The 97,278-nt window shown below is 56.0% G+C and carries 86 protein-coding genes and 3 tRNA genes (1 of these 89 only partly in view); 65 read left to right on the top strand and 24 right to left on the bottom strand.

Going from position 1 to position 97,278, the window contains the following annotated elements:
- Positions 1 to 197: 197 nt before the first annotated feature.
- Entirely contained in the window at positions 198 to 479 is a 282-nt protein-coding gene (locus AC0B60_RS13655) for a hypothetical protein (protein ID WP_465086364.1), read from the bottom strand.
- A gap of 167 nt (positions 480 to 646) precedes the next feature.
- Here AC0B60_RS13655 and AC0B60_RS13650 point away from each other — a divergent pair, with 167 nt between their 5' ends.
- Positions 647 to 1,690, top strand: a complete 1,044-nt coding sequence (locus AC0B60_RS13650) for an IS110 family RNA-guided transposase (protein WP_465086363.1) — start codon at positions 647 to 649, stop codon at positions 1,688 to 1,690.
- Between the two features lie 470 nt (positions 1,691 to 2,160).
- Here the strand turns inward: AC0B60_RS13650 and AC0B60_RS13645 are convergent, their stop codons facing one another.
- The 5 genes from AC0B60_RS13645 to AC0B60_RS13625 all read right to left on the bottom strand — a co-directional run bounded on the left by AC0B60_RS13645 (position 2,161) and on the right by AC0B60_RS13625 (position 7,387).
- Positions 2,161 to 2,661 (bottom strand): hypothetical protein, encoded by a 501-nt coding sequence (locus AC0B60_RS13645; protein WP_465086362.1) that lies wholly within the window; start codon positions 2,659 to 2,661, stop codon positions 2,161 to 2,163.
- Positions 2,662 to 2,750: 89 nt separating this feature from the next.
- Positions 2,751 to 3,485, bottom strand: a complete 735-nt coding sequence (locus AC0B60_RS13640; protein WP_465086361.1) for a hypothetical protein — start codon at positions 3,483 to 3,485, stop codon at positions 2,751 to 2,753.
- Positions 3,486 to 3,585: 100 nt separating this feature from the next.
- Positions 3,586 to 4,233: a hypothetical protein gene (locus AC0B60_RS13635; protein ID WP_465086360.1), complete on the bottom strand. Its 648-nt coding sequence runs from the start codon at positions 4,231 to 4,233 to the stop codon at positions 3,586 to 3,588.
- Between the two features lie 297 nt (positions 4,234 to 4,530).
- A complete protein-coding gene (locus AC0B60_RS13630; protein WP_292050022.1) occupies positions 4,531 to 5,220 on the bottom strand; it encodes a TSCPD domain-containing protein in 690 nt (229 codons plus the stop codon).
- A gap of 28 nt (positions 5,221 to 5,248) precedes the next feature.
- Entirely contained in the window at positions 5,249 to 7,387 is a 2,139-nt protein-coding gene (locus AC0B60_RS13625; protein ID WP_465086359.1) for an adenosylcobalamin-dependent ribonucleoside-diphosphate reductase, read from the bottom strand.
- A 586-nt stretch (positions 7,388 to 7,973) separates the two neighbouring features.
- Here AC0B60_RS13625 and AC0B60_RS13620 point away from each other — a divergent pair.
- Entirely contained in the window at positions 7,974 to 8,786 is an 813-nt protein-coding gene (locus AC0B60_RS13620) for a DUF6160 family protein (protein WP_465086358.1), read from the top strand.
- Positions 8,787 to 8,836: 50 nt separating this feature from the next.
- On the opposite strand, the gene AC0B60_RS13615 is transcribed toward AC0B60_RS13620, so the two are convergent.
- From AC0B60_RS13615 to AC0B60_RS13605, 3 genes are all read right to left on the bottom strand, one after another.
- Positions 8,837 to 9,631 carry an ABC transporter ATP-binding protein gene (locus AC0B60_RS13615; protein WP_465086357.1) on the bottom strand — a complete coding sequence of 265 codons (795 nt, stop codon included), beginning with the start codon at positions 9,629 to 9,631 and terminating at the stop codon, positions 8,837 to 8,839.
- Between the two features lie 9 nt (positions 9,632 to 9,640).
- Positions 9,641 to 10,543 carry an ABC transporter permease gene (locus tag AC0B60_RS13610; protein WP_465086356.1) on the bottom strand — a complete coding sequence of 301 codons (903 nt, stop codon included), beginning with the start codon at positions 10,541 to 10,543 and terminating at the stop codon, positions 9,641 to 9,643.
- A 61-nt stretch (positions 10,544 to 10,604) separates the two neighbouring features.
- Positions 10,605 to 11,591, bottom strand: coding sequence for an ABC transporter substrate-binding protein (locus AC0B60_RS13605; protein WP_465086355.1), 987 nt, complete (start codon positions 11,589 to 11,591; stop codon positions 10,605 to 10,607).
- Between the two features lie 299 nt (positions 11,592 to 11,890).
- Here AC0B60_RS13605 and AC0B60_RS13600 point away from each other — a divergent pair, with 299 nt between their 5' ends.
- Positions 11,891 to 13,558 carry an AMP-binding protein gene (locus AC0B60_RS13600; RefSeq protein ID WP_465086354.1) on the top strand — a complete coding sequence of 556 codons (1,668 nt, stop codon included), beginning with the start codon at positions 11,891 to 11,893 and terminating at the stop codon, positions 13,556 to 13,558.
- 72 nt (positions 13,559 to 13,630) lie between these two features.
- Complete coding sequence (locus AC0B60_RS13595; protein ID WP_465086353.1) at positions 13,631 to 14,116, top strand: thioesterase domain-containing protein; 486 nt, start codon at positions 13,631 to 13,633, stop codon at positions 14,114 to 14,116.
- Positions 14,117 to 14,141: 25 nt separating this feature from the next.
- Here the strand turns inward: AC0B60_RS13595 and AC0B60_RS13590 are convergent, their stop codons facing one another.
- Both AC0B60_RS13590 and AC0B60_RS13585 read right to left on the bottom strand, forming a co-directional pair.
- Positions 14,142 to 15,824, bottom strand: a complete 1,683-nt coding sequence (locus AC0B60_RS13590) for an ABC transporter permease (RefSeq protein WP_465086352.1) — start codon at positions 15,822 to 15,824, stop codon at positions 14,142 to 14,144.
- An 89-nt stretch (positions 15,825 to 15,913) separates the two neighbouring features.
- Complete coding sequence (locus tag AC0B60_RS13585) at positions 15,914 to 16,927, bottom strand: Fe(3+) ABC transporter substrate-binding protein (RefSeq protein WP_465086351.1); 1,014 nt, start codon at positions 16,925 to 16,927, stop codon at positions 15,914 to 15,916.
- A gap of 196 nt (positions 16,928 to 17,123) precedes the next feature.
- Between AC0B60_RS13585 and AC0B60_RS13580 the strand changes: the two genes are divergently transcribed.
- The 3 genes from AC0B60_RS13580 (at position 17,124) to AC0B60_RS13570 (ending at position 19,498) form a co-directional block, all read left to right on the top strand.
- A complete protein-coding gene (locus AC0B60_RS13580) occupies positions 17,124 to 17,396 on the top strand; it encodes a PilZ domain-containing protein (protein WP_465086350.1) in 273 nt (90 codons plus the stop codon).
- Positions 17,397 to 17,410: 14 nt separating this feature from the next.
- On the top strand, positions 17,411 to 18,010 hold the full coding sequence (locus AC0B60_RS13575) for a hypothetical protein (RefSeq protein WP_465086349.1): 600 nt from the start codon (positions 17,411 to 17,413) through the stop codon (positions 18,008 to 18,010).
- Between the two features lie 180 nt (positions 18,011 to 18,190).
- Positions 18,191 to 19,498, top strand: coding sequence for an HD-GYP domain-containing protein (locus tag AC0B60_RS13570; protein WP_465086348.1), 1,308 nt, complete (start codon positions 18,191 to 18,193; stop codon positions 19,496 to 19,498).
- Between the two features lie 21 nt (positions 19,499 to 19,519).
- On the opposite strand, the gene AC0B60_RS13565 is transcribed toward AC0B60_RS13570, so the two are convergent.
- On the bottom strand, positions 19,520 to 20,656 hold the full coding sequence (locus AC0B60_RS13565) for an organic solvent ABC transporter permease (protein ID WP_465086347.1): 1,137 nt from the start codon (positions 20,654 to 20,656) through the stop codon (positions 19,520 to 19,522).
- A gap of 257 nt (positions 20,657 to 20,913) precedes the next feature.
- On the opposite strand from AC0B60_RS13565, the gene AC0B60_RS13560 reads away from it, so the two are divergent.
- Genes AC0B60_RS13560 through queF form a run of 3 tightly spaced genes read left to right on the top strand, consistent with a single transcriptional unit; the run spans position 20,914 to position 23,471 of the window.
- Entirely contained in the window at positions 20,914 to 21,861 is a 948-nt protein-coding gene (locus tag AC0B60_RS13560; RefSeq protein ID WP_465086346.1) for an ABC transporter ATP-binding protein, read from the top strand.
- Positions 21,858 to 22,631, top strand: a complete 774-nt coding sequence (locus tag AC0B60_RS13555) for an ABC transporter permease (protein WP_465086345.1) — start codon at positions 21,858 to 21,860, stop codon at positions 22,629 to 22,631. The genes AC0B60_RS13560 and AC0B60_RS13555 overlap by 4 nt, the downstream gene beginning before the upstream one ends.
- A gap of 21 nt (positions 22,632 to 22,652) precedes the next feature.
- Entirely contained in the window at positions 22,653 to 23,471 is an 819-nt protein-coding gene (gene queF, locus AC0B60_RS13550; RefSeq protein WP_465086344.1) for an NADPH-dependent 7-cyano-7-deazaguanine reductase QueF, read from the top strand.
- A gap of 18 nt (positions 23,472 to 23,489) precedes the next feature.
- Here queF and AC0B60_RS13545 read toward each other — a convergent pair whose 3' ends face one another.
- The gene (locus tag AC0B60_RS13545) at positions 23,490 to 24,926 is read right to left on the bottom strand and encodes an adenylate/guanylate cyclase domain-containing protein (protein ID WP_465086343.1); all 1,437 of its coding nucleotides are present in this window, start codon (positions 24,924 to 24,926) and stop codon (positions 23,490 to 23,492) included.
- Entirely contained in the window at positions 24,927 to 25,238 is a 312-nt protein-coding gene (locus AC0B60_RS13540) for an Mpo1-like protein (protein ID WP_465086342.1), read from the bottom strand.
- A gap of 159 nt (positions 25,239 to 25,397) precedes the next feature.
- Between AC0B60_RS13540 and AC0B60_RS13535 the strand changes: the two genes are divergently transcribed.
- The 18 genes from AC0B60_RS13535 to secF all read left to right on the top strand — a co-directional run bounded on the left by AC0B60_RS13535 (position 25,398) and on the right by secF (position 43,252).
- Positions 25,398 to 25,955, top strand: a complete 558-nt coding sequence (locus AC0B60_RS13535) for a nitroreductase family protein (protein ID WP_465086341.1) — start codon at positions 25,398 to 25,400, stop codon at positions 25,953 to 25,955.
- 205 nt (positions 25,956 to 26,160) lie between these two features.
- Complete coding sequence (flgB, locus tag AC0B60_RS13530) at positions 26,161 to 26,559, top strand: flagellar basal body rod protein FlgB (protein WP_465086340.1); 399 nt, start codon at positions 26,161 to 26,163, stop codon at positions 26,557 to 26,559.
- Between the two features lie 33 nt (positions 26,560 to 26,592).
- Entirely contained in the window at positions 26,593 to 27,042 is a 450-nt protein-coding gene (gene flgC, locus AC0B60_RS13525; RefSeq protein WP_465086339.1) for a flagellar basal body rod protein FlgC, read from the top strand.
- An 18-nt stretch (positions 27,043 to 27,060) separates the two neighbouring features.
- On the top strand, positions 27,061 to 27,738 hold the full coding sequence (locus AC0B60_RS13520; RefSeq protein ID WP_465086338.1) for a flagellar hook assembly protein FlgD: 678 nt from the start codon (positions 27,061 to 27,063) through the stop codon (positions 27,736 to 27,738).
- Between the two features lie 31 nt (positions 27,739 to 27,769).
- Positions 27,770 to 29,668, top strand: a complete 1,899-nt coding sequence (locus AC0B60_RS13515) for a flagellar hook protein FlgE (RefSeq protein WP_465086337.1) — start codon at positions 27,770 to 27,772, stop codon at positions 29,666 to 29,668.
- A gap of 82 nt (positions 29,669 to 29,750) precedes the next feature.
- Positions 29,751 to 30,503: a flagellar basal body rod protein FlgF gene (locus AC0B60_RS13510; protein ID WP_465086336.1), complete on the top strand. Its 753-nt coding sequence runs from the start codon at positions 29,751 to 29,753 to the stop codon at positions 30,501 to 30,503.
- Positions 30,504 to 30,588: 85 nt separating this feature from the next.
- Complete coding sequence (gene flgG / locus AC0B60_RS13505; protein ID WP_465086335.1) at positions 30,589 to 31,377, top strand: flagellar basal-body rod protein FlgG; 789 nt, start codon at positions 30,589 to 30,591, stop codon at positions 31,375 to 31,377.
- A 29-nt stretch (positions 31,378 to 31,406) separates the two neighbouring features.
- The gene (gene flgH / locus AC0B60_RS13500) at positions 31,407 to 32,114 is read left to right on the top strand and encodes a flagellar basal body L-ring protein FlgH (protein WP_465086334.1); all 708 of its coding nucleotides are present in this window, start codon (positions 31,407 to 31,409) and stop codon (positions 32,112 to 32,114) included.
- Entirely contained in the window at positions 32,111 to 33,208 is a 1,098-nt protein-coding gene (locus AC0B60_RS13495) for a flagellar basal body P-ring protein FlgI (RefSeq protein WP_465086333.1), read from the top strand. Before flgH ends, AC0B60_RS13495 begins: the two co-directional genes overlap by 4 nt.
- Positions 33,209 to 33,217: 9 nt before the next feature.
- Complete coding sequence (gene flgJ / locus AC0B60_RS13490; RefSeq protein WP_465086332.1) at positions 33,218 to 34,207, top strand: flagellar assembly peptidoglycan hydrolase FlgJ; 990 nt, start codon at positions 33,218 to 33,220, stop codon at positions 34,205 to 34,207.
- A 5-nt stretch (positions 34,208 to 34,212) separates the two neighbouring features.
- On the top strand, positions 34,213 to 36,261 hold the full coding sequence (gene flgK, locus AC0B60_RS13485) for a flagellar hook-associated protein FlgK (protein WP_465086331.1): 2,049 nt from the start codon (positions 34,213 to 34,215) through the stop codon (positions 36,259 to 36,261).
- 19 nt (positions 36,262 to 36,280) lie between these two features.
- Positions 36,281 to 37,492 (top strand): flagellar hook-associated protein FlgL, encoded by a 1,212-nt coding sequence (gene flgL / locus AC0B60_RS13480; RefSeq protein WP_465086330.1) that lies wholly within the window; start codon positions 36,281 to 36,283, stop codon positions 37,490 to 37,492.
- A gap of 81 nt (positions 37,493 to 37,573) precedes the next feature.
- Positions 37,574 to 37,660 (top strand) — tRNA-Leu (locus AC0B60_RS13475).
- 38 nt (positions 37,661 to 37,698) lie between these two features.
- Entirely contained in the window at positions 37,699 to 38,793 is a 1,095-nt protein-coding gene (gene queA / locus AC0B60_RS13470; RefSeq protein WP_465086329.1) for a tRNA preQ1(34) S-adenosylmethionine ribosyltransferase-isomerase QueA, read from the top strand.
- 10 nt (positions 38,794 to 38,803) lie between these two features.
- Positions 38,804 to 39,922: a tRNA guanosine(34) transglycosylase Tgt gene (gene tgt, locus AC0B60_RS13465; protein WP_465086372.1), complete on the top strand. Its 1,119-nt coding sequence runs from the start codon at positions 38,804 to 38,806 to the stop codon at positions 39,920 to 39,922.
- A gap of 60 nt (positions 39,923 to 39,982) precedes the next feature.
- The gene (yajC, locus tag AC0B60_RS13460; protein ID WP_465086328.1) at positions 39,983 to 40,345 is read left to right on the top strand and encodes a preprotein translocase subunit YajC; all 363 of its coding nucleotides are present in this window, start codon (positions 39,983 to 39,985) and stop codon (positions 40,343 to 40,345) included.
- A gap of 80 nt (positions 40,346 to 40,425) precedes the next feature.
- Positions 40,426 to 42,300: a protein translocase subunit SecD gene (gene secD, locus AC0B60_RS13455; RefSeq protein WP_465086327.1), complete on the top strand. Its 1,875-nt coding sequence runs from the start codon at positions 40,426 to 40,428 to the stop codon at positions 42,298 to 42,300.
- Positions 42,293 to 43,252, top strand: coding sequence for a protein translocase subunit SecF (gene secF, locus AC0B60_RS13450; RefSeq protein WP_465086326.1), 960 nt, complete (start codon positions 42,293 to 42,295; stop codon positions 43,250 to 43,252). Before secD ends, secF begins: the two co-directional genes overlap by 8 nt.
- A gap of 86 nt (positions 43,253 to 43,338) precedes the next feature.
- On the opposite strand, the gene AC0B60_RS13445 is transcribed toward secF, so the two are convergent.
- Positions 43,339 to 44,136, bottom strand: coding sequence for an inositol monophosphatase family protein (locus tag AC0B60_RS13445; RefSeq protein ID WP_465086325.1), 798 nt, complete (start codon positions 44,134 to 44,136; stop codon positions 43,339 to 43,341).
- Between the two features lie 184 nt (positions 44,137 to 44,320).
- On the opposite strand from AC0B60_RS13445, the gene trmJ reads away from it, so the two are divergent.
- From trmJ to der, 13 genes are all read left to right on the top strand, one after another.
- Positions 44,321 to 45,175 (top strand): tRNA (cytosine(32)/uridine(32)-2'-O)-methyltransferase TrmJ, encoded by an 855-nt coding sequence (trmJ, locus tag AC0B60_RS13440; RefSeq protein ID WP_465086324.1) that lies wholly within the window; start codon positions 44,321 to 44,323, stop codon positions 45,173 to 45,175.
- 4 nt (positions 45,176 to 45,179) lie between these two features.
- On the top strand, positions 45,180 to 45,953 hold the full coding sequence (gene cysE, locus AC0B60_RS13435) for a serine O-acetyltransferase (RefSeq protein WP_465086323.1): 774 nt from the start codon (positions 45,180 to 45,182) through the stop codon (positions 45,951 to 45,953).
- A gap of 77 nt (positions 45,954 to 46,030) precedes the next feature.
- On the top strand, positions 46,031 to 46,528 hold the full coding sequence (iscR, locus tag AC0B60_RS13430; protein WP_465086322.1) for a Fe-S cluster assembly transcriptional regulator IscR: 498 nt from the start codon (positions 46,031 to 46,033) through the stop codon (positions 46,526 to 46,528).
- Between the two features lie 20 nt (positions 46,529 to 46,548).
- Positions 46,549 to 47,697, top strand: coding sequence for an IscS subfamily cysteine desulfurase (locus AC0B60_RS13425; protein ID WP_465086321.1), 1,149 nt, complete (start codon positions 46,549 to 46,551; stop codon positions 47,695 to 47,697).
- Between the two features lie 67 nt (positions 47,698 to 47,764).
- On the top strand, positions 47,765 to 48,193 hold the full coding sequence (ndk, locus tag AC0B60_RS13420; protein WP_465086320.1) for a nucleoside-diphosphate kinase: 429 nt from the start codon (positions 47,765 to 47,767) through the stop codon (positions 48,191 to 48,193).
- Positions 48,194 to 48,255: 62 nt separating this feature from the next.
- Positions 48,256 to 49,368, top strand: coding sequence for a dual-specificity RNA methyltransferase RlmN (rlmN, locus tag AC0B60_RS13415; protein WP_465086319.1), 1,113 nt, complete (start codon positions 48,256 to 48,258; stop codon positions 49,366 to 49,368).
- 72 nt (positions 49,369 to 49,440) lie between these two features.
- Positions 49,441 to 50,223 carry a type IV pilus biogenesis/stability protein PilW gene (gene pilW / locus AC0B60_RS13410; protein ID WP_465086371.1) on the top strand — a complete coding sequence of 261 codons (783 nt, stop codon included), beginning with the start codon at positions 49,441 to 49,443 and terminating at the stop codon, positions 50,221 to 50,223.
- Complete coding sequence (locus tag AC0B60_RS13405) at positions 50,213 to 51,271, top strand: RodZ domain-containing protein (protein WP_465086318.1); 1,059 nt, start codon at positions 50,213 to 50,215, stop codon at positions 51,269 to 51,271. Before pilW ends, AC0B60_RS13405 begins: the two co-directional genes overlap by 11 nt.
- Positions 51,272 to 51,305: 34 nt before the next feature.
- Positions 51,306 to 52,424 (top strand): flavodoxin-dependent (E)-4-hydroxy-3-methylbut-2-enyl-diphosphate synthase, encoded by a 1,119-nt coding sequence (gene ispG, locus AC0B60_RS13400; RefSeq protein ID WP_465086317.1) that lies wholly within the window; start codon positions 51,306 to 51,308, stop codon positions 52,422 to 52,424.
- Positions 52,425 to 52,491: 67 nt separating this feature from the next.
- On the top strand, positions 52,492 to 53,745 hold the full coding sequence (gene hisS / locus AC0B60_RS13395; RefSeq protein WP_465086370.1) for a histidine--tRNA ligase: 1,254 nt from the start codon (positions 52,492 to 52,494) through the stop codon (positions 53,743 to 53,745).
- 50 nt (positions 53,746 to 53,795) lie between these two features.
- Complete coding sequence (locus tag AC0B60_RS13390; RefSeq protein ID WP_465086316.1) at positions 53,796 to 54,452, top strand: YfgM family protein; 657 nt, start codon at positions 53,796 to 53,798, stop codon at positions 54,450 to 54,452.
- A complete protein-coding gene (gene bamB / locus AC0B60_RS13385; RefSeq protein ID WP_465086315.1) occupies positions 54,452 to 55,624 on the top strand; it encodes an outer membrane protein assembly factor BamB in 1,173 nt (390 codons plus the stop codon). The genes AC0B60_RS13390 and bamB overlap by 1 nt, the downstream gene beginning before the upstream one ends.
- Before the next feature lie 62 nt (positions 55,625 to 55,686).
- Entirely contained in the window at positions 55,687 to 57,111 is a 1,425-nt protein-coding gene (gene der / locus AC0B60_RS13380) for a ribosome biogenesis GTPase Der (RefSeq protein WP_465086314.1), read from the top strand.
- A 35-nt stretch (positions 57,112 to 57,146) separates the two neighbouring features.
- On the opposite strand, the gene AC0B60_RS13375 is transcribed toward der, so the two are convergent.
- The 4 genes from AC0B60_RS13375 to AC0B60_RS13360 all read right to left on the bottom strand — a co-directional run bounded on the left by AC0B60_RS13375 (position 57,147) and on the right by AC0B60_RS13360 (position 61,288).
- A complete protein-coding gene (locus AC0B60_RS13375; protein ID WP_465086313.1) occupies positions 57,147 to 59,561 on the bottom strand; it encodes a bifunctional diguanylate cyclase/phosphodiesterase in 2,415 nt (804 codons plus the stop codon).
- A gap of 222 nt (positions 59,562 to 59,783) precedes the next feature.
- Positions 59,784 to 59,859, bottom strand: a tRNA-Glu gene (locus AC0B60_RS13370).
- A 92-nt stretch (positions 59,860 to 59,951) separates the two neighbouring features.
- Complete coding sequence (locus AC0B60_RS13365; protein ID WP_465086312.1) at positions 59,952 to 60,857, bottom strand: TIGR01777 family oxidoreductase; 906 nt, start codon at positions 60,855 to 60,857, stop codon at positions 59,952 to 59,954.
- Between the two features lie 44 nt (positions 60,858 to 60,901).
- Complete coding sequence (locus AC0B60_RS13360; protein WP_465086311.1) at positions 60,902 to 61,288, bottom strand: sirohydrochlorin chelatase; 387 nt, start codon at positions 61,286 to 61,288, stop codon at positions 60,902 to 60,904.
- Between the two features lie 96 nt (positions 61,289 to 61,384).
- Here AC0B60_RS13360 and AC0B60_RS13355 point away from each other — a divergent pair, with 96 nt between their 5' ends.
- The 6 genes from AC0B60_RS13355 to AC0B60_RS13330 all read left to right on the top strand — a co-directional run bounded on the left by AC0B60_RS13355 (position 61,385) and on the right by AC0B60_RS13330 (position 66,593).
- A complete protein-coding gene (locus tag AC0B60_RS13355; RefSeq protein WP_465086310.1) occupies positions 61,385 to 61,987 on the top strand; it encodes a DUF924 family protein in 603 nt (200 codons plus the stop codon).
- Between the two features lie 161 nt (positions 61,988 to 62,148).
- Complete coding sequence (locus AC0B60_RS13350) at positions 62,149 to 62,892, top strand: TetR/AcrR family transcriptional regulator (RefSeq protein ID WP_465086309.1); 744 nt, start codon at positions 62,149 to 62,151, stop codon at positions 62,890 to 62,892.
- Between the two features lie 77 nt (positions 62,893 to 62,969).
- Positions 62,970 to 63,045 (top strand) — tRNA-Gly (locus AC0B60_RS13345).
- 140 nt (positions 63,046 to 63,185) lie between these two features.
- Positions 63,186 to 63,995, top strand: a complete 810-nt coding sequence (locus AC0B60_RS13340; protein WP_465086308.1) for an MOSC domain-containing protein — start codon at positions 63,186 to 63,188, stop codon at positions 63,993 to 63,995.
- A 1-nt stretch (position 63,996) separates the two neighbouring features.
- Complete coding sequence (locus tag AC0B60_RS13335; RefSeq protein WP_465086307.1) at positions 63,997 to 65,925, top strand: ATP-binding cassette domain-containing protein; 1,929 nt, start codon at positions 63,997 to 63,999, stop codon at positions 65,923 to 65,925.
- Positions 65,922 to 66,593 (top strand): DUF6901 family protein, encoded by a 672-nt coding sequence (locus AC0B60_RS13330; RefSeq protein ID WP_465086306.1) that lies wholly within the window; start codon positions 65,922 to 65,924, stop codon positions 66,591 to 66,593. The genes AC0B60_RS13335 and AC0B60_RS13330 overlap by 4 nt, the downstream gene beginning before the upstream one ends.
- Positions 66,594 to 66,614: 21 nt before the next feature.
- On the opposite strand, the gene AC0B60_RS13325 is transcribed toward AC0B60_RS13330, so the two are convergent.
- Both AC0B60_RS13325 and AC0B60_RS13320 read right to left on the bottom strand, forming a co-directional pair.
- A complete protein-coding gene (locus AC0B60_RS13325) occupies positions 66,615 to 67,046 on the bottom strand; it encodes a universal stress protein (protein ID WP_465086305.1) in 432 nt (143 codons plus the stop codon).
- A gap of 157 nt (positions 67,047 to 67,203) precedes the next feature.
- A complete protein-coding gene (locus tag AC0B60_RS13320) occupies positions 67,204 to 68,019 on the bottom strand; it encodes a hypothetical protein (RefSeq protein ID WP_465086304.1) in 816 nt (271 codons plus the stop codon).
- A 447-nt stretch (positions 68,020 to 68,466) separates the two neighbouring features.
- Here AC0B60_RS13320 and fadB point away from each other — a divergent pair, with 447 nt between their 5' ends.
- From fadB to topA, 3 genes are all read left to right on the top strand, one after another.
- On the top strand, positions 68,467 to 70,614 hold the full coding sequence (fadB, locus tag AC0B60_RS13315; protein WP_465086303.1) for a fatty acid oxidation complex subunit alpha FadB: 2,148 nt from the start codon (positions 68,467 to 68,469) through the stop codon (positions 70,612 to 70,614).
- Positions 70,615 to 70,647: 33 nt separating this feature from the next.
- Entirely contained in the window at positions 70,648 to 71,823 is a 1,176-nt protein-coding gene (gene fadA, locus AC0B60_RS13310) for an acetyl-CoA C-acyltransferase FadA (protein ID WP_465086302.1), read from the top strand.
- A 247-nt stretch (positions 71,824 to 72,070) separates the two neighbouring features.
- Positions 72,071 to 74,707, top strand: coding sequence for a type I DNA topoisomerase (topA, locus tag AC0B60_RS13305; protein WP_465086301.1), 2,637 nt, complete (start codon positions 72,071 to 72,073; stop codon positions 74,705 to 74,707).
- 59 nt (positions 74,708 to 74,766) lie between these two features.
- Here topA and AC0B60_RS13300 read toward each other — a convergent pair whose 3' ends face one another.
- Both AC0B60_RS13300 and gltA read right to left on the bottom strand, forming a co-directional pair.
- Positions 74,767 to 75,693: an NAD(P)-dependent oxidoreductase gene (locus AC0B60_RS13300; protein WP_465086369.1), complete on the bottom strand. Its 927-nt coding sequence runs from the start codon at positions 75,691 to 75,693 to the stop codon at positions 74,767 to 74,769.
- A 66-nt stretch (positions 75,694 to 75,759) separates the two neighbouring features.
- On the bottom strand, positions 75,760 to 77,034 hold the full coding sequence (gltA, locus tag AC0B60_RS13295) for a citrate synthase (protein ID WP_465086300.1): 1,275 nt from the start codon (positions 77,032 to 77,034) through the stop codon (positions 75,760 to 75,762).
- 458 nt (positions 77,035 to 77,492) lie between these two features.
- Between gltA and sdhC the strand changes: the two genes are divergently transcribed.
- From sdhC to rluB, 13 genes are all read left to right on the top strand, one after another.
- Complete coding sequence (gene sdhC, locus AC0B60_RS13290; RefSeq protein WP_465086299.1) at positions 77,493 to 77,867, top strand: succinate dehydrogenase, cytochrome b556 subunit; 375 nt, start codon at positions 77,493 to 77,495, stop codon at positions 77,865 to 77,867.
- Positions 77,861 to 78,205, top strand: a complete 345-nt coding sequence (gene sdhD, locus AC0B60_RS13285; protein ID WP_465086298.1) for a succinate dehydrogenase, hydrophobic membrane anchor protein — start codon at positions 77,861 to 77,863, stop codon at positions 78,203 to 78,205. The genes sdhC and sdhD overlap by 7 nt, the downstream gene beginning before the upstream one ends.
- A gap of 3 nt (positions 78,206 to 78,208) precedes the next feature.
- Positions 78,209 to 79,981 carry a succinate dehydrogenase flavoprotein subunit gene (gene sdhA / locus AC0B60_RS13280; protein WP_465086297.1) on the top strand — a complete coding sequence of 591 codons (1,773 nt, stop codon included), beginning with the start codon at positions 78,209 to 78,211 and terminating at the stop codon, positions 79,979 to 79,981.
- 13 nt (positions 79,982 to 79,994) lie between these two features.
- The gene (locus AC0B60_RS13275; protein WP_465086296.1) at positions 79,995 to 80,699 is read left to right on the top strand and encodes a succinate dehydrogenase iron-sulfur subunit; all 705 of its coding nucleotides are present in this window, start codon (positions 79,995 to 79,997) and stop codon (positions 80,697 to 80,699) included.
- A 307-nt stretch (positions 80,700 to 81,006) separates the two neighbouring features.
- Complete coding sequence (locus AC0B60_RS13270; protein WP_465086295.1) at positions 81,007 to 83,844, top strand: 2-oxoglutarate dehydrogenase E1 component; 2,838 nt, start codon at positions 81,007 to 81,009, stop codon at positions 83,842 to 83,844.
- A gap of 25 nt (positions 83,845 to 83,869) precedes the next feature.
- On the top strand, positions 83,870 to 85,120 hold the full coding sequence (gene odhB / locus AC0B60_RS13265; RefSeq protein WP_465086294.1) for a 2-oxoglutarate dehydrogenase complex dihydrolipoyllysine-residue succinyltransferase: 1,251 nt from the start codon (positions 83,870 to 83,872) through the stop codon (positions 85,118 to 85,120).
- 35 nt (positions 85,121 to 85,155) lie between these two features.
- A complete protein-coding gene (gene lpdA, locus AC0B60_RS13260; RefSeq protein ID WP_465086293.1) occupies positions 85,156 to 86,595 on the top strand; it encodes a dihydrolipoyl dehydrogenase in 1,440 nt (479 codons plus the stop codon).
- 175 nt (positions 86,596 to 86,770) lie between these two features.
- Positions 86,771 to 87,937, top strand: coding sequence for an ADP-forming succinate--CoA ligase subunit beta (sucC, locus tag AC0B60_RS13255; RefSeq protein ID WP_465086292.1), 1,167 nt, complete (start codon positions 86,771 to 86,773; stop codon positions 87,935 to 87,937).
- Positions 87,937 to 88,809, top strand: coding sequence for a succinate--CoA ligase subunit alpha (gene sucD / locus AC0B60_RS13250; RefSeq protein ID WP_300498378.1), 873 nt, complete (start codon positions 87,937 to 87,939; stop codon positions 88,807 to 88,809). Before sucC ends, sucD begins: the two co-directional genes overlap by 1 nt.
- 179 nt (positions 88,810 to 88,988) lie before the next feature.
- Complete coding sequence (locus AC0B60_RS13245; protein WP_465086291.1) at positions 88,989 to 90,203, top strand: tryptophan--tRNA ligase; 1,215 nt, start codon at positions 88,989 to 88,991, stop codon at positions 90,201 to 90,203.
- Positions 90,204 to 90,232: 29 nt separating this feature from the next.
- The gene (locus AC0B60_RS13240; RefSeq protein WP_465086290.1) at positions 90,233 to 91,075 is read left to right on the top strand and encodes a segregation and condensation protein A; all 843 of its coding nucleotides are present in this window, start codon (positions 90,233 to 90,235) and stop codon (positions 91,073 to 91,075) included.
- The gene (gene scpB, locus AC0B60_RS13235; protein ID WP_465086289.1) at positions 91,072 to 91,734 is read left to right on the top strand and encodes an SMC-Scp complex subunit ScpB; all 663 of its coding nucleotides are present in this window, start codon (positions 91,072 to 91,074) and stop codon (positions 91,732 to 91,734) included. The genes AC0B60_RS13240 and scpB overlap by 4 nt, the downstream gene beginning before the upstream one ends.
- 36 nt (positions 91,735 to 91,770) lie before the next feature.
- Positions 91,771 to 92,745 (top strand): 23S rRNA pseudouridine(2605) synthase RluB, encoded by a 975-nt coding sequence (gene rluB / locus AC0B60_RS13230; RefSeq protein WP_465086288.1) that lies wholly within the window; start codon positions 91,771 to 91,773, stop codon positions 92,743 to 92,745.
- Here the strand turns inward: rluB and AC0B60_RS13225 are convergent, their stop codons facing one another.
- Positions 92,746 to 93,675, bottom strand: coding sequence for a GGDEF domain-containing protein (locus AC0B60_RS13225; protein WP_465086287.1), 930 nt, complete (start codon positions 93,673 to 93,675; stop codon positions 92,746 to 92,748).
- Positions 93,676 to 93,946: 271 nt separating this feature from the next.
- Here AC0B60_RS13225 and AC0B60_RS13220 point away from each other — a divergent pair, with 271 nt between their 5' ends.
- Together AC0B60_RS13220 and smc are read left to right on the top strand one after the other, a co-directional pair.
- Positions 93,947 to 94,630, top strand: a complete 684-nt coding sequence (locus AC0B60_RS13220; protein WP_465086286.1) for a GntR family transcriptional regulator — start codon at positions 93,947 to 93,949, stop codon at positions 94,628 to 94,630.
- Position 94,631: 1 nt separating this feature from the next.
- Positions 94,632 to 97,278, top strand: the 5' portion of a protein-coding gene (gene smc / locus AC0B60_RS13215) for a chromosome segregation protein SMC (protein WP_465086285.1). It continues 848 nt past the right edge of the window; the window shows 2,647 of its 3,495 coding nt (coding positions 1-2,647); its start codon is at positions 94,632 to 94,634; the stop codon falls past the right edge of the window.

The following is a 97,278-nucleotide window of genomic DNA, read 5'->3' as shown; positions in this document are numbered from 1 at the left end:
GCGTTCTGGTCGGGGTTGTAGGGCTTGAAGCGGGGCTTGGCTTTGGGCATCTGACGACTCCTTGTCCGTTTGCCTGATCCTAGCAAAACCGGGGCACGATTCGGAGTTTTTCTACAGCCTCAACGCTGAGCACAGCGGCGCCACGACAGTGGCGTCCGGTGGCCGTAGGCCACGTACTGCTGCGACTTGTTAAAAATTTATACCCAATTTGCGACGATCTGCAGGATAAAACCCAAACAAAGTACGAAAAGACCAATTTTCGCCACTTTTTCTCGCCTGGCTTCCCACTTTGCATATTCGTCAGTTGGTTGGACTTCACTTTGTTGGATAACACCCTTCTTCGGGTGAACCGCCAACCCCGCATCAGGTCGAAACTTGTCGCCGCCAAATTTCCTGAAAAATTCAAAACCAATCATTAGGGCACCAACTAGATCCAGAGCTAGGCCAATGGTACTTATTATTTCTGGGGTAATCTGCACAACTCTCCCATTACTTTTTAACGCCCGGCTCACGCGCCGATTTGGAGCCGCGAAGCGGCGGAAAATCGGTCGCTGTGCAGCCGATTGATACTGATTGAGCCTTCTCCCCAGCCCAGCGGTTGCCCGCTAAGCTGGAAGGCGACGAAGCACTACAAGGGAGAAGACTCATGAACTTTTACCATAGCACCCACCGCCATTATTGTGGAATCGACCTGCACGCCCGCAGCCTCTATGTCTGCATCCTCGACCAACAGGGCGAGGTGCTGCTGCACAAGGAGATCAAGGCCCAGCCTGAACCGCTGCTGGCGCTTCTCGATCCCTTCCGGGATGACCTGGTTATCGGCGTCGAATGCATGCACTGCTGGTACTGGATCGCTGACCTTTGTGAGGAACACGGCATTGCCTTCATTCTGGGCCACGCTCTGTATATGAAGGCTATCCACGGCGGTAAGACCAAGAACGACCGCATCGACTCCTTCAAGATTGCGATACTGATGCGGGGTGGTAACTTTCCGCTCGCGTACGTCTACCCTAAAGAAATGCGGGCTACCCGGGACCTACTCCGGCGGCGAACTCGAATCGTTCAACACGGAGCCATGTTAAAAGCCCACGTGATCAACACCACCAGTCAATACAATTTGCCTCCGAACCGGGTCAATCTGAAAAACCTTAATGCCCGCACTCAATTACACAACACATTCGAACACCCCGAAGTACAAAGGAATGTTGATCTGGATCTGGCCATTCTTCAGTTTTATCATCAGGAACTCAGCAAGCTGGAATGGCACTTGGAGCAACAAGCCAAACAACACGATCCCGCCTCGCTCAGCGTATTACGAACCATCCCCGGTGTGGGGCGCATCCTGGCACTGACCATCCTCTATGAAATCGGCGACATTCAGCGTTTCGAGTCGGTTCAAAAATTCGCATCCTATGCCCGATTGATCAAGTGTAAGGCGGAGTCTGCGGGTAAAACTTATGGCACCCAAGGCAATAGAATCGGTAATGCCCACCTCAAGTGGGCGTTTTCAGAGGCGGCGGTGTTGTATCTGCGGGGCAATGAAAAAGCGCAACGATACCTGCAAACACTTCAGAAACGTATGAACAAAGCCAAAGCCTTATCGGCTCTCGCCCACAAGCTGGGGCGCGCCACCTATTTCATGCTTAAGCATCGGAGGGTCTTCGATGAACAACGGTTCCTGACAGGTTAGTCACGCCACGGGATGAGTATGATGCCTAACTGGATCAGAAAGGATGATACTAAAAACCGGATGTCTGCTGACTGGCACGTGATGCCAAACCGGTTTTATATCACCGAGGCCGAAGCCAGTGCGACTTGATTAGCCATCCCGTGGGCGTGCCTTAATACCATGAGCCAGTGCGCTTACACCGGTCCTGAGCCTGAACCTAACTGGAGCCCAGCAGCCCGTCGCTTGAATAGTGCCAGTGGCCGGTTAACCGAATAATGTCTGGTGCCCCTGACCCACTGAAGGAACGACCGGTCAGGCCGTGGCCTAAAGCCACACTAAGAGAGCCCCTATATGTGTTTGCTGTGAGTGCCTGACAGCCCAACGAGACTAACGAAGCAGGCGTTCTCGCTCATGGGTTTAGATTGGCCGCTGGCGCGGCCAAAAAAACGACTATTGCCTATTGATTCCGAGAAGGCTCATATGTGTTAGCTTTATTGCCACTGGACGTTGTTTAGGGAATTAAGCACGGTCTCTATGCTTTCTTTGTACTGCATATTCCCCTCAACTGTCAGAAGCAAAGCCACCCGAGGTCCTACAGACCCGAATAGGCTGTAGAAGGCTGTGCCGTCGGTTGTCTCAGTTGAAATGCTCCAGACCGTGGAGCCATTGTCACTCTTCTCATTTTTCAACGGTTTGACGATTTTCAAATCCGGTTCGTTTGCGGCCTGCTGCATTGTGCCTGCTATATTTTCGTTGAACTCCTTTCTTATGCCTTCTAGGTCCTGGTCATTTCCTTCTCCAGAGATGCGATATGAAGAGACAACGAGATACTCGTCGTTTGGACCCACTAACTTGGCTTGGCTTGATAGCTCTTCAATTTCCCATCCAGATGGAAGTGAAAGCAAAAAGCTGTCTGTTTCGATTTGGACTGGATCAGCGGATGCGTTCATGCAAACCCCAAGAAATACTAATACCCATGCAATTTTCTCCATATTTCTCACCAAGCTAACGCCGCCAGCATGCGCGGCTTTGTAGTGGAGGCGAAGCCGCAACGAAAAAGCCGTCGCCGTGCCTGGCCTTGTTATTTGCTGGGATACTCTGAATGCCATCTTGGAGGATCACTCTGCATGTTCCTGATGAAATAGTCACAGACCTCTTTAGCTTGCCTGAAAGGTGCCTCTACTTTGAACAAAGCATGCCAAAGCGTGGGAATGTCGGGGCCTGAAGATCTGCGATCTTCTTTCTTCATATGAATTATTCGGTCACGTATTCGTTTTAACTTCACGAACCCTTCCCAGCACCGAGAACCCTTTGGCGAATCCACAGCGAGACAGTCAGGCAAAACATCTGACAGTTTTTCCCCAAGCGACAAATAGCGCTCAATGTCACGTTTTTTCATTCGCTCCAGTATTACGTCGCTTTTCCGATGCGCGTTGTAAATGAAGTCATCGGGGATTTTTTCATTAACGAAGGCTTCCAAAGCCGTGTGCGCCATTACAACCGATTCCATGACTCGCTCTAGATAATCGAAGGACTCGGCACGAGTCAAAAATGTCACTTCTGGTTTGATAGAGCGATCAATTTTTGAACTCTTGCGAATATCTTGCGCTTCTTCCCAAGATCGGCGTGAAGCATTAAGGAACAGTGCGGTCGCATTTGGTAAGGCGATGCAAACAACTTTTTTCTTGTTGAGCCTTGCCACTGATTGCCTGGTAACTTGGCTTCCCTTTCTCGCTATTTGGCCAGACGGTAGGCGAGTGTCTTCTGAAACAAAGAACACATCTTCCATCCGCCAATCATTGTCCGGCTCTTCCATAGTTCCTCGCTAGAAGGTCAAATAACGCTGAAATAAGCGGCGGCCCGACAGGGACGTCCGGTGGACGGCCGCCAGGCCGGGAACGAACTTAATTGACTGGTTAAACGATGCCCAACTCACGCCGCATTTCCCTGAAGATTTGCTCCTGAAGACCAATCAATTCTTGAGCTTCCGCAGAAGCTTCTTCTTGCATGAATTCTTGAACCTTTTGTTGCGCAGCCTCTGGCTGGGCTAAAAAAGTCGTCGCGTTCTCGTTCATCCAGCTCAGAAACGATACCGTTCTCTCCTGTACTTTTTCGAGAGCGGAGACGTAGGACTCAATCAACTCAAGCAGAGGCTCTCCGGCTTCTAGCCGTAGGCCATTCATTTCGTTTTTGAACATCAAAAACTGATCTGAAATATCATTCTGCAGGCTGAGCGTCTTTTTGATGTATTCGATCGTGTTCTCGGTCGATGGGTTCTCCAAAATCTTGAAGATTCCCTCCTGAAATCCGTCCATCAGCGCGTGCCGCTGCTCCAGCGAATAAGAATCCATAAGGGCAAAGTATTTCTTATACTGAGCCAGCTTTCCTTCATAGAGACGTTTCTTCTTATCCAGCTCGAAATCTAGATGGCTTTTCAGCTTGGCCAGATCTTGATCATATTCGTACTTAATAGACTGCCGAAGCCGCTCTTTGATCCAGAATGCCCCGATCACGTTTATCAGTATCGCCAACAATCCAGAGGCTGTGATCGTAGCTAGATCCATTTCTCTCCCTTACGTATAACAGCAGTTAGACCGACGTATCAGAGATTGCAAAAATTTGACCGCTTCGTTATTACGTTTCACGATCTAATCGATCCCCTAAAATACTCGCTAGAAATAGCCGTAAATCCAATAACTTGCAAAACAATACAGCCAAGTTGGTAGATTCTATACTGCGCAATCATGAAGCGGTCGCATTTCCGCAATCATAAATCGGTCAAATGATTCCACCGACCCAGAACAAAAAGGCCCGAAGCTTTCACACTCCAGGCCTTTCATCACTCACTGCAGTCAATCACCTCAACCACACTTACTATCCCCACAAGACAAACAAGTCGCACACCCATCCATCACAATCACCGCCTTGGTACTGCACTTTCCGCACATGGTGGCGTTGGGCGGGTAGTCGCCGGCTTTGTCGTCGTTCGTGGCCGTGGTGTGGCTGGCTTCGAATTCGGCGCGCTTTTCGGCGAGGATGCGTTTGGTGACTTCGCTCATTTCCTCGCTTTCGATCAGGCCGATGGCTTTCAGGTGCTTCTCGATCACGGCGCCGATTTCGGCAACGAGGGAGGGCATGAATACGCCGCCTTTCTTGAAGTAGCCGCCGTTGGGGTCGTATACGCTGCGCAGCTCTTCCACCAGGAAGGTCACGTCGCCGCCTTTGCGGAACACGGCGGAGACAACGCGGGTGAGGGCGATAACCCACTGGAAGTGTTCCATCGACTTGGAGTTGATGAACACTTCGTACGGCTGCCGGCTTTCGTGGTCGGTGCCTTCGTTGAGCAGGATGTCATTAATGGTGATGTACATCGCGTGCTCGGCCACCGGCGGTTTGATCTTGTAGGTGGTGCCCAGCAGGAAGTCCGGCCGTTCGATGTATTCGTTCATTTCAACCGGCTTGTGCTCCGGCTGCGCGGCTGGCTGGGCTGCTTCGGGGTCGGCTTTCTTTACGCGGTAGCCGACGATTTTGTTGCTGATTTTAACGGTCATGTTCGTTGTCCTGTGTCGGTTCCCGGGATCAGTATTTGCCGTAGGTGCCTTCTTTCAGCGCATCAAACAGGTTGGCGGCGTTGTGGAGCTCGCCGTCGTACTCTACCTGTTCGTTGCCCTTGAGGGTGACCTTGCTGCCGTCGTCCAGGGTGAATTCGTACAGTGTGTTTTCCAGGTCTTTCTCCTGAACCAGCACGCCCTGGAAGGCTTCCGGATTAAAGCGGAAGGTGGTGCAACCCTTCAGGCCTTTGTCGTAGGCGTACATGTAGATGTCTTTGAAGTCCGTGTACGCGAAATCCTGGGGCACGTTGGCGGTCTTCGAGATGGACGAGTCCACCCACAGCTGTGCCGCGGCCTGGATGTCCACGTGCTGCGCCGGCGTCACGTCTTCAGAGGTGGTGAAGTACTGGGGCAGGCGCTTGTCGTCTTCTTCGGAGAAGGGCATGGCACCTGGGTTGACCAGGTGGCGGTAAGCCAGCAGCTCGAAGGAGAATACGTCGACTTTTTCCTTGGTCTTGCGTCCTTCACGGATGATGTTTCGCGCGTAGTGGTGCGAGAAGCTTGGCTCGATGCCGTTACTGGCGTTGTTGGCCAGCGACAGGCTGATGGTTCCGGTGGGCGCGATGGAGGTGTGGTGCGTGAAGCGGCCACCTTTTTCGGCCAATTGCTCGATCAGCTCCGGCTCTACGCCGGCGATCTGCTGCATGTACTTGCTGTATTTGGCGTGCAGTACCTTGCCCTTGAGCTTGTCGCCCAGCTTATAACCATCCTGGGACAGCTGCGGGCACTTGCTAAGCATCTTTGGGGTTACTTCGAACTCGTCGTTCATGATCGGCGCAACGCCTTTTTCGTCGGCGAGGGCCAGGGACTGGCGCCAGCCTTCCACGGCCATCTCACGCACGGCGTCTTCGGTGAACTGTACGGATTCCGGCGAGCCGTAAGGCATGCGCAGCATGGCGAGGGTGGAACCCAGGCCGAGGATGCCCATACCGTGGCGGCGCTTGTAGGTGATTTCGTGGCGCTGTTCTTCCAGCGGCAGGCCGTTGATCTCCACCACGTTGTCCAGCATGCGGGTGAAGATGCCCACTACCTTGCGGTACTTCTCATAGTTGAAGCTGGCCTTGTCGGTGAACGGGTAGTCCACGAACATGGTCAGGTTCACAGAGCCCAGCAGGCAGCTGCCGTACGGGGGCAGGGGCTGCTCGCCGCAAGGGTTGGTGGCGCGGATGTCTTCGCAGAACCAGTTGTTGTTCATCTGGTTGACCTTGTCGATCAGGATGAACCCTGGCTCGGCGTAGTCATAGGTGCTGGTCATGATGGTGTCCCAGATGAACTGGGCTTTCAGGGTGCGGTAGATGCGGCACGCCACCTTGCCTTCGCCATTGACCACATAGCCTTTCTGGATCGGGAAGTCGCGGTACACGAACTGGCTGGCGTCGGATAGGTCCAGCTCTTCATCGGCGACTTCTTTCTCGGTAACAGGGAACGACAGGTGCCAGTCGTCGCCGTTGCGCACGGCTTCGATGAAGTCTTCGGTGATCAGCAGCGAGAGGTTGAACTGGCGCAGGCGGCCATCTTCACGCTTGGCCTGGATGAAGTCGATCACGTCTGGATGGTGTACATCGAAAGTCGCCATCTGGGCACCACGGCGGCCACCGGCGGAAGACACGGTGAAGCACATGCGGTCGAAGATATCCATGAACGACAGCGGGCCGGAGGTGGTGGCACCGGCGCCGGCCACGTAGGCGCCGCGGGGGCGCAGGGTGGAGAACTCATAACCAATACCGCAACCGGCTTTGAGGGTGAGGCCGGCTTCGTGGTTTTTCTCCAGGATGTCGTTCATGGAATCCTGAACGGAGCCGGACACGGTGCAGTTGATGGTGGACGTAGCCGGTTTGTGGGCTTCCGCGCCGGCGTTGGAGGTAATGCGGCCTGCGGGGATGGCACCGTGGCGAAGGGCCCAGACGAACTCCTTCTTGTATTTGGCACGGTCGGCTTTGTTTTCAACTTCGGCGAGGGCAGTGGCGACACGCTCGTACGTGGCTTCGATGTCCTTATCGACCGGTTCACCGGTCTTGGTTTTGAGTTGGTACTTGCTGTTCCAAATGTCCAGCGAAGCTTCCTGCATTGGAATTGTTGTTATCACGGCCTGTGCTTTTGCGTTCATTGCCACCCTCGGATGTCCGGTATGTCTATTGATGACCGCCGCAAACCGCAGCCGGCCATACCCCATGTGTCGTTAAGATGTCTCAGCCTGGAAGGCTGTTGTGCTTCAGATCTGGTGAAACACTAGATCTGGTGTTTTTCTAACCCGCTGTCCGCTCTGGAAAAGGCGCAACAGCGGGTTTTCAGGAAAGATGATCACCCGCGTTGTTTACTGGTGCGCCGCTTGTGGTAAGCGGGCCGAGAAAACCCTATATATGGGTGAATATGAGATTAGTATAACAGGATATAGTGGTCTGTGAATAAGAAGACAACTATAGATCGCGGCCCATTGCGAAAGAAAATCAATGGATGAATGCTTGAATATCCTGAAATGCCCGCAGATACGCCGTGTTGAGGCGTTTTACTTGAAACCACTAGATGTTGTGGTCAAAAACTGTGCAGCGAAAAACCTGAAAAAATGTTCATAAAGTCAGTTAAATGTGACCGGTGCACGTACCCGTTTTATACCTGTCGCTAAAGTAGTGATGTGGAGTCGTAAGAGGTAGTGGCCCACAGGAAGTGAAAACGACTATAAAAGGAACATAATAATGAAAGGCCTGAAACGAACACTGCTTGCGCTGGGCGTCGCAGGGTTACCTGCTGCCGCAATGGCAGACATTGTGATGCTGGACGACAGCGCGATGGGAAACATTACCGGCCAGGCCGGTGTGACCATTGAGCTGGAAACCAAACTGAACATTGATCGCTTCATCTACACCGATGAAGGGTCCATGGTCATCAACGATATCTCTGTAGGCGGCACCAACCGGACAGATATGTTCTCCGAGATGGGAACAAACCTGACCGGCGCCGCGCCCAGTGATCTCCTGGATAACATCCGCATCAACATCGACGTTGCCAGCGACGGCGATGCCATTATCAACATCCTGCCAATGACCTTTGGTGCGGTGGACCTGCGGATTGAAACAGGCCAGTGGAACCTGGCTGGCCCGTCTACTGGTACAACCATTCTGGATAACTTCCATATGGACGCGCTGATTGGTTCGGGAACCATTCGTGTGGATACCGCAACCGACGTGTTGAGCTTCCGTGCCGATCTCGCCATTGACGATATGGATTTCGATGTGCCGTTTCTGGCATTGGGCATTGAGGACCTGAGGTTGACCGGTGCGGATTACGACCTGTCTGCGCCCCAGCCGCTGGACCTGTTCGCCCGTGTGGAGATGGGTATCTATAAAACCGCGAACTCACAGGGTATCAGTAGCCTTGCCATTGAGATTCCGGAGTTCCGGGCGGATATGAGTATGGGCGGTATTATCGTTGGTGGTACATCAATAGGCAGTGTGTTTGTTGATGACCTGTCCATCACCAACACCCAGATGATCATTTACGGCCATTAACCGGGAGGCCATGCAGGAGGGGAGATTCTCCTGCATGGCCCTGGTTTCTCCTAGCCCAGCAGCAGGCTGTCGTCGTCCACTTCCAGCCCGCGCTGCTTCTCGAACAGCTCCAGCAGGTCTTTCACTTCCAGGCCTTCCCGATCCTTCCCCGCAATATCGAACACCACCTGGCCCTGATGCAGCATCACCGTGCGGTCGCCGACTTCCAGCGCCTGTTTCATGCTGTGGGTGACCATCAGTGCGGTGAGCTTCTGCTCTTCGATGATCTGCGTGGTTAGTTCCAGTACGAAGGAGCCGGTTTTCGGGTCCAGCGCGGCGGTATGTTCGTCCAGCAGCAGGATAGCGGAGGGTGTGAGGCTGGCCATCAGCAGGCTGACGGCTTGGCGCTGGCCGCCGGAAAGCAGGCCCATCTTGTCCCCGAGGCGGTTTTCCAGGCCCAGGTTGAGGGAGGACAGGCTGGATTTGAACTGGTCCAGGTAGCGGGCCTTCACCGCCGCGCTCAGCCCACGGCGCTGGCCGCGTTTGATGGCCAGGGCCAGGTTTTCCTCGATGGTCAGGCCTTCGCAGGTGCCCGCCAGGGGGTCCTGGAATACGCGGGCGACACGGCCCGCGCGTTTGTGGGTGGGCAGCTTTGTCACGTCCTGGTTGTCGACGATGATGTTGCCGCTGTCCACCATCACCTCTCCGGCAAGGGCGTTGAGGAAGGTGGATTTTCCGGCGCCATTACTGCCAATCACGGTGACGAACTCGCCCTGGTTGACGGTCAGGCTCATGCCCCGCAGGGCCGGGTTTTCAAGTGGCGTGCCCTTGCCAAAGGTCAGGGTCAGGTCGGTTGCTGTAATCATGCTTCCTCCTCAGGCCTTTTTGCGGGTAAACCGCGCAGCAACGGATGTGCGAACACCTGGCAGCACGATGGCCAGCGTGACCAACACAGCGGTGATCAGGTTCAGATCCTGGGCCTGAAGCCCGAGGAAGTCAGCATTCAGCGCCAGGGCAATGGCCAAGCGGTAGACGATGGCGCCGATCACGCAAGCAATCAGAGCCCGAAGCACGGTAGACGGTGTGAGCACGGCTTCGCCACCGATCAACGAGGCCAGGCCGATCACGATCACGCCAACGCCCATGGTGACGTCCGCAGCGCCCTGGCTCTGGGCAAACAGGGCGCCGGCGAGGCCCACCAGGCCATTGGAGACGGCAACCCCCAACACAATCATGGCGCCAGTGGCGATGCCTTGGGCGCGAGCCATTCGCGGGTTGGCGCCGGTGGCGCGCATGGCCAGTCCGGTTTCGGATTTCATGAAACGCCACAGCAACAACAAGCTCACCATCACCACGATGATGAACAACAGAACCGGCACTTGATGGTAGGCCAGACCAAGCTCATACCAGGGCGTGAGTACGGTTTCCTCGGTGAGCAGGGCAATGTTGGGCCGGCCCATGATGCGCAGGTTTACCGAATACAGCGCGATCATGGTGAGGATAGACGCCAACAGGTTAAGGATGTTGAGTTTGACGTTCAGCAGGGCGGTTACCGCACCGGCACCCATGCCGGCAATGACGGCCGCGCCTGTGGCCAGCCAGGGGTTAACCCCTTCAATGATCAATACCGCTGCTACGGCGGCGCCCAGGGGAAAGCTGCCATCCACGGTCAGGTCCGGGAAGTCGAGTACACGAAAGGAGAGGTAGATTCCGAAGGCGACCAGCCCGTAGATCAGGCCGGTTTCAATGGCGCCATAAAAGGCAATATTGCTAAGCATGGGATTGGGTCACCATAAATGAAAACGGGCAGCCCTTGTGAGGCCGCCCGTTAACAGTGGATTACTTGTCGCTGTTTACGACTTTTTTCGCGTCGCTGATCAGGTCGTCAGACAGGGTAATGCCCATACGCTCTGCGGCAGCGGGGTTCACGAACAGTTCCAGGGTGTCGACGGACTCGACGTCCAGATCACCGGGGTTGGCGCCTTCCAGGATGCGGGCCACCATGGCGCCGGTCTGGCGCCCGTGATCGTAATAGTCAAACCCGAGCGCGGCCACGGCGCCACGGCCGACGGTGGCGGTGTCAGCTGCGAAGACCGGAATGCTGGCGCGCTCGCCTACGGAAATGACCGCTTCAACGGCGCTGATCACGGTGTTGTCGGTGGTCAGGTAGATGGCGTCTGCCTTGCCCACCAGCGACCGGGCGGCGCCGAGCACTTCCGAGGTCTTGGTGGCGGCGGCTTTGACCAGCTCCATGTCACGAGCCTGCAGGCGCTCCTCAAGCAGCTCCACCAGCGCTACAGCGTTGGCTTCACCAGGGTTGTACACGGTGCCGATGCGTTTGGCGTCTGGCACCACGCGTTCTAGCAGGTCGAGGTGGCGCTCGATGGGCAGCATGTCGGTCACGCCGGTGATGTTGGCACCCGGCGCCTTCAGGCTTTTAACCAGCTTGGCGCCGACCGGGTCGGTCACGGCGGAGAATACCACCGGTGTCTGGCGCGCGGCGGCGGCCATGGTCTGTGCCGACGGTGTGGCGATGGCCACGATCACATCCGGGCCTTCACCCACGAACTTGCGGGCAATCTGTGATGCAATGGCGGCGTTGCCCTGTGCGCTTTCGTGCATGATGCGAAGCTGTTCGCCGTCTTTGTATCCCTGTGATTCAAGTTCGTCCCTGACGCCCTTGTAGACAGCATCCAGGGCCGGATGCTCGACAATCTGGGTGATGGCGACTACCCGCTGTTCGTCGCTCTGAGCAATGGCGGGTGTAATGGCCGCCATAGCCAGTAGGGCGGTGCCGATCAGCGTGCGCAGAATCTTGTTGGCCATAAACCGGTCTCCGGGTCTGTTCAGACTGTTTGGCGCGCCGGGAGATCGAACGCGCGTTTAATAAAGGGGCGGAAGTTTATCACAGGCTATTGGATTGATGGGTAAGGGAAGGTACCTTTTACAGGGATCTGGGCGGCGGTATGCCGGCTAAAAATACATGTGAAGTGGAATAGTTCTAGTTCCGTCACGTTTTGACGGTGACAGCTGTGGTGAAATAGGCTACTAAAGTCTAATTCAGTGCAGCCCTTACATAATAAAAACACCGATAACTCAAAAATAACACAACGCAAGGAAGGTCCATGGACACTACTGACAAACTCCCCCTGGATATGGTTTATCACTGGGAAAACGCCAAGGCGGACTCCCTGTATATGACTCAACCCATTGGCGACGGTAAGGTTGTCGAATACACCTGGAAGCGTGCGGTGGACGAAGCCCGCCGGATGGCGTCGTACCTGAAATCCCTGAATTTACCGGAGAAGAGCCGGGTTGGAATCATTTCCAAGAACTGCGCGCAGTGGATCATGTCGGATTGGGCAATATGGATGGCCGGCCACATCTCCGTGCCGCTGTATCCGACGCTGAACGCGGATACCGTGAACTACATCCTCAACCACAGCGAGTGCGAGGTTCTGTTTGTCGGCAAGCTGGATGACTGGGACATGATGAAGTCCGGCGTGCCGGAGTCCGTGCGTTGCATTTCCTACCCGCTGAGCCCGCCCAACGATTTTGATACCTGGGACGACCTTGTAGGCAAGTACCCGCCACTGGAAGAGAATATCCAGCGGGATGCGGATGAGCTGGCCACCATTGTGTACACCTCTGGCAGCACCGGCCGCCCGAAGGGCGTTATGCTGAGTTTCCGCAATATGGCGTTTGCGGCCGCCGGTGGCACCCAGGTGCTGGGCGTAGGCGCGGAAGAGCGCATGATGTCCTACCTGCCACTGGCGCATGTTTTCGAGCGCACGTTTGTAGAGCTGGGCTCGCTGTACTCCGGTTTCCAGCTTTTCTTTGCCGAGTCACTGGACACCTTTGTTCAGGACCTGCAGCGGGCGCAGCCCACGCTGTTCCTGTCGGTGCCCCGCCTGTGGGTGAAGTTCCAGCACGGCGTTCTGCAGAAGCTACCCAAGGAGAAGCTGGAAAAGCTGCTGAAGATTCCGTTGCTGAACAAGGTGATCAAGAAGAAGGTGCTCAAGGGGCTGGGCCTGAGCAAGGTCAAACTGGCTGGCAGTGGCTCCGCACCGCTGTCCAATGATGTATTGGACTGGTACCGCAATCTGGGGCTGGAGCTGCTGGAAGGCTACGGCATGTCCGAGAACTTTGCCTATTCCCATATGAACAAACCGGGCCGTTCCCGCACCGGCTATGTCGGTGAGGCGATGCCCGGCGTGGAAATGAAAATCAGCGACGAGGGTGAGGTACTGGTGAAGAGCCCGGCGACGATGATGGGCTATTACAAGGATGAGGAGAAAACCCGCGAGACGTTCTCCGAGGACGGTTTCCTGAAAACCGGCGATAAGGGCGAAATTGACGAGATGGGCCGCTTGAAGCTGACCGGCCGCATCAAGGAAATCTTCAAGACCAGCAAGGGTAAGTACATCGCCCCGGCGCCGATTGAGAACCGCCTGATGTCTCACGAGGCCATCGAAATGGTGTGTGTCTCCGGGGCCAACCAGACGCAACCCCACGCGCTGGTGATGCTGGGCGAGGAGATTCGCCCGAAGATGGCCGATGAGGCATTTCGCAAGGACATCGAGGCCAGCTTCAAGCAGTTGATTACGGACGTGAACAAGACCGTGGACCCTCACGAGCAATTGGCGTTCATTACCGTGGTGAGCGATGAATGGTCCATTGAGAACAGCTTCCTGACACCCACGCTGAAACTGAAGCGTAATGTGGTGGAGGATGCTTACCAGAAGAATGTGGACACTTGGTACGCCAAACGAGAGCCGGTTATCTGGCAGTAGAGAAAACCGACGTAAGTCGCATAGGGAAAGCACTGAAACGGGCATAAACTGAAGACATATTCAGGAGGGAATATGACTCAGTTAGCCCGATTTCAGAAACGCATTCATGACATGATTCCGCTCTCGGAAGCTTTGGGTGTGGAGCTGGTTTCCTATGACGGCCATGCGTTGTTGGTCAGCGCTCCGCTGGCCCCCAACCACAACCATCAGGGGACTGGCTTCGGGGGTAGTGTCTACTCAGTTGCGGTGATTTCCGCCTGGGGGTTGGTTGAGTTGGTATTGACCGACCTGGGATTAGCCGGAAACGTGGTGATCCAGGTAGGTGAGATCGAGCACATTGAGCCTGTAGACACGAACTTCTTCGCCCTGTGCCGCCTCCCCGGCGGTGAAGTCCCTGACCGATTCCGAAAAAGCCTGGCCCGCCATGGCAAGGGCCGGCTTTCCCTGATTGCTGAAGTTTATTGCGGCGAACCCACCACGGAACCCGTTGGAGAACCTGTTGCGGTTTTCCAGGGCCGTTTTGTGGTTCAGGGCGCGCATTCTCGTTCGGTGATCTAGCGAATCCCGGCTGAAACGGCGCGCGTCAGCTAATGGCCCGGGTGTCGGAAATGGATTTGCTCATGAGGATGATCGGAATGATGCCTGCCAGCACGATGATCAGTGCCGGCAGGGCGCTGTGGGCCAGTTTCTCGTCAGAGGCAAACTGATACACATAGGTGGCCAGGGTTTCAAAGTTGAACGGCCGCAGAATCAGTGTTGCGGGCAGTTCCTTCATGCAGTCCACAAACACCACCAGTGCCGCCGTAATCAAGGTGCCCCGCAACATCGGTAGGTGAACCTTCAATAATGTGTTGCCCGGTGAATGGCCCAGGGACCGGGAAGCCATGTCCATACTGGGCGTAATTTTTTGCAGGGCACTTTCCACACTGCCGGCAGAAACCGCCAGGAATCGCACGGTATAGGCGAATACCAGCGCAAAGGCAGTACCACTAAGCAGCAGCCCGCTGCTGACACCGAAGTTGTCCCTCAGGATACCATCCACCCAATTGTCGAAACCTGCCAGCGGCACGATCACACCCACTGCGAGTACGGCACCGGGCATGGCGTAGCCCAGGCTGGACAGCCGCATCATCACACGCATGCCCCGGGTATTGTGCAGGCGTCGGCTGTAGGCAAGGGTGACGCCAATGACCAGTGTAGTCAGTGCCGCCGTACCCGATAGGAACAGGCTGTTCAGGGTGTTGCGAACGAAGTCCGGGTTCCAGCTCTCGTCGAAGTATTCCCAGGCATAGTGACCAAGGGTGGCGGCTGGCAACAGGAAGCCGAAGATCACTGGAACGACGCAGACGGCCACACAGACCAGCTGGCGCGGGCGTGAAAGGGTAAAGCGGCGGATTGGCTCGCGGTTGTCCCGCGCTGCAAACTGTTGCTGTTTACGGCGGGAATATCGTTCCAGGGTAACCAGGATAACGACAAAGGCCAGCATGGTGGTGGCAATCTGCGCGGCGCCGCCCAGATTACCCAGGTTCATCCAGGTGTCGAACAGGCCCGCAGTCAGCGTTTGTACCGCGAAGAAGTCCACGGTGCCGAAATCGTTCAGGGTTTCCATCAGTACCAGCGACAGGCCGACTGCAACGGCCGGCCGGGCAATCGGTAGGACCACCCGGAAGAATGTGCTTATGGCGGAATGCCCCAGGCTACGGCTAACCGCAAACAGGGAAGGGGATTGCTCCAGGAACGCCGCCCGTGCCAACAGGTACACATAGGGGTAGAGCACCAGGCCTATCATCAGGGTGGCGCCTTCCAGGCTGCGGATTTCGGGGAACCAGTAGTCGGCGGCGTTGTGCCAGCCAAACCAGTCCCTCATGGCAGTTTGAACCGGCCCGGCGTAATCCAGAAGGCTGGTATACACATAGGCGATGACGTAGGCCGGGACGGCAAAGGGAAGCAGCATGGCCCATTCAAAAAACTTGCGGCCGGGAAAGTCGCACATGGTGACCGCCCAGGCGGTGGCGAGGCCGATAACCAGCGTGATGAACGCCACGCCGGCCATAAGTTGGAGTGTGGTGACCAGATAGCGGGGAAGCGTAGTGTCCAGCAGGTGGGGCCAGATATTTTCTTCCGGAAACAACGCCAGGATAAGCACCGACAATACTGGAAGCGCCACAATGGCGGTGGTCACCGTGGCGGTGATCAGCCAGCGTTTCGAGGTCCGTTTTGCCAGCAGGGGGTAACTCGCCCCGGTCTGTTCAATGGCCTCGGACATAGGTTTCCTTCGGGTGAATTGGGAATTAGGGTGCGGATTGTACAAAAAAGCCGGGACCTGAGTCCCGGCTTTTTCAATACATGGCGGATTTAGTTGTCGTAATCGACACGATCAACCATTTTCACCGCAGCACTGCGGTTCTCGGCGATTTCCTGGAGAGACAGGTCGTCCGGATTGATTTCGCCCCACTCAGCGACCATGCCGGAGGGTTTTACGTCAGGGTTGGCTGGGTATTCGGTGTTGGCCTCGGCGTAAATCTGCTGCGCCTTGGGTTCTGACAGGAACTCCATCAGGCGAATGGCGTTGTCACGGTTGGGCGCACTTTTGGTCAAGGCGATACCGCTGATGTTGATGTGAGTGCCGCGGCCAGCTGCGTTGGGGAACACCAGGCGGACGGACTCGGCGGCTTCGCGCTGGTTTTCGTCGTTCAGCATGTTGCCATAGTAGTAGCTGTTGCCAATGGCAATATCGCACTCGCCGGCATGGATGGCCTTGATCTGGTCACGGTCACCGCCTTGGGGCTTGCGTGCCAGGTTGTCTTTCAGGCCCTCAAGCCACTCTTCGGTAGCTTCTTCACCGTGATGGGCAATCATGGATGAGAACAGCGCGATGTTGTAGGGGTGCTTGCCGCTGCGGGTGCAGATGCGGTCATCCCACTCTTCATCGGCCAGTTGCTCGTAGGTGGTGATGTCGCCTTCTTCAACACGTTCCTTTGAGGCGTAGATCAGCCGGCCGCGGGTGGTCAGGGCAAACCACTTGCCGTCAGGATGACGCAGGTTCTGTGGGATGTTGTTCTGCAGGGTGTCGTTTTCTACGCCTTCGACGAGGTCGCGCTCGACCAGCTCGTTGATGCGGGAGATGTCCACCGTCATCACCAGGTCCGCGGGGCTGTTGCGTCCTTCACGCTCCAGACGCTCGGCCAGGCCTTTCTTGGCGAAGACCACGTTGGTTTCGATGCCGGTTTCTTCCTGGAAAGCATTCAACAGCGGTTCCAGCAGGTAAGCCTGGCGGTAGGAGTAGATATTGACCTCGCCGTCGGCGCTGGCCTGCAGGGGTAGCGCACAGGCCGCTGCTATGGCCGTCGCCGCAAGTTTCATTTTCATGATAGGTATTCCTTTTTGGTTTTGGGTAAGGGGTGATCTTTTGAGGTGTAGTGAGACGTAATGGTAGTTAACAATGCCAACTATTCTTATTTGTGTTGCGCTGACTGTCAATACGCCGTTGCCAACTTATCGCGGAAATGGTGTTATGCTTCGGAAGACTATAAAAACTATGTAAAAAGTGGTGGGCTTACAGATTATGGCTGGGAATGATCGAAGAGTGCACGGTCGTACTGCAATGAGTGCGAAGGTTCGGGTTATCCATGAAGAACTTGGTGAATTCGTGTTCTCAACCAGGGACATTTCCGATGGCGGCGTTTTTGTTGTCGTCGACACCGAACCCTTCACACCGTCGATCGGTGACAGTGTTCAGGTTCAGGTGCAGGGCCTTCCAGTGCCTGCACCCGTGCTGGATATGGTGGTAGTGCGTAAGACCAACGACGGTTTTGGCCTACAGTTCGCGGATCACTAAACGGTTTTGCCTGAATGACATTCAACAGACCTTTTTTCCTGATACGGCTTGTCGTCATTGTTCTTCCGCTTGTCCTGAGTGGGTGCGCGTCCTACTACACGCACTATACGGTATTCCCAGCCGAGAACTCGGCTGGCGAGGGGCGCCAGGTAAAGTTGACGTGGCAGACTGCCGAATACCCCGGCTGGTGGGTGGCGGATAACCAGTCCACACCCATTACCGTTGAAACCCAATGCAGTGACCGTGAATGGCGTTTGGTGGATGACAGTCATGAAGGCTCCACCAACCAACCCTGTGGTGAAGGTATCCGGGCCTGTGGTCGCGAGGGGATGGACCGTGTCGCCCGCACGGGAGCGTCAGCGGCTGGCAAGCATTGCATGACGATCAACGCTGATGATCCGGCGGCACGCATCGCCGACATTGGTTCTTCACTGGATCTTCTGGTGTCCTGTGAGCCCCTCAAGACCGTTCGTGGTAGTGGTGATGATGCCGAGAACATCGACTATCTCAGGGCTTCAACAGTGCCTTACACCATCTATAGTCGAAAATCCCCCCGTGGATCACTCAACGCCCGGCCGCCGGAACTGGATGATTCTGTTTGTGACGACGAATAGCTCGGTAACGACGTGTCGGTAATGTGAATGGTGTCACATTGCTACACTTTGTTTCCTGATGGTAGTTTCGGTTACTCCCTGTCGCATTCCGGTTACTTCTCGCTACATAAATGTAATGGACTCTTTCTGAGCGGACGTCACAATAGTGATTATCGATTCGTGCACGTGTAGAGGTGTCCCGTGGGAGTCCGCCAAAAGAAAATTGCTGTACACGATCTGGAGATTGGCATGTTTGTGTCTGATCTCGATCGCCCGTGGCATCAGACTCCTTTCCCTATCCAGGGTTTTCACATTCGCTCGCAGGATGACGTCCGTTCGCTGGTTACTCACTGCAAGTGGGTGATTATCGATGAGGCCGAGGTTCGCGAGGCTATCGAACAGGCCAAACCCGGAAAGCGTGTCTTCAGCCGCCCGGCCAAACGCTCCGGTCATGAGCGTGAATCGGTCCAGTTGCCGCCGCTCAATATCAAGGAGCCGGTTAAGTACGATTCTGTAACGACCATGCGTAAAGAGCTGAAGGTGTCCAAGAAGCTGATGATCGATGCAGAGGCATCGCTGAATCAGGTTTTCGAGGCTGTTCGTCAGCACGAAACGCCAAACCTTAGAGGGGTGGCGATTGTCACCCAGAAAATGGTGTCCAGCGTTGTTCGCAATCCCGATGCCATGTTGTGGCTCAGCCGCACCCGTCACCATGACGACTATACCTACCGACATTCCCTGAACACAGCTGTATGGGCATTGGTCTGTGGTCGTCAGTTGGGCCTGAATGAAGGTCTTCTGAATCACCTTGGGTTGGGTTGCCTGCTGTCTCAGGTTGGCAAGCTGGACCTTCCTGCGCGTATTCTTGCGAATGAGGGCAAGCTGGATTCCGAGGACTTCTCTGTGTATCGCACCTACGTCGAGCGCGGTGTTGCGAAGCTTGCAGACAGCGGCTTATCCCGGGCGGTTCTCAGTGTTGTGCAGGGCCACCGCGAGCGGCATAACGGGTCCGGTTTCCCGGAGGGTGTCCGGGGCGACCGAATTCCACTGCTGGCCAAGGTAGCGGGGCTGTCGGAGTATTTTGAGACGCTGATTGGCCCGCGGGCGTCGGCGGAACCCATGACGCCGGCCCGCGCGGTGACACTGTTGTATGAGATGCGCAACATTGAATTCCAGGAAGACCTGGTGGAGCAGTTTATCCAGGCCATTGGTATTTACCCTACCGGAAGTCTGGTTGAACTGAACGATGGCCAGCGGGGTATTGTAGTTTCTCATGCGCCGGAGCGTCGGTTGTGGCCGAAGGTTATGGTGATGACAGGCTGTGACCACCGGCCGTTGAAGTCCGCCCGGATTGTAGACCTTGCAAAATACAACGAAGGCCGGGGCGCGCACGACACCCTGACAGTGGCTGAGTGCCTGCCCCATGGCACGGAAGGGTTGAATCCGGAGCACTACGACGTGACCGGTGCGGAGTCCCGCTGGAACCTGTCACGGATTGTCGGCGCCTGATCCGCTCCGATTATTGAGCGATTATCGAATAAGTACTCTGAGCTGTTTCTTCACCCATCGGTAAGTACCTTCGGGGCGGAAGTTCACCAACAGCTCGGATTCTCCACCAGGTTCACCCGCAACAAAATACTCCACCGACGCTGACTGCCAATCGAATGAATGCACCACCACATCCTGATTGCGGGTGCTGATGGCTTCGATGGTGTCCAGTTGTGGCTGATCGGCTATTTTGCGTACCCGCACAGTTTTGATGGCAGTATCCGAGGCGGGGAATTCCGCCACATAATCGTCCAGGTAATAACGATTGGCCAGTTGGGTGGTGATGGTGTCCAGTTCCCGCGTGAGATAACCCTCAGCGTCCTCGACATCCACATCCTCCAGGCTGCGGACGGCGTTGAGAATGCGGTCACGTTTGTTTTCCAGGTCCTCTTGATACTCGACGTCTTCGTCGCGGTCGTCTTCTTCGTCCGGGCGAGGGTCCGCGTTGGCGATTTCCTCTTCGGTGGGTGGGTCTTCACAAAGCTCATCGTCGGCTGGGTAGAAGCAGATGCTTTGCAGCAACTGGTTGGCGGGAGACGGCGAGTTGCCACCTTCCGCGAAGTCGTTTTCGGGAACGTTGAAGTCGATCGGCCCGTCCAGGTTGGGTAGCGCAGCATTCAGTTGGGTAATGACCCGGTCCCGAATGTCGATGCCCTGGCCATTGGAGAGGTTCAGGCTCCAGTTGAGCGCCAGTAGAAACCGCGTCAGGTTGATCAGGGTAACGTCGTTCTGGATCAACTGCTGCTCTGTCAGTCGGTGGTTATGCAGTCCTTCGTCGGTGGTGCCAGGTATCTCTACTGCTGCACGCAGCTCAGGGAAGAACTCCAGAGGGGTAACAATGGACCGCGCGGGAATCCCATCCGCCAGTTGCAGGTTGCCGACGCGAAGGCTGAGCCGTTCACCGGGGTAATAGTTAAAGCGTCCGTTGGCGTTGGTGGTGCCGTTGCGGCTGGCTGTGGAATAGGTAAGCCCGGAGATGCCCGCCGGCATGATCTGTCCCGTGCGTGAGCCGTCATCTCCGCCACTGCCGTCGCCACTGAAGCACCCGGCCAAAATCACCGTTAGTGCTAAAGGGCAGATCAGAGACGGCAATGCGGATGTGAAGTGAGCGGATCTCATGGTGGCGCGTACATTCCCTGGTGTTCGGTCGGTGGTGCAAGACCTTTTGTAAGTTGTTGTAACCGGCATTATAAGGAGGGCGTTGATGCCATATCGGGAAACCTGTCGCAGTTTGGGGTTTTAATAGGTATGGCGGGATTGCGTCGCACGACTTGAATTTCTCTTTCCGGACCACCACTTATAGTTTTTGTTTTTTCTATTCCATAATCGGCTGCGGCAAAAGCATTGCTGGCGGCCCCTGCAGCTCTGGATTCACTATGACCAACGCACTTGAAATCGAAGGTCTGGTCAAGACCTATGGCGACGGCTTCCAGGCCCTGAAAGGGATTGATCTGCATGTCGCCGAAGGTGACTTTTTCGCCCTGCTCGGACCCAACGGGGCAGGGAAGTCCACCACTCTCGGCATTGTTTGCTCACTGGTGAATAAAAGCGCGGGAAAGGTTCGAGTATTCGGATCTGACATCGATACCCATCTATCGGACGCCAAACTGAACTTGGGCGTTGTGCCCCAGGAATTTAACTTTAACCAGTTTGAGAAGGTGTTCGACATCGTTACCACCCAGGCGGGCTATTACGGCATCCCCCTGAAGAAGGCATCGGAGTCCGCCGAAAAGTATCTGCGCCAGCTTGGGCTCTGGGACAAACGCGACACGCCGGCCATGATGCTGTCGGGGGGGATGAAGCGGCGGCTGATGATTGCCCGGGCGTTGGTGCACGAACCCAAGCTGCTGATTCTGGATGAGCCTACGGCCGGGGTGGATATTGAGTTGCGCCGCTCCATGTGGACGTTCCTGGAGGAGATGAACCGACAGGGCACCACCATTATCCTGACCACCCACTACCTGGAGGAAGCGGAAGCCCTGTGCCGCAATATCGCCATCATCGACCACGGCAAAATCTTGCGCCACACCAGCAAGCGGGCGTTGCTGCAGCAGTTGAGTTCGGAAACCTTTGTACTTGATACCGCGGAGCCGCTTGAAAAAGCTCCGGTGCTTGACGGGTTCTTCAGTCACCTGGATGACGAGGGCGCGCTATTGGTGGATGTGGAGAAAGGCCAGAGCCTGAACGGCATGTTCATTCAGCTGGAAGAGCAGGGCGTGCGTGTAGTCAGCATGCGTACCAAGGCCAACCGACTCGAAGAGCTGTTTATCCGTATGGTTCAGGACAACAACCCCCGTAACGCCAAACAGGGAGAAAGCGCATGAGAACGGATGCGATGCTGACCGCATACAAAACCATCGTGACCCGTGAAATCCGTCGCTTCATGCGAATATGGCCACAAACCCTGTTGCCGCCTGCGGTCACAATGACGCTGTACTTTATTATTTTCGGCAACCTTATTGGCTCCCGTATTGGGGTGATGGGTGGCTTCGATTATATGGCGTTCATCGTTCCGGGGTTGATCATGATGTCGGTGATCACCAGCTCCTACGCCAACGTGGTGTCTTCGTTTTTCTCCATGAAATTCCAGCGCAGCATTGAGGAGTTGCTGGTGTCACCCGTACCCAACTGGGTGATCCTTGCCGGTTATGTGACTGGTGGCATGTCCCGAGGGCTGGGCATTGGATTGATCGTAACGCTGCTGTCCCTGGGCTTTACGCAATTGTCTATTCACCATCTGCCGATGGTGATCCTGACGGTGTTTCTGACGTCGGCGCTGTTTTCGCTGGGTGGCTTTATCAACGCCATGCTCGCGACCAAGTTTGATGATATTTCCATTGTGCCAACCTTCGTTCTGACACCGCTGACGTACCTGGGCGGGGTGTTTTACTCCATCGACCTGCTGCCGGGTTTCTGGCAAGGCGTGTCGATGATCAACCCGATACTCTACATGGTGAATGCCTTCCGCTATGGCATTCTGGGCGTGTCGGATGTTAATCCCTACGTTGCCCTTGGTATGATTCTGCTGTTTATTGCCATTCTGTCTGCCGTTTCCCTGCGCATGTTGTCGCGCGGTAAGGGCATACGTCACTGATGACCGATTCCAGGATTGATCATGTCCCTTATTGATGCCCCGCTGGGCAAATCCAGCGACTACCCGGATGCCTACGATCCGCAACTGTTGTTTCCCGTGGCGCGGGAGGAAAACCGTCGCCGTATCGGCCTGGAAGATGGTCGCTGGCCCTGGTTCGGGGAAGATCTGTGGCAGGCCTGGGAAATTTCCTGGTTGCGCAACGGGGGCGTGCCGGCGGTGGCCTGGGCGGAAATTCGCGTGCCTTCGGCGTCGCCGTCCATTATTGAGTCCAAATCCCTCAAGCTGTACCTGAACTCCCTGAACCAGACGGTGTTTTCCTCCGTCGATCAGGTCCGGGACGTCATTGCCCGTGACCTCTCCAGCGCCAGCGGTGCTGCGGTGCATGTAGACCTGCACAGTGTTGATCAGGGTGCGAGGGCGGTCGGTCGGCCCGAAGGTTTTGTGCTGATCGACGACGAGAATGTGGAATCCGTGGGCTACGACTACAACCCGGATAGCTTGCAGGCCACTGGTGATGTGGTATCGGAGAAACTGTGCTCGCACCTATTAAAAAGTAACTGCCCAGTGACAGGGCAACCGGACTGGGCAACGGTGTTGATCGATTACACCGGCCCGGCGCTGGATCGGGCAGGGCTGCTGCGCTACGTGGTCAGTTTTCGCCAGACGCAGGACTTCCATGAACATTGTGTGGAGACGATGTTTACCGACCTGATGGCCCGTTGCCAGCCGCAAAAGCTGTCGGTTTGTGCCCGTTATACACGGAGGGGTGGTTTGGATATCAACCCCTGGCGCAGCACTGACCCGGAAGAGGCGGTGGGGCCAAGGTTGATCAGGCAGTAGGCGTAGAGGCGGGGTTGGTCAGGAATCCTCTTCCTGGCGCAGTCGCTCTGCGGCGTCCTCAAGAGCAGACAGGATGGACTCCCGCTCCCGTTCGGTAATCTTTTCCGAGTCCAGATACATGGCAAAGCCGCTGCGTTCGTGCTCCAGGAAACTGCGATTGGGGCCCATGTCACGGCGGAAATCCACCACTTCGTAAATCGACACCGGGCGGCCGAAGCCTTTCACCGTGATCTCGCCCTTGTCGCGGCACATGATGCGGTCCTTGATCAACGAAAAGGTTTCGTAGGAGATCAGGATTTCACCGGGTTCAGCCAGTGATTCCAGGCGGCTGGCCAGGTTCACTTCCTTACCGATGATGGTGTAGTCCATGCGGTTCTCTGCACCGAAGTTGCCGACGGTTGTATAGCCAGTGCTGATGCCCATGCGGATTTCCAGCGGTGTCTTGATGCCCTGGCTGCGCCATTTCTGCCGCATTATTTTCATGTGTTTGCGCATTTCCACCGCCATGGATACACAGGCGAAAGCGTCTTCCTTCTGGCCCCGGCTGGTGGGGTCGCCGAAGAAAATCATGATGGAGTCGCCAACGAACTTATCGATGGTGCCGCCGTATTTGAGTGCCACTTCCGACATTTCGTTGAAGTAGTGGTTCAGCAGTTCGGTTAGTGCTTCCGGCTCCATCTCTTCGGACAGTTCTGTAAAGCCCTTGATGTCGGAGAAGAAGACTGCCAGCTTCTTACGTTGCGTTTCCAGCCGCACGTCCCTTTCACCGGTAAAGATGGACTGCCATACCTGTGGTGACAGATACTTGGACAGTTTGTGGGACAGGGCAATGGATTGCTCCCGTTGATTCTGGATCTGGGTTTTTGCCATCATCAGCGCACGAGCCTGCTGATGGGAATAGAATGCTGTCACACAGATGTAGAGGCCGGTGGCACAGATCGCAATAATGCTGGTGATCATCGGTGACTGCAGCGATTCGGCAGGCCCCACGATGGCAACGCCGATAGCGCCGCAAGCGGTCATGATCATGGTGCCGAACAGCCACTGGCGAATGCCGCCTACAATCAGGCAGCTGAACATCAGCATCAGCGTCACGGCGACTGAGGGTATGGCAATCAACCCAATGCAACCGACGAATCCGCCCCCGATGGCACAATCCGTCAACAGCATTTTCTGGCGAATACGGGATGAACTACGGAGAAAGGTCCGCCGGGTTAGTTGGTGGGCAATGTGCGGCCAGGTCAGGGCGCCTGAAAGCAACCACAGCATCCACAGGCCGAAGACGTCTTGCAACACGCCCGAAACAATAATGCCGGCCGTCGCCGTATACGCCAGTATCCTGCCGTTGTAATCCGGCATGGGCGGGATGGCAATCGGATGGTTCTGCGAGTCAAGTACGGAGGCCTTGCTGGCACTGGTACTGGCGTTACGCAGGTCGATCGGTGCGCTCATCATTCAGAAACGGATCCGCCCGATAAGCATATCCCTGAACATCACCCAATCGCCCATCAGGCTGTACAGTGGGTGTTTGAAAGTGGCGGGCCGGTTTTTCTCAAAACCATAGTGGCCAACCCAGGCAAACCCATAGCCGATGATGGGCAGGAGCAACAGATAGAGGAACTTGGCCGTTACGATGGCATAGAGTGCAACGAGGATAACCAGTAGGCTGCCGACGAAGTGAAGTCTGCGGCAGTTCACATCGCTATGTTCTTCAAGATAATACGGATAGAAGTCCGCGAAATTGCGGAATGTTTGTTGTTGGCTCATAGGGCGTCTACCGGCTCGCTTATCGTTTTTTGAGGTAGATAGTACTCTCTGATAGTGGAAAGTACTTAGACTAAAGACTAACAGTAAACCATCTGTCCCACAATTCATACGGTCGTTTGGCCCGAACTGACGTATTGAAATCAACCACAGCGAGGCGATATGACAGCAGTAATGGATGCCCTGTTAAAACGATCTTCAGAGCCACGCCTGGAGGCGCCAGCGCCTGACCCGGCAACACTTGAAAAGGCTTTTGCGTGTGCCGCCAGGGCACCGGACCATGCGCTACTACGGCCCTGGCGATACCTGATTATTGAAGGAGACGAGGCATTAAACGCCCTGGGTGAATTGTTTGCCGCTACCTGCGGCGACGGGGCCTCGGAAAAGGAACGGGAAAAGCTTCGCAAGAAGGCATTGCGGGCGCCGATGGTGATTGTTGGGATTGCGTCCTACCAGCCCCATCCCAAAGTGCCGGAGATCGAGCAGTCCATGTCGGCCGCGGTGGGTATGGGGTATTTGTTGCTGGCTCTGGAATCTGCCGGGTTCGGTGGTATGTGGCGTACCGGGGTTTTGGCGTACAACCCAGCCATCGCACGAAGCTTGGGGTTGGACGACAATGAGATTATAACCGGGTTCCTCTATACCGGCAGCGTAAGTACGAACAAGCCTGCTGTACCCAGGCCTGAGCAGAACGACTTTGTCAGGCGCTGGCCCCGCTAGTTGCCGCCGTGTTGCCCCCCGCTTCCGGCGCGGGGGAAATCCCTTGCCGCTTTAGGTCCTTTATCTACGATTCGAATACGTCGATACCTGCTTCAGCCCCCATCCTGCAACAACTCCTGAAAACTGGCATTGCGATTGCTTTTACCTCCGCAAGAACGCACAAACGGCAAAACGACCAACGCCGTGTGCAGGAACCGGAGGCACTATGGCAATTTCCCTGGACAAAGCATTAGGCATTCATCAACACGCCCTGGAAGGCCGGGTTAAACGTGCGGAGGTGTTGGCCAACAACCTCGCCAACGCAGACACACCGGGCTATAAGGCACGAGATGTGGATTTCCAGGCGATGATGCAGAAGGCTCAGGACAGCATGAGCGGTTTTGGCATGAGCCGAACCCACGAGTCTCACATGGATACATCGCCTATGGGCGATGACAGCGAGTTGCTCTATCGGGTACCGCATCAGCCGTCGGTGGACGGTAACACGGTGGATGCCCAGCAGGAGCAGACCCGCTTCATGCGTAATGCCATGGATTACCAGGCCAGTTTCCAGTTCCTGGACGGAAAGGTTTCAGGCATCAAAAAAGCACTGACCAGCCAGTAGGCCGGGCGTAGCCATTAACTGAGGAGCACCATCATGTCCCTGGGTAATATTTTCGACATCGCCGGTTCTGGTATGACCGCCCAGTCGCTGCGGCTGAACACCACTGCGTCCAACATCGCTAACGCGGAGACGGCCAGTTCCAGTACCGACCAGACCTATCGCGCCCGCAAACCTGTTTTCGCAGCCATTCAGCAGTCGATGCTGAATCCCTCTCAGCAGGGCATGGCGTTTGGGAGTGATCAGGGCCCGGGCGCAGGTGTGCGGGTTGAAGGCATCGTCGAGAGCGATGCCGAGCTGCAGATGCGCTACGAGCCTGATCACCCTGCCGCGAACGAAGATGGGTACGTGTTCTACCCCAACGTCAACGTGGTTGAAGAGATGGCGGACATGATGTCGTCGTCGCGCAGCTTCCAGATGAACGTGGACATTATGAACAGCGCCAAATCCATGATGCAGCGTATCCTGACCCTGGGTCAGCAGTAACCGAGCGAGGATTGAATCATGAGCGTAGTGAATAACACGACAGACGCTTCGGGTGTGCTGAGCCAGTATCGAGTGCAACAGGACGAGGCTAAGAGCGGAAGTGAGCTCGGCAAGAACGAGTTCATGGAGTTGATGATCGCGCAGCTCAAGAACCAGAACCCTCTCGAGCCTCAGGACAACGGCGAATTCATCTCCCAGTTGGCGCAGTTCAGCTCCCTGGAGGAAATGCAGAGCCTGTCCGGCAGTGTCGACGATATGGCCAGCCAGTTCCGCTCCACCCAGGCACTGCAGGCCTCCTCAATGGTCGGGCGTACCGTGTTGGCGCCGTCATCCATAGGTGTGCTTGGCGCGGATGGTGAGATTTCCGGCAACGTGTCGGTTCCTGCCACCACGTCGGGGCTGAGAATTTCCATCGAAAATGAGTCCGGTGAACGGGTGCGGCAAATTGATATGGGCGAGCAACAGCCCGGCCAGACCGCCTTTAGCTGGGACGGCAAAGATGGCAACGGCAACAGTTTGCCACCCGGACGCTATAAGGTGGTAGCAGAGGCTTCATACCCCGGCGGGCTTGAGCAGCTGGGCACCATGGTCAGCGCCAATGTCGACAGCGTCTCGCTGGGGCAGGGCGGCAGCATTACCCTGAATCTGGCTGGCATGGGCTCTATTGCCCTGTCGGACGTTGAACAGATCAATTAATTGAAACCGGTGAAACAGTAAGAGGTGAAGTATGGCTTTCAATACAGGTCTTAGCGGCTTAAGGGCGTCATCGGTTGATCTGGATGTCACCGGTAACAACATTGCCAACGCGAGCACAGTAGGCTTCAAGAGCAGTCAGGCACAGTTTGGTGACCTGTACGCCAGTGGTTTCCTGAGTGCCGGCACCAATCCGATTGGGGACGGTGTGCGGGTACAGGATGTAAAGCAGAACTTTGGGCAGGGCAATATCAGTTTCACCGACAACGGCCTGGACCTTGCCATCAACGGTGACGGCTTCTTTGTGCTGAACAACGGCGGTGAAGTCCGCTACTCCCGTGCCGGTCAGTTCGGTATCGACAAAGACGGTTTTGTCACCAACAACCAGAACATGCGGGTTCAGGGGTTCGTTGCTGATGACGACGGTAACCTTTCCGGTATTCGTGGTGATCTGCAGGTTGAAACCGACAATCTGGCGCCTCGCCGCACCACGAATCTGCGCTCGGACCTGAATCTGGATTCCCGGGAAACCGTGCTGGAGCGTCGAGTTGCGGATATGGGCGACTATACTGCACCCGGCGGTGCCACCGGTTTTCCTTCTGAAACCTTCGAAATCACCTACGCAGATGGCAGTGTGGTGAGCGTACCTATCAACGCAGCGGGGTCGACTGATTTTTCAGCGGCTGACGTAGTCGATGTGCTCAACGGGCAGGACGGCCTCTCCGCCTCCGCGACCACCACCTACGAGGGGATGTCTGAGGCGGATTTGAACGCCGCCATTGCTGCTGGCAACTTCAGCTTTGACCTTGCGGTAGGCGGGGTCACTGTACCCGTGGATACGACGGGTGTGACTGATGCAGCTTCCCTGGTCAGTGCGATCAACAATGCCCAGGCGCCGACGATCTCGGCGTCACTGACGGGCGGAAACCTGAGGTTGATCGATAACCGCGGTAACAACGTCACCGCCGGTTTTGCCAGCGATGGCCCTAACCAGGCGCCGGAGACTGCAGTGGGTACGGTCAGGCCGCAGGCCGATCGTGAGATTACGGATATTGCTTCAACCAGCGGTGCCACAAACCTCACGGACTCCTGGGACGCGCGTAACATTGAGATTACCAACCAGTTCAATCCGCTGGATCAGCGTACCTATAATCACGCAACATCGACCAATGTTTACGACAGCCTGGGTAACTCTCACGAGATGACCCAGTTCTACGTGAAGCAACCAGCACCGGGTAACGGTGTGGGTGTGAGTGAATGGTCCGTGTACTTGCAGATCGACGGTGAATTCGTGGCCGGAACCGATCAGAACCCCTACCAGGCTCGCTTTGACCAGGACGGGGAACTGCAGTCCGTCAACGGTGATCCCAACGGCGAAATTCTGATCGGTGACTGGACGCCGAAAGACGCCGATGGCACTCCGAACGGCGCAGATGGCCCTCCAGGACCGGGTGATAATATCACCACGCCGATTCCCGAGCCCCCGACCACATCGGCCTTCGTGCTTGATCTGGGCAATACCACCCAGTACGGGAGTGACTTTGGGGTAAACGACCAGCGTCAGAACGGTTATGCCACCGGTAGGCTGTCGGGCCTGGACGTATCGGACCAGGGCGTGCTGTTTGCCCGGTACACCAATGGCCAATCCCAGTCCCTGGGCCAGGTGGCGTTGGCTTCATTCAATAACACCAACGGCCTGTCACCAGTGGGTGAAACCACCTGGGTTGAAACCTTTGAGTCCGGCCAGCCGATTGTTGGTGCACCTGATACGGGAACCCTGGGATCGATCAAGGCGAGCTCCATTGAGGAGTCCAACGTGGACCTGTCGGCGGAACTGGTGAACCTGATCATTGCTCAGCGTAATTACCAGGCCAACGCCAAGACCATCGAGACCTCCGACGCCGTGACCCAGACGGTGATCAACCTCCGCTAACCCTGAAATGTGAACATGGCACAACTCCTGCTAGAACACTGGAAAGACTGGAAACAGTCAATATTCCGGCAGGAGTTTTCCCATGGACAAAGCCCTCTATATAGGAATGTCCGGCGCCAAGCAGAACATGCTGTCCCAGCGCGCCCACGCCAATAACCTGGCAAACGTCAGTACCACCGGTTTCAAGGCGGATTTCGCCCAGGCCCGCAGTATGCCGGTTTTTGGTGAACACCATCCCACCCGTGCCTATGCCATGGCCGAGAGGCCTGGAACCGATCTGTCCGCCGGCTCGCTGATGGACACTGGTCGTAAACTCGACGTCGCTGTGGAAGGGGATGGCTGGCTGGCCGTCCAGAACCAGCAGGGCGAAGAAGTGTTCACTCGCTCCGGCAGCATGCAAATCGATGTAAATGGTCTGGTGCGCCTCTCCAGCGGGGAGATGGTCATGGGCAATGGCGGGCCGGTAGCACTACCTCCTTTCGATAATGTGCAGATTGGCGCAGACGGGACCATCTCCGTGGTACCTGTTGGCGGCCCACCGGATCAGCTCGTTGAAGTGGATCGCCTTAAGCTGGTGAACCCTCCGCGGGAAACATTGGAAAAAGGCGAAGATGGCTTTATTCGCCGCAAGGCGGATCAGGCCCTGGATGGACCTGAACCACCGGATGCCGCTATGCGCGTAGCGTCGGGTTTCCTGGAGAGCTCCAATGTGAATGCGGTCGAAGAGATGATTTCCAACCTGCAGTTGTCCCGTCAGTACGAAATGCAGGTGAAGATAATGACGACCGCTAATGAGAATTCAGAGGCGTCGGCACGACTGTTGCAGAACCTCTGATAAACCCTATGAACATCGTTCGGGTGAGCGCAGAAGCGGCAAAAATTGGCCGCATTGAAAGCGCCCCCGGCAAGGAGTAGACGACATGCATCCAGCACTTTGGGTCAGCAAAACCGGGTTGAGCGCGCAGGACACCAATATGTCCACGATCTCCAACAACCTGGCCAACGTGAACACCACCGGTTTCAAGCGTGACCGGGCCGTGTTCCAGGATCTGCTGTACCAGATTGACCGGCAACCCGGTGGTCTGAATACCCAGAACTCGGAGCTGCCGTCGGGCCTCCAACTGGGTACCGGTGTCCGCATCGTGGGCACTGCCAAGCAGTTTTCCCAGGGCAACCTGGAAGTCACCGAGCAGCCCCTGGACATGGCAGTGAACGGCCGCGGATTCATGCAGATCCTGCTCCCGGATGGGCAGATTGCCTATACCCGTGATGGTCAGTTCCAGCTGAATTCCGATGGTGACATCGTCAACCCTGACGGCTACACCCTGGAACCGAATATCAACGTTCCGGAGAACGCCACCAATATCACCATTGGCAAGGATGGCACAGTCACCGCTATTACCGATGACCAGGCTGCCCCGGTGAACCTGGGCGAAATCACTCTGGTGGATTTCATTAACCCACAGGGTTTGCAGGCGATTGGTAACAACCTGTTCAAGGCAACCAATGCCAGCGGTGACCCGGCTGAGGGCGAACCTGGAATTGGCGGACTGGGTACTCTGGAGCAGGGCATGGTGGAGGCTTCCAATGTGGAAGTAGTGGAGGAGTTGGTGAATATGATCACTACCCAGCGCGCCTATGAAATGAACTCGAAAGTGGTCTCGGCAACGGACCAGATGCTGCAGTTCATTACCAACAACATTGGTTAATCGGTAGCGGACGGCAGAAAGGGGGAATCATGACACCCATTATTCGTAACAGCAGAGTGGCCAGGCACCACACCGGCACTATCGTGTTGGTTGTGGCTCTGGCTGTCCTTCAGGGGTGTACCGCCATGAGCCGGCCACGGGCTGTTCCGGATGACCCGCAATACGCGCCGGTGCGTGCCGAGGCAATGATGCAGCGGGACCCGGAATCCGGAGCTATCTATCAGTCCTCACGAAACTACAGTCTATACGGCGATACCGTGGCACTGAATGTCGGTGACATCCTCACGGTCACACTGGAAGAGTCTACTCGCGCCAGCAAGAACGCTGAAAGCAGCATTACCAAGGACAATGATATTTCTATTCTGGACCCGCGCATTCTGGGCCGAACCAACATCGATCTGGGCACCGACATTGACCTGGAACGTGATTTCGAGGGCCAGGCAGAAGCGGACCAGAGCAATAGTCTGGCGGGCAACATCACCGTAACGGTGACGGAAGTCCTGCCAAATGGCGTTCTCCATATCCGTGGTGAGAAGTGGCTGTCGCTGACCAACGGCGACGAGTACATCCGCCTGACTGGTTTGGTGCGCCCGGAGGACATCTCCCCGGACAACACCGTAGCGTCCAATCGTATTGCCGATGCCCGTATCGCCTACGGCGGTACCGGTGATTTCGACCAGGCCAACCAGATGGGCTGGCTGGCGCGATTCTTTAACAGTGAGTGGTTCCCGCTATGAAGATGCTGAGGTTTGGGATACTGATGATTGCGCTCTCTGTAATCGCGGCGCCTGTGCTGGCGGACCGCCTGAAAGACCTGGCGCGTATCAAGGGGGTGCGTAACAACCAACTGGTCGGCTATGGGTTGGTGGTCGGCCTGGATGGTACCGGTGACAAAGCGCCGTTTACCAACCAGACCTTTCGCAACATGATGACCCAGTTCGGCATTACTTTGCCGGCAGGGGTGAACCCCAATCTTGCCAACGTGGCTGCAGTTACCATCACTGCCAATCTGCCGCCCTTTGCCAAGCCGGGGCAGGAGTTGGATATTACGGTATCGTCCATCGGCAACGCCGACAGCCTGCGTGGTGGCACCCTTCTGATGTCGCCCCTGAAAGGGGCTGACGACCAGGTTTATGCCATGGCTCAGGGCAGCCTGGTGGTGGGCGGTTTCGGTGCCCAGGGCGCCGACGGTTCCAGGATTACCGTGAACGTTCCCAGTGTTGGCCGGATTCCGAGTGGCGCCACCATTGAGCGGGAAGTAATGTCGCCGTTCACCCGTGGCGATACCATTACATTCAACCTGCTGCGGGCCGATTTCACGACGGCTCGTCGGGTGGTGGAAGCCATCAACGGCCATTTGGGCCCGGATATGGCGTATGCCCACGATGCCACCTCGGTATCCGTCAAGGCGCCACGGGATCCATCCCAGCGGGTGAGTTTCCTGTCGATTCTGGAAAACATTGAAGTCAACCCGGCAGAAGACGCCGCCAAAGTGGTGATCAACAGCCGTACCGGAACCATTGTGGTGGGGCAGAACGTCAAGGTCAGCCCGGCGGCGGTGACTCACGGCAACCTCACCGTCACCATCGAAGAGAACCCCGAGGCCAATCAGCCAAACCCGTTCACTGATGGTGAAACGGTGATTGAACCCAATACCCAGATTGCCATTACCGAAGACCCGGCCCGGATGTTCCAGTTTGGACCGGCGGTCACCCTGAACGAGATTGTCCAGGCCGTGAACCAGGTGGGTGCTGCGCCCGGTGACGTGATGGCAGTGCTGGAAGCCCTCAAACAGGCCGGCGCACTGCGCGCCGAGCTGATAGTGATCTAGGGGGGCATGATGCAGGATTCCAGTCTCCAGAAAGCCCAGGTTTATACCGATTTCGGTGGTCTGAACGCGCTGAAGGCCCAGGCCAGGACGGACAAGGAAGCGGCACTTGAGGAAGTGGCCAAGCAGTTTGAAGGCCTGTTCCTGTCGGAAATGGTCAAGGCTATGCGCAAGGCCGGTGACGTGTTCGCGGAGGGTAACTACCTCAACAGCCAGCAGTCGGAGTTTTATCGCGAGATGTTCGACAGCCAACTGAGCCTGACGCTTTCGCAAAAACAGGGCACGGGGATATCCGACGCCCTGGTGCGCCAGCTAAGCCGTCAGATTCCCGGGATGGACGAGAAGGGTGAGCCAATGGCGGCCCATAAGACTGCGCTGGCGGATTACGATCGTAGCATGCCGGTGCTGTCTTCGCGCTTGCCCGAGCAGGTAGACAAAGTGAATCAGGTGGCTGACACCGCCGGCCCCAAAGCGGCGCCAGAAACCAGTACCGTTATGCCAAGCCGGTTTGACTCGCCGGAACAGTTTGTCCGAGAGCTCCTGCCTGTTGCGGAAAAGGTGGCAGCGCAAAGCGGCATCAACCCAAGGTTGATGATTGCACAGGCGGCACTGGAAACCGGTTGGGGCCGGCACATGATTGAAGGCGATGGTGGTTCGCCCAGCTTTAATCTGTTCGGTATCAAGGCAGACACTCGTTGGCAGGGTGACTCCGTGAACATTGCCACGACGGAATTCCGTGAGGGTGTGCCGATGAATGAACGTGCGGCCTTCAGAGCGTATCCGGATTATGAGTCCAGCTTCAGGGATTATGTCTCGTTCCTTGAGTCCAACCCGCGCTACCGCGATGTGCTGGCGGCAGCGGATGATCCAGAGTTGTTTGCGAACCGGCTTCAGGAAGCCGGCTATGCCACCGATCCAAACTACGGTGCCAAGATTCGCCGCATTATGAACAATGATTCCATGGCAACGCTGTCCATGGGTACCCGCGGGGCTGAGGAGTAAGCATTATGGCAGGGCTTATTAATATTGGTCTGACCGGTATCCTCGGACACCAGGCGGCATTGAATACCACCGGTAACAACATTACCAATGCCAATACACCGGGTTACAGCCGTCAGGAAGTGCAGTTTGAAACCCAGTCGGCGCAACGCACGGGCGCAGGCTCTATCGGCACCGGTGTCAGCATCACCAACATCCGTCGCTTGGCGAACGAGTACCTGACGCAACAGGTGCGCGAAGACAGTTCGTTGTTTGGTGAGCAGGAAGCACTGAACTCGGAATTGTCGCGCCTGGACAACCTGCTTGGCGGCGAATCCACTGGCCTGAGCAACGCCCTGAACAATTTTTTCGCCAGCCTGCAGAATGCTGCTGAAGACCCGGCATCGTTGCCCCAGCGGCAATTGGTGTTGAGCGAGGCGCAGCAGGTGGTGAACCGCTTCGAAGCTCTCAACCAGGAATTCATCCAGCAGCGGGAATCCGTCAAGACGCAAATGGAGCAGGGCGTTGAGGATGCCAATACGCTGCTGAAAAGCATCGCCGAACTGAACCTTGCGATCTCCGAATCTCCCGGTTTGGCCCAGGGCCGTGAACCTAATGAACTGCTGGACAAGCGCGACGAAAAACTCCGTGAGCTGTCTGAGCTGGTTAACATCAGTGTGGTACAGGCGGAAGGCAGCCAGGTAAATGTTTCGCTGCGTAATGGCCAGGCGCTGGTTGTCGGTGATAAAGCGGCACAATTGGGAACCCGTGACAACGCGGAAGACCCAACGAGATTGGAGTTCACCCTGACGACGGGTGGTCGGACGCTGAACGTGGACAGCCAGGTCAATGGCGGCAAACTCGGCGGCCTGAAGCGGTTTGAATCTGAGGCCTTGCAGCCTGCTTTCGCAGAACTCGGCCGGGTTGCCATTGCTTTGTCCGAAACGATCAATCATCAGCATGAAATCGGCATGGATCTCGAAGGCGACCTGGGGGGGCTGTTTTTCAGTGACATCAATTCCCCGGCGGCTCAGAGCGGCCGGGTGATTGCTAACGCGAATAATGGCGCTCCAAGGGACGCTCAGCTTGCCGTCGAGATTATCGACAGTTCCGAGCTTCCTGCTGGCAGTTGGTCGCTGCAGTTTGGCGGAGACGGGCGCAATTTCGAACTGGTGGACCGTGCAACCGGGGAAGTAGTCAATCAGGGGCGCCTGCCGGACCCGGTGCAGTCGGAAATCTCTATGCCGGGGTTCAATATCCGCATTGAGGGGGGCACTTTTAATGCCGGTGACAAGTTCCTGATCGAGCCGACCCGAAATGCAGCGGCCAATATCGGCCTGGAAGTCAGTCGTGAAGAAGATCTGGCCTTTGCGAGCCCGGTAAGGGCGGAAGGTTCTGCGAGCAATACCGGCGATGCCAGTATTAACCAGGGCAAGATGCTGGACGTCAGGGATCCGTTTACCAATTCGTTGCTGGGCAATTTCCGACAGGATGGCCAACTGGATCCGCCGCTGGATATCCAGTTCCGTGACGATGGCGGCCAGTTGGTCTATGACATTGTCGACGCCAATACAAACACGGTCCTGCAGGCCGGCGATGCCGCAGCAGTGCCACCGGTTAACGTGTTCCAGTCAGGCCAGTCCAACAAGCTGTTCACAGAGGACCCGCGCTCGCCGGATTATTTCGGCTTCCAGTTTGAAATTTCCGGCAACCCGAGGCCCGGGGATTCGTTCAGCATCAATTACAACACCAACGGGGTGTCAGATAACCGTAATGCCGAATTCCTGGCAGCGCTGGGAACCGAGAACACCCTTAACAGCGGCAGTCAGAGTTTCGCCGAAGGTTACGCAGGGTTGGTGGAGGATATTGGTGTGAAAACCCGGCAGAGCCAACTGGATAAAGACGCCGGTAGCACGCTGTTGGAGCAGTCCACCAATCAGCGGGAATCCGTCTCCGGTGTCAACCTGGATGAAGAAGCCGGTAAGCTGATCCAGTACCAGGCAGCCTACAACGCGTCTGCCCAAGTGGTGAGCGTGGCCCAGGATTTGTTCAATACCCTGTTGCAGAGTTTCCGGTAACAGTGCGAGGTGATGTGACATGATCAGAATTTCATCACAACAGATATTCTCTGGTGGTATTAGCCGGTTGCAGGAGCTTAACAGCAGCCTGAACCAGACCCAGGAGCAGATTTCGACAGGCAAGCGGGTCAATAAGCCGTCAGACGATCCTGTCGCGGCGGCGCGTATCCTGAAGCTTGATCAGGAGCTGTCCCGGATCGAGACATACCAGCGCAACGCAGGGCTTGCTGAAAATCGACTGCAGCAGGAAGAAAGTGCGCTGGCCGGATCGGTGGATGTGATCCAGCGGATCCGGGAGCTGACCGTCCAGGCCGGTAACGGTTCGCTGTCGCCAAACGACCGCAAGTCAATCTCCTCGGAGTTGAAGGAGCGCATCGGGCAGTTGGCCAATATAGCCAATACCCGGGATGCCTCCGGCGAGTATATTTTTAGTGGCTTTCAAGGTTCCACGGCTGCCTTTGGAAAAGATGCCTCCGGCAGTTGGGTATATCAGGGTGATGAGGGCCAGCGCGTGCTGGAGATCGACGATGGCGTAACGGTGCCTATCAGCGATCATGGTAAAGGCATTTATTCGTCCATTCCCGCCGCAGTGTTTGCCGAGAGTGACCCCGGCAATGCGGCCGCCGCGCGAATTGATGGTATTCAGGTGGCCAATGACGGCGCATTCTCGGCTGTTTCGCCGGACGATATTACGATTACCGTTGACACCGTGGCGGGAACTGTCAGTGCTGAGAATAGCCGCACCGGCGATCCGCTGACCGTGACCCCAGCGGCATATACCAGCGGTGAGTCCTTCGAAGTTGCTGGCGTGCAGGCGACGATTACCGATGCGGGCGATGGCGATGAATTCACCCTTCGCGCCGGTGAGAAGCAGTCGGTGTTCGCCACCATCGAAGACCTGATTGACGGCCTCGACAATATCGACAAGAGTTCGCCAGGAGGGCAGGCGGCCTATGACGACCTGATCGCAGCATCTTTGCAAAATCTGGACAATGCTCAGGAAAGCATTGTGCAGAAGCAAACGGAAATCGGTGGGCGCCTGAACGCAGTGGACTCCACCAAATCGTTTCTGGAAGACTCGTCTGTGTACAGTGAGGACATCCGTTCGCAATTGCGTGACGTGGACTACGCCGAGGCTATCAGCAACCTGAGCTTCCAGAGCTTTGTGCTGCAGGCTGCGCAGCAGTCGTTTGCCCAGGTCTCTCAGCTGTCGTTGTTCGATCGTTTGTAAAAAGCCTGCCGGAACAAGGAAGTCCGGCACTTGTTATTGCTTTCAGATTAAACCTCAGTATAATCCCCAGCACTCTCCGATGGCGGCGTGGTGAAATTGGTAGACACGACGGATTCAAAATCCGTTGGGGTAAAACCCGTGGCGGTTCGAGTCCGCCCGCCGCTACCATTTACGATCCGCTCAACGCGGTGTAAACAGTCCATCCAATGAACGTCTCCGATTTCCACTTTGATCTACCGGATGAACTAATCGCCCGGTATCCCCTCAAAGAGCGCAGTGCGTCCCGGTTGCTCAGCCTCGATGGGCTGTCCGGCGATACCAGGCATTTACGTTTTACTGATCTTCCAGGCCTGCTTCAGCCAGGCGACCTACTGGTCTTCAACGACACACGAGTGATTCCCGCACGCCTTTTTGGCCGCAAGGAAACTGGCGGTCAGGTGGAGGTGTTGGTCGAGCGTGTACTTGGAGAGCACGATATTCTGGCCCACGTACGTGCCTCGAAGGCGTTGAAAGTTGGCCAGAGAGTTCTGCTCGAAGATGGCACGCCGTTGCGGATGAGCGGTCGGGATGAGGCATTGTTTCACCTGCATTGTGACAGTGAAGAAGCCATCCTTGATGTTCTTGATCGCATCGGTCATATGCCTCTGCCTCCCTACGTGGATCGTCCGGATGAATCCTCGGACCGCGAGCGTTACCAGACGGTGTATGCTCGGGAAGCGGGTGCCGTGGCGGCTCCGACTGCCGGCCTGCATTTTGATGACCGGATTCTTGCGGAGCTTGAATCGAGAGGTGTTGAAACCGCCTTTGTGACCTTGCACGTGGGGGCTGGCACATTTCAGCCGGTGCGTGTGGAAGGCATTGAAGATCACGTGATGCACAGTGAAGTGGCCCATGTACCGCAAGACGCGGTTGATGCGGTGAATGCGGCCCGCGCCCGAGGCGGTCGTGTCGTAGCCGTTGGTACCACCTCTGTGCGGTCCCTGGAATCCGCCAGTCGCGGCGGGGTGGTTCGACCTTTTCAGGGCGAAACCGATATTTTTATTTACCCCGGCTATCGTTTCCAGACCGTGGACGCCATGGTGACCAATTTTCACCTGCCGGAGTCAACGTTGATCATGCTGGTCAGCGCCTTTGCCGGTTATCAGAACGTGATGTCGGCCTATCAAGCGGCTGTCGCCGAGCGTTACCGCTTTTTCAGTTACGGTGATGCGATGTTTATCGCAGCGCAGGAGCCAAGTTTGGGCGCCCTTTCTGCTTGTGCAGGAAAGAGTAGCCGGAATCCGGAGAACAATGATGAGTGACCAGTGTTATATGTCCTTTGAAAAACTTGGGGAAGATGGTCGTGCGCGACGCGGACGCCTGACGTTTCCCCGGGGTACGGTCGAAACCCCGGCTTTCATGCCGGTGGGCACCTACGGCACCGTCAAGGGCATGCTGCCGAGGGACATAAAAGATATCGGGGCTGAGATCATCCTTGGCAACACTTTCCATCTGATGCTGCGGCCGGGCACGGAAGTGGTGAAAGCCCACGGCGATTTGCACGACTTTACCCAATGGCAGGGCCCGATCCTCACCGATTCCGGCGGCTTCCAGGTGTTCAGTCTGGGTGAGATGCGCAAAATCACCGAAGCAGGCGTGACATTCCGGTCGCCAATAGACGGCTCCCCGGTTGAGCTGTCACCGGAAATCGCCATGCAGGTGCAGCGAGATCTGGGTTCCGACATCGTGATGATTTTTGACGAGTGTACGCCATACCCGGCCACCGAGAAGCAGGCGAGTGAGTCCATGGAGCTGTCCCTGCGTTGGGCGGCGCGGAGCAAACAGGCCCATTCCGGTAACCCGGCTGCGCTGTTTGGGATTGTCCAGGGCGGAATGTACGAATCATTGCGGGACCGCTCCCTGGAAGGTTTGACGGAGATTGGATTTGACGGTTACGCCATAGGCGGATTGTCTGTTGGGGAGCCGAAAGAGGACATGATCCGGATTCTGGACCATTTGCCACCCAAAATGCCGGAAGACCGCCCACGTTACCTGATGGGCGTGGGCCGCCCCGAGGATCTCGTGGAAGCCGTGCGCCGTGGCGTGGACATGTTTGACTGTGTGATGCCTACCAGAAATGCACGTAACGGATACCTGTTTACCTCCACCGGTATCATCAAGATCCGCAACGCCAGGCACCGGCACGATACTGCGCCACTTGACGACCAGTGTGATTGCTATACCTGTGAGAACTTTTCGAGAAGTTATCTGCATCATCTCGATAAATGTGGAGAAATGCTCGGCTCTCAACTCAACACAATCCACAATCTGCGGTACTACCAGAACGTGATGGCTGGATTGCGTGGCGCAATTGAAGCAGGTACATTGTCGGACTTTATTAGCGACTTCTACGCCCGCCGGGGTGAAACCGTGCCACCAATGGCACAGTGACTGCGGGATAAGCCGATTCTGAACCGCTACCTGAACTTTTCTTAAAAACGGAGATAGTCAATGAAATCAATCAAGTTACTTGTTGCTGCACTCTTTGCTGCGATGCCGGCACTGGCCATGGCGCAGGACGCGGGTGCCCAGGGTATGGGAGTGATGGGGCAGGTGATCTTCTTTGCCGGCTTTATCCTGATTTTCTATTTCCTGATCTGGCGTCCCCAGTCCAAGCGTGCGAAAGAGCACAAGTCGCTGATGGCCGGCCTGGATAAAGGCGATGAAGTGGTTACCTCCGGCGGCGTAGCCGGCAAGATCACCAAGGTTTCCGACGACTTCATCGTGGTTGAAATCGCCGACAATGTTGAAGTCAAGGTTCAGAAAGTTGCTGTTGCAGCGGCACTTCCGAAAGGAACTCTGAAGGACATCTGATCGACCGGTTTTCGACTCAGGTCTGAATTTGCCAAGCTGAAACATCACAGCCGGCCTGCTGGCCGGCTTAAAGGGACCCCATGCTGAACAAGTATCCTCTCTGGAAAAACCTGGTTATCGTGATCGCGCTGGTGATCGGGTTCGTCTATGCCTTGCCTAACGTCTTTCCTGACGATTTTGCTGTACAAATCACCGGTGCCCGGAGCAGTACCGAAATCGATCAGAAAATTCTCGACAGGGCTGTCGATGCGCTCGAAGCCGAGGGTATCCAGGTCAAGGACTCCGAGCTGGAGGAGCGCGATGCGCTGATCCGCCTGAACGATGCCGAATCTCAGTTGAGAGCCCGTCCAGTTGTACAGGAGGCGCTTGGCAGGGACTACCTGGTGGCGCTGAATATGGCGCCATCAACGCCGGGATGGCTGGAAAGTCTGGGTGCGGGCCCGATGAAGCTTGGCCTCGATCTGCGGGGTGGTGTTCACTTCCTGCTGGAGGTCGACATGGAAACGGCCGTCGACCAGCGTCTTGAAGCCATGTCTGGTCAGATCAAACGTGAATTACGTGAAGAGCGTGTGCGCTATCGCGGTGGCGATGTGGAAGGTAACCGTTCCATTGTTCTGAGTTTCCGTGACGAAAGTTCCCGCAGCGAAGCATTTGACCTGATCCGTGACCAGTACAATCAGTTCCTGTTGGATGAGAAAACAGAGGACGGTGAGTACCTTCTGATGCTGTCGATGTCGGAAGCGGAAGTGAAGTCCATACAGGATTACGCGCTAGAGCAGAACCTGACCACTATCCGTAATCGAGTCAATGAACTTGGTGTGGCTGAGCCTCTGGTGCAGCGCCAGGGCGCGGACCGAATCATTGTGGAGTTGCCCGGTGTGCAGGATACTGCGGCGGCCAAGCGTGTACTGGGCGCTACGGCCAATCTGGAATTCCGCCTTGAGGCCCGTCAGGATGCCGCGTCAGGCGACATTGAGACATTCCCGTTCCGTGATACCCCTAATCGCGAAGCCCGTCTCGATCGTGACGTAATCGTCACCGGCGACAACGTCTCCAACGCACAGCAGGCGTTCGACGAGAACGGTCAGCCACAGGTCAACATCACCATGGACTCGGTGGGCGGCGATTTGATGAACCGCGCAACCCGCAACGCCATTGGGCGTCGCATGGCGGTCCTGTTTATCGAATACCGTACAGAGACCGAAGAAGTGGTTGTGGATGGTGAAACCCGCACGGTCGACAATCGCGTTGTCGAGAAGGGTATCATCAGTCTGGCCACGATCCAGTCCGCGCTCGGAAGCAGTTTCCGGATTACCGGGCTTGACTCCATCCCAGAAGCAGCGGAGTTGGCGTTGCTGCTGCGGGCAGGTTCTCTAGCCGCGCCAATGTACTTTGTCCAGGAGCGGACGATTGGTCCCAGCCTGGGGCAGAAGAATATTGATGCCGGCATGATGTCGGTTCTGCTCGGCTTCGTGTTGGTGCTCTGCTACATGGTGGTCTACTACCGTGGCTTTGGTGTTATCGCCAACATTGCGCTGACGCTTAACCTGATGCTCCTGATTGCCTGTATGTCCATTCTCTCCGCAACCCTGACGTTGCCGGGTATTGCCGGTATCGTGCTGACGGTGGGTATGGCGGTTGACGCCAATGTGCTTATCTTCGAGCGCATAAAGGAAGAGTTGAAATCGGGCATACCGCCGCAGTCGGCGATAAATTCCGGTTATTCCCGGGCCTTCGTTTCGATTTTTGATGCCAACATCACCACCTTGTTGGTGGCGGTGATCCTGTTCGCTATGGGGTCCGGCCCGGTGAAAGGGTTCGCGGTGACACTGTCGATCGGTATTCTTACGTCGATGTTCTCCGGGCTGATGGTCAGTCGCAGCATCGTAAATCTCGTATACGGCGGTCGGCAGGTTGAAAAGCTGTCGATTGGGGGGAAACTGGCCAATGTCTGAAGTTGAGAAGAAACCTATCGATTTTATGGGCTTTCGGAAGATTGCTTCCGTTGTGTCCATTGCGCTGATTGTTGTTTCCATTGCGTTGCTGGCAGTGCGCGGCCTGAATCTCGGGCTTGATTTTACTGGTGGTACCTCCGTTGAGCTGGAGTACCAGCAGGCGCCCGCTCTGGACAATGTTCGCCAAACGCTGGAAGGCGCGGGATACGAGCAGTTCGTGGTCCAGAACTTCGGTTCGGATACCACGGTGCTGGTGCGGATGGCAGAGTCCGAGAACGACAAGCTGGCAGCCGAAGTCACGGCAGCGCTGTCGGCTGGCGGTAACAAGCTTGAACTGGTCAGCTCAGAGTTTGTCGGCTCCCAGGTTGGTGACGAGTTGAAGGAAGACAGTGGTCTGGGAATGCTCATCGCACTGGCGGTCGTGCTGATCTACGTTGGCATGCGGTTCCAGTTCAAGTTTGGTATTGCCTCCGTTGTGCCCCTGGCCCATGACGTCATCATCGTTCTGGGTGTGTTCGCACTGTTCCAGTGGACGTTCGACCTCAGCGTGCTGGCCGCGTTGCTTGCGGTTATCGGTTATTCCCTCAACGATACCATCGTAGTGGCGGACCGGATTCGTGAGAACTTCCGCAAGATGCGTGAAGGGGGCTCCGAGCACATCATCAACGAGTCCATTCATCAGACCATCAGCCGGACGATCAACACTTCAGGAACGACGTTGGTGGTGCTGTTTGCCCTGTATTTCCTGGGTGGTGAGGCGATTAACAACTTTGCGCTTGCACTTATCATCGGTGTGGTGGTGGGTACCTACTCATCCATCTATGTGTCAGCAAATCTGCTGGTTGCCCTGGGTGTTGCAAGGGAAGACCTGATCGTTCCGCCGAAGGAGGGTCTTGCTGGGCAGGATGAGGAAGAAGAGGAGCAGCCGCCCGAGTGGTTGAACCGGATGTAACCCGGTTAGTCACAAAAAAGCCGCAACCCCAGTTGGTGTTGCGGCTTTTTTATGCCCGGCCGTTGGCCGTAACGCCTAGCCTGGGCCTAGCGAGGCAGTCGGCCCCGGAACGGGTGAAGGGTTTTCAGCACTTCCCGGAACAGCTTGGGGTTTGCGACGATAAGCTGCTTTGCCTTCTCCGTAGAGGGGTTGCCGGAGAAATCACCGGTCAGGGCGCCGGACTCCAATGCCAGAGTGACGCCGATGGCAAGGTCAGCCGGCTCCGGTCGGAAAATGACAGCTGCGTCCAGGTGACCGGAAGCCACCCGGGCGATATCGAGTGCTGCACAGCCAGCGGTTCGGAACATGCTGCTGTTGCGCGCCAGTTGGGATGCCATTTCACCCCACATTAGCGGGTCGTCAGAAGAGCGGGTCTGATCGAGAAGGTTGCTGACCACTGCCGCTCGGTCTGCATGCTTGACGTCGCTGGTGCGAACCCGCCGACTGTTTAGCGCGGCACCATGGCCACGGCTGGCGGAATATTCTTCACCGGTAACCGGGTTGATCAACAACAGGTTCTCGGTGCGGTTATTCTTTTTTTGCAGCAACGCAACGGCGAAGTCAGGAATGCCGCGCAAAAAGTTCTCACGCCCGAGTACCGGGAAAACATGCCAGCTCTTGTCGTTGCCGTCGGCGTCCGCCTCATTCAACGGAGCGATGGCGTGGTCCTTGTAGGCTTTGTCGAGCTGTTCGGAAAAATTGTCGTAAATGGACTGTTCGACCCGCTCCAGTTGCTTGCGGCGGTCTTCGCTGTCGCCATTGGGTTCCTGGCGTTCGAAGTGTGCTTTCAGATAGTCGGACCCCTGACGCGCGACGCGCAGGGCCATTTTGATTGCTGGTTGCATCTGAGTGTTCATTATCCGGGTGTGTGAAGGCCGCATAGCATATCAAAAACTGACCCGCCTTGTATGTTTTTCCACTGGACAATGTCACGGATGGCGCTGTATCAGAGCATATCCGGAGAGGCGGGGAAGGGGGCGGATCTGATATCATGCGCACCTTTCCAGTTTTTACAGAGATTCTACCGCCATGCACAAGCCAGCTAAGCCCCTGGAGGGCCCTGACACTTACAACGACCAGATCCGGATTGTTCTGGTTGAGACGTCTCACTCCGGTAACATCGGTGCGGTCGCCAGGGCAATGAAGAACATGGGGCTGGGAAATATGTGGCTCGTGAATCCGGCATCCTTTCCCGACGAGGCCTCCTATGCCCGCGCAGCGGGCGCTTCCGATATACTCGATAAGGCCACGGTGGTGTCGACCCTGGACGAAGCCATTGCAGACTGCGTTTGCGTCATGGGTACCAGCGCGAGAGGGCGAAAGGTCCCGTGGCCGGTTATCGCTCCACCCGATGCGGCGGCCAAGGCTTCCCAGCAGTCTGAAGCAGGACAGGTGGCGTTGGTCTTCGGGCGTGAGAACCATGGCCTGAGCAATGACGAGTTGCAGCGATGCCATTTTCACATTCATATTCCATCAAATCCGGATTACAGCTCCCTGAATCTGGCCATGGCGGTTCAGGTAATGTGTTATGAATTGCATATGCATTACCTAAAAGGCCTTGAAGGTGGCAGCGACAGCCCATATCTCAGGCCTATGATGGCGCCTGGGGATGAGGGCTGGGATATTCCGCCCGCGCCTGTCCGCGATGTTGAAGGTTTCTTCAGTCATCTGGAGCAGGTGCTTGTGGATGTGGACTTTCACCGCCGGGACAATCCCCGTCAGTTGATGACGCGGCTGCGGCGGCTGTTTCAGCGTGCTGGGCTGGATCAGATGGAGATCAATATCCTTCGGGGAATACTGACCGCCGTACAGAAGTCGGCGGGTGCTGCGGAAACCGCAAAAAATACGTCAAAGGCTGGTTCAACGGCCGGTAAACAGGAATAGGGTTATGTTTGAACGTCTAAGGGAAGATGTGAACAGTGTGTTTCATCGTGATCCCGCCGCTCGCAATACTTTCGAGGTGCTGACCAATTACCCGGGTTTGCACGCGCTCCTGTGTCACCGGTTCTCGCATTGGCTTTGGGGGCTTGGGTTGAAGTGGGTTGCACGCACGTTCTCCTCGATCGCCCGTTGGCTGACCGGCATCGAAATTCATCCTGGCGCTACGATCGGGCGGCGCTTCTTTATCGATCACGGTATGGGTGTCGTCATAGGCGAGACTACAGTGATTGGGGACGATGTTACCCTTTATCAGGGCGTTACCCTGGGGGGGACCAGCTGGAACAAGGGTAAGCGCCATCCAACTCTGGGTGACGGTGTTGTGGTGGGTGCCGGTGCCAAAATCCTTGGGCCGTTCACGGTAGGCGAAGGCGCCAAGATTGGCTCGAACTCCGTGGTGACCAAAGAGGTTCCGCCGGGTGCGACGGTCGTCGGTATTCCGGGGCGTGTTGTGGTGAAGCGCAAAGGGGAGGACGATGCCCGACGCAAAGAAATGGAAGAGCGCATGGGCTTCGATGCCTATGGCGTGACCGAGGAAATGCCGGACCCGGTAGCCAGGGCTATGCGCAGCCTGCTGGATCATATGCACGCGGTGGATGATCGCATTGAAAATATGTGCAAAGCGCTTCGCAAAGTGAACAGTGAATACCAGAATGGCGAGTTGCCACCGCTGCAGGAAGAGGATTTTGACTGCGTGCGGGACGATGAGCCTTCGCAACGGTGAATACTTGACTGTTTTGGTTGGTCAATCCATACTCGGCGTTGTTAAAGCCGAATCAATCCCTGACCGGGGCTGACGTTATGAGACTGACCACCAAAGGCCGCTATGCGGTGACGGCAATGCTGGATCTCGCTCTTCATGGAGATCAGGGGCCGGTTAGTCTGGCCGACATATCTGCCCGGCAGGAGATTTCCCTCTCGTATCTCGAGCAGTTGTTTTCCCGCCTTCGCCGTCACAAGCTGGTGACGAGTATTCGGGGGCCCGGCGGTGGTTATCGCCTGAGCCGTGAGGCAGACGCTGTATTTATCGCAGAAGTCGTCGATGCGGTTAGCGAATCCCTGGATACCACCCGTTGCGGTAACAAGGGTGATTGCCAGAATGGCGAAAAGTGCCTGACCCACCACCTGTGGTCTGATCTCAGCGATCAGATTCATCAGTTCCTCAGCGATATCAGTCTCGGGGACCTGATGCGAAAGCGGGAGATTCAGGTGGTTGCCAACCGGCAGAACAGGCGCCATTCAGACGGCGACTCACAGACGATTAACACCGAGCGCCTCACGGATCAGGCGCCGGCCTGAACGACTATCCTGAAACTTCTATGAAAAAGCCCGTCTATCTGGATTATGCGGCCACCGCGCCCGTAGACCCTGCCGTTGCTGAAGAAATGCTCAAATACCTGACACTAGATGGCGTGTTTGGTAATCCCGCGTCCCGCTCCCATGGCTTTGGCTGGCAGGCCGAAGCTGCCGTTGAGGGCGCCCGCCGGCAAGTGGCGAGCCTAATTCATTCGGACCCTCGTGAGATCGTATGGACCTCCGGCGCTACCGAATCTGACAATCTGGCCATCAAGGGTGCGGTCGCCGGTAAGAACAATCCGCACATTGTGACATCCATGATTGAGCACAAAGCGGTTCTTGATACCTGCAAGTGGCTTGAGGGGCAGGGAGTTGAGGTAACTTGGCTGAAACCGGGCGCGGACGGGCGGGTGTCCACTCAGCAAGTCGATGATGCGCTTCGGGATAATACCGTTCTCGTCAGCCTGATGATGGTCAACAACGAACTGGGTAGCCAGACGGACATCGCGGCCATTGGTGGCATGCTTCGCGAGCGTGGTGTGTTATTCCATGTGGACGCGGCTCAGGCGGCTGGCAAAACCGAGGTGGATGTATCGTCCATGTCGGTGGACCTGTTGTCGCTGTCCGGGCACAAGGTCTATGGGCCCAAGGGTATTGGGGCCCTCTATGTGCGGCGTTCGCCGGACGTACGAATTGAGTCCCAGATTCATGGTGGCGGCCATGAGCGCGGCATGCGCTCTGGTACCTTGCCTACACACCAGATAGTCGGCATGGGCAAAGCCTTTGATCTGGCCGGCGAAAAGCTGGAGCAAGAGCAAGTACGGCTGGAATCCTTGCGGGAACGCTTCCTGTCGGGGCTTGAAGGGCTTGAGGGTGTGACGCTCAACGGCAGTGCCGAACATCGGGTGCCGGGTATCATCAATCTCTCATTTGCAGGTGTCGATGCGGAATCCCTGATGCTGGGACTGCGGGAGCTGGCGGTTTCGTCCGGTTCAGCCTGCTCGTCGGCCACCATTGAGCCTTCATTTGTGCTCAAGGGGATTGGCCTGGATGATGAGCAGGCGCACAGGGCGCTCCGGTTTTCCTTTGGACGCTTTTCAACGGACGAGGAGGTTGATTTCGCAACGGCGCAAATCGTTGACGTTGTTACCCGTCTCCGTTCAGTGCGGTAGGCAGTTGCCTCCGGACTGCGTATAATCCCAACCCTGAAATTTTTCTGAACCTGAATGGAGATAGATCATGGCAAATGAGCGCACGCTCTCGATTATCAAGCCCGATGCAGTCGCAAAAAATGTGATCGGCGAAATCTATACACGCTTTGAAAAGGCGGACCTGACCATTGTTGCCGCGAAAATGATGCACCTGACCCAGGAGCAGGCAGAAGGGTTTTATGCCGAGCACAAGGAACGCCCGTTTTTCAATGATCTGGTAGCGTTCATGACCTCTGGTCCTGCTGTTGTTCAGGTTCTGGAAGGCAATGGTGCTATCCTGAAGAATCGTGACCTGATGGGAGCAACCAACCCCAAGGAAGCAGAAGCGGGTACCATTCGTGCAGACTTTGCGTCTTCAATTGATGCCAACGCTGTTCATGGTTCAGATTCTGCCGCGTCAGCTGAACGCGAAATTGCGTATTTTTTCAATGACAGTGAGATCTGCCCGCGCGGCTGATCAGACTGTATCGGGCCGGGCATGCGTCCGGCCCGTATTGGTTATTTGATTGAGGTTATGAAATGACAGCTGTTGCTGAGAAAACCAACCTTCTGGGAATGCCCAAGGCCAAGATGGAGGCCTTTTTCGAGTCCCTGGGGGAGAAACGTTTCCGCGCAACACAGGTGCTGCAATGGATTCACCAGCGCGGTGCCGATGACTTCGATCAAATGACCAATATGAGCAAGGTCCTGCGGGAAAAGCTGAAGGCCGTTGCGGAAATTCGCGGGCCGGAGGTGGTGTACGACGAGTCCTCCAAAGACGGTACCCGTAAATGGGTCATGCGCATGGACAACGGCAACAGTGTTGAAACCGTGCTCATACCTGACGGCGAGCGCGGCACGTTGTGCGTATCGTCGCAGATTGGTTGCAGCCTTGATTGCACGTTTTGTTCGACGGGTAAGCGTGGATTTAACCGCAATCTTACCGCTGCCGAGATCATCGGGCAGGTCTGGGTTGCACGTAAGGCGTTCATGCCGTTTGAGCCCGGTCCGGATCGCCCGATTACGAATGTGGTGATGATGGGGATGGGCGAACCGTTGCTGAACTTCGACAATGTTGTCGATGCCATGAACCTGATGATGGAGGACCTGGCCTACGGCATTTCCAAGCGACGTGTCACCGTCAGTACCTCTGGTGTGGTTCCGGCACTGGACAAATTGGGTGAAGTTACCGATGTTTCACTGGCCATTTCGCTCCATGCCCCCAATGATGAGTTGCGTAACCAATTGGTGCCGTTGAATAAAAAGTACCCGATTGCGGAGTTGCTTGCAGCAACGCGTCGTTACCTGGCACGTCTGCCGGACAAGCGAAAGGCAACCATTGAGTACACGGTAATTGAAGGCGTCAATGATCAGCCTGAGCACGCCAGGGAACTCGCCGTTGTTCTCCGTGGCCTGCCGTGCAAGATAAACCTGATCCCGTTCAATCCGTTTCCCGAGAGCGATTTTCGTCGTCCCAGCATGAACGCGACCCGCCGTTTTCAGGCTGTTCTGAATGAAGCCGGCTATATCGCCACGGTGAGAACCACTCGCGGTGATGATATCGATGCTGCCTGTGGTCAGCTGGTAGGGATGGTGGAAGACCGCACCAAGCGAAGTCAGCGTTATATCCAGGTGCAGCAGGTCAGTCCGTAAATCCGGTGCCGATATATGCACCTTCCAATTCAAGAGGAAGTACCGACTGTGACATTTAATCCAGTGAAAAGGATGCGGGCCGCGCTTGTCGTTGCATTGCTGGCGATGTTTGTCGCAGGGTGTGTGACCAATACCGATAGTCGTTTTGCCCGGGAGGCGGATCGCGACAAGGCCGTCAAGAATTATGTCCAGTTAGGAACAGCCTATATTGGTCAGAATAACCTGGAAAGAGCCCGACACCATCTTAAACGGGCGCTTGAATTGGCCCCCGATGACCCTGGAGCATTGGCGGCTATGGGGTTGATTTATAACGCCGAGGGTGAGCCGGAACTCGCTGAGCAGTCGTTCAGGGAATCACTCGACAGTGATCAGGGTTATACCCGTGGGCGCGTTTATTACGGGGCGTTCCTGTATGGCGCGGGCCGGTTTGAGGATTCCCGCGAACAGTTCCTCGCGGCGTCCAGGGATACGTCCTACAACGACAGGGCATCCGTGTTCTTCAATCTTGGATTGACAGAAGAAAGGATTGGCAACCTTGAGGGCGCTACGACGGCGTATCGGCGCGCAGTTGAGTTATCCCGTGGTGATGCAAAGTCACTGCTCGCGCTGTCACGGACGTTGGTCGAATCCGGAGAGCATCAGGCCGCCTCTCGTCATTACGGCCGCCTGATGACGCTGATGCAACGGAACCAGAATCTCCGCCATTCTCCTGAAAGCCTCTATACGGGTATTTGCATTGCCCGGCATCTGGGCGACAGGAACCGGGAATCGAGTCTCGGACTTCTGCTGAAGAACAATTTTCCAAACTCTGTCGAATACCAACAATACAGGGTGATGACATCCAATGGACAGTGATGACGCACAACAACCGTCGGGCCTGAGTGAACCCACGGGCCAACTGCTCAAACGTGCGCGTGAGCAGAAGGGGCTCAGTATTTCCGCTGTGGCCGATGCCCAACATCTCCGTCCGGCGGTGATACAGGCGATCGAAGACGGAAACTATGAACAGATTGACAGTGAACTGTTCCTTAAAGGCTATGTCAGAACCTATGCGCGGCAGGTTGATCTTGATCCGGATGCGGTGATCGCCACGCTGGATGAGGAACTGGAACCGCTGCGGCAACAGAAAGTGCAGGCTGAAGAAGCCAATCCGCTGATTGATATTGAGCGTCGCAGACGGCGAAAGCGCCGCGTTGCGAAGTTTCTGCTTCTCCTTCTGGCCATCGCGGTGATCGCGTTTCTCGCATTGCGTTTCATGGGCGAATTGGACGGTATTGCAGGCGATACGGCGGAACCGACTGTTTCCTCGGAACCGGACGCATCCAAGCAGCCTGAACCGTCCGAACAGTTGGCATCGATGAACGAAACTGTCGATGCCGAGTCACCTGAGTCTGAAACCGACGAGGCGACCGATAGCCCTGCCGATCCGGTTGATGAACCACCGGTCGTTGAGGACAATAACGAGTTGACAGGAATACCTGAGGAATCTCAGGTGAATGAGCAGGTGTCTGGTTCGCCGGCCCCTACGGCCGTGGACGATTCCGCTCCTGAGTCTCAGCCGGCTGTCGATGTGGTCGATGAGAGCCGGGTTCCGGTGGTTACGAGTGAGCCGGAACCATCATTTCAGGAAAGCGCACAGCCAACGGCAACCGTCGGCAGCGGCCGCCTGGAAATGACATTCAGTGATGAGTGCTGGGTTCAGGTAACCGATTCGGCGGGCACTCGCCTGGTGGGTTCCCTGCAACGGGATGGTGACAGGGTTAATGTATCAGGCAGGCTGCCCATCGATGTTGTTGTCGGCGCAGTCGATGCCATCGAATCCATAAGATTTGATGGGCAACAGATTGATCTTTCCGATTACCGGGTCGTCAACAACCGAGCAGAATTCACGCTGGATATCTGAACGTTTCGAACCCTCTTTGCGGTTAGCAGGCTATATGAATCAGGAATCTCCGATCAAAAGACGAAAATCACGCCAGATAATGGTGGGCGATGTTCCCGTGGGTGGCGATGCGCCCATTGCGGTCCAGAGCATGACCAACACTAACACCTGCGACGTGGATGCAACCGTCGGCCAGATCCGTGACCTGCAAGAGGCAGGGGCCGACATTGTGCGGGTTTCCGTGCCTACGATGGATGCTGCGGAAGCGTTTGGCAAGATTCGCTCCATGGTGTCGGTGCCATTGGTGGCTGACATCCACTTTGATCACCGGATTGCTCTGCGGGTGGCGGAACTGGGTGTTGATTGTCTTCGTATCAACCCGGGTAATATCGGTCGGGATGACCGTGTCAGCGCCGTGATCAGCGCCGCGCGGGATGGCAATATTCCGATTCGTATTGGCGTCAACGCGGGCTCGCTGGAAAAGGCATTGCAACGTAAGTACGGGGAACCGACACCCGAAGCTCTGGTTGAGTCGGCCATGCGCCATATCGACATTCTCGACCGTCATGATTTTCAGGACTTCAAGGTGAGCCTGAAGGCCTCAGAAGTTTTCATGACGGTAGCGGCATATCGTCAGATTGCTGCACAGATAGAACAACCCCTGCATCTGGGTATTACCGAGGCTGGTGGCTTTCGCTCCGGGACAGTGAAGTCCTCTGTTGGCCTGGGCATGCTGCTGATGGACGGCATTGGAGATACCATCAGAGTATCGCTCGCGGCAGACCCGGTGCAGGAAATCAAGGTCGGCTTCGATATTCTCAAAAGCTTGCGCCTGCGCAGCCGGGGTATCAATTTCGTCGCGTGCCCAAGCTGCTCACGCCAGAATTTCGATGTCATCCAGACCATGAATGACCTTGAGGCTCGCCTGGAAGATGTGAACGAGTCCCTGGATGTGGCCATCATCGGCTGTATCGTAAACGGGCCGGGTGAGGCCAAGGTTGCTGATCTGGGCCTGACTGGTGGTAGCCCGAAGAACCTGTTCTATGCATCGGGCAAGCCCAATCAGAAACTCGACAATGCCAACCTGACCGACGACCTGGAACGGCTGATCCGTGAAGAAGTGGCCCGTCGCAAGGAAAAGGAAGAAGCGATCATTACCCGCTCGGCCGACTGAGAGCAGATCGTCAAATCATTGAAACAGATAAGGTAGTAACTTGGCTAAGATCCAGGCAATCCGCGGGATGAACGATATCCTGCCAGAGCAGACGCCGGTGTGGCAGTTTGTGGAAGACACGGTCAGGAAAGTACTTTCCCAGTACGGTTATCAGGAAATTCGCATGCCGGTGGTTGAGCAGACTGACCTGTTCAAACGCTCTATTGGCGAAGTGACGGATATCGTTGAGAAGGAGATGTACACCTTTGAGGATCGCAACGGCGACAGCCTGACCCTGCGCCCCGAAGGTACGGCCGGCTGCGTGCGTGCCGCCGAAGAGCACGGTCTGCTTTATAACCAGACCCGCCGGCTTTGGTACACAGGCCCCATGTTTCGTCATGAACGCCCCCAGAAAGGCCGTTACCGTCAGTTTCACCAGATCGGCGTGGAATGCTTCGGCATGTCGGGCCCGGATGTTGATGCTGAGCTCCTCGTGTTGACGGCCCGGCTCTGGCGCGCGCTCGGGCTGACTGAACACACCCGCCTGGAAATCAATTCCATAGGTACATCCGCTGCCCGACGTGAATACCGCGAGGCGCTGGTCGCGTACCTCTCGGATTTCCATGAGCAGTTGGACGAAGACAGCCAACGGCGTCTTGGCTCGAACCCGCTACGCATTCTGGACAGCAAGAACCCGGACACACAGAAGCTTCTGGTGGACGCGCCTCGTCTGGATGAATACCTCGACGATGAGTCGCGGGATCATTTTCGGCAGTTGCGCTCGCTGCTGGACGCGGCTGGCATCGAGTACACAGTGAATCCAAAGCTGGTTCGCGGGCTCGACTATTATGGCAAAACCGTATTCGAGTGGATTACAGACAGCCTGGGTGCCCAGGGGACAATATGTGCCGGTGGTCGCTACGATGGGCTGGTGGAGCAGTTGGGAGGCAAGCCAACGGTTGCGGTCGGTTTCGCCATGGGGCTCGAACGACTGATTCTGTTGCTGGAAACGCTTAACCTTGTGCCAGACAGTGCCAATGGCAATGTCGATGTGTATGTTGCGGCTATGGGTGAACCCACCGTGGCACCTGCATTGGCGCTGGGTGAAGCCCTTCGCGACGCCTTGCCGGGCGTGACGGTTATGGGGCACTGTGGTGGCGGCAGTTTTAAGAGTCAGATGAAAAAGGCTGATCGCAGTGGCGCCCGTTACGCGATCATTCTGGGTGAGAATGAGGTTGCCAACGGGACGGCCAGCCTTAAGCCGTTACGGTCAGACGAGGCGCAACAAGAGGTTGCCCAGGTCGAGCTGGCCGCGACACTTGAAGGATTGCTTGGCCGCTGATGGCGCGCCGACGAGTTACAGCATAATAATCATCTATTGCAGGAGTCATCATGGCTGAAATGCGTACTGAGGAAGAAACGGTCCAGGCAATCAAGGACTGGTGGAAGAAGAATGGCAGCTCGCTCCTGATCGGCGTCGGTGCGGCGCTGGCTATTGTTTTCGGATGGCAGGCCTGGCAGAACCATCAAATGCAGCAGCGTACGGAAGCTGCCTCCCAGTTTGCAGAGCTGATCAATGCCTATAGCGATGAGACCGACGAAAATCGAGCTGATACCGTTGCCTATGTGGCCGAAAACCTGCGAGAAGAATACAGCGACAGTGCCTTTGCCATCTACGGCATGCTAATGCTTGCTCGCCAGCAGGTTATGGACCAGGGCGATCCGGAAGGGGCGATCGAATCCTTGAGCTGGGCACAGGAAAAAGCCGGCGAAAGCGGAGCGTTGGCGCTGGTTATTCGTAACCGCCTGGCTCGCGCTCAATTCGCCGCGGAACAGTACGAGGATGCTTTGGCGACCATTGAGAGTACGGACAATAACGGCAGTTTCGGCGCTATTTTTACCGAACTTAAAGGTGACATCCTGCTGGCCCAGGGTAACCGTGAGGGTGCTCGTGAGGCGTATCTGGCGGCCCGTGAGCTGAACCAGCAGGGGCGTAGTGGTATTCTTGAGCTCAAATTATCCGACCTTGGTGTTGAGGAGGGAGCCTGATGCCTTGGTTGGTTAACGGGCATACAAGGCTCCTTTCGCTTGCAGGTATGCTGACACTGGCCGTCCTGGCAGGATGTAGCACCAGTGATACCTTTGAGCAGCCTGCACCGGTTCCAGAGATTTCGTCCAGCGTTGGGCTTGAGCCTGTCTGGAGTATGGATGTTGGGGACGGGCATGATGACAAGTTCTTGTATCTTGCCCCTCTGAACACCGGCGACCGGCTGTATGCTGCATCGGCCGCTGGTGAGGTTTATGCCATCGCGTCCGAAAACGGCGAGGTATTCTGGTTCCGGGATCTTGACGAAGAAATCAGTGCTGGCGTTGGTGGCGATCAAGGAAACCTGTACCTGGTTACCCGTGATGCTGAACTGATGGCCCTGTCGCGCGAGGATGGATCCTCGCTTTGGCAGCAGCCTTTGCCCAACGAGGCGTTGGCATCCCCCCAATCCAACGGACGCCTGGTGGTGGCCCAGACCATTGATGGCAAGGTACTGGCATTTGACACTGCTACCGGGGAGCAGGCATGGCAATACGATAGTGATGTCCCAGTCCTGTCCATACGTGCAGCAGCATCGCCTCTTGTCGGGGCAGACCTGGTGCTGGCCTCACTGGCCAACGGTAAGTTAATGGCGATCTCCACGGAGACTGGTCAGCCTGTTTGGCAGTATGAAGTCGGTCAGCCGCAGGGCCGTACCGAACTGGAGCGGCTTGTTGATGTAGCCGGTGAGCCACTGATTCTGGAAAGCGCAGCGATGATTGTGGGCTATCAGGGCAAGCTTGCGCTGGTTGACCTTCAAACCGGACAGGAAATCTGGAGTCGTTCTGCCTCCAGCCTGCAGTCACCAATGATCGGCAACGGTAATATTTTTGTCGCTGGTGCCAACGGCGATATCACGGCCTACCGCGGTTCCGATCGTCGCGAGCTGTGGGTTCAGGACCGGTTGTCCTGGCGGCAGCCAACGCAACCGGTTGTCTATGAGGATTACCTGTTGATTGGTGATTTCGAGGGATACATTCATATGTTGTCGTTGGAAGACGGCAGCCTGGTGGGTCAGCTTGAATTTGACGACGAGGGCCTGCGGGTACCTTTCCAGCGCCTGCAGAACGGTAACCTTCTTGTGTATGGCAATAGCGGTAAACTGTCTGTATTGAAACTCCGGACGCTCGACTGAGTGCTCCTTTCCGGCCCTATCGCTGTGAAGCGCGGGCCCTGTTTAACGTGTAGCGAAAGATTATGACCCCTGTAATTGCTCTTGTCGGGCGCCCCAACGTGGGCAAATCGACACTGTTTAACCAAATGACGCGGTCCCGGGATGCGCTTGTAGCGGATTTCCCCGGTTTAACCCGCGATCGTAAATACGGTGAGGGCAATTACGAAGGGCAGCGCTTTATCGTGATTGATACCGGCGGCCTGACTGGGGATGAGGAAGGTCTGGACGCAGAGATGGCTCGCCAGTCCATGCAGGCTGTCGAGGAAGCAGACATTGTTCTGTTTCTGGTAGACGGCAAGGCCGGCCTCAATGGCGGCGATGAACTGATCGCTGCCCATCTGCGCAAGACCGGCAAGCGGGCACATCTGGTGGTCAACAAGACTGATGGCCAGGACCCCGACATTGCCGCTTCCGATTTCTACGGACTGGGTTTCGAGTCCACCTATCTGATTGCAGCCTCTCACAACCGGGGCATTCGCTCCATGCTGGAAGAATTGCTGCCGTCCGAGGAAGAGCGTGAAGCACAGGATCGTGCCGATCGCTATCCGGGCATACGCATTGGTATTGTCGGGCGGCCGAACGTGGGTAAGTCAACATTGGTCAACCGTATGCTCGGGGAAGATCGGGTGATCGTCTATGACATGCCCGGCACCACCCGGGACAGTGTTTACATCCCGTTTGAACGCATGGATAACCAGTACACACTGATCGATACAGCCGGTGTGCGCCGGCGCAAGAACGTCAGTGAAGTGGTGGAGAAGTTTTCCATCATCAAGACCCTTCAGGCCATTGACGATGCCCATGTGGTCATCCTGGTTATCGATGCCCGTGAAGGGTTGGTGGACCAGGACCTGCATCTGATTGGCTTCGTTCTGGATGCTGGCCGCTCTCTGGTGATTGCCATCAATAAGTGGGACGGCATGGACCCGGAGGACCGCGCCAAGGTAAAAGAGCAGGTCCAGCGCCGCCTGGATTTCCTGGATTATGCGGACAAGCACTATATATCCGCACTCCACGGTTCGGGCGTGGGCGTAATGTACGATTCGGTTCATGACTGCTATGAGTCAGCGATGGCAAAGTGGCCGACCAATCGCCTGACGGCCATCCTTCAGGATGCTACGGAGCAACACCAGCCGCCACTTGTGCAGGGACGCCGAATAAAACTGCGATACGCCCACCAGGGCGGGTCCAACCCGCCAGTGATTGTCGTGCATGGAAACCAGACTGACGCACTGCCAGGGGCGTACAAGCGTTATCTGGAAAATACCTTCCGTAAGGTGCTGAAGGTTAATGGTTCCCCCATTCGCTTCGAGTTCCGTTCCAGTGAGAACCCGTTCGCTAACAAGGTTAGCCGGTTGACGCCGCGTCAGAAGGTTAAGCAGGACAATGACCTGAAGAAAGGGCGACCCGTGCGGAAGAAAGCGCGAATGAAGAGCAAGAAGCGCTGAGCCGATCCGTCAGGCCAGCGACCGTCGGTGTCGGATCAAAGGGCGCGATGATTGGTCTTTAGCCACTCCTGAAACTCGTTTTCAGGCAGGGGCCTGCTGTAGAAATAGCCTTGTGAATAGTCGCAGCCTTCGTGTTGCAGGAAGTGTGTCTGGGCTTCTTCCTCCACGCCTTCTGCAATCACACGCAAGCCAAGACTGTGGGCCATGTTGATGATGGCCTTCACCAGTGAGGCGTCCTCCCGTACTTTCATCACATCCTGAACAAAGGATTTGTCGATCTTCAGGGTATCGAAAGGGTAGCTCTTGAGGTAGCTGAGCGCCGAGTACCCGGTACCGAAATCGTCGACTGACAGGCGAATGCCGGATTGATCAAGTTGCCGCAGGATATCGGCGGTTTCTATGGTGTTGTCAAGGATCAGTCGCTCAGTGATCTCCAGTTCGAGTTGCTGGGGGGGCAAGCCGCTGGCTTTGAGTGCATTCATGACTGTATCGACAAAGCCCGGATCCCTGAACTGCCTGGGTGATACGTTGACTGAAATGCCGATGTCAGTGCCAGTGGATTCTTTCCAGCGTATGGCCGCCAGGCAGGCTTCCTGTAACACCCATTCGCCAATAGGCGTTATCAGACCGGTTTCTTCCGCCAGGGGGATAAACCGGTCGGGCATGACCATGCCCATACCCGGGTTGTTCCAGCGCAGCAGGGCTTCGGCAGAGCACAGTTGGCCGGATTCGGTGCGAACAATGGGCTGGTAGTAGAGTTCAAACTCTTTTTGCTCCAGGGCCCGGCGCATCAGCGATTCCATCTGCAGCCGTTCATGGGAGACTTCCGTCATTTCCGGGGCAAAGTTGGCGTAGGCACTTTTGCCCTTGTGTTTGGCCTGGTACATGGCGGCATCAGCGTGTTGAAGCAGGGTGCCGCTGTTGTCGGAATCGTTCGGGAAAATGGAGATGCCGATGCTGGTGGTAACAAACACTTCCTGGCCATTAAGCAGGTAAGGAGGGGCAAAGGTCTTGAGGATACGCTCTGCAACCTGGGACGTCGCCTCGGGCCCCGTCAGGCCGGGCAATATCACCAGGAACTCATCACCGCCAAGCCTGGCGACGGTGCTTGTACCCCGCAGACAGCTGGAAATCCGTCTTGCGGCTTCTATCAGCAGGTTATCGCCGGCGTCGTGCCCGAGGGTATCGTTAATGTGCTTGAAGTTGTCCAGGTCGAGAAACATCACGCCAACCAGGGAGCTTTCCCGTCTTGCTTGTGCCAGGGCCAGTTTCAGGCGGTCGAGGGCGAGCATCCTGTTGGGAAGCCCGGTCAGGATATCGTAGTTGGCCTGTCTGAGAAGTTGTTGCTCGTAGCGCTTTCGGATACTGATATCTTCGCCAAGGATCAAATAACCCGTGGCATCGCCCTTCGAATTTTTGATGGGGGTTACGATCAGTTGTTCCCAGAAGCGCTCACCGTTCTTGCGAACACTGTTAATTTCACCCTGCCAGACACCCACCCGTTGAACCTGAAGCCGGATGGATTGCCACAGTTGGCGGTTTTCTCGATGGGCCTGTGCATCCTCTGACAACACGCCCGGGTGTTTTCCGGCGATGGCGGCGGCGGCGTAGCCGGTGAGCTGGCTGAACTTCTGATTAGCGTATTCGATACGCCACTGGCGATCACAAATCAGCACCGATGAAGGGCTTTGCTCAATAGCCTTGGAGAATTTGCGGATTTCCTGAGCATCGCGCTCCTGTCGCTCCAGGTCGTCGTTGAGACGTTCCCGCATCTGGTTAATGGCGACGGTGACCTGGGCTAGTTCGTCATTTCGATTCAACTGGGTGTCCGGCCGATCCAGTTCAAGTGGGTTTGCCAGGTTGTTGAGGGAGAAGTTGCGGGCGTAGTTGGCCATGGTGGTCAGGTGCCGCGCAATGAAGTGTTGGAAAATCCAGATGATCAGGATCGAAACGAAAAACGTCTTCAGAAACTGGGTGGCCAGCACCAGCACGACTTTCTGGCGCATGTCCGAGAACACGCGTCTCAGATCAGCGGTAATGGTCAACTGACCAAGACTGAACATTTCATCGCCCTGGTGGGTGAGCTTGAACGTATGGCTGGTTGTCTGGGCATCGCGAGGGATTTCGCCCATCACCAGTTCGGAATCCGGTTCGATCTTGAGGCGTAGATGGACTATGTCGGGCAGGCTGAGTATGCCTTCGAGCTGAGTCTGGAGGAGTTTCTGGTCCAGCGCCCAAAGGCTGCGGGCCAGGCTGGAGGTATAGCCGGTTTCGACCACCATCATGCGCCTGTCGATCTGCGACAGATCCTTACGGTAATCCGAGTATATCTGGATAGCCGATGAGATGAGCGTGAATACCGAGCTGAACAACAGGATGTATGCGAGCAGCCTGAAGGACAGGGGGGACCCGGTTCGAAATCGTTGCAGGCGAGTCAGCAGTTTTTGCATGTCCTATACTTCGGCCACCCTGGGAGGTTTCAGAGAGAATGGTCAGACGGTGTTCTCAGGACTATAGCAGCAGTTTCTTGCAAATGCCTCGCAAATGCAGGAAAAACCGGGAGAAATGTGTCACTGTTCAGGGTTTGTTAATGTCTTGGGGGTGGGTAGCGTTCGGAGAGAGTGTGACACCTGCGCGTGCAGGGCAGAAGTACTAAACAGAAGCTGTAAAAATGGCGTCCCCTAGGGGGTTCGAACCCCTGTTGCCGCCGTGAAAGGGCGGAGTCCTAGGCCACTAGACGAAGGGGACGCATCGCTTCAAAAGCTTGCCTCGTCGAGGTGGCGCGTATATTAAGTAAGGCGATGCGGGCTGTCAAACAGTTTTTGAAAAAAAACAAAGCCTCAGTATCTTACCGAATCCGCCAGGGCTGGGCTCAAATCCGGATACTGGAAACGAAACCCTTCGGCTTGGAGTTTTTCAGGTATGGCCATTTGCCCGGTAAGTAACAATCGGGACATTTCCCCCAGCGCCAATTTAAGGGCCGGGCTCGGTGCCGGGAAAATGGCTGGCCGCCCCAAAACGCCGGCCAGGCACTTTGTAAACTGCCGATTGGTGACCGGGTTGGGGCTGACGACGTTATAGGGGCCTTTGGCCTTCTCGGATTCGATCATCCAGATAAGCGCTGCAACCACGTCGTCCCGATGAACCCAAGGCATGAACTGTTCGCCATCGCCAAGCCGTCCACCGAGCCCCAGGCGGAAGGGTAGAAGCATACGCTGAAGGAAACCGCCGCCTGAGCCAGCAACAATACCCGTCCGTGACAGACACACGCGTACGCCATCGGCCTCCAGGCTCAGAGCTTCCTGTTCCCAGTCACGGCACATGCGATGAGTGAATTCGTCATGGGGCGAAGTTTGTTCGGTTACGCGTTCACGGCCTTGGTCGCCGTAGAATCCCACTGCAGAACCCGACACCAACACGCGCGGAAGTGACTCCCAGCTCCTTATGACGTTTGCCAAGAGGTTAGTCAGGCGGATACGGCTGTCCCGAAGTTCCTGTTTACGGCTATCGGACCAACGTTTATCCGCTATGCCTTCGCCAGCCAGGTTTATGACGGTATCGAACCCTGGATGACTTCGCAGCAGCTCGAGATCTCCCACCACCTCCACACGACCACATAGAGCCTGAACGTTTGCCGTGGACTGCCTGCTGAAAACGGTAGGTGCGAAGCCCTTGCTGATCAGTTGTTGGCACAATGGTTGACCAATGAAACCGGTGCCACCTGTGATCAAAATCCGATTGTCCATTGCTGCTCGCTCCCGGGTCAGTTATTGATATTCGTCGGCGGTGGTTATGCTGACTGCTTTTGGCTGTCGAGTTCATGGATCACTACGTCACGAATGGCCTTCCCAAGTTCGGGATTCTCCCCGATTGGTGGTGCAAGCGTAATGCTGACGTCGTACTGGGCCTGTAGATCTTCAATCATCGCGGGAACGTCTTTTCTGAGATGACGGCCCGCCGCCAGGAAAAGCGGCACGACGGTATACAGCCGGATGCCTTTACTCGCTCCCTCGTTGATGACGGAGTCGAGGGAGGGCTCTGCCAATTCCATGTAGGCAATGCGGGATTCTGGCACGGACTCCAGTGTGGGGGTTGCCAACGCTTCGAATGTCCGACACCAGCGCTGATCGCTGCTTCCATGGGCAAGTAGGATTATTCGGGGGGCTTCTCCGTTCATAGTGTCTCCTGATATGAATAAAAGCAGGGATAGTGATGTAAAGTGTAGCAGTCGCGGGCCTGCCACCGTGCTGCTTAATGACTATAGGATGGGTATATGTTCGATTGGAAAGAGATTCTGGATTTCTGGTTCGGCGAACTTGATGAGCAGGGCCTGCCGGACAGCTTTCACAGGAATCGTTGGTTCCGTTCCACGCGCGCCTTTGACCAGGAAATCCGACGACGTTTCCTCTCGATGGTACTTTTCGCTTCGGAGGACGGGTTGCGGCACTGGCGCAAGACGGCCGGTGGGGCGCTTGCAGAGATCATCCTGCTGGATCAGTTCACGCGAAATATTCATCGGAGCGGAGCGCTGGCATTTTCCAATGACCGGTTGTCAGTAAAGCTCTGTAAAGCAGCCATGCGGGATGGCCAGGACATGGAGTTGCCCCCAGTTAAGCGGGGCTTCCTCTATATGCCGCTACAACACTCAGAGAAGCGCGAGGATCAGGAGCTGTCTGTGGAGTGTTATTCGCAGTTGGCCGCCGCCACGGATGGCATTACCGGAGATTTCATGGAGAGTTTCCTGCAATCCGCGCGTGACCACCGGGATATCATCCACCAGTTCGGCCGCTTTCCACACCGCAACCAGGCATTGAAACGCTCCTCGAGCCCGGAAGAGCAAGCCTACTTGACTAACGGTAAGCGCTTCGGCCAATAAATGTCTCCAAATCCTTTCAACAGACCGGAACTGCCAAGCCCATCAAGGTTTCATGGCGCCTTATGCGGCAGAATTTACAAAAACTAACAAGAATCAGGCCTCCCTGCGCTGGTCTCAGGGCAATTGCAGGTGGTCGGCGATCGAAACAAGGAAAACCAGCCATGGGGCAGTTACAGAACCCCGGACTCCAGGGGCACAGTGAGCTGCCGGAGAACCGATTACTTCGGCAGTCGATTCGCTACAGCGGACGCAAGACCTTGCGGGCCAAGAGCGAGCTAAGGCGCCTTGAAATCCTGGAAGCAACTCTTCGTATAGCGGCCCGGGACGGTTTGCGAGGTATCAAGCACCGGGCTGTAGCGCGGGAAGCCAAAGTACCTCTGGCAGCCACCACCTATTACTTCCGCGATATTCATGAGTTGATTAGTGACTCCTTCATGCTTTTTGCCGAAAAAGCCCGGAGTAATCTCGATGGGTTTTATGACACCATCAACCTGGTACTGGATACCATCCCTGCAGAAACCCTACGCCGCAGTGGTCCTCAACGGAGAGAGCTGGCGACGCGGTTATCGGTGATATCGACGGCCTACCTCTATGAGCAGTTTACAAAGCGCAGGCAGCAGGTGCTGGCTGAGCAGGTGTTCCTGATGGAGGCATTAAGGGATGGTCGTCTGGCGGGCCTGGCGAGAAGTTATCGTGAAGCCTGGACTGCAGGCCTGAGACAGATATTGGAGCGGCTGGATTCGCCATCACCGGAGAGAGACGCAGCACTGCTTGTGAATGTCACCCTGGGTATGGGGTATGACTCTTTGCTTAACGATCAGCGGGTGGATTACCGTGCATTGTCCGAGACCGTTTCGCGGGTGATCGGGTTGGCGTTAGGCGAGCAGGAGATTCTACCGGCCTGAATATCCGGATGAAAAAGGCACCGAAAAAGTAGTTGACGAACCAGGATGAATCCGTAGAATACGCGTCCGTTGATCAAGCGGGAATAGCTCAGTTGGTAGAGCACAACCTTGCCAAGGTTGGGGTCGCGAGTTCGAATCTCGTTTCCCGCTCCAGATTCTTAAAACCCGGTCTTTTCGAGAGAAAAGGCCGGGTTTTTCATTTTTAGTCAGCAAGCCACAGTCTTCACACCTTGTTCTCGGTTATACTGCCAGGCCATATTGAATGCCTTGTCGTCAGTGTTTCGGGAGCGCCCATGCAGGTACATTCGTTGTATGTCTATCCGGTCAAATCCCTGGCCGGAATCCAGGTTTCTTCATTCCACCTGGACGAGTTCGGCCCGGCCGATGACCGCCGCTGGATGATCGTTGATTCCGAGCGCGAGTTCGTCACCCAGCGAAGCAATCCAGAACTCGCGATGATAAAAACCCGGCTGGAATCAGGACAGGTCTTTGTTGATATACCGGGGGAGGGTGAGTTTCCGTTGCTGCCGGATACCGGGGAGTGCCGTGTCAGAGTCTGGCGGGACTGGGCGAAAGCGGTCTACGGAGAGGACCGCGCATCTGCTGCGCTGTCCCGCTATTGTGGCGAGGTATTTCGCTTTGTTTTTATGCCCGACGAAACCTTCCGCCGCGTTGATGCTAGCCGGGTTACCGAGTATCGTCGTGTCAGCTTTGCCGATGGTTTTCCATTCCTGATCACCAATCTTGCGTCTCTTGAAGAGCTGAATTCACGCCTCGATTCAGCCATCGATATGCGACGGTTCCGGCCGAACATTGTTGTTGAGGGCGCGGGGGCCTGGGATGAGGACGGCTGGACATCTGCACGTATCGGAGACACGGCGTTCTCACTGGTAAAGCCTTGTTCCCGCTGCGTTATGACCACCGTGGACCCGGACCGAGGCGTCAAGTCTGGAGATTTGCAGCCTTTAAGAATGCTCGGAACCTATAGGCGGACCTCTGACGGCGTCATTTTCGGAATGAACGCCATTCATGAATCGGACGGGGCCATCCACGTCGGCGACCCGATTACCCTTGAAACAACTGCCACAACGGAGAATCAGTAACGTGCCATTGTTAACGCTGGATGCCGTATCCCTTGCTTTTGGTATGCAGCCATTGCTCGATCAAGCCTCTATGACCATTGAGGCGGGCGAACGTGTGTGTCTTCTTGGCAGGAATGGCGAAGGGAAATCCACATTACTGAAGATCGTCAGCGGTGAGGTAACGGCGGACGGTGGCGTTGTCCGGCTGGACGACGGTGCAATCCTGTCGGTGTTGCCCCAGAATCTACCAGTCAATGATACTCGGACCGCCTACGAGGCTGTTTCCGGTGCTTTCCCGGAAACCGGGGAATTGCTTGCGGAGTTTCATCGGCTCTCCCAGACAGCGGATGAGGCCAGTCTGGACCGGTTGATGAAAGTGCAGGAGCGCCTTGAGGCTCTGGACGGCTGGCGCCTGGACCAGAAAGTCGGCGCCATCCTTGAGCAATACGGCATTGATCCGGAGCGTTGCCTGAACACGCTATCCGGCGGCTGGCAGCGACGTGTTCTGTTGGCGCGTGCTCTGGTGACCGAGCCGGATATCCTGTTGCTTGATGAGCCTACCAATCACCTGGATGTACCTGCTATTGCCTGGCTTGAAGAGGCTCTTGGTCAGTTCCGTGGCGCGATTCTTTTTGTCAGTCACGACCGTGCATTTATTCGCCGTATGGCCACGCGGATCGTGGAACTGGACCGCGGGCATCTGGTGAGTTTCGCAGCCACGTATGATCGTTATCTGGACCTCAAAGAAAAGGCTCTGGAGGAGGAAGATCGCCAGAATGCGTTGTTCGATAAGCGGTTAAAGCAGGAAGAAGCGTGGATACGCCAGGGGATCAAGGCCCGAAGAACCCGCAATATGGGCCGGGTGAGGGCGCTCAAGGCCATGCGTGAGGAGCGGCAGCAACGCCGCGAACGAGGCGGAACCGCGAGCTTTTCGGTCGAAGACGCCGCCCGTTCCGGGAAGCTGGTCGTGGAAGCCAGTGATGCCGGATTTGCCTATCCTGATGGTACTGCGGTTATTCGCGACATGAACATGACTGTCCTTAGGGGCGACAAGATTGGTCTTGTTGGCGAGAATGGTACCGGGAAGACCACCCTGGTCCGGCTGATGTTGGGCGATCTGAAGGCCACGGATGGCAGGATCCGCCTCGGCACTAATTTGCAGATTGCATACTTTGACCAGCTTCGCGGTGAGCTCGACCTTGAACGCAATGCGCTGGACAACCTGTCCGAGGGCCGGGAATTCATCGAAATCAACGGCCAGAGCAAGCATGTACTGGGTTATCTGCAGGAATTCCTGTTCAGTCCCGAACGGGCGCGCTCTCCTGTGCGTGTCTTTTCTGGTGGTGAGCGTGCGCGCCTGCTTCTGGCCAAGCTCTTCAGCAAGCCGGCCAATATTCTGGTGCTGGATGAGCCAACCAATGATCTGGATGTGGAAACCCTGGAGTTACTGGAATCCCGGCTGGTGGAGTTTGCCGGTACTGTGATCGTTATCAGCCACGACCGCGAGTTCCTCGATAACGTCGCCACTGATACGGTGTTCCTCGACGGCTCCGGTAAAGTCGCGGAGTTTGTTGGTGGGTATACCGATTGGCGGAGGCAGGGTGGTCGGTTTCCTTCCGAGGGGGTAAGCCGGAAGGCCACCAAGCCGCCCAAGAACCAGAACCCCGTTCCTGAAAAAAGGCCGGAAGCGCCCGCCGTGGCGGACACCAAAAAAACAAAAGCCGTAAAACTTAGCTACAAACTGAAGCTTGAACTGGAAAAACTTCCGGGCCAGATTGAAGAGCTGGAGGCGGAGCTGGAAAAGCTTCAGGAGCAGATTTCTGATCCGGAATTCTACTCTGGGCCGGCTGAGAGCGTATCTTCGACCTTGGCGGAGTTGGGGGATAAGGAAGCTCGTCTGGAGAAAGTCATCGAGCGCTGGATGGAGCTGGAAGAACAGGCGAATCAATGAATGTAACGTATCGCTTCAGATTTGAAGACAAACGTTCCGAGACTTTTAAAGTAACGGACCGGCCGGCTGAATGGACGGGCAACCTGCCAAGCTGGACAAAGTTGGAGCACTGCCAATGCTCCAACTGCCCTCTGAAAGCGTCAGAATCGCCGCGATGCCCCGCCGCCGTTGAAATGCTTCCGGTTGTGAACGCGTTTCAGGCGGAGGATGCCTATCAGAAGGTGAATGTTGAGGTTGCAGACGACCGCAGGAATTACTCCAAGGATACCACGCTCGAGGAAGCCCTGAGGTCATTGCTGGGACTGAAAATGGCGACAAGCGGGTGTCCGGTGTTGTCCGAACTAAAGTCGATGGCCGTGCATCACTTACCGTTCGCAAGTAATGATGAGTTCATCATGCGGAGTGTGTCTCACTACCTTCTGCAGCAGTACCTGGCGAAACGCAACCATCAGGAGCCTGACTGGGAGCTAAGCGGACTGGTGGAGAGAAATCAACGTCTACAGTTGGTCAACCAGGCATTATGGCAGCGCATCCATTCGGTATGCGAGGGGGACAGTAACCTGAAGGCATTGCTAAACTTCTTCTCAATGGCCTCAAGTGTGAGCTTTTCCCTGGAGAGTCAGCTTCGTAAACTGGAAGCAAAAATGAAAGGCGACGGCGCCGTCTGAGGCGCCGCGACCATAGTCCGGCTACTGGATGCGGATAGCAAGGACATCACAGACGGTGCCGTGCAACACACCGTTAGCGGTTGACCCCAGAAGCAGCTGGAACCCTTTGCGACCGTGGCTTCCGACAATGACCAAGTCCACATTCTGCTCTTCCGATAGCCGATGGATTTCAGATTCAGGACGCCCCACAGTCACTATCTGATTGTCTTTGCCAACGTTGTACTTCTCACCGTACCCGGCGAGCTGTTCCTTTGCAGCCTTGTCCAGTTGATCCTGCAGTTCCGTCAGGTCCATGGGAATGTCGCCCCCATAGGCATAGCCGACTGGCTCGACCACGTGTACAAGCATCAACTCGGCACCGTGGGCTTTGCTTATTTCGATGGCCTTATTGAGTACCTGGGGGGCCTCTTCGGTCAAATCGATTGCCACCAGTACCTTCTTATAGATCGACATCGCATCGCTCCTTCGCGGATGGGGTCAAACTCTTGGTGCGCCAAAGCAGTACCTTGTCTCATAAGTGTAAACCAACACTGACAGGTATCAATAGTTGACTGGAAAGGTAAAAGAAAGAGTTGGCTGGGGCTACAAATCGCCCCAACCGGTATGGATGTCAGGCATTTTCGCGCAGCAGGCCGATGGTTGTTTCCAGGCCCCGGAGAATACCTTTGGAATAGCGGTCGATCACAAACGCAACGTTGTTGTCGTTATAGTTGATGTAGGAGCCGCGGATGAACTCCCACTTGGAGGTCAGGTCGTCCAGAGCGGCTTTGAGTGGGCCCTGAGTGCCGCCTTCAGTGATCTGTGACAGCAAGGAGTCAAACTGCTTTGCCTGCTCGTCAAGAGGAATGTCGTTGGAAGAGCCCTGGAAAGTCTGTGCTACTGATGAGTGGGTGCGGGCAGAGTACTTGGCCATCATCTGTGCCATAGTCACTGCCGCCGAGCGTGCGGCTTCAACTCTCTGGGCGGTTGCGATTTCAGTGCTTTCACGGGCAATCGCGTACATCTCCGAAGCCACTTGGTTCATCAGCAGCGCCTGGTTCGCCATATCGGACATCAGGCGCAGATCGGGATAGCCGGTGTTGCGCACGTCGTTGATGTTGCTCCGCATCAGATCCTTGAACTTGTCGAACTCCACGTTGAGGCTTTCAACCTGTGCTTCGGATAATACGCCGGCAGTGCTGCCCGCGACCGAGTTCATGGATTCGTTGGCGGCATTTATACTGGCAACAATTTTGTTCAGGGTTTCAGTATCGCCGCTTGCGCTAAACCGATAGTAGGCATCCAGCGCCATGTAGTTGTTGACCCGGAAATTGTGCAGGTCCGAAAGAAAGCCGTCGCCTTCCTGGGCGCGGACCGTAAAAGAGGTGATCAGCAACAGTACAAGCGCCGTTACCAGGGAGCTTACCCGCAAGCGAGCGTCTTTCATCGGATGGGTCTCCGTTAAGGCTGTTTTATTATTGTGGACTAAAGTCTTAGGCTGAAGGTAAAGTAACTCTGCCGACCAATCAAGTTGTTTTAAGGGGCGGGACGGGAGTAAATGTAAACAAATTTAAAATTTACGTGATATACCTCCCGTTTTGCATCAATACCCTGAACTACATGCTTGATAAACAACAATTCCATTCGCCTCTTGATGCCTTTCGGCTGTCCATTTAGAGGTAGGTCGGATTGATTCTTCCAGAAACAAATTGACAAACGAGCCGTTTTTTTTCATCGTGTCACACCACGATTCAAACGACTGTATGAATTTTTGGATCGCTTGATCGGGTAGTGATTGAAATTAGTGACCGAAATCTCGCTGCATCAGCGGTCGCCTTGCGAAACGCTTGTGCGGCTGTTTTAGCAGTTCCAAACACAGACTGGAGATCAGTTGATGATTTACGAAGGTAAAGCCATCACGGTTAAAGAGATCGAAGGCGGGATCGCTCAGTTGAACTTTGACTTGCAGGGCGAGTCAGTCAACAAGTTCAACCGTCTCACGATTGAAGAGCTCCGCGCCGCGACTGACAAGCTGGAAGCACAGAAGGGCCTCAAGGGCCTGGTGGTAACCAGCTCCAAGGACAGCTTTATTGTTGGCGCCGACATTACAGAATTCACCGAGCTGTTTGCTGGGCCGGAAGAAGATCTGGTTGCCAACAACCTCAAGGCCAACGAAGTATTCAGTGCTATCGAAGACCTGCCTTTCCCCACGGTTACCGCCATTAACGGTATGGCTCTCGGTGGTGGCTTCGAGATGTGCCTGGCTACCGATTACCGGGTGATGGACAAGAAAGCCAAAGTAGGGCTTCCGGAAGTCAAGCTGGGTATTTTTCCTGGCTTTGGCGGTACTGTTCGCCTGTCCCGTCTGGTGGGTGTTGACTACGCGGTTGAGTGGATCTGCGGCGGTACTGAAAACCGTGCCGACAAGGCCCTGAAAGTCGGTGCCGTTGATGCGGTACTTGAGGGTGAAAAGCTGGTAGAGGCCGCCATTGGCATTATCGACCAGTGCAATGAAGGCAAACTGGACTACCAGGCGCGTCGTGAAGAGAAGAAGGGCAAGATCAAGCTGAACGCCATGGAAAGCATGATGGCATTCGAGATCTCCAAGGCGTTCGTAGCCGGCCAGGCTGGCAAGAACTATCCGGCCCCGGTCGAGGCGATCAAGGTCATGCAGAAGCATGCCGGCCTTACCCGTGACAAAGCGATCGAAGTCGAGGCCAAAGGCTTCGCCAAGATGGCCAAGACTAATGTGGCAGCCTGCCTGGTTGGCCTGTTCCTGAACGACCAGGAACTCAAGAAGAAAGCCAAGGCCTGGGAAAAGGAAGCCAATGACGTGAAACTGGCGGCTGTTCTGGGCGCTGGAATCATGGGTGGCGGTGTGGCCTATCAGTCCGCATTGAAGGGTACGCCCATCATCATGAAGGACATCGCCCAGGAAGGTATTGCTCTGGGCCTTAAAGAGGCCAAGAAGCTTCTTTCCAAGCGCGTTGACAAGGGTAAGATGGACGCCAGCAAGATGGCTGACGTTCTGAATAGCATCACACCAACACTCAACTACGGCGACTTCAAGAACGTCGACCTGATTGTTGAGGCCGTTGTTGAGAACCCGAAGGTTAAAGACGCTGTTCTTCGTGAGACCGAGGATAATGTTCGTGAAGACGCCATCCTGACGTCAAACACCTCCACGATTTCCATCGATCTTCTGGCCAAGAACCTGAAGCGTCCGGAAAACTTCTGCGGCATGCACTTCTTTAACCCGGTGCACATGATGCCCCTGGTTGAGGTTATCCGCGGCGAGAAGACCAGTGACAAGGCGATTGCGACCACCGTGGCGTATGCCAAGGCGATGGGCAAGACCCCAATTGTGGTCAACGACTGCCCAGGCTTCCTGGTTAACCGTGTTCTGTTCCCATACTTCGGTGGCTTTGTGAACCTGGTCCGTGACGGTGCTGACTTCCAGCACGTCGACAAGGTGATGGAAAAGTTCGGCTGGCCCATGGGCCCGGCCTATCTGTTGGACGTTGTTGGCATGGACACTGGCAAGCACGCCGGTGAAGTCATGGCCGACGGCTTCCCGGATCGCATGAAGCACGAAGGTACAACAGCCATTGACGTGATGTTCGATAACAACCGTTATGGACAGAAGAACGACAAGGGCTTCTATAAGTATGAGCTGGACCGCAAGGGCAAGCAGAAAAAGGTTGTCGACGAAGAAACCTACAAGCTGCTTGAACCGGTTGTTCAGGGTAAGAACGACTTCAGTGACGAGGATATCATCGCCCGTATGATGCTGCCTTTGTGCCTGGAAACCGTTCGCTGCCTGGAAGACGGCATTGTTGAAGACCCTGCAGACGCCGATATGGGCCTGATCTTCGGTATCGGCTTCCCGCCGTTCCGTGGTGGTGCCCTGCGTTATATCGACGATATGGGTGTCGACAAGTTCGTCGAGCTGGCAGACAAGTTTGCAGATCTTGGTCCTCTGTACCATCCGACCGAGAAGCTGCGTGAAATGGCCAAGACTGGCGAAAAGTTCTTTGGCTAACCCTGAACGAGATTTCCGAACGGAGAAAGATCTATGAGCCTTAATCCGAGAGACGTTGTCGTCGTCGATTGCGTGCGGAGTCCAATGGGTCGTGCCAAGAATGGCTGCTTCCGCAATGTACGTGCGGAAACCCTGTCGGCTGCGCTGATTGAAGCACTGTTTGAGCGCAACCCGAAACTCGACCCGAAAGAAGTTGAAGACGTGATCTGGGGCTGTGTAAACCAGACCAAGGAGCAGGGCTTCAACGTGGCGCGTCAGATTTCACTGCTGACCCGCATCCCGCACGAATCCGCGGCGCAGACCGTCAACCGCTTGTGTGGTTCCGCCATGAGCGCGATCCACACAGCTGCCCAGGCGATTCAGACTGGCAACGGTGACGTGTTCTTCGTTGGTGGTGTTGAGCACATGGGGCACATTCCCATGACTGACGGCTTTGACCACAATCCGGCTGCATCAAAATATTCTGCCAAAGCGTCCAACATGATGGGCCTGACCGCAGAAATGCTGGCCAAGATGCACGGCATTACCCGTGAGCAGCAGGATGAGTTTGGCGCACGTTCACATCGCCTGGCCCATGAAGCCACCCAGGAAGGCCGTTTCAAGAACGAAATCGTGCCAATACAAGGGCATGATGAGAGCGGCTTCGTGAAGCTTATCGAAGAAGACGAAACCATTCGTCCTGAGACCACTGCGGAGTCACTGGGCCAGCTGAAACCGGCCTTTGACCCGAAGAACGGTACAGTCACGGCAGGTACCTCTTCCCAGTTGACTGACGGCGCGGCTGCCATGGTGCTGATGTCGGCGGAGCGCGCTGAAGCACTGGGCCTGAAGCCGATCGCCAAGATTCGCAGCATGGCGGTTGCCGGTTGCGACCCGGCGATTATGGGTTACGGTCCTGTCCCGGCCACCAAAAAGGCGTTGAAGCGTGCAGGCCTGAAAGTCGAAGACATCGACTTCTGGGAGCTGAACGAAGCCTTTGCGGGGCAGTCGCTGCCGGTTCTGAAAGACCTGAAACTGCTGGGCGTGATGGAAGAGAAAGTGAACCTGAACGGTGGCGCGATTGCTCTTGGGCATCCGCTGGGCTGCTCTGGTGCACGTATCTCCACAACCTTGCTCAACGTGATGCAGGCCAAAGGCGGTAAACTTGGTGTTTCTACCATGTGTATCGGCCTGGGGCAGGGCATTGCAACGGTGTGGGAGCGTCTCTGATTCATTGATCAGAATCAGTAACGCTATCTCAGGAGGCCCGGCAAACGCCGGGCTTTCCTGTCTCTGACTGGAGAAAAAGGCGCCTGGAAATAAAAGAATGGGTTGTCTTGCTTTTCTTGACCCTGTAAAACAATGCACCTATACACTTGTGGCGGCTATAGACTGTTTTCTAGCCGACTGATTTTACAGCGAGTTTACGGTTTGCTGATTTTTTAACCGATTATCGCCAAGGACACAGATCTCCGATATGGGTAAAAGCCTCGTTATTGTCGAGTCGCCAGCGAAAGCGAAGACCATCAACAAATACCTGGGGTCCGACTTCATTGTGAAGTCCAGCGTCGGGCACATTCGCGACCTTCCGGTCAGCGGTAGCGGCTCAACGTCAGATCCGAAAGAGCGTGCCAGGCAGGCAGCGTTGACCCGCAAGATGAGCCCGGAAGAAAAGGTGGTTCACAAGAAGCGGAAGTCCAGGGAGCAACTGGTTGCCCGTATGGGGGTCGACCCTGACCAGGACTGGAGCGCCCGATACGAGATACTGCCCGGCAAGGAAAAGGTTGTCAGCGAACTCAAGCGCCTGGCCAAATCCGCTGACCACATCTATCTCGCAACGGATTTGGACCGTGAAGGGGAGGCTATTGCCTGGCACCTTCAGCAGACCATTGGTGGTGAGCCGGACAAGTATCGGCGGGTGGTGTTTAACGAAATTACCAAACGCGCCATTCAGGAAGCGTTCAAGGACCCGGGAAACCTAGACAATAACCGTGTGAATGCTCAGCAGGCCCGTCGATTCCTCGATCGGGTGGTCGGTTACATGGTGTCGCCGTTGTTGTGGGCGAAGATTGCTCGAGGTTTGTCCGCAGGCCGGGTTCAGTCGGTCGCCGTACGTCTGATTGTGGAACGGGAACGTGAGATCCGTAAGTTCGTTCCCGAAGAATTCTGGCAGTTACATGCTGATCTGGCTTCTAAGCAGGCCGAGCAACCGGTCCGTTTTGAGGTGACCCGGTACGACGATAAAGCCTACCGTCCGGTCAGTGAAAAACAGAGCACGGATCATGTTGAGCGCCTCAAATATGGCACCTTCAAGGTTGCCAAGCGAGAGGACAAGCCGACACGATCACGTCCCTCTGCCCCCTTTATTACCTCCACGCTGCAGCAGGCTGCCAGCAACCGAATGGGGTTCAGCGTCAAGAAAACCATGATGTTGGCCCAACGCCTCTATGAGGCCGGCTTTATTACCTACATGCGTACAGACTCCTCCAACCTGAGCCAGGATGCGGTGGCGGGTTGCCGTGAGTTCGTCAACAAACAGTTTGGCGAGCGGTTTCTGCCGGAGAAGCCCAGGGTTTACGGCAGCAAGGAGGGGGCCCAGGAGGCGCACGAGGCCATCCGCCCGACAGATGTGAGCCGTAGGCCGGCCGATATAAGTGGCCTGGAGAAAGACGCTGAGAAGCTCTACGACCTGATCTGGCGCCAGTTCATCGCCTGCCAGATGGCCGACGCTGAATTCCTGAGCACGTCCATTGTCGTTGCCAACGGCGATTACGAGCTCCGCACGCGGGGCCGAATCATCAAATTTGAGGGTTTCCTCAAGGTGGCGCCCCAGTCGGCCAAGAAAGACGAAGACATAGCGCTTCCGGACATCAAGGTTGACGAAACTCTGGCGCTGAAAAAGCTCGACCCAAGTCAGCACTTCACCAAGCCGTCGCCGCGCTATACCGAGGCGAGCCTGGTCAAGGAGCTGGAGAAGCAGGGTATCGGACGACCGTCCACCTACGCGTCGATTATTTCCACCATCCAGGATCGTGGCTACGTTCGATTGCAAAACCGCCGCTTTTACGCTGAAAAAATGGGCGAGATTGTCACCGAGCGGTTGTCAGAGTCCTTTCCGAACCTGATGGATTTTGACTTCACCGCCAAAATGGAAGGTGAGTTGGATGACATCGCCGGTGGCGAAGTGGACTGGAAAAAGGTTCTCAATGACTTCTACGGTCGTTTTCGCCAGCAACTGGAAACCGCCGAGAGCGGCGACGACGGAAGCATGCGGGCAAATACTCCGACTGAGACCGACATTCCGTGCCCGACGTGCAGTCGCCCGATGCAGATACGTGTGGCCAGTACTGGCGTTTTCCTGGGATGTTCGGGTTATTCCCTGCCGCCTAAGGAGCGTTGCAAAACGACCATCAACCTGGTTTCCGGTGACGAAGTCGTTAGCGCGGACGAAGATGTTGACGGTGAAGGTGAAACCCGTCTTCTGCGCAAGAAGCGGCGTTGCTCGAAATGCGGAACCGCCATGGACAGCTACCTGGTGGATGAAGGCCGAAAACTTCATGTATGCGGTAACAACCCCGATTGTTCCGGCTATGAAGTGGAGAAGGGTACGTTCCGTATCAAGGGCTATGAAGGCCCAACCCTTGAGTGCGACAAGTGCGGCTCTGAAATGCAGCTCAAAACAGGGCGTTTCGGTAAATATTTCGGCTGCACCAACACCGAATGCAAGAACACCCGCAAGCTGCTGAAAAGTGGTGAGCCAGCGCCGCCCAAAATGGATCCGGTGCCGATGCCTGAGCTGCAGTGCCAGAAGGTTGAAGACACCTATGTGCTTCGTGATGGCGCTTCCGGGTTGTTCCTCGCTGCCAGCAAGTTTCCCAAGAATCGGGAGACGCGTCCGCCGCTGGTTATGGAGATTACGCCCCACCGGAAGGAAGTGGACCCGAAGTACGATTACCTGATGGATGCACCGGAACGCGACCCCGAGGGGAATCCGACGGTTATCCGTTACAGTCGCAAGAGCAAGGAGCAGTATGTGATGTCGGAAAAGGACGGCAAAGCGACAGGCTGGTCTGCGTGGTTTGTGAACGGTAAGTGGCAGCCAAAAGAGAAGTGACTATCGAGTGACTGGCGGGATGGGCTCGGCACCCATTCCTGCCAGTCACTCGAAGAACCTCAGGGTTTCTTGCGTAGCCGTTGTATTAGCGAAGAGGTGTCCCAGCGGCTTCCTCCCATATCCTGAACATCCCCATAGAACTGGTCTACCAGCGCGGCGACAGGGATTCTCGAGCCATTCTTTCGCGCTTCTTCAAGACAGATTGCCAAGTCCTTGCGCATCCAGTCGACAGCGAAGCCGTGTTCGAACTTTCCGTCAATCATGGTGCCGGAGCGGTTCTCCATCTGCCACGACTGGGCGGCGCCCTTTGATATAACGTCGACGACCTTCCGGACATCCAGCTCTGCCTGTTCGGCAAAGTGAAGCGCTTCCGAGAGGCCCTGAACCAGTCCGGCGATGGCGATCTGGTTGACCATCTTCGTCTTCTGGCCGCTGCCGATCGGTCCCATGTGGTTCAGCGCTTTGGCATAATGCTCCATCAGTGGTTTCGCTTGCGAAAAAGGACCGGTCTCCCCGCCACACATAATGGTAAGCTGGCCGTTTTCCGCACCTTGCTGACCACCTGATACCGGAGCGTCAATAAACTCAAGGTTGCGCGCCCTGGCAAGCTGACCCAGTTGTTCCGCGATGCCGGCAGAGGCTGTTGTGTGGTCGATCAACACTGCGCCGGGCTTGGCGTTGGCAATGATGCCCTCCGGACCTTCATAGACTTTTTCCAGATCGATATCGGCACCCACGCAGGTAAACACGAAGTCTGCCTCACCAACGGCGGACGCTATAGAGTCGCAGGCCTTGCCTTTATACTGGCTTGCCCAACTCTCTGCTTTGTCGTGGGTGCGGTTCCATACCTGGACTGCAAGGCCAGCGTTTGCCAGATGGCCTGCCATTGGGTAGCCCATTACGCCAAGACCGATAAAAGCGGCAGTTACGTTCATCACTGTTTCTCCGGACGTGGTTGTTGTTTGCGTGAAGAAAGCACCAATCATTGCAGAATGTGAGGGCACAAAAAAGCCGCTGATGCAGCGGCCTTTTCGATTTCGGCTATCCGGAAGCTATTTCTTGGGGTATTCCCTTGCCTCGGAGCCTGTATACAGCTGGCGCGGCCGGCCAATGCGGTAATCGCCGCTGACCATTTCGTTCCAGTGTGAGAACCAGCCAATAGTGCGCGATAGAGCGAATATGACGGTAAACATGGACGTCGGAATGCCGATGGCCTTGAGGATCAGGCCAGAGTAGAAGTCTACGTTCGGGTATAGCTTGCGCTGAACGAAATATTCGTCTTCAAGGGCAATCTTCTCTAGGCGCTGGGCAATCTTGAGGAGAGGGTCATTCTCCAGGCCGAGTTCAGTCAGTACTTCGTGTGCGGTTTCCGCCATCACTTTGGCGCGCGGATCGAAGTTTTTGTATACCCGGTGACCGAAGCCCATCAGGCGGAACGGGTCATCCTTGTCTTTTGCCTTGGCGATGAATTTCTCGATATTGGACTCGTCGCCGATTTCAGCGAGCATGTCCAGAACGGCTTCGTTTGCGCCACCGTGAGCGGGCCCCCACAGTGCAGCGATGCCGGAGGCGATACACGCGTAGGGGTTGGCGCCAGTAGAGCCGGCCAGGCGTACGGTTGAGGTGGACGCGTTCTGTTCGTGATCGGCATGAAGGATGAAAATCTTGTCCATCGCCTTAGCCAGTATCGGATTCGGTTTGTATTCCTCGCAGGGAACACCAAACATCATCTGCAGGAAGTTCTCAGAGTAGGTCAGGTCGTTGCGGGGATACATGAACGGCTGGCCGATGCTGTACTTGTAACACCAGGCCGCAATGGTCGGCATTTTGGCAATCAGGCGGTGAGCGGTGATTTCCCGCTGCTCGACGTTGGTGACGTCCATCTGATCATGATAGAAGGCAGACAGTGCGCCAACGACACCGCACATGATGGCCATCGGATGCGCATCACGGCGGAACCCCTGGAAGAAGTTGCGCATCTGGTCGTGCAACATCGTGTGGTTTTTGATGGTGTCGTGGAAGCGCTTGTTTTCTTCCGCTGTCGGCAGCTCGCCGTTTAGCAGGAGGTAGCAGACTTCGAGGTAGTCCGAGTTTTCCGCCAGTTCCTCGATTGGGTAGCCGCGGTGCAGGAGAACGCCCTTGGCTCCGTCAATGTAGGTGATCTGGGATTCGCAGGCTGCGGTGGATACAAATCCAGGGTCGTACGTAAAGACGCCTTCCTGGACAAGGCTTCTCACGTCAATGACGTCAGGGCCGACGGTGCCTGAGTAAACTGGTAGCTCAATGGACTTGTCACCCACCGAAAGCGTGGCTTTCCTGTCGGTCATGGTGCTCTCCTATTTATCAGCATTTGGAAGCGCTAGAAGGCGCGTATTATCGCAAAACTGGCGGCAAAATATAGGGCGTTGGCTTTTTTTGTCAATGGAAGAGGCAATAAAACCCATTATTTGACAGTCCTTGTAAATCAGGGAAATCCGGAATACGGCTGCTTTCGAGGTTGAATTAAATTTGTCAATCCTCTTTATAGCGAGTCCCAGAGCCTGATTTTACGGGGTCTGGCAGAGTTGCGCGTTTGTAATTGAAAAGGGTACTCCTTATAATCCGTAGCCCGGAATCGGGGATATAACAGGCCGCAGCGTCGGATATTAAAAGAGCGCATGCCGGTTTTTCTCCCTCCTGAGACACATCGTGTGCCGGATTCGTCCAGCATACCGATCCTTACATACCAACCATCCGCATCCGGTCTTTCCGGCCCCGCGGAACCAAGAGAGAGTGTGAGAGCGCTGTGAATAGCAAACGACCAGTAAATCTCGATCTCGGCAAGTTTCATTTTCCGCTGCCAGCCATCACGTCCATACTGCATCGCGTCAGTGGCATCATCATTTTTGTGGGTGTTGCTTTCATGCTATATGGGCTTCAGCTTTCCCTTTCCGGGGAAGAAGGCTTCAGTCAGGTTAGTGGCTTGCTGGACAGCTTCCTTGCGAAGCTGATTACCTGGGGCATTCTGTCTGCCTTGCTGTACCACCTGGTTGCGGGTATCAAGCACCTGCTGATGGATATGGGCATCGGCGAAGAGCTGGAAAGTGGCCGGCTCGCGGCGAAAGCCACAGTCGTGATCTCCGTTATTCTCATCCTTCTGGCAGGAGTCTGGGTATGGTGAACAGCGTAACGAATCTCGGGCGCAGCGGTGTTTTCGACTGGATGGTCCAGCGTGTTACCGCTTACGTACTTGCTCTGTATACAGTTTTTCTTTTTGGGTTCATCCTGACCACTGACGTTAACTACGACAGCTGGTCGGCGCTTTTCGACCAGACCTGGTTCCGTATCTTTACCCTGCTTGCACTCATCTCAATCGGCGCGCACGCCTGGGTGGGGCTCTGGACAGTGACAACGGATTATATCAAGGCGACCCTGCCGCGCTTCCTGGTACAGGCACTGTGCGGTCTGGCCATGTTCGTGTATTTGGTCTGGGGCATTCAGATTCTTTGGGGGCTTTAATTAATGGCTAATATCAAGACCATGTCTTATGACGCGATTGTTATCGGTGGCGGTGGTGCCGGTATGCGTGCCGCCCTTCAGTTGACAGAATCCGGCGTCAATACCGCATGTATCACCAAGGTATTTCCTACCCGTTCCCACACCGTATCTGCACAGGGCGGTATTACCTGCGCGATCGCCAGTGCCGACCCCGATGATGACTGGCGCTGGCACATGTATGACACCGTCAAGGGGTCCGACTACATCGGTGACCAGGATGCGATCGAGTATATGTGTTCGGTTGGGCCGCAGGCTGTGTTCGAGCTAGAGCACATGGGGCTGCCGTTCTCTCGTACCGAGCAGGGTCGTATCTACCAGCGTCCGTTTGGTGGCCAGTCGAAAGGGCCGGATAATCCCGCTCAGGCGGCACGTACCTGTGCCGCTGCTGACCGTACCGGGCACGCACTCCTGCACACGCTCTATCAGGCGAACCTCAAGGGCGGAACCACTTTCCTGAACGAGTGGTACGCCGTTGATTTGGTCAAGAACAGTCAAAACGAAGTGGTCGGTGTTGTTGCCATCGAAATCGAGACCGGTGAAGTCGCTTACATCAAGTCCAAGGCGACGGTTCTGGCGACTGGCGGTGCAGGGCGCATCTACTCCTCAACCACCAACGCACTGATCAACACCGGTGACGGTATTGGCATGGCGCTTCGTGCCGGTTTCCCAATGCAGGACATGGAAATGTGGCAGTTCCACCCCACAGGCATCCATGGCGCCGGAACTCTGGTGACAGAAGGTTGTCGGGGTGAGGGCGGTTACCTGATCAATGCCGAGGGTGAGCGTTTCATGGAGCGTTACGCTCCGAACGCCAAAGATCTGGCTGGTCGTGACGTGGTTGCCCGCTCCATGGTGATTGAGATCCTGGAGGGTCGCGGCTGCGGTCCAGACAAGGATCACGTGCTGTTGAAGCTGGATCACCTTGGCGAAGAAACGCTGAACCTGCGTTTGCCGGGTATTTGTGAGCTTTCACGTACCTTTGCGCATGTGGACCCGGTTAAAGAACCTGTTCCGGTTGTGCCGACCTGTCACTACATGATGGGCGGGATTCCCACCAACGTAGGTGGTCAGGCCCTGACTCAGGATGAAAACGGCAACGACACGCCTATTCCCGGGTTGTTTGCCTGCGGTGAAGCAGCTTGTGTGTCCGTTCATGGTGCCAACCGTCTTGGCGGTAACTCCCTGCTGGATCTGGTCGTCTTCGGCCGTGCTGCTGGCTTGCACATTGAAGAGCAGCTTCGTGGCGGCTTTGAAGTGGATGGCGCCAGTGACGAAGATATCAAGAACGCTATGGCACGCCTTGACCGCCTGAATAGCGCCTCGGAAGGCGAGAGCGTTGCCGATGTCCGCAAGGATCTGCAGAACTGCATGCAGCTTTACTTCGGTGTGTTCCGTGACGGCAAGAGCATGGAAGAAGGTCTTGAAAAGCTGGAGGCTATTGGTAAGCGCGTGCGCAATACCAAGCTCGCGGACACCAGCAATGCGTTTAACACCGCACGTATCGAAGCCCTTGAGCTGGATAATCTTTACGAGGTTGCCCTTGCAACGGCTGTTTCAGCCTACGAGCGGAAGGAAAGCCGCGGTGCTCATGCCCGTAATGACTTTGCCGAGCGAGATGATGAAAACTGGCTGAAGCATTCGCTGTACTTCCCGCTGGACAAGCGTGTTGGAAAGCGTGATGTAAACTTCGCTCCGAAAACGGTGGATACATTCCAGCCGAAGATCCGGACTTACTAAGGGGGACTGAGCAATGTTAGTAAGCCTGTACCGTTACAACCCGGAAACCGACAACGCACCCTACATGCAGGACGTTGAACTGGATATCCCGGAAGGAAAGGACCTGATGGTTCTGGATGTTCTGAACCTGGTCAAGGAGCAAGACCCCTCAATGGCCTATCGCCGTTCCTGTCGGGAAGGTGTGTGTGGGTCGGATGGCATGAACATGAATGGCAAGAACGGCCTTGCCTGTATCACGCCGCTGTCGGAAGTTCTAAAGAACAACAAGCTGGTTGTTCGTCCGCTGCCGGGCCTGCCTGTGATTCGTGATCTGGTAGTGGATATGAGTCTGTTCTACAAGCAGTACGAGCAGGTCATGCCGTATCTGGTCAACGACAATCCGGCACCTGCCATTGAGCGTTACCAGTCACCGGAAGACCGGGAAAAGCTGGACGGCCTGTACGAGTGTATTCTCTGTGCCTGCTGTTCCACGGCTTGCCCCTCCTTCTGGTGGAATCCGGACAAGTTCGTTGGCCCGGCTGGATTGCTGCAAGCCTACCGGTTCCTGGCAGATAGCCGGGATACCGCGCAGGAGGAGCGTCTTGCCAATCTGGATGATCCGTTCAGCGTATTCCGCTGTCGGGGCATCATGAACTGTGTCAGCGTTTGTCCAAAAGGCCTCAACCCAACACGGGCGATCGGCCACATTCGGAACCTTCTGCTCCAGCGGGCTACGTAAGCAGAATCTGAAACAAACGCTATACTGTGCTGACAAGGCTCGCACCCGGAAGGGCCCGCAACGATGCGGGCCCTTCAACCAAAGGCTTATAGTCAAAAGTCTTAGCAGGGTGCACACTACGCAGGCCGTGACGGGAGCTTAAAAGGCTCCTAACGGTTTGCTGAGTATAATAACCACCGGGGAACGGAAAACATCCTTGTTGGATGTGGTGGCCACAGTCGATCCCGTAAAAACCCGTATTGACTCAGATATACCCCTGGCCGACCATAGCCAGCTCCCCGCACCAGCCCAAGGTGAGCTATTCAAAATGCACGAAAGCATAATGGAGCAGTTGTGGCAGACTTCCCACCTACAAGGGGGGAATCTCGCCTATGTTGAACAGCTTTTCGAAACCTACCTGACAGACCCCAATGCCGTTCCCGAAGAATGGCGCAGCTATTTCGATAAACTTCCCAGCGTGGATGGCTATAAAGGCCGCGATATAGACCATTCGTCCATCCGCCAGCAATTTGAGCACATCTCCCGCAACCAGCGTTTTCTTGCCAGTAACGGCGTACCTGCCAGTGCTACGGTTGATGCGGACAAAAAACAGATCCGTGTTCTCCAGTTGATCAACGCTTTCCGTTTTCGTGGCCATCAGGAAGCGAAGCTGGACCCGCTCGGAGTCTGGAATCGCCCACAGGTTGAAGACCTCGATCCTTCATTTCATGAACTCTCGGAAGCGGATAACGATCTCGAATTTCAGACCGGTTCACTGAACCTTGGCTCGGAGACGATGAAGCTCCGGGACATCGTGGAAGGCCTGCGCCAGACTTATTGTGAGAGCATTGGTGCCGAATACATGCACGTTGTGGACACCCGCATCAAGCGCTGGTTCCAGCAACGTATGGAGCCGGTTCGTTCTCGTCCCAATTACGAAGCCGCCACCCGCAAGCATTTGCTGGAGCGACTGACCGCAGCCGAGGGCCTGGAAAAGTATTTGGGTTCCCGCTACCCGGGCGTCAAACGGTTTGGTCTTGAAGGCGCCGAGAGCCTGATCCCCTGCCTTGATGAGCTCATTCAGAGAGCTGGTAGTTATGGCGCCAAGGAAATTGTACTGGGTATGGCACACCGTGGGCGCCTGAATGTTCTGGTGAATACCCTGGGCAAGAACCCGAAAGAACTGTTTGATGAGTTCGAGGGCAAGAAGCTCGCGGATTCCGGTTCTGGTGACGTCAAATACCACCAGGGTTTTTCTTCCAACGTGATGACCGAAGGTGGCGAAATTCACCTTGCACTGGCGTTCAACCCGTCGCACCTGGAGATCGTGTCTCCGGTGGTTGAGGGCTCTGTCCGTGCCCGCCAGACCCGTCGCAATGACCCTAATGGTACTCAGTGCGTACCCATCATCATGCACGGTGACGCAGCGTTTGCCGGGCAGGGTGTGGTCATGGAAACCTTCCAGATGTCCCAGACCCGGGGCTATGGGGTTGGCGGTACCATTCACATCGTCATTAACAACCAGGTTGGTTTCACTACCAGCAAACAGGAAGACGCCCGCTCCACAGAATACTGCACTGACGTGGCCAAGATGATCCAGGCCCCGATCCTGCACGTGAATGCGGACGATCCCGAGGCGGTCATGTTCGTGACCCAGATGGCCATGGATTACCGCCATGAGTTCAAGAACGACGTAGTGATTGACCTTGTGTGCTATCGCCGCCGTGGCCACAACGAAGCGGATGAGCCGGCGGCAACACAACCGGTGATGTACGAAAAGATTCGCAAGCTGACAACCACCCGCAACCTCTATGCGGAAAAGCTGGTTGCGGACGGCGTAATCGGTGAGGAAGAGGCCAAGCAGATCGAACTGGATTACCGGGACGAGCTGGATAAGGGTGACCACGTGGTCAAGTCCCTGGTCAAGGAGCCCAACAAGGATCTGTATGTCGACTGGACGCCGTATCTGGGTCATGAGTGGACGGCAAAGTGCAAATCCAGTGTTGCCCTCAAGACTATCCAGAAGCTGGGCAAGAAACTGACTCACGTACCGGAAGGCTTTAGTGTCCAGCGCCAGGTGTCCAAGATTGTCAGCGATCGGGAGAAAATGACCGCCGGCGCGCTACCGATTAACTGGGGCTACGGTGAAGTGATGGCCTACGCCACGCTGATAAACGAAGGGCATCCCATCCGGATTACCGGCCAGGACGTTGGTCGGGGCACCTTCTCTCACCGTCACGCGGTGCTGCACAACCAGAAGGACGGCGCCCACCATATTGCCCTGGAGCACATTGCCGAGAACCAGCCGAAGTTTGAAATCTACGACTCACTGCTCTCAGAAGAGGCAGTGATGGCATTCGAGTATGGTTATTCCACCACGGCACCTAATGGCCTTGTGGTCTGGGAAGCCCAGTTTGGTGATTTCGCCAACGGCGCTCAAGTGGTGATTGACCAGTTCCTGACCAGCGGTGAACACAAGTGGGGGCGCCTATGTGGCCTTACTCTGCTTTTGCCACACGGCTACGAAGGCCAGGGCCCGGAACACAGTTCTGCACGGCTGGAGCGTTTCCTGCAGTTGTCCGCGGAGCACAACATCCAGGTCTGCGTGCCGACCACGCCATCCCAGGTGTTCCATATGCTGCGTCGTCAGGTCAAGCGTCCGCTGCGTAAACCGTTGGTTGCGATTACGCCAAAAAGCCTGTTGCGGCACAAGGAAGCTACCTCGGATCTGGACGATCTGACATCGGGTACTTTCAAGACGGTTCTGCCCGAGAAAGAACCCTCAGATCCGAAGAAAGTGACCCGTCTGATTCTGTGCAGCGGCAAGGTTTATTTTGACCTGTTGGAGCGCAAAAAAGCGGACGAGCGGAACGATGTTGCGATTGTTCGTATTGAACAGCTGTATCCGTTCCCGGGAGATGATCTGGACGAACTCCTGAGCCAGCACAGCAAGCTCAAGCACGTGGTCTGGTGCCAGGAAGAGCCCATGAACCAGGGGGCCTGGTACTGTAGCCAGCATCACATGCGTAATGCGCTGTATCGCCATAATCCCAAGCTGTATCTTCAGTATGCCGGTCGGGACGCCTCCGCTGCGCCGGCCTGTGGCCATATGTCGGTTCACATTGAAGAGCAGAAAAAACTGGTTAACGACGCGTTTGAAATCTGACGAGCTACCGAACTAAGGATCCGAGATGTCAACTGAAATAAAAGCCCCCGTATTCCCAGAGTCGGTCGCAGAAGGAACAGTCGCGACCTGGCACAAGCAGCCTGGCGAAGCCTGTTCACGTGACGAACTGATTGTCGACATTGAAACCGACAAAGTCGTACTCGAGGTGGTAGCTCCGGCGGATGGTGTTATCGAGGAAGTACTCAAGGGCGAAGGCGACACCGTGGAAAGCGGTGAAGTTGTAGGTAAGTTCAAGGAAGGCGCGGCTGGTGAATCCAAGCCTGCAGCCAAGGACGACAGCAAAAAAGAGGAAAGTAAGCCGGAAGCGGCTTCGGAAACGTCCTCTGAAACACCTGCCAAGTCCTCTGGTGAAGCCATTCTCAGCCCGGCGGCCCGTAAGCTGGCGGAGGAGAAAGGCATCGATCCGGGTGCCGTGAAAGGGACCGGGAAAGACGGCCGTGTTACCAAGGAAGATGTTCAGAATCATGGAGATACTGGAAAGTCTTCAGGATCTTCTGAAGCTCCGACTTCAAAGCCAGCTGGCGATATGCCCCAGGTCGATGTTGGTTCCGGTGAGCGCCCTGAGAAACGCGTTCCCATGACGCGTCTGCGTGCCAGCATCGCCAAGCGACTGGTCAACGCCCAGCAGACCGCTGCCATGCTCACTACGTTCAACGAAGTGAACATGGGGCCGGTGATGGAGCTGCGCAAACAATACAAGGAAAGCTTTGAGAAGCGTCATGGAGTCAAGCTCGGTTTCATGTCGTTCTTCACCAAAGCCGCTACTGAAGCCTTGAAGCGTTTCCCGGCGGTCAACGCCTCCATCGATGGTAACGACATGGTTTACCATGGTTACCAGGATATCGGGATTGCGGTATCAAGCGACCGTGGCCTGGTTGTGCCTGTAGTTCGTGACACTGACGCGCTCGGTCTGGCCGGCATTGAGAAGAAGATCGTCGAGTACGGAACCAAGGCCAAAGACGGCAAGCTCGGTATCGAGGATATGACCGGTGGCACCTTTACCATCACCAACGGTGGTATCTTCGGTTCACTGATATCCACGCCGATCCTCAACCCGCCACAGACGGCCATCCTGGGCATGCACAAGATCCAGGAGCGTCCGATGGCGGTGAACGGCAAGGTCGAGATTCAGCCGATGATGTATCTGGCGCTTTCCTACGACCACCGCATGATCGATGGCAAGGAAGCAGTGCAGTTCCTGGTGGCTATCAAGGAAATGCTTGAAGACCCGGCGCGTATTCTGCTGGACGTCTGAGCTGACACTTAACGAATTGGATAACGGGATAAAACATGTCTGACAAGTACGACGTAATCGTCATTGGCGCTGGCCCGGGCGGCTATGTTGCCGCCATCAAAGCGGCTCAGCTGGGCCTGAAAACCGCGTGCATCGAGTCCTGGACCGACAAAGAAGGCAAAAACCGGCTTGGCGGTACCTGCCTGAATGTGGGCTGTATTCCTTCCAAGGCGTTGCTGGAGATTTCCCACAAGTATGAGGAAGCCAGCCACGATTTTGCCGAGCAGGGCATTATCGCCAAGGAAGTCGGCTTCGACATCGCCAAAATGATGAAGCGCAAGGAAGGCATCGTAGACCAGCTAACCGGTGGTATCGGTGGCCTGTTCAAGTCCAACGGCGTTACACCGATCTATGGCCACGGGAAGCTTTTGGCCAACCGCAATGTGGAAGTCACTGATAAGGACGGCAAGACCAAAACCTACGAGGCGGAGAACGTCATTATCGCGACTGGTTCCAAGCCGATCCAGATCCCGCCCGCACCTTTTGACGGCAAGTACATTGTTGATTCTGAGGGTGCGCTGGAATTCACTGAGGTTCCCAAGCGTGTTGGTGTTATCGGTGCCGGCGTCATTGGTCTGGAGCTCGGCAGTGTCTGGGCCCGCCTGGGTGCAGAGGTGACGGTACTTGAAGCTGTTGATACCTTCTTGCCAGTTGTTGACCAGCAGGTTGCCAAGGATGCGCTGAAACAGTTCCAGAAACAGGGCCTTAACATTGTGCTGGGCGCACGTATGACCGGTGCGGAAGTCAAGCGTAAACTGGTTAACGTGACCTATGAGGATTCGAAGGGAAAGCAGGAAGCCAAGTTCGACAAGTTGATTGTTGCCGTTGGCCGTCGCCCGTATACCGATAACCTGCTGTCTGAAGACTCCGGTGTACAGATGGACGAACGCGGTTTCATCTTCGTGGATGACAACTGTAAAACCGAAGCGCCCGGTGTCTGGGCAGTTGGTGACGTGGTCCGTGGTCCGATGCTGGCCCACAAGGCATCCGAAGAAGGCGTTATGGTTGCCGAGCGCATTGCCGGGCACAAGCCTCAGGTCAACTATGATTGCATCCCGAATGTGATCTACACCTCTCCGGAGATTGCCTGGGTGGGTAAGACCGAGCAGGAGATGAAAGCCGAAGGTGAAGAGTGCAATGTGGGTACTTTCCCGTTTGCCGCCAATGGTCGCGCCATGGCTGCGAATGCGGCTTCCGGCATGGTCAAGATCATCGCCGACGCGAAAACCGACCGAATTGTCGGCTTCCATGTGGTGGGTCCCCAGGCCTCTGAAATCGTAGCTCAGGGCGTGATCGCCATGGAGTTCGGTTCCAGTGCCGAAGATCTCGCCCTGACCTGCTTTGCACACCCGACTCTGTCCGAGTCCGTGCATGAAGCAGCTTTGGGCGTTGCGGGCGGAGCGATTCATATCGCCAACCGTCGCAAAAAGAAGTAACGCGAGCCAGGAAACCGGGGCGCCAATGACGGCGCCCCGCTGCTATTAAAACGGCTGGTTTTCGGTCGCGTTAAGGATGCGCTGAGGTGATCCCCGGCGCATCGAACCGAATTCGCACAGAGCGAGTTCAATTTCCGTATGTGGTTATCCTCCATCAGAAAGCGGGACATTAACTATGAATTTGCATGAATATCAGGGCAAACAGCTTTTCGCTGAATATGGCCTGCCAGTATCCAAGGGCATTGCCTGCGATACCCCCAAAGACGCAGTCGCTGCTGCTGACGAAATCGGCGGCGATGCCTGGGTTGTTAAGGCCCAGGTTCACGCTGGCGGCCGCGGTAAAGCTGGCGGTGTAAAGCTGGTCAAGAGCAAGGACGAGATCCGCGCCTTCGCTGAAAACTGGCTTGGCAAGAACCTCGTGACCTACCAGACCGACGAGAATGGCCAGCCGGTGAGCAAGATTCTTGTTGAGTCCCTTACCGATATTGACCAGGAACTCTACCTGGGTGCGGTTGTTGATCGTGGTACCCGCCGTATCGTGTTCATGGCCTCCACCGAAGGCGGTGTTGAGATCGAACAGGTTGCCGAAGAAACGCCGGAGAAGATCCTGAAAGCCGAAGTTGATCCGCTGGTTGGCGCACAGCCATACCAAGGCCGGGAGCTCGCTTTCAAATTGGGCCTCGAAGGCAAGCAGATCGGTCAGTTCACCAAGATCTTCATGGGTCTGGCGAAGCTGTTTGAAGACCGGGACCTGGCGCTGCTGGAAATCAACCCGCTGGTGATCACGCCGGCCGGTGACCTGCACTGTCTGGACGCAAAGATTGGCGTAGACGGCAACGCACTGTATCGCCAGAAGACAATCCATGAGATGCACGATCCCTCCCAGGAAGATTCCCGGGAAGCGGAAGCTGCCAAGTGGGAACTCAACTACGTGGCGCTGGACGGCAACATCGGCTGCATGGTTAACGGCGCTGGGTTGGCCATGGGTACCATGGACATCATCAAGCTGTCCGGCGGCCAGCCTGCGAACTTCCTGGACGTTGGCGGCGGTGCTACCAAAGAACGTGTTTCCGAAGCGTTCAAAATCATCCTGTCTGACGACAACGTGAAAGCGGTACTGGTCAACATCTTCGGCGGCATTGTTCGCTGTGACATGATTGCCGAGGGCATCATCGGCGCCGTAAAAGATGTCGGCGTCAAGGTTCCTGTGGTTGTGCGTCTGGAAGGTAACAACGCCGAGAAGGGCACTAAAGTACTCGCTGACAGTGGCCTGAACATCATTGCCGCCACCAGTCTGTCGAATGCGGCAGAGCAAGTCGTTAAAGCCGCGGGGGGTAAATAATGAGCATCCTGATTAGCAAAGACACCAAGGTTATCTGCCAGGGCTTTACCGGCGCACAGGGCACGTTCCATTCTGAACAAGCCATTGAGTACGGTACAAAAATGGTTGGTGGCGTAAGCCCCGGTAAGGGCGGCACTGAACACTTGGGTCTGCCGGTGTTCAACACCGTGCGTGAAGCGGTCGAGAAGACGGGCGCCGAAGCTACTGTTATCTACGTTCCTGCGCCGTTCTGTAAAGACGCCATTGTTGAAGCGGCTGACGCTGGTATCCAGCTGATCGTCTGCATCACCGAAGGCATCCCGACCATCGACATGCTCTACGCAAAAGAGTACGTAGATCGCAAGGGTGTTCGCATGATCGGGCCGAACTGCCCGGGTGTGATCACGCCAGGTGAGAGCAAGATCGGTATCATGCCGGGCCACATCCACAAGCCGGGCAAGGTGGGCATCGTGTCCCGCTCAGGTACCCTGACGTATGAAGCGGTCAAGCAAACCACCGACTTCGGTTATGGTCAGTCCACCTGTGTCGGCATCGGTGGTGACCCGATTCCGGGCTCCAACTTCATCGATATCCTGCAGTTGCTGCAGGACGATCCGCAGACAGAAGCCATCGTGATGATCGGCGAAATCGGCGGAACCGCTGAGGAAGAAGCCGCTGCGTTCATCAAGGAAAACGTCAGCAAGCCGGTGGTGTCCTACATCGCAGGTGTAACGGCGCCTCCTGGCAAGCGTATGGGCCACGCCGGTGCGATCATCTCCGGTGGTAAGGGCACGGCGGATGAAAAATTCGCCGCTCTGAACGACGCGGGTGTCAAAACCGTGCGTAGCCTGGCCGAAATCGGCAAGGCACTGAAGGAAGTGACTGGCTGGTAAAATACCGCCGGTGAATGAAAGCCCCCGGGTCTGCCTTGCGGACTGCCGGGGGCTTTTTGTTTTCTGGCGCCAGCGAAGGTTTTTCAATGCCTTCTTAACGCGGGCCACACATAAGACTATAATGCCCGGTCAGCCTGCAATATGATGGCTGTTCCCTATAAATAAAAGGAGTTCATGCTTTGAGTTCTGTCGATTCCCAGCAACGGATTTTGTCCGGCATGCGTCCCACCGGCAAGTTGCACCTCGGCCATTATCATGGTGTTCTGAAGAACTGGGTCAAACTCCAGCATGAATTCGAATGCTTCTTCTTCGTTGCCGACTGGCACGCGCTGACCACCAACTATGATGACCCCAGCGGCATTGAGGACAGCGTCTGGGATATGGTGATCGACTGGCTCGCGGCAGGTGTCAATCCCGGGTCCTCAACGATGTTTATCCAGTCCAAGGTACCGGAACACGCAGAACTGCATCTGCTGTTGTCGATGATTACCCCTCTGGGCTGGCTTGAGCGTGTACCTACGTATAAAGACCAGCAGGAAAAACTCCGGGAAAAGGACCTGGCCACCTATGGCTTTCTGGGCTATCCGTTGCTGCAAAGCGCGGATATTCTCATGTATCGCGCAGGGCGGGTTCCCGTAGGCGCGGATCAGGTATCCCATGTCGAGATCACCCGGGAGGTTGCCCGCCGCTTCAATCATATCTACGGCCGCGAGCCTGGTTTTGAAGAGCAGGCAGAGGGTGCCATCGTCAAGATGGGTAAGAAAAATGCCAAGCTCTACCGCACGTTGAAAAAACGGTACCAGGAAGAGGGTGATATGGAAGCCCTGGAAACGGCGAGGGCTTTGCTCAAAGAGCAACAGAACATCTCCCTGGGCGACCGTGAGCGGCTGTACGGCTATATCGAAGGTGGCGGCAAGGTGATTTTGCCTGAACCTCAGCCGCTACTGACGCCAGACTCGAAAATGCCTGGCCTGGACGGCCAGAAAATGTCCAAATCGTATAACAATTATATCGGTTTGCGGGAAGACCCTGACAGTGTTGCCCAGAAAGTCCGCACCATGCAGACAGATCCTCAGCGGGTTCGCAGGACCGATCCGGGCGAGCCGGAGAAGTGTCCAGTTTGGGGGCTTCATCAGGTTTATTCCGATGCGGATACCCAGGAATGGGTGCAAACCGGCTGCCGCTCGGCGGGTATTGGCTGCCTGGAATGCAAGAAACCGCTGATCGACTCGATTATCGAAGAGCAGCGCCCCTTGCATGAACGTGCTCGCGAATATGAAGGCAATCCGGATCTGGTTCACGCCATTATTGAAGAAGGCTGCGAGCATGCCAGGGATGCGGCGAGGGACACCCTTGAGGAAGTTCGGACAGCCATGGGCCTGAACTACCGTTGAGCCCCGGTGCTGACGACTCTGGAGAGACCATGACAGAGGAAACCACAGGCAGTACGACGGCGGATGAGGGGGCTGAGGCGCCTGGGGTGCCCGATGAGCAGTCTCCGCTTGCTCGTGTCTCTGGTAAGCCGGTGGTTGACCTGCCTCGTGACTTATATATACCCCCCGACGCACTGGCGGTATTCCTCGAGGCCTTTGAGGGGCCGTTGGATCTGTTGCTGTATCTGATCCGACGTCAAAACATGGACATTCTCGACATCGATGTCAGTGAGATTACCAAGCAGTACATGGACTACATTGGCGCCGTTGAAGCCATGCGGTTCGAGCTGGCGGCAGAGTATCTGGTTATGGCGGCGACCCTGGCGGAGATAAAATCCAGGATGCTGCTGCCGAGACAGGAATCCGAGGACGAAGAGGACATCGATCCTCGAGCAGAGCTGATACGCAGGCTGCAGCAGTACGAGCGCTTCAAACAGGCTGCCGAAGATATTGACGATCTGCCACGGCTTGAGCGGGACAACTTTGTTGCCTCTGCGGCGCTGCCCCGAATGCCTTCCAGTCAACCCCATCCAGATGTGGACCTGCGGGAGATACTATTCGCCCTGCAGGGCGTGCTAAAGCGCGCAGACCTGTTTACCAGCCACCATGTGGAAAGGGAGCGTTTATCCACTCGTGAGCGTATGTCCGCAATATTGTCGGCACTTAGGGATGACCAGTTCGTGACGTTCGAAAGTCTGTTCACTCCGGAGGAGGGGCGACTGGGGGTTGTGGTGAGTTTCCTGGCGACCCTGGAACTGGTCAAGGAGCAATTGATCGAAGTGGTCCAGGCTGAGGTACTGGGCCCGATCCATGTCAGGGCGAGAGCGGTATGAACGAGGAAAATCTCCGGAAAATACAGGCCATAACCGAAGCTGCGTTACTGTCAGCCGGAAAACCCTTATCGGTTGACCAACTACGTGATCTTTTCGAAGAAGGTGAACGCCCGGCCCGCCAGGTCATGGAGCATGTACTGGTCTTGTTGGAACAGTCCTGCCAAGGGCGGGGGTTCGAGTTGAAGAAAATTGCCAGTGGTTACAGGTTGCAGGTGCGGGAAGAATTTGCACCGTGGGTGGGGCGCCTGTTTGAGGAGAAGCCTCAGAGGTACTCCCGCGCACTGTTGGAGACGTTGGCACTGGTTGCCTATCGACAGCCCATCACCCGTAGTGAAATTGAGGACATTCGGGGGGTTACCGTCAGCAGCAATATTGTTCGTACGCTGCTTGAGCGGGAATGGGTGAGGGTAGTTGGACATCGAGACGTGCCCGGTAGGCCCGCCATGTATGCCACAACCCGACAGTTTCTGGACTATTTCAATCTGGAAGGTCTGGATCAGATGCCGCCCCTGTCCGAAATCCGGGACCTGGAAGAAATTGGTCGGGAAATCGAAAAAAACATGCAGGCCGAGATCGAGTTCGAATCTCCGGCCCGGAATACTGGTGACGATGGGGATAACTCCGATCCCGACAAAGCGCCAGAACAAACACTTCACTGATGCCATCGGCGTCAGCCACTCGTTAAGGATAGATCCATGGCGGCCAATCGCCCCAAGAAACCCGAAAAACGGCAGCCGGAGGAAACCACCGTTTCCGGCCCTGAGCGCATACAGAAGCTACTGGCGCGCGCTGGTGTGGGATCGCGTCGGGAAGTCGAATCCTGGATCGAGGCCGGTCGCCTGAGCATCAATGGGAAACCTGTTGAACTGGGGCAGAAAGCCACGGTCGATGATCGCATTGAGCTGGATGGCAAGCGCCTCGATATAGCGGCCGGTGCCGAGGTGGTCAGGCGGGTGCTCATCTACAACAAACCGGAGGGTGAGGTCACCACACGCCGCGACCCGGAAGGGCGACCGACGGTATTTGATAGCCTTCCCCGGCTTCGTGATCACCGTTGGATTGCCATCGGGCGACTGGATATCAATACCACCGGCCTGGTGCTGTTTACCACCGACGGGGAGCTTGCCAACCGTTTGATGCACCCATCACGTCAGATTGATCGCGAATACGCGGTCAGGGTTTTTGGCGAAGTGGATGAAGCAATGATCAAAAGACTGTCTGAGGGGGTGCTGCTCGACGACGGTATGGCGAAGTTTTCGGACATCAGTGAGGCTGGGGGCAAGGGGATCAACCAATGGTTCCATGTGACGCTTCTGGAAGGCCGTAACCGTGAAGTGCGTAGGCTTTGGGAATCTCAGGGTGTGAGAGTCAGCCGCTTGAAGCGTGTACGCTACGGGCCAATTTTCCTGCCAAGCCGCCTGACGGTTGGTAAGTGGGAAGAGCTGGATCAGAAGGCCGTGGATTCGCTGAGCAAAGCCGTTGATTTGAAACCTGTGGAAATTCCGGCCAAAACGCCGTCTGAGCAAAAGACCCTTGATCGTAAGCGTCGTAAGCAGGCCGGGGCGGGGCCGCGTAAATCCGGTGGCGCGCGATGGCAGGTTGATAGTGCCGGCCCTTCGGCAGGCCGGAAATCTTCAGGCAAGCCACCGGCCAGGTCTGGAAAGCGCTGATCAGCTACTGATAGCGGCGAATACCCGTGTGCAATTACGGCCATGGGCTTTCGCCCGGTACAGCGCCTCGTCGGCGCGAGCAAGCCACTGGTCGGCAGTCTCATCGGCCAGCCTCATGGCCACGCCGCAGCTGGCTGTGACCGTGACATTGGTATCGCCGCAGTCCACTACAATGGTATTGATGAATTCGCGAATACGGTCACCAACCTCGCGGGCGTTCGCCTCGTCGGTATGAGCCAGCAGGATGGCGAACTCTTCCCCACCAAAGCGGTACACGCTGTCGGAATTCCTGACGGCCTTTTCGAGTTCGGCGGCCGCCAATTTCAGCATGTGATCCCCCACCACATGGCCGTGTTGGTCATTCACCTGCTTGAAATGATCCAGATCGCACAGAATCAGTGAATACTGCTCTCCATGCCTGTCGCCAAGACAGCTGGCACGGGACAGTGCCTCGTCCATAGCACGCTTGTTGGGAACACCGGTCAGGCAATCCGTCAGAGACGCCTGTTCGATGGTAAAAAACTGGCAGGCATTGCGAACGGGGCAGATGGCGGCCGCAAGCATCAACTCTATGCCTTCGAGCTCCTGTTCCGTGAACTTCTGTCGACGGCTGAGAGAAAGCGTGCCATAGAAGCTACCTTCGAGGTTGAGCCGATAATCACAGCGATGGGGGCCGCCCTTACCGGCCACATAGACAAAGTCCCTTGATGCTATGGTATGCCGATAGGTCAGGCAGTCGTAAGGAACCACGCTGGCGATCTCTTCGGCCAGAATCGCCAGTTGTGTTTCCAGACTGAGTGTCGTGGACAGTCTCCGGGTCAGCCTTGTTAGCACATCCGGGGATTCATTCCAGTCGCGGTGCGCCTGTCTCAGGGCTGCGAGTTTCTGAGGTTGTGGTCCGGACTTATTGATTGACGGAATCTGTTTCACTCAAAGCTGCCTGTTAAGGTATTTTCTTTTATAAAGCATATTTGGGGCCAACAAGAAATTAACTAGTAATAACAGTTGCATATAACATTCATGTTCTGGGTTATTCAAGGATTTTGGCCACCTTGGAAACGGGCACGTCAAATTTCCGGCATACGTTTGCCGGCATGACCGGATCGTTAAAATGTCCGACAAGGGGATTGGGCTTACGGGTGCCTGTGGTAAACTTCGGCGCTTATTCTTTGCTGCCAGTAGCGAGTGAGCGACCAACTTTATGAGGTTTCAGGCCCCCGAAAGTCTTTCCGAACAAATAGCCCAGCACCTGGGGCAGCGCATTGTGACCGGCGACCTGAGGCCGGGCGAGCGAATCCAGGAACTTAAGGTTGCCGGTGAACTGAATGTCAGTCGTGGATCCGTTCGCGAGGCACTGTTGATTCTCCAGCGCCGCCATCTGGCGGATATTTTTCCTCGCCGTGGCGCCGTGGTTTCCCGTTTGACGCCGGAACTGGTCAATAGCCTCTACGATATCTACATTGATTTGCTGTGCATGCTCGGGCGTAAGGTGCTTGAACGCTGGTCCGGCAGCGAACTGTCTGGCGTTATGGGCCAGGTGCGGGAGCTTCAGGCCGTCATTGATGCGCTTAATTCCTCCGGCGGAGATGCTGCCGAGCAGGTGATTGATGCCGGTTTCGGAGTAATGCGTTACGCCTATGGGCTGGTGGAAAACCCGTTCCTTGAGGAAACCCTGGAGAATTTTCGACCTGCGATCAGCAGAACCTATTTCGTCGCCCTGGAGAACTTCCGCGACGAACTGGCGGAAACCGGGCGTTTTTTCCGGCAGCTTGCGGATGCTGCTGTGCGTGATGACTCTGCCGGCCTTGAAATCGCTATCTGCGAATTTGGCGAACACCAGCGTGAACAGGTACTGAGCATTCTCAGGGAAGAGGTGAGCGCCTGATATGCGCCTGAAGTCCATCAAATTATCCGGTTTCAAATCCTTCGTTGACCCGACCACGGTACCGTTTCCGTCAAACATGACAGCGGTTGTGGGCCCCAATGGCTGTGGCAAATCGAATATCATCGATGCGGTGCGCTGGGTGATGGGGGAAAGCTCGGCCAAGTATCTGCGTGGCGAGTCCATGTCGGACGTTATCTTTAATGGCTCCAGTGCGCGCAAACCGGTCGGCCAGGCCTCCATAGAACTGGTGTTCGATAACAGCGACGGCTCAGCGCCCGGCGAGTTCGTGCGTTTCAACGAAATTTCGGTACGCCGCCGTGTGTCCCGCGAGGGGCAGTCGGAATACTTCCTGAACGGCTCTAAATGCCGGCGGCGTGACATTACCGACCTTTTCCTCGGGACCGGACTGGGCCCTCGTAGCTACGCCATTATCGAGCAGGGGATGATTTCGCGGCTGATCGAAGCCAAGCCGGAAGAATTGCGAGTGTATATCGAGGAAGCGGCGGGTATCTCCAAATACAAAGAGCGCCGCAAGGAAACCGAAAGCCGCATCCGTCGGACCCAGGAGAACCTGGAGCGCCTGACGGATCTCCGGGATGAGCTCGGCAGGCAATTGCAACACCTGGAGCGTCAGGCTCAGTCGGCAGAGAAGTACAAGGCCTACAAACAGGAAGAGCGACAGAAGAAAGCCGAGCTGACCGTGCTGCGCTGGCAGTCACTGGATACCGATCTTCAGGCCTGGCGCACCCGCATCCGGGATACCGAACTCGAGCTTGAGAAGCAGCTTTCTGAACGTGTCAGCCTGGAAACGGCACTGGAATCCCTGCGAGACGGTCATCAGGAGCGTAACGAGCATTTCAATCGGGCCCAGGCACGTTACTACGAAGCCGGCGCTGACATTGCTCGCATTGAGCAGAGCCTTGAGCACCAACGTGACCGCAGTCGCCAGACCGCCGCGGAACTGGACCAGGCCATGGCCAATCAGCGCGAACTGGCTCGGGAACTGGAACAGGATGAGGAGAAACTGGCGGGTATTCAGGAAGAGCTGGATATGCTCGAGCCGGAGCAGGAGGCGCTGGCACTGAAATCCGAAGAATCCGGAGAAAAGCTCCAAAGCGCCGAAGATGCCATGAGCGAGTGGCAGCATAATTGGGAGGACTTCAGTTCGCGTTCGGCGGATGCGCGTCGACAGGCTGAACTGGCCCAGTCGAGTATCCGTTCCCAGGAAAATGCCATCGAACAACTCCGCACCCGTCAACAACGACTTCGAGAAGAGCGGGAGTTGCTTGAGGGGCAGGTTGATCGGGCGGAGCTGGACGATCTACTGGAGCAGCAGGAAACCCTGGAACTGCAGAGGGAAGAAGCCTCGGAGCGGATCAACGTTGTCCAGGACGAACTTCAGGAGGCGCGCCATCATCAGCGGGATGCAGAGCAGGCTGCCACGGAGGCACGCCAGCAGGTCCAGAGTCTGAGGGCATCGCTTGAATCCCAGCAGGCCCTTTTGGACGAGCAGATGGGCGGCCAGGACGATACCCTACAGTCGTGGCTCGACGAACGCAGCCTTAGCGCCAGTCCACGACTGGCCACACAACTTCGTATAGACGACGGTTGGGAATTTGCGGTGGAGCAAGTGATTGGGCGTTTCAGCCAGGGGTTGAGTGTGCCCGGGCTGGGAGGAATGCACCCCAACATGAGTGATGCTCCCCGGGGGTTGGCCTTGGTGAATAGCGATTCCAATGCCAATAATCCATCAGAGGGGCTCGCCAGCAAAGTATCCGGCGCTGGAGGTATGGCATCCCTATTGGCCCTTGTCGATACCGCGCAGTCCATGGATGAAGCGTTAGAGCGGCAGAAAGGTTTGGCACCGGGCCGGAGTGTTATTACCCCCGAAGGTGCCTGGCTGTCAGCTGACTGGGTATTGATGCCCGATTCCGACGCGGCCCAAATTGGTGTGATTGAACGCCAGAAAAAAGTCACCGCGCTGGCGGGGGAACTGGAGCAGGCGGAAGCTTCGCTGGAAGCCGCCACTGATAATCTTGACCGATTGCTGGAACAATCAGAACGGGCGGAATCTACCAGGGACGATGCCCAGAGCCGGCTGGCGGATGCTGATCGGGAACTCGCCACTCTGTCGTCCAGGATCAGTGGCCTGAAAGCGCGTGCGGAACAGATTGATGCGAGGCTTCAACGCATCCGTGACGATCTTGCGGACGTGTCGATGAATCTTGAGGAACAGCAGGGACAACTGCTGGAAACCCGGGAGGAATGGCAGCAGGCCCTGGCATCGACGGAAGACAGTGATGAAGAGAAAGAGCGCCTGCTTGAACGTCGGGATGTGTTGCGTGAAAGCCTTGACAGGCTTCGCCAGGAGGCGCGGCACGACCGCGACCATGCCCATCAGTTACAGCTCCAGCTTCAGTCCCTGAACAGCCAGCGTGATGGCTTGCGCCAGACCATCGACCGAATGCAGCTACAGAAAGAGCGCCTGGACGAGCGCCTCGACATTCTCCGTGAAAGCCGCGAAAACGCCGAGGAGCCCATCGATGACTTACAAATGCAGTTGGAAGGCCTTTTGGACAGGCGTTTGGCTGAAGAGGAAAAACTGGGTGCTGCCCGCGATGCGCTTGAAGAAATTGATCAGGAGGTAC

Source organism: Marinobacter sp. V34 (assembly GCF_055524115.1).
Note: the sequence above shows the minus strand (reverse complement) of the source record. Positions and strands in the feature narration are given on the sequence as shown.

Coding starts and splice junctions, on each gene's coding strand:
- AC0B60_RS13275 (WP_465086296.1), top strand. CDS start 79,995: ATGTTAGTAAGCCTGTACCGTTACAACCCGGAAACCGACAACGCACCC.
- AC0B60_RS13515 (WP_465086337.1), top strand. CDS start 27,770: ATGGCTTTCAATACAGGTCTTAGCGGCTTAAGGGCGTCATCGGTTGAT.
- AC0B60_RS13360 (WP_465086311.1), bottom strand. CDS start 61,288: ATGAACGGAGAAGCCCCCCGAATAATCCTACTTGCCCATGGAAGCAGC.
- sucC (WP_465086292.1), top strand. CDS start 86,771: ATGAATTTGCATGAATATCAGGGCAAACAGCTTTTCGCTGAATATGGC.
- AC0B60_RS13375 (WP_465086313.1), bottom strand. CDS start 59,561: ATGCAAAAACTGCTGACTCGCCTGCAACGATTTCGAACCGGGTCCCCC.
- AC0B60_RS13320 (WP_465086304.1), bottom strand. CDS start 68,019: ATGAAAGACGCTCGCTTGCGGGTAAGCTCCCTGGTAACGGCGCTTGTA.
- sdhD (WP_465086298.1), top strand. CDS start 77,861: ATGGTGAACAGCGTAACGAATCTCGGGCGCAGCGGTGTTTTCGACTGG.
- secD (WP_465086327.1), top strand. CDS start 40,426: ATGCTGAACAAGTATCCTCTCTGGAAAAACCTGGTTATCGTGATCGCG.
- gltA (WP_465086300.1), bottom strand. CDS start 77,034: ATGACCGACAGGAAAGCCACGCTTTCGGTGGGTGACAAGTCCATTGAG.
- AC0B60_RS13495 (WP_465086333.1), top strand. CDS start 32,111: ATGAAGATGCTGAGGTTTGGGATACTGATGATTGCGCTCTCTGTAATC.
- flgJ (WP_465086332.1), top strand. CDS start 33,218: ATGCAGGATTCCAGTCTCCAGAAAGCCCAGGTTTATACCGATTTCGGT.
- tgt (WP_465086372.1), top strand. CDS start 38,804: ATGTCCTTTGAAAAACTTGGGGAAGATGGTCGTGCGCGACGCGGACGC.
- AC0B60_RS13610 (WP_465086356.1), bottom strand. CDS start 10,543: ATGCTTAGCAATATTGCCTTTTATGGCGCCATTGAAACCGGCCTGATC.
- AC0B60_RS13445 (WP_465086325.1), bottom strand. CDS start 44,136: ATGCAACCAGCAATCAAAATGGCCCTGCGCGTCGCGCGTCAGGGGTCC.
- sdhA (WP_465086297.1), top strand. CDS start 78,209: ATGGCTAATATCAAGACCATGTCTTATGACGCGATTGTTATCGGTGGC.
- AC0B60_RS13270 (WP_465086295.1), top strand. CDS start 81,007: ATGCACGAAAGCATAATGGAGCAGTTGTGGCAGACTTCCCACCTACAA.
- queF (WP_465086344.1), top strand. CDS start 22,653: ATGTCCCTTATTGATGCCCCGCTGGGCAAATCCAGCGACTACCCGGAT.
- AC0B60_RS13565 (WP_465086347.1), bottom strand. CDS start 20,656: ATGAGATCCGCTCACTTCACATCCGCATTGCCGTCTCTGATCTGCCCT.
- flgL (WP_465086330.1), top strand. CDS start 36,281: ATGATCAGAATTTCATCACAACAGATATTCTCTGGTGGTATTAGCCGG.
- AC0B60_RS13220 (WP_465086286.1), top strand. CDS start 93,947: ATGAGGTTTCAGGCCCCCGAAAGTCTTTCCGAACAAATAGCCCAGCAC.
- queA (WP_465086329.1), top strand. CDS start 37,699: ATGAACGTCTCCGATTTCCACTTTGATCTACCGGATGAACTAATCGCC.
- secF (WP_465086326.1), top strand. CDS start 42,293: ATGTCTGAAGTTGAGAAGAAACCTATCGATTTTATGGGCTTTCGGAAG.
- AC0B60_RS13425 (WP_465086321.1), top strand. CDS start 46,549: ATGAAAAAGCCCGTCTATCTGGATTATGCGGCCACCGCGCCCGTAGAC.
- AC0B60_RS13330 (WP_465086306.1), top strand. CDS start 65,922: ATGAATGTAACGTATCGCTTCAGATTTGAAGACAAACGTTCCGAGACT.
- pilW (WP_465086371.1), top strand. CDS start 49,441: ATGCGGGCCGCGCTTGTCGTTGCATTGCTGGCGATGTTTGTCGCAGGG.
- sucD (WP_300498378.1), top strand. CDS start 87,937: ATGAGCATCCTGATTAGCAAAGACACCAAGGTTATCTGCCAGGGCTTT.
- flgG (WP_465086335.1), top strand. CDS start 30,589: ATGCATCCAGCACTTTGGGTCAGCAAAACCGGGTTGAGCGCGCAGGAC.
- rluB (WP_465086288.1), top strand. CDS start 91,771: ATGGCGGCCAATCGCCCCAAGAAACCCGAAAAACGGCAGCCGGAGGAA.
- AC0B60_RS13625 (WP_465086359.1), bottom strand. CDS start 7,387: ATGAACGCAAAAGCACAGGCCGTGATAACAACAATTCCAATGCAGGAA.
- AC0B60_RS13560 (WP_465086346.1), top strand. CDS start 20,914: ATGACCAACGCACTTGAAATCGAAGGTCTGGTCAAGACCTATGGCGAC.
- AC0B60_RS13365 (WP_465086312.1), bottom strand. CDS start 60,857: ATGGACAATCGGATTTTGATCACAGGTGGCACCGGTTTCATTGGTCAA.
- AC0B60_RS13405 (WP_465086318.1), top strand. CDS start 50,213: ATGGACAGTGATGACGCACAACAACCGTCGGGCCTGAGTGAACCCACG.
- AC0B60_RS13350 (WP_465086309.1), top strand. CDS start 62,149: ATGGGGCAGTTACAGAACCCCGGACTCCAGGGGCACAGTGAGCTGCCG.
- der (WP_465086314.1), top strand. CDS start 55,687: ATGACCCCTGTAATTGCTCTTGTCGGGCGCCCCAACGTGGGCAAATCG.
- hisS (WP_465086370.1), top strand. CDS start 52,492: ATGAACGATATCCTGCCAGAGCAGACGCCGGTGTGGCAGTTTGTGGAA.
- fadA (WP_465086302.1), top strand. CDS start 70,648: ATGAGCCTTAATCCGAGAGACGTTGTCGTCGTCGATTGCGTGCGGAGT.
- ndk (WP_465086320.1), top strand. CDS start 47,765: ATGGCAAATGAGCGCACGCTCTCGATTATCAAGCCCGATGCAGTCGCA.
- fadB (WP_465086303.1), top strand. CDS start 68,467: ATGATTTACGAAGGTAAAGCCATCACGGTTAAAGAGATCGAAGGCGGG.
- AC0B60_RS13640 (WP_465086361.1), bottom strand. CDS start 3,485: ATGGAAGAGCCGGACAATGATTGGCGGATGGAAGATGTGTTCTTTGTT.
- AC0B60_RS13240 (WP_465086290.1), top strand. CDS start 90,233: ATGACAGAGGAAACCACAGGCAGTACGACGGCGGATGAGGGGGCTGAG.
- odhB (WP_465086294.1), top strand. CDS start 83,870: ATGTCAACTGAAATAAAAGCCCCCGTATTCCCAGAGTCGGTCGCAGAA.
- topA (WP_465086301.1), top strand. CDS start 72,071: ATGGGTAAAAGCCTCGTTATTGTCGAGTCGCCAGCGAAAGCGAAGACC.
- AC0B60_RS13340 (WP_465086308.1), top strand. CDS start 63,186: ATGCAGGTACATTCGTTGTATGTCTATCCGGTCAAATCCCTGGCCGGA.
- AC0B60_RS13585 (WP_465086351.1), bottom strand. CDS start 16,927: ATGAAAATGAAACTTGCGGCGACGGCCATAGCAGCGGCCTGTGCGCTA.
- AC0B60_RS13645 (WP_465086362.1), bottom strand. CDS start 2,661: ATGGAGAAAATTGCATGGGTATTAGTATTTCTTGGGGTTTGCATGAAC.
- iscR (WP_465086322.1), top strand. CDS start 46,031: ATGAGACTGACCACCAAAGGCCGCTATGCGGTGACGGCAATGCTGGAT.
- yajC (WP_465086328.1), top strand. CDS start 39,983: ATGAAATCAATCAAGTTACTTGTTGCTGCACTCTTTGCTGCGATGCCG.
- AC0B60_RS13615 (WP_465086357.1), bottom strand. CDS start 9,631: ATGATTACAGCAACCGACCTGACCCTGACCTTTGGCAAGGGCACGCCA.
- AC0B60_RS13580 (WP_465086350.1), top strand. CDS start 17,124: ATGGCTGGGAATGATCGAAGAGTGCACGGTCGTACTGCAATGAGTGCG.
- cysE (WP_465086323.1), top strand. CDS start 45,180: ATGTTTGAACGTCTAAGGGAAGATGTGAACAGTGTGTTTCATCGTGAT.
- AC0B60_RS13355 (WP_465086310.1), top strand. CDS start 61,385: ATGTTCGATTGGAAAGAGATTCTGGATTTCTGGTTCGGCGAACTTGAT.
- AC0B60_RS13510 (WP_465086336.1), top strand. CDS start 29,751: ATGGACAAAGCCCTCTATATAGGAATGTCCGGCGCCAAGCAGAACATG.
- AC0B60_RS13555 (WP_465086345.1), top strand. CDS start 21,858: ATGAGAACGGATGCGATGCTGACCGCATACAAAACCATCGTGACCCGT.
- AC0B60_RS13590 (WP_465086352.1), bottom strand. CDS start 15,824: ATGTCCGAGGCCATTGAACAGACCGGGGCGAGTTACCCCCTGCTGGCA.
- lpdA (WP_465086293.1), top strand. CDS start 85,156: ATGTCTGACAAGTACGACGTAATCGTCATTGGCGCTGGCCCGGGCGGC.
- trmJ (WP_465086324.1), top strand. CDS start 44,321: ATGCACAAGCCAGCTAAGCCCCTGGAGGGCCCTGACACTTACAACGAC.
- AC0B60_RS13300 (WP_465086369.1), bottom strand. CDS start 75,693: ATGATTGGTGCTTTCTTCACGCAAACAACAACCACGTCCGGAGAAACA.
- AC0B60_RS13575 (WP_465086349.1), top strand. CDS start 17,411: ATGACATTCAACAGACCTTTTTTCCTGATACGGCTTGTCGTCATTGTT.
- AC0B60_RS13650 (WP_465086363.1), top strand. CDS start 647: ATGAACTTTTACCATAGCACCCACCGCCATTATTGTGGAATCGACCTG.
- AC0B60_RS13600 (WP_465086354.1), top strand. CDS start 11,891: ATGGACACTACTGACAAACTCCCCCTGGATATGGTTTATCACTGGGAA.
- AC0B60_RS13605 (WP_465086355.1), bottom strand. CDS start 11,591: ATGGCCAACAAGATTCTGCGCACGCTGATCGGCACCGCCCTACTGGCT.
- AC0B60_RS13520 (WP_465086338.1), top strand. CDS start 27,061: ATGAGCGTAGTGAATAACACGACAGACGCTTCGGGTGTGCTGAGCCAG.
- AC0B60_RS13630 (WP_292050022.1), bottom strand. CDS start 5,220: ATGACCGTTAAAATCAGCAACAAAATCGTCGGCTACCGCGTAAAGAAA.
- flgC (WP_465086339.1), top strand. CDS start 26,593: ATGTCCCTGGGTAATATTTTCGACATCGCCGGTTCTGGTATGACCGCC.
- rlmN (WP_465086319.1), top strand. CDS start 48,256: ATGACAGCTGTTGCTGAGAAAACCAACCTTCTGGGAATGCCCAAGGCC.
- flgB (WP_465086340.1), top strand. CDS start 26,161: ATGGCAATTTCCCTGGACAAAGCATTAGGCATTCATCAACACGCCCTG.
- AC0B60_RS13635 (WP_465086360.1), bottom strand. CDS start 4,233: ATGGATCTAGCTACGATCACAGCCTCTGGATTGTTGGCGATACTGATA.
- ispG (WP_465086317.1), top strand. CDS start 51,306: ATGAATCAGGAATCTCCGATCAAAAGACGAAAATCACGCCAGATAATG.
- AC0B60_RS13595 (WP_465086353.1), top strand. CDS start 13,631: ATGACTCAGTTAGCCCGATTTCAGAAACGCATTCATGACATGATTCCG.
- AC0B60_RS13620 (WP_465086358.1), top strand. CDS start 7,974: ATGAAAGGCCTGAAACGAACACTGCTTGCGCTGGGCGTCGCAGGGTTA.
- flgK (WP_465086331.1), top strand. CDS start 34,213: ATGGCAGGGCTTATTAATATTGGTCTGACCGGTATCCTCGGACACCAG.
- bamB (WP_465086315.1), top strand. CDS start 54,452: ATGCCTTGGTTGGTTAACGGGCATACAAGGCTCCTTTCGCTTGCAGGT.
- AC0B60_RS13325 (WP_465086305.1), bottom strand. CDS start 67,046: ATGTCGATCTATAAGAAGGTACTGGTGGCAATCGATTTGACCGAAGAG.
- flgH (WP_465086334.1), top strand. CDS start 31,407: ATGACACCCATTATTCGTAACAGCAGAGTGGCCAGGCACCACACCGGC.
- AC0B60_RS13540 (WP_465086342.1), bottom strand. CDS start 25,238: ATGAGCCAACAACAAACATTCCGCAATTTCGCGGACTTCTATCCGTAT.
- scpB (WP_465086289.1), top strand. CDS start 91,072: ATGAACGAGGAAAATCTCCGGAAAATACAGGCCATAACCGAAGCTGCG.
- AC0B60_RS13390 (WP_465086316.1), top strand. CDS start 53,796: ATGGCTGAAATGCGTACTGAGGAAGAAACGGTCCAGGCAATCAAGGAC.
- AC0B60_RS13535 (WP_465086341.1), top strand. CDS start 25,398: ATGACAGCAGTAATGGATGCCCTGTTAAAACGATCTTCAGAGCCACGC.
- AC0B60_RS13545 (WP_465086343.1), bottom strand. CDS start 24,926: ATGATGAGCGCACCGATCGACCTGCGTAACGCCAGTACCAGTGCCAGC.